The 115,343-nt window shown below is 73.1% G+C and carries 100 protein-coding genes (1 of these 100 running past the window's edge); 49 read left to right on the top strand and 51 right to left on the bottom strand.

All coding sequences use genetic code 11. The features are described from left to right. From AB0I21_RS16290 to AB0I21_RS16280, 3 genes are all read left to right on the top strand, one after another. A protein-coding gene (locus AB0I21_RS16290; RefSeq protein ID WP_360561819.1) for a hypothetical protein crosses the window boundary here: on the top strand, positions 1-158 show its final stretch. The gene continues 694 nt to the left of window position 1, outside the view; 158 of the gene's 852 nt are visible here — the last part of the coding sequence; its start codon lies beyond the left edge, outside the window; its stop codon occupies positions 156-158. A gap of 75 nt (positions 159-233) precedes the next feature. Next, positions 234-1,019 (top strand): hypothetical protein, encoded by a 786-nt coding sequence (locus tag AB0I21_RS16285; RefSeq protein ID WP_360561817.1) that lies wholly within the window; start codon positions 234-236, stop codon positions 1,017-1,019. Positions 1,020-1,032: 13 nt separating this feature from the next. Then, positions 1,033-1,413, top strand: a complete 381-nt coding sequence (locus tag AB0I21_RS16280) for a hypothetical protein (protein ID WP_360561815.1) — start codon at positions 1,033-1,035, stop codon at positions 1,411-1,413. Positions 1,414-1,437: 24 nt separating this feature from the next. Here AB0I21_RS16280 and AB0I21_RS16275 read toward each other — a convergent pair whose 3' ends face one another. Beyond that, on the bottom strand, positions 1,438-2,184 hold the full coding sequence (locus tag AB0I21_RS16275) for a copper resistance protein CopC (protein ID WP_360561813.1): 747 nt from the start codon (positions 2,182-2,184) through the stop codon (positions 1,438-1,440). An 87-nt stretch (positions 2,185-2,271) separates the two neighbouring features. On the opposite strand from AB0I21_RS16275, the gene AB0I21_RS16270 reads away from it, so the two are divergent. Then, complete coding sequence (locus tag AB0I21_RS16270; protein WP_360561811.1) at positions 2,272-2,721, top strand: hypothetical protein; 450 nt, start codon at positions 2,272-2,274, stop codon at positions 2,719-2,721. Continuing rightward, positions 2,718-3,965: a hypothetical protein gene (locus AB0I21_RS16265; protein ID WP_360561809.1), complete on the top strand. Its 1,248-nt coding sequence runs from the start codon at positions 2,718-2,720 to the stop codon at positions 3,963-3,965. The genes AB0I21_RS16270 and AB0I21_RS16265 overlap by 4 nt, the downstream gene beginning before the upstream one ends. 263 nt (positions 3,966-4,228) lie before the next feature. On the opposite strand, the gene AB0I21_RS16260 is transcribed toward AB0I21_RS16265, so the two are convergent. Further along, a complete protein-coding gene (locus tag AB0I21_RS16260) occupies positions 4,229-5,467 on the bottom strand; it encodes an MFS transporter (protein ID WP_360561807.1) in 1,239 nt (412 codons plus the stop codon). 88 nt (positions 5,468-5,555) lie between these two features. On the opposite strand from AB0I21_RS16260, the gene AB0I21_RS16255 reads away from it, so the two are divergent. Further along, positions 5,556-6,341: a hypothetical protein gene (locus tag AB0I21_RS16255; protein ID WP_360561805.1), complete on the top strand. Its 786-nt coding sequence runs from the start codon at positions 5,556-5,558 to the stop codon at positions 6,339-6,341. Between the two features lie 100 nt (positions 6,342-6,441). Here the strand turns inward: AB0I21_RS16255 and AB0I21_RS16250 are convergent, their stop codons facing one another. Further along, positions 6,442-6,855: a hypothetical protein gene (locus AB0I21_RS16250; RefSeq protein WP_360561803.1), complete on the bottom strand. Its 414-nt coding sequence runs from the start codon at positions 6,853-6,855 to the stop codon at positions 6,442-6,444. Between the two features lie 252 nt (positions 6,856-7,107). Here AB0I21_RS16250 and AB0I21_RS16245 point away from each other — a divergent pair, with 252 nt between their 5' ends. Beyond that, entirely contained in the window at positions 7,108-7,848 is a 741-nt protein-coding gene (locus AB0I21_RS16245; RefSeq protein ID WP_360561801.1) for a glyoxalase, read from the top strand. Positions 7,849-7,908: 60 nt separating this feature from the next. On the opposite strand, the gene AB0I21_RS16240 is transcribed toward AB0I21_RS16245, so the two are convergent. After that, positions 7,909-9,456, bottom strand: coding sequence for an MDR family MFS transporter (locus tag AB0I21_RS16240; RefSeq protein ID WP_360561800.1), 1,548 nt, complete (start codon positions 9,454-9,456; stop codon positions 7,909-7,911). Between the two features lie 14 nt (positions 9,457-9,470). Then, complete coding sequence (locus AB0I21_RS16235) at positions 9,471-9,890, bottom strand: MarR family winged helix-turn-helix transcriptional regulator (protein WP_360561799.1); 420 nt, start codon at positions 9,888-9,890, stop codon at positions 9,471-9,473. Between the two features lie 93 nt (positions 9,891-9,983). Between AB0I21_RS16235 and AB0I21_RS16230 the strand changes: the two genes are divergently transcribed. Next, positions 9,984-10,565 (top strand): TetR family transcriptional regulator, encoded by a 582-nt coding sequence (locus tag AB0I21_RS16230; protein WP_360561797.1) that lies wholly within the window; start codon positions 9,984-9,986, stop codon positions 10,563-10,565. A gap of 73 nt (positions 10,566-10,638) precedes the next feature. Here the strand turns inward: AB0I21_RS16230 and AB0I21_RS16225 are convergent, their stop codons facing one another. Next, positions 10,639-11,274, bottom strand: coding sequence for a hypothetical protein (locus AB0I21_RS16225; protein WP_360561795.1), 636 nt, complete (start codon positions 11,272-11,274; stop codon positions 10,639-10,641). Between the two features lie 176 nt (positions 11,275-11,450). Between AB0I21_RS16225 and AB0I21_RS16220 the strand changes: the two genes are divergently transcribed. Both AB0I21_RS16220 and AB0I21_RS16215 read left to right on the top strand, forming a co-directional pair. Beyond that, a complete protein-coding gene (locus AB0I21_RS16220; protein WP_360561793.1) occupies positions 11,451-13,508 on the top strand; it encodes a sensor histidine kinase in 2,058 nt (685 codons plus the stop codon). After that, positions 13,498-14,154, top strand: a complete 657-nt coding sequence (locus AB0I21_RS16215) for a response regulator transcription factor (protein WP_344502519.1) — start codon at positions 13,498-13,500, stop codon at positions 14,152-14,154. The genes AB0I21_RS16220 and AB0I21_RS16215 overlap by 11 nt, the downstream gene beginning before the upstream one ends. Positions 14,155-14,712: 558 nt before the next feature. Here AB0I21_RS16215 and AB0I21_RS16210 read toward each other — a convergent pair. The 3 genes from AB0I21_RS16210 to AB0I21_RS16200 form a co-directional block, all read right to left on the bottom strand. Further along, on the bottom strand, positions 14,713-15,309 hold the full coding sequence (locus tag AB0I21_RS16210; RefSeq protein WP_360561791.1) for an ATP-dependent Clp protease proteolytic subunit: 597 nt from the start codon (positions 15,307-15,309) through the stop codon (positions 14,713-14,715). A 97-nt stretch (positions 15,310-15,406) separates the two neighbouring features. After that, positions 15,407-16,114 (bottom strand): hypothetical protein, encoded by a 708-nt coding sequence (locus tag AB0I21_RS16205; RefSeq protein WP_360561789.1) that lies wholly within the window; start codon positions 16,112-16,114, stop codon positions 15,407-15,409. Positions 16,115-16,193: 79 nt separating this feature from the next. Continuing rightward, complete coding sequence (locus tag AB0I21_RS16200) at positions 16,194-17,033, bottom strand: tetratricopeptide repeat protein (protein ID WP_360561787.1); 840 nt, start codon at positions 17,031-17,033, stop codon at positions 16,194-16,196. 137 nt (positions 17,034-17,170) lie between these two features. On the opposite strand from AB0I21_RS16200, the gene AB0I21_RS16195 reads away from it, so the two are divergent. After that, on the top strand, positions 17,171-17,671 hold the full coding sequence (locus tag AB0I21_RS16195; RefSeq protein WP_360561786.1) for a chemotaxis protein CheX: 501 nt from the start codon (positions 17,171-17,173) through the stop codon (positions 17,669-17,671). Positions 17,672-17,680: 9 nt separating this feature from the next. Here the strand turns inward: AB0I21_RS16195 and AB0I21_RS16190 are convergent, their stop codons facing one another. Then, positions 17,681-20,233 (bottom strand): EAL domain-containing protein, encoded by a 2,553-nt coding sequence (locus AB0I21_RS16190; protein WP_360561785.1) that lies wholly within the window; start codon positions 20,231-20,233, stop codon positions 17,681-17,683. A 279-nt stretch (positions 20,234-20,512) separates the two neighbouring features. On the opposite strand from AB0I21_RS16190, the gene AB0I21_RS16185 reads away from it, so the two are divergent. The 7 genes from AB0I21_RS16185 to meaB all read left to right on the top strand — a co-directional run bounded on the left by AB0I21_RS16185 (position 20,513) and on the right by meaB (position 28,702). Then, complete coding sequence (locus AB0I21_RS16185) at positions 20,513-20,860, top strand: MmcQ/YjbR family DNA-binding protein (protein ID WP_360561783.1); 348 nt, start codon at positions 20,513-20,515, stop codon at positions 20,858-20,860. After that, entirely contained in the window at positions 20,857-21,831 is a 975-nt protein-coding gene (locus tag AB0I21_RS16180; RefSeq protein ID WP_360561781.1) for a DUF1152 domain-containing protein, read from the top strand. Before AB0I21_RS16185 ends, AB0I21_RS16180 begins: the two co-directional genes overlap by 4 nt. Positions 21,832-21,886: 55 nt before the next feature. Then, positions 21,887-22,231 carry a hypothetical protein gene (locus tag AB0I21_RS16175; RefSeq protein WP_360561780.1) on the top strand — a complete coding sequence of 115 codons (345 nt, stop codon included), beginning with the start codon at positions 21,887-21,889 and terminating at the stop codon, positions 22,229-22,231. Positions 22,232-22,369: 138 nt separating this feature from the next. Continuing rightward, positions 22,370-23,656 (top strand): ArsB/NhaD family transporter, encoded by a 1,287-nt coding sequence (locus tag AB0I21_RS16170; RefSeq protein WP_354893363.1) that lies wholly within the window; start codon positions 22,370-22,372, stop codon positions 23,654-23,656. A gap of 206 nt (positions 23,657-23,862) precedes the next feature. Further along, a complete protein-coding gene (locus AB0I21_RS16165) occupies positions 23,863-25,614 on the top strand; it encodes a methylmalonyl-CoA mutase subunit beta (RefSeq protein WP_360561779.1) in 1,752 nt (583 codons plus the stop codon). Beyond that, positions 25,611-27,731 (top strand): methylmalonyl-CoA mutase, encoded by a 2,121-nt coding sequence (gene scpA, locus AB0I21_RS16160; RefSeq protein WP_360561777.1) that lies wholly within the window; start codon positions 25,611-25,613, stop codon positions 27,729-27,731. Before AB0I21_RS16165 ends, scpA begins: the two co-directional genes overlap by 4 nt. After that, a complete protein-coding gene (meaB, locus tag AB0I21_RS16155) occupies positions 27,728-28,702 on the top strand; it encodes a methylmalonyl Co-A mutase-associated GTPase MeaB (protein ID WP_360561775.1) in 975 nt (324 codons plus the stop codon). Before scpA ends, meaB begins: the two co-directional genes overlap by 4 nt. Before the next feature lie 56 nt (positions 28,703-28,758). On the opposite strand, the gene AB0I21_RS16150 is transcribed toward meaB, so the two are convergent. After that, positions 28,759-29,487: a hypothetical protein gene (locus tag AB0I21_RS16150; protein WP_360561773.1), complete on the bottom strand. Its 729-nt coding sequence runs from the start codon at positions 29,485-29,487 to the stop codon at positions 28,759-28,761. A gap of 154 nt (positions 29,488-29,641) precedes the next feature. Next, positions 29,642-29,860, bottom strand: coding sequence for a ferredoxin (locus AB0I21_RS16145; RefSeq protein WP_360561771.1), 219 nt, complete (start codon positions 29,858-29,860; stop codon positions 29,642-29,644). Positions 29,861-30,017: 157 nt separating this feature from the next. Here AB0I21_RS16145 and AB0I21_RS16140 point away from each other — a divergent pair, with 157 nt between their 5' ends. Beyond that, a complete protein-coding gene (locus AB0I21_RS16140) occupies positions 30,018-31,409 on the top strand; it encodes a condensation domain-containing protein (protein WP_360561770.1) in 1,392 nt (463 codons plus the stop codon). A 162-nt stretch (positions 31,410-31,571) separates the two neighbouring features. Here AB0I21_RS16140 and AB0I21_RS16135 read toward each other — a convergent pair whose 3' ends face one another. Next, the gene (locus AB0I21_RS16135; RefSeq protein ID WP_360561768.1) at positions 31,572-31,979 is read right to left on the bottom strand and encodes an HPF/RaiA family ribosome-associated protein; all 408 of its coding nucleotides are present in this window, start codon (positions 31,977-31,979) and stop codon (positions 31,572-31,574) included. Positions 31,980-32,142: 163 nt separating this feature from the next. On the opposite strand from AB0I21_RS16135, the gene AB0I21_RS16130 reads away from it, so the two are divergent. Further along, complete coding sequence (locus AB0I21_RS16130; RefSeq protein ID WP_360561766.1) at positions 32,143-33,159, top strand: hypothetical protein; 1,017 nt, start codon at positions 32,143-32,145, stop codon at positions 33,157-33,159. Here AB0I21_RS16130 and AB0I21_RS16125 read toward each other — a convergent pair. Next, complete coding sequence (locus tag AB0I21_RS16125) at positions 33,148-34,026, bottom strand: LysR family transcriptional regulator (RefSeq protein WP_360561765.1); 879 nt, start codon at positions 34,024-34,026, stop codon at positions 33,148-33,150. The two genes, AB0I21_RS16130 and AB0I21_RS16125, sit on opposite strands and share 12 nt — an antisense overlap. A gap of 73 nt (positions 34,027-34,099) precedes the next feature. On the opposite strand from AB0I21_RS16125, the gene AB0I21_RS16120 reads away from it, so the two are divergent. Both AB0I21_RS16120 and AB0I21_RS16115 read left to right on the top strand, forming a co-directional pair. Continuing rightward, complete coding sequence (locus AB0I21_RS16120; RefSeq protein WP_360561763.1) at positions 34,100-34,771, top strand: cyclase family protein; 672 nt, start codon at positions 34,100-34,102, stop codon at positions 34,769-34,771. Then, positions 34,768-35,034 carry a hypothetical protein gene (locus AB0I21_RS16115; RefSeq protein WP_344502540.1) on the top strand — a complete coding sequence of 89 codons (267 nt, stop codon included), beginning with the start codon at positions 34,768-34,770 and terminating at the stop codon, positions 35,032-35,034. The genes AB0I21_RS16120 and AB0I21_RS16115 overlap by 4 nt, the downstream gene beginning before the upstream one ends. Here the strand turns inward: AB0I21_RS16115 and AB0I21_RS16110 are convergent. From AB0I21_RS16110 to AB0I21_RS16075, 8 genes are all read right to left on the bottom strand, one after another. Continuing rightward, positions 35,003-36,349: a hypothetical protein gene (locus AB0I21_RS16110; RefSeq protein WP_360561761.1), complete on the bottom strand. Its 1,347-nt coding sequence runs from the start codon at positions 36,347-36,349 to the stop codon at positions 35,003-35,005. The genes AB0I21_RS16115 and AB0I21_RS16110 overlap by 32 nt on opposite strands. Positions 36,350-36,372: 23 nt before the next feature. After that, positions 36,373-39,906 carry a DNA polymerase III subunit alpha gene (gene dnaE / locus AB0I21_RS16105; protein WP_360561759.1) on the bottom strand — a complete coding sequence of 1,178 codons (3,534 nt, stop codon included), beginning with the start codon at positions 39,904-39,906 and terminating at the stop codon, positions 36,373-36,375. A 163-nt stretch (positions 39,907-40,069) separates the two neighbouring features. Then, positions 40,070-42,100: a hypothetical protein gene (locus AB0I21_RS16100; RefSeq protein WP_360561757.1), complete on the bottom strand. Its 2,031-nt coding sequence runs from the start codon at positions 42,098-42,100 to the stop codon at positions 40,070-40,072. Then, entirely contained in the window at positions 42,097-43,218 is a 1,122-nt protein-coding gene (locus AB0I21_RS16095; protein WP_360561862.1) for a VWA domain-containing protein, read from the bottom strand. The genes AB0I21_RS16100 and AB0I21_RS16095 overlap by 4 nt, the downstream gene beginning before the upstream one ends. Positions 43,219-43,625: 407 nt before the next feature. Beyond that, positions 43,626-46,364, bottom strand: a complete 2,739-nt coding sequence (locus tag AB0I21_RS16090) for a DUF5682 family protein (protein ID WP_360561756.1) — start codon at positions 46,362-46,364, stop codon at positions 43,626-43,628. Positions 46,365-46,369: 5 nt separating this feature from the next. Then, complete coding sequence (locus AB0I21_RS16085) at positions 46,370-47,482, bottom strand: AAA family ATPase (RefSeq protein WP_360561754.1); 1,113 nt, start codon at positions 47,480-47,482, stop codon at positions 46,370-46,372. Continuing rightward, a complete protein-coding gene (locus AB0I21_RS16080; RefSeq protein ID WP_360561752.1) occupies positions 47,479-47,754 on the bottom strand; it encodes a hypothetical protein in 276 nt (91 codons plus the stop codon). Before AB0I21_RS16080 ends, AB0I21_RS16085 begins: the two co-directional genes overlap by 4 nt. Further along, positions 47,751-51,674 carry a DUF4132 domain-containing protein gene (locus AB0I21_RS16075; protein WP_360561751.1) on the bottom strand — a complete coding sequence of 1,308 codons (3,924 nt, stop codon included), beginning with the start codon at positions 51,672-51,674 and terminating at the stop codon, positions 47,751-47,753. Before AB0I21_RS16075 ends, AB0I21_RS16080 begins: the two co-directional genes overlap by 4 nt. Before the next feature lie 171 nt (positions 51,675-51,845). Here AB0I21_RS16075 and AB0I21_RS16070 point away from each other — a divergent pair, with 171 nt between their 5' ends. Then, entirely contained in the window at positions 51,846-52,211 is a 366-nt protein-coding gene (locus tag AB0I21_RS16070; RefSeq protein WP_344502548.1) for an MmcQ/YjbR family DNA-binding protein, read from the top strand. Between the two features lie 39 nt (positions 52,212-52,250). Here AB0I21_RS16070 and AB0I21_RS16065 read toward each other — a convergent pair whose 3' ends face one another. Beyond that, entirely contained in the window at positions 52,251-52,373 is a 123-nt protein-coding gene (locus AB0I21_RS16065) for a hypothetical protein (RefSeq protein ID WP_354893316.1), read from the bottom strand. 826 nt (positions 52,374-53,199) lie between these two features. Here AB0I21_RS16065 and AB0I21_RS16060 point away from each other — a divergent pair. From AB0I21_RS16060 to AB0I21_RS16035, 6 genes are all read left to right on the top strand, one after another. Next, positions 53,200-55,134, top strand: coding sequence for a BTAD domain-containing putative transcriptional regulator (locus tag AB0I21_RS16060; RefSeq protein ID WP_360561748.1), 1,935 nt, complete (start codon positions 53,200-53,202; stop codon positions 55,132-55,134). Between the two features lie 140 nt (positions 55,135-55,274). Beyond that, positions 55,275-56,024, top strand: coding sequence for an NUDIX domain-containing protein (locus AB0I21_RS16055; protein WP_360561861.1), 750 nt, complete (start codon positions 55,275-55,277; stop codon positions 56,022-56,024). Next, positions 56,021-56,968 carry a serine/threonine protein kinase gene (locus tag AB0I21_RS16050; protein ID WP_360561746.1) on the top strand — a complete coding sequence of 316 codons (948 nt, stop codon included), beginning with the start codon at positions 56,021-56,023 and terminating at the stop codon, positions 56,966-56,968. Before AB0I21_RS16055 ends, AB0I21_RS16050 begins: the two co-directional genes overlap by 4 nt. 13 nt (positions 56,969-56,981) lie before the next feature. Beyond that, the gene (locus AB0I21_RS16045; protein WP_360561744.1) at positions 56,982-57,944 is read left to right on the top strand and encodes a hypothetical protein; all 963 of its coding nucleotides are present in this window, start codon (positions 56,982-56,984) and stop codon (positions 57,942-57,944) included. 3 nt (positions 57,945-57,947) lie between these two features. Next, the gene (locus tag AB0I21_RS16040; protein WP_360561742.1) at positions 57,948-59,165 is read left to right on the top strand and encodes an adenylosuccinate synthetase; all 1,218 of its coding nucleotides are present in this window, start codon (positions 57,948-57,950) and stop codon (positions 59,163-59,165) included. Positions 59,166-59,248: 83 nt separating this feature from the next. Continuing rightward, positions 59,249-59,647: a hypothetical protein gene (locus AB0I21_RS16035; protein ID WP_360561740.1), complete on the top strand. Its 399-nt coding sequence runs from the start codon at positions 59,249-59,251 to the stop codon at positions 59,645-59,647. Here AB0I21_RS16035 and AB0I21_RS16030 read toward each other — a convergent pair. Continuing rightward, a complete protein-coding gene (locus AB0I21_RS16030) occupies positions 59,616-60,389 on the bottom strand; it encodes a hypothetical protein (RefSeq protein ID WP_360561738.1) in 774 nt (257 codons plus the stop codon). The two genes, AB0I21_RS16035 and AB0I21_RS16030, sit on opposite strands and share 32 nt — an antisense overlap. A gap of 446 nt (positions 60,390-60,835) precedes the next feature. Further along, complete coding sequence (locus AB0I21_RS16025) at positions 60,836-62,605, bottom strand: DEAD/DEAH box helicase (RefSeq protein ID WP_360561736.1); 1,770 nt, start codon at positions 62,603-62,605, stop codon at positions 60,836-60,838. Positions 62,606-62,724: 119 nt separating this feature from the next. Here AB0I21_RS16025 and AB0I21_RS16020 point away from each other — a divergent pair, with 119 nt between their 5' ends. Next, positions 62,725-63,135 (top strand): hypothetical protein, encoded by a 411-nt coding sequence (locus tag AB0I21_RS16020; RefSeq protein WP_360561734.1) that lies wholly within the window; start codon positions 62,725-62,727, stop codon positions 63,133-63,135. Here the strand turns inward: AB0I21_RS16020 and AB0I21_RS16015 are convergent. From AB0I21_RS16015 to AB0I21_RS16005, 3 genes are read right to left on the bottom strand one after another with little or no spacing between them, the layout of a single operon-like run. Beyond that, positions 63,122-63,661, bottom strand: a complete 540-nt coding sequence (locus tag AB0I21_RS16015; protein ID WP_354893294.1) for an RNA 2'-phosphotransferase — start codon at positions 63,659-63,661, stop codon at positions 63,122-63,124. The genes AB0I21_RS16020 and AB0I21_RS16015 overlap by 14 nt on opposite strands. Next, positions 63,630-65,036: a bifunctional 3-(3-hydroxy-phenyl)propionate/3-hydroxycinnamic acid hydroxylase gene (locus AB0I21_RS16010; protein WP_360561732.1), complete on the bottom strand. Its 1,407-nt coding sequence runs from the start codon at positions 65,034-65,036 to the stop codon at positions 63,630-63,632. Before AB0I21_RS16010 ends, AB0I21_RS16015 begins: the two co-directional genes overlap by 32 nt. A gap of 14 nt (positions 65,037-65,050) precedes the next feature. After that, entirely contained in the window at positions 65,051-66,451 is a 1,401-nt protein-coding gene (locus AB0I21_RS16005) for a cellulase family glycosylhydrolase (protein WP_360561730.1), read from the bottom strand. Positions 66,452-66,582: 131 nt separating this feature from the next. On the opposite strand from AB0I21_RS16005, the gene AB0I21_RS16000 reads away from it, so the two are divergent. Next, on the top strand, positions 66,583-67,077 hold the full coding sequence (locus AB0I21_RS16000; protein ID WP_344502562.1) for a DUF892 family protein: 495 nt from the start codon (positions 66,583-66,585) through the stop codon (positions 67,075-67,077). A gap of 56 nt (positions 67,078-67,133) precedes the next feature. Here AB0I21_RS16000 and AB0I21_RS15995 read toward each other — a convergent pair whose 3' ends face one another. Both AB0I21_RS15995 and AB0I21_RS15990 read right to left on the bottom strand, forming a co-directional pair. Then, positions 67,134-67,892, bottom strand: a complete 759-nt coding sequence (locus AB0I21_RS15995) for a serine protease (protein ID WP_360561729.1) — start codon at positions 67,890-67,892, stop codon at positions 67,134-67,136. Positions 67,893-67,950: 58 nt separating this feature from the next. After that, complete coding sequence (locus AB0I21_RS15990) at positions 67,951-68,724, bottom strand: putative protein N(5)-glutamine methyltransferase (protein ID WP_360561727.1); 774 nt, start codon at positions 68,722-68,724, stop codon at positions 67,951-67,953. Positions 68,725-68,817: 93 nt separating this feature from the next. Here AB0I21_RS15990 and AB0I21_RS15985 point away from each other — a divergent pair, with 93 nt between their 5' ends. The 5 genes from AB0I21_RS15985 (at position 68,818) to AB0I21_RS15965 (ending at position 73,608) form a co-directional block, all read left to right on the top strand. Continuing rightward, positions 68,818-69,786, top strand: a complete 969-nt coding sequence (locus tag AB0I21_RS15985) for a zinc-binding dehydrogenase (protein WP_360561726.1) — start codon at positions 68,818-68,820, stop codon at positions 69,784-69,786. Further along, complete coding sequence (locus AB0I21_RS15980; RefSeq protein WP_360561724.1) at positions 69,786-70,295, top strand: hypothetical protein; 510 nt, start codon at positions 69,786-69,788, stop codon at positions 70,293-70,295. The genes AB0I21_RS15985 and AB0I21_RS15980 overlap by 1 nt, the downstream gene beginning before the upstream one ends. Next, complete coding sequence (locus AB0I21_RS15975; protein ID WP_360561723.1) at positions 70,292-71,494, top strand: hypothetical protein; 1,203 nt, start codon at positions 70,292-70,294, stop codon at positions 71,492-71,494. Before AB0I21_RS15980 ends, AB0I21_RS15975 begins: the two co-directional genes overlap by 4 nt. Next, the gene (locus AB0I21_RS15970; protein ID WP_360561721.1) at positions 71,478-72,251 is read left to right on the top strand and encodes an alpha-ketoglutarate-dependent dioxygenase AlkB; all 774 of its coding nucleotides are present in this window, start codon (positions 71,478-71,480) and stop codon (positions 72,249-72,251) included. The genes AB0I21_RS15975 and AB0I21_RS15970 overlap by 17 nt, the downstream gene beginning before the upstream one ends. 1,204 nt (positions 72,252-73,455) lie before the next feature. Then, on the top strand, positions 73,456-73,608 hold the full coding sequence (locus AB0I21_RS15965) for a hypothetical protein (RefSeq protein WP_360561719.1): 153 nt from the start codon (positions 73,456-73,458) through the stop codon (positions 73,606-73,608). A 1,786-nt stretch (positions 73,609-75,394) separates the two neighbouring features. Here AB0I21_RS15965 and AB0I21_RS15960 read toward each other — a convergent pair. Next, entirely contained in the window at positions 75,395-76,741 is a 1,347-nt protein-coding gene (locus AB0I21_RS15960; protein WP_344502572.1) for an aspartate aminotransferase family protein, read from the bottom strand. A 79-nt stretch (positions 76,742-76,820) separates the two neighbouring features. Between AB0I21_RS15960 and AB0I21_RS15955 the strand changes: the two genes are divergently transcribed. Next, positions 76,821-77,438, top strand: a complete 618-nt coding sequence (locus AB0I21_RS15955) for a pyridoxamine 5'-phosphate oxidase family protein (protein WP_360561716.1) — start codon at positions 76,821-76,823, stop codon at positions 77,436-77,438. A gap of 132 nt (positions 77,439-77,570) precedes the next feature. Further along, entirely contained in the window at positions 77,571-77,966 is a 396-nt protein-coding gene (locus AB0I21_RS15950) for a hypothetical protein (protein WP_360561714.1), read from the top strand. A gap of 28 nt (positions 77,967-77,994) precedes the next feature. Here AB0I21_RS15950 and AB0I21_RS15945 read toward each other — a convergent pair whose 3' ends face one another. After that, positions 77,995-79,848 carry a M48 family metallopeptidase gene (locus AB0I21_RS15945; protein WP_360561712.1) on the bottom strand — a complete coding sequence of 618 codons (1,854 nt, stop codon included), beginning with the start codon at positions 79,846-79,848 and terminating at the stop codon, positions 77,995-77,997. A gap of 2 nt (positions 79,849-79,850) precedes the next feature. Further along, positions 79,851-80,822, bottom strand: coding sequence for a DUF4034 domain-containing protein (locus AB0I21_RS15940; RefSeq protein WP_360561711.1), 972 nt, complete (start codon positions 80,820-80,822; stop codon positions 79,851-79,853). 130 nt (positions 80,823-80,952) lie between these two features. Between AB0I21_RS15940 and AB0I21_RS15935 the strand changes: the two genes are divergently transcribed. The 3 genes from AB0I21_RS15935 (at position 80,953) to AB0I21_RS15925 (ending at position 84,006) form a co-directional block, all read left to right on the top strand. After that, positions 80,953-82,251 (top strand): sensor domain-containing protein, encoded by a 1,299-nt coding sequence (locus AB0I21_RS15935; RefSeq protein WP_360561709.1) that lies wholly within the window; start codon positions 80,953-80,955, stop codon positions 82,249-82,251. Then, positions 82,203-82,838 (top strand): response regulator transcription factor, encoded by a 636-nt coding sequence (locus AB0I21_RS15930; protein ID WP_360561707.1) that lies wholly within the window; start codon positions 82,203-82,205, stop codon positions 82,836-82,838. Before AB0I21_RS15935 ends, AB0I21_RS15930 begins: the two co-directional genes overlap by 49 nt. A 238-nt stretch (positions 82,839-83,076) precedes the next feature. After that, positions 83,077-84,006 (top strand): PfkB family carbohydrate kinase, encoded by a 930-nt coding sequence (locus AB0I21_RS15925; RefSeq protein WP_360561705.1) that lies wholly within the window; start codon positions 83,077-83,079, stop codon positions 84,004-84,006. Positions 84,007-84,629: 623 nt separating this feature from the next. On the opposite strand, the gene AB0I21_RS15920 is transcribed toward AB0I21_RS15925, so the two are convergent. The 8 genes from AB0I21_RS15920 to AB0I21_RS15885 are packed head-to-tail and all read right to left on the bottom strand — an operon-like array spanning position 84,630 to position 92,952. After that, a complete protein-coding gene (locus AB0I21_RS15920; RefSeq protein WP_360561704.1) occupies positions 84,630-85,763 on the bottom strand; it encodes an ABC transporter substrate-binding protein in 1,134 nt (377 codons plus the stop codon). 21 nt (positions 85,764-85,784) lie between these two features. Beyond that, entirely contained in the window at positions 85,785-86,543 is a 759-nt protein-coding gene (locus AB0I21_RS15915) for an ABC transporter permease (protein ID WP_344502582.1), read from the bottom strand. Further along, positions 86,540-87,298 (bottom strand): ABC transporter ATP-binding protein, encoded by a 759-nt coding sequence (locus AB0I21_RS15910; RefSeq protein ID WP_344502583.1) that lies wholly within the window; start codon positions 87,296-87,298, stop codon positions 86,540-86,542. Before AB0I21_RS15910 ends, AB0I21_RS15915 begins: the two co-directional genes overlap by 4 nt. Continuing rightward, a complete protein-coding gene (locus AB0I21_RS15905; RefSeq protein WP_360561701.1) occupies positions 87,295-88,203 on the bottom strand; it encodes an ABC transporter permease subunit in 909 nt (302 codons plus the stop codon). The genes AB0I21_RS15910 and AB0I21_RS15905 overlap by 4 nt, the downstream gene beginning before the upstream one ends. Next, on the bottom strand, positions 88,200-89,207 hold the full coding sequence (locus tag AB0I21_RS15900) for a TIGR03842 family LLM class F420-dependent oxidoreductase (protein ID WP_360561700.1): 1,008 nt from the start codon (positions 89,205-89,207) through the stop codon (positions 88,200-88,202). Before AB0I21_RS15900 ends, AB0I21_RS15905 begins: the two co-directional genes overlap by 4 nt. 3 nt (positions 89,208-89,210) lie before the next feature. Further along, complete coding sequence (locus AB0I21_RS15895) at positions 89,211-90,695, bottom strand: CoA-acylating methylmalonate-semialdehyde dehydrogenase (protein ID WP_360561698.1); 1,485 nt, start codon at positions 90,693-90,695, stop codon at positions 89,211-89,213. Between the two features lie 17 nt (positions 90,696-90,712). After that, entirely contained in the window at positions 90,713-92,116 is a 1,404-nt protein-coding gene (gene hydA, locus AB0I21_RS15890; RefSeq protein WP_360561697.1) for a dihydropyrimidinase, read from the bottom strand. Next, positions 92,113-92,952 carry a nitrilase-related carbon-nitrogen hydrolase gene (locus tag AB0I21_RS15885; protein ID WP_360561695.1) on the bottom strand — a complete coding sequence of 280 codons (840 nt, stop codon included), beginning with the start codon at positions 92,950-92,952 and terminating at the stop codon, positions 92,113-92,115. Before AB0I21_RS15885 ends, hydA begins: the two co-directional genes overlap by 4 nt. A 144-nt stretch (positions 92,953-93,096) precedes the next feature. Here AB0I21_RS15885 and AB0I21_RS15880 point away from each other — a divergent pair, with 144 nt between their 5' ends. After that, entirely contained in the window at positions 93,097-94,488 is a 1,392-nt protein-coding gene (locus AB0I21_RS15880; RefSeq protein WP_360561693.1) for an aminotransferase class I/II-fold pyridoxal phosphate-dependent enzyme, read from the top strand. Positions 94,489-95,782: 1,294 nt separating this feature from the next. Here the strand turns inward: AB0I21_RS15880 and AB0I21_RS15875 are convergent. Then, the gene (locus tag AB0I21_RS15875) at positions 95,783-96,889 is read right to left on the bottom strand and encodes an acetate kinase (protein ID WP_360561692.1); all 1,107 of its coding nucleotides are present in this window, start codon (positions 96,887-96,889) and stop codon (positions 95,783-95,785) included. Between the two features lie 18 nt (positions 96,890-96,907). On the opposite strand from AB0I21_RS15875, the gene pta reads away from it, so the two are divergent. Beyond that, a complete protein-coding gene (gene pta, locus AB0I21_RS15870) occupies positions 96,908-98,980 on the top strand; it encodes a phosphate acetyltransferase (protein ID WP_360561690.1) in 2,073 nt (690 codons plus the stop codon). After that, entirely contained in the window at positions 98,977-99,327 is a 351-nt protein-coding gene (locus tag AB0I21_RS15865) for a VOC family protein (RefSeq protein ID WP_360561688.1), read from the top strand. The genes pta and AB0I21_RS15865 overlap by 4 nt, the downstream gene beginning before the upstream one ends. Before the next feature lie 2,160 nt (positions 99,328-101,487). On the opposite strand, the gene AB0I21_RS15860 is transcribed toward AB0I21_RS15865, so the two are convergent. The 6 genes from AB0I21_RS15860 to AB0I21_RS15835 form a co-directional block, all read right to left on the bottom strand. Beyond that, positions 101,488-102,216: a M23 family metallopeptidase gene (locus AB0I21_RS15860; protein WP_360561686.1), complete on the bottom strand. Its 729-nt coding sequence runs from the start codon at positions 102,214-102,216 to the stop codon at positions 101,488-101,490. A gap of 68 nt (positions 102,217-102,284) precedes the next feature. Then, complete coding sequence (locus AB0I21_RS15855; protein ID WP_344502596.1) at positions 102,285-102,530, bottom strand: hypothetical protein; 246 nt, start codon at positions 102,528-102,530, stop codon at positions 102,285-102,287. Between the two features lie 84 nt (positions 102,531-102,614). After that, the gene (locus AB0I21_RS15850) at positions 102,615-102,758 is read right to left on the bottom strand and encodes a hypothetical protein (RefSeq protein WP_344502597.1); all 144 of its coding nucleotides are present in this window, start codon (positions 102,756-102,758) and stop codon (positions 102,615-102,617) included. A gap of 71 nt (positions 102,759-102,829) precedes the next feature. Further along, positions 102,830-103,438 carry a DUF305 domain-containing protein gene (locus AB0I21_RS15845; protein WP_344502598.1) on the bottom strand — a complete coding sequence of 203 codons (609 nt, stop codon included), beginning with the start codon at positions 103,436-103,438 and terminating at the stop codon, positions 102,830-102,832. 5 nt (positions 103,439-103,443) lie between these two features. Beyond that, on the bottom strand, positions 103,444-104,238 hold the full coding sequence (locus AB0I21_RS15840) for a lytic polysaccharide monooxygenase (RefSeq protein WP_360561684.1): 795 nt from the start codon (positions 104,236-104,238) through the stop codon (positions 103,444-103,446). Between the two features lie 87 nt (positions 104,239-104,325). Continuing rightward, positions 104,326-105,600 (bottom strand): NAD(P)/FAD-dependent oxidoreductase, encoded by a 1,275-nt coding sequence (locus tag AB0I21_RS15835; RefSeq protein WP_360561682.1) that lies wholly within the window; start codon positions 105,598-105,600, stop codon positions 104,326-104,328. A gap of 76 nt (positions 105,601-105,676) precedes the next feature. Here AB0I21_RS15835 and AB0I21_RS15830 point away from each other — a divergent pair, with 76 nt between their 5' ends. Both AB0I21_RS15830 and AB0I21_RS15825 read left to right on the top strand, forming a co-directional pair. After that, positions 105,677-106,870 carry an MFS transporter gene (locus AB0I21_RS15830; protein WP_360561681.1) on the top strand — a complete coding sequence of 398 codons (1,194 nt, stop codon included), beginning with the start codon at positions 105,677-105,679 and terminating at the stop codon, positions 106,868-106,870. A 165-nt stretch (positions 106,871-107,035) separates the two neighbouring features. Continuing rightward, positions 107,036-108,604: an SDR family NAD(P)-dependent oxidoreductase gene (locus AB0I21_RS15825; RefSeq protein WP_360561679.1), complete on the top strand. Its 1,569-nt coding sequence runs from the start codon at positions 107,036-107,038 to the stop codon at positions 108,602-108,604. Between the two features lie 39 nt (positions 108,605-108,643). Here the strand turns inward: AB0I21_RS15825 and AB0I21_RS15820 are convergent, their stop codons facing one another. Beyond that, positions 108,644-109,345: an FHA domain-containing protein gene (locus AB0I21_RS15820; RefSeq protein ID WP_360561678.1), complete on the bottom strand. Its 702-nt coding sequence runs from the start codon at positions 109,343-109,345 to the stop codon at positions 108,644-108,646. Positions 109,346-109,412: 67 nt separating this feature from the next. Beyond that, the gene (locus AB0I21_RS15815) at positions 109,413-110,201 is read right to left on the bottom strand and encodes a sporulation protein (RefSeq protein WP_360561676.1); all 789 of its coding nucleotides are present in this window, start codon (positions 110,199-110,201) and stop codon (positions 109,413-109,415) included. A 37-nt stretch (positions 110,202-110,238) separates the two neighbouring features. On the opposite strand from AB0I21_RS15815, the gene AB0I21_RS15810 reads away from it, so the two are divergent. Beyond that, positions 110,239-110,634, top strand: a complete 396-nt coding sequence (locus AB0I21_RS15810) for a MerR family transcriptional regulator (protein WP_344502605.1) — start codon at positions 110,239-110,241, stop codon at positions 110,632-110,634. A gap of 6 nt (positions 110,635-110,640) precedes the next feature. On the opposite strand, the gene AB0I21_RS15805 is transcribed toward AB0I21_RS15810, so the two are convergent. Then, a complete protein-coding gene (locus AB0I21_RS15805) occupies positions 110,641-111,285 on the bottom strand; it encodes an NAD(P)H-dependent oxidoreductase (RefSeq protein WP_354893203.1) in 645 nt (214 codons plus the stop codon). 96 nt (positions 111,286-111,381) lie between these two features. Between AB0I21_RS15805 and AB0I21_RS15800 the strand changes: the two genes are divergently transcribed. Together AB0I21_RS15800 and AB0I21_RS15795 are read left to right on the top strand one after the other, a co-directional pair. Continuing rightward, positions 111,382-112,023 carry a MarR family winged helix-turn-helix transcriptional regulator gene (locus tag AB0I21_RS15800; RefSeq protein ID WP_360561674.1) on the top strand — a complete coding sequence of 214 codons (642 nt, stop codon included), beginning with the start codon at positions 111,382-111,384 and terminating at the stop codon, positions 112,021-112,023. Positions 112,024-112,115: 92 nt separating this feature from the next. Further along, on the top strand, positions 112,116-113,651 hold the full coding sequence (locus AB0I21_RS15795) for a protein kinase (protein ID WP_360561672.1): 1,536 nt from the start codon (positions 112,116-112,118) through the stop codon (positions 113,649-113,651). Positions 113,652-115,343: the final 1,692 nt, after the last annotated feature.

Genomic DNA, 115,343 nt, shown 5'->3' with positions numbered 1-115,343 from the left:
AGGCGCTCGGTGACTGCGCGTACTGCACGTTCCACGGCGGCACGGACAGCGCCATGCGGGCCACGCTCAGCGACGTCGACCGGGCCGCGCAGCGCTACGCCGCGTTCGAGGGAATCGCGGTGCACCAGTACGACACCTGGATAGCGCTCACGGGCTAGCTCAACCGGCCGCCGGCCCGGCCGATCTGGAACTCGTCATCAGGCAGCCGTCATCAACAGAGAAGGACCTCTCCGATGCGCCGATCAGCCTCGATCGCCCTCGCCTGCGCCGCGGGCGCGGCCGCCATCGTCCCCGCCGCGGCGCCGGCCAGCGCCGCGACCCCGGACCTGGGCCTGGTGGTGCCGCTGCTCGCGCCGATGCTGCCGGGGCAGTCGGGCTGGGTGGGCACCCTGTGGGGTGCGGCCGGCGACGTCTGCGACGTGCGGGTCACCGCCTCCGGGGCAGGCCTCACCATCACCTACCCGTCGAACACGCAGAGCTACTCGTCGCTGTCGAAGGGTGACTCGCTCGCCGCCGGGCGCGTGGACTACATCGCGTTCAACATCAGCGTCGCCACGAACAAGCTCGTGTCGCTGAACCCGGTGACGCTGAACTACTCGTACACCGAGAAGGCCGACGGCGCGACCACCTGCACCGGCACGAAGCGCACCGGCTCGCAGGTCGCGACCCTGCCGGTCGTGTCGGTCACCGGGGACGCCGTCACCCAGAAGACCTCGACGGTGACGGTGCCGAAGAAGACCCCGGTCTGGTCGCAGCTGGTGTTCCAGGCGCGCAAGGGCGGCGTCGACGACCTGCGGATCACCGTCTCCGGCGGCCCGACCGGCCTGGTCGTCAGCTACCCGCAGGAGCGCGCGTACACCCAGCCCAACCAGGCCGCGGCGCTGGCCGTCGGCACCGACGACTTCGCCGCCGTGAAGTTCGACGCCACGAACGTGGCGGTGGGCACCTACAAGCTGACGGTCAAGCAGACGTACGCCGGCATCACCGACACCAACGACCTCACGCTGGTCGTCGTCTAAGGAGGACGCTGACATGATCCGCTCGCGTGTGCTGCTCACCATCGCCGCCCTCGCGGTCACCGCCGGCCTGGCGGGCTGCGGTGACGAGGGCTCGAAGACCCCGGCGAAGATCTCCGCACCGTCGGCGGCCGGACCGTCCGCCAGTGCGTCGTTGACACCCGAACGGATGGAGACGATCTTCCTGGACACGACGGCGGCGCACCTGTGCTCGGTCCAGTCGCGGGTCTACACCGACCCGGCGGCGATGGCCGACGCGTACGCCAGCAAACCCCTGTACACGGGGCTGGCCGACGCACAGGTCGAGCAGTATCAGCAACGGGTCATCGCCGACCCGGCCTTCGCCGAGCGGCTCACCGCGCAGATCCAGGCGACCTGCGGCACCACCACCGGCTGACCGGTGCCGTCGCGGCCGTCCTCCTCAGCGGAGGGCGGCCTTGCGGCGTTTCTTCTCCGGCTGCACCGGCGCGCGCCGGGCCGCGAGCCCGATCATGAGGCCGACACCCACGATGAGCAGCGCCGGGATCAGCCAGTCGGTGAGCACGAACGGCGTCTTCACCGGCGCCGGCGCCGACACCGGCGGCTGCGCCTGCTGCGGGCCCTGGGTCGGCCCGGCCGTCGCCGGTGGGGCGCCCTCCTTGTTGAGCGCGCGGGTCAGCGCCTCGGACGGGCCGGCGGTCGGCGCGGTCCAGCCCGCCGGCGCCGGCGTCACCGGGCCGCTGTAGGTGAACCGCAGCTGCCCCTTCACGGCCTCCCCGTCGGAGGCGACCGTCTGGTAGGCGGCCGTGTACAGGCCCTGCTCAGGCCAGTGCGACACCGGGACGAGCGCCGGGAAGCCGGTGTTGTACGACCTGGGCTCGAACTTCCCGTCGACCATGAAGTACTCCTGGACGGGCTTGTCGAGGCGCTTCGGCTCCCCGGTCCGCCAGCCGCCCTCGACCCGCAGCCCGGACGGCGCGGTGACCGTGAACCAGGCGAACGAGGCGGGCTGCTCGGTGAAGTACAGCGCCACCTCGGCGCGCGGCTTGTCGACGGTGCTGTCCTGCACCGGGTCGGACATGGCCAGCTGGCCGTGGGCTGAGGCAGGATGTGCGGGCAGCACGACGCCGAGCACGGCGACGAGCGCCAGCACCGCGATCTTCGACGCACCGACACGGACCGATCGCATCGGCACATGATGCCGGGTTCCCCCATGAGCGACAAGACGCTAAATTCACAGCCCTGACAAACCCCCCGTCACCTCGGGAGCCTTTTCGTGCCTGCAGCTCGTGCCACCGTCCTCGCCGCCGCGCTCGTCCTGGCCCTCACGGGGTGCTCCGCCGACCCTGCAACACCTGCGCCGGCGCCGTCCACCACGACCGCGACGGCCGCCGCCGCCGGTGCCGACGCGCCGTCACCGACCGCGGGAACCTCCTCGGCGCCGCCGTCGCCGGCCGCGACCTTCGACAAGGAGATCGTCGTCACCGTCGCGAAGAAGAAGGTGACGCCGCCGACCGGCCGGGTCGAGGTCGCCAAGGGCAACCTGGTGCGGATCACCGTCACCTCCGACATCGCCGACGAGCTGCACGTCCACGGCTATGACAAGAGCCTGGCGCTGCCGGCCGGGGCGCCCGCGTCGCTCGAGCTGCGGGTCGACCGGACCGGGTTGTTCGAGGTGGAGACGCACGCGTCGCACCTGGTGCTCTTCCAGCTCGTGGTCCGGTGAACACGGACCTCGCGCCGGCCCTGGCCCACGGTGTCGGCGGCCGCCAGGACCTGCCGCTCACGCTGGGCCAGCTGCTCGTCGGCGCCGCCGCCGCGCTGATCGTGTCGTTCGTGGTGCTCGGCGTCGCGTGGCGCGCCCCGCGGCTCGACCCCGCCGCCGGCCGCCCCGTGCGGACCGTCCCGGTGCCCGCCGTCATCCCCCGGCTCGTGGGCATCCTGCTGCTGGCCGTCCTGGCGTGGACGTTCACGCTGCCCGACACGGCCGACAACCCGGCGGCCGGCATCGTGTACGTGCTGTTCTGGGTCGGGCTGGTGCCGCTGTCGCTCCTGCTCGGCCCCGTCTGGCGGGCCCTGAACCCGCTGCGCACGCTGTCGCTGGGCTTCAGGCCCCGCCGCCCGCTGCCCGAGGGCGTCGGCTACTGGCCCGCGGCCGCGGGGCTCTTCGCGTTCGCGTGGCTGGAGCTCGTCGCCCCCGACCGGGCGACCCTGCCCGTCATCGGCACCTGGCTGGCCGTGTACGCCGTGGCCATGCTCGCCGGCGCCTTCGTCTACGGCCCCGACTGGCACACCCGCGGCGACGCGTTCGAGGTGCTCAGCGACCTCGCCGGCCGGCTCGCCGTCATCGGCCGCCGCCCCGACGGCACGCTCGCCTGGCGCAACCCCCTCGACGGCATCGCCGGCCTGCGCCCCGCGCCCGGGCTCGTCGCCGTCGCCGTCGTGCTGCTCGGCGCCACCTTCTACGACGCGATGTCCGGCGCGCTCTTCTGGCTGCGGTTCACCCAGGAGAACGGGCTGCCCGCCCCCGTCACCGGCACCCTCGGCCTGCTGGCGGTCATCGGTGCGGTGGCGCTCGCGTACACCGTGGCGACCCGCACCTCGGGCCGGCGCGGCCACACGTCGGCGGAGCGCATGCCGGGCGAGCTGGCCCACTCGATCGTGCCGATCGTCGTCGGCTACGTCGTGGCGCACTACTACTCGCTGTTCGTCCTGGAGGGCCAGCGCACCGTCGCGCTCCTGTTCGACCGGCCGGACTTCGACCCGTGGACCGGCGTGATCACCCCGACGGGCGTCGCCAACGTCCAGATCACCGCGATCATCCTCGGCCACCTCGTCGGCACCGTCCTCGCCCACGACCGGGCCCTGAAGGTCTTCCCCCGCGCCCAGGCCATGACCGGCCAGGTGCCGCTGCTGGGGTTGATGGTCGCCTACACCGTCGCGGGCCTGCTGCTGCTCTTCACCGGCTGAACCCCGCGCCGGAATGCTTGGTAGAGCGGCGCGAGGGAGGAGCGCCGCTCTACCGGTCCAGCGATATATGTGTATCGAAGGGGGGCCTTCGAGCTAGTCCGTGCGAGGGTCCCGGGGGGGGGTGGGACCCTTTCGGTTGCCGCTGAGAAGAGCATGCAGGTCGCCACTTGGCGCGGACTTGGCGAACACTTGCGCTGACCTGTCACCCACCCGACACCGTTGCCCGGTATCACCCACCTTGATCCGCCCCTCCGCGGAGGTGTTCAGGCGGGCGCCTGCTCGCCGGCGGGCTCCTTGGCGCCGGCGGTGGGCTCGCCGGGGTCGGTGGGCTCGGTGGCGCCGGTGGTGACGAGGAGGAGGGCCGCGGCGGCGGCCATCGTGGTCAGGCCGGCGGTGATGAGGGCGCCGCCGCCGCCGAGCCAGGCGACCAGCGGGGCCGCGGCCGCGGTGCCGCCGCCGATCGCGGTCTGATTGACGGCGCTGACGGTGGCGAAGAGGCGGCCGTGGCGTTCGGGCGGGGTGCGGGCGGTGATCAGGGCGTTCTGGGCGACGTTGAGGATGCCGTTGCCGGCGCCGCCGAGGGCCGCGGCGGCGTAGGCGAGCAGCAGGCCGGGGGCGAGGCCGATGCCCGCGATGCCGGCGCCCATGGCGAGGCACGCGACGGCGACGGCGACCCGGTGGCTGAGGTGCAGCAGGGGCAGCAGCTGCGAGCCCACGAGGACGCCGGCGCCCCAGACGGTGAGGTAGAGGCCGTACTGCGCGGAGGAGGCGCCGAGCTGGTCGACGAACCGGAACGGCGCCGCGACGTTGTCGACGATGGCGGCGCCGACGCTGATCGCGACGCCGAGGACCGCGACGGTCAGGACCCGGTCGGCGAGCAGCAGCCGCAGCCCGCCGGACCGGTCGTCGGCCGCGGCCGAGGGGTCGGGGCGGCGGCGGACGGTGAGCAGCGCGCACGCGCCGGCGAGCAGCGCGAACGTGGCCGCGTCGGCGAGCACCGCGGCCCGCACGCCGAGCCAGCCGGTGAACAGCCCGCCGGCGGCGGGGCCGAAGATCCAGCCGAGGCCGAAGCCCAGCGACAGCCGGGCGTAGCCGCGCTCCCGGCCGCTGGGCCCGGTGATGGCCGGCACCAGCGAGCTCGTCGCCGGCCGGACGAACGCCGCCAGCGCCGCGAGCGCCGCGAACAGCAGCACCGTCGGCAGCGGGCCGTCCAGCAGCGCGAGCGGCACCGCGACCAGCGCCTGGCCGAGCAGCGCGACGATCAGCACGCCACGCGTCTCGAGCCGGTCGACGACGCGGCCCACCACCGGGGCCAGCACCACGACCGGCACCAGCTCCGCGGCGAGGAGCGCGGCGACCCACCCGCTGCCGTGCGGCTGGAGCCGCAGCAGCAGCGCGATGAACGCGGCGGCGTCGCCGGCGACCGACACGGCGAGCCCGGCCGTGAGGATCCCGAGGTCCGCACGCCCGCGCCCCGCATCGACGGTCCTCATGGTCGCCATGTCCGCCACCGTACCGCCGCCGCATCCGGCGGGAGGGCCCCTGATCCCGTATCCTTCGCGGGTTCAAGGGTGGTGACGGGGGGTCGCTGTGGTGTTACCGGAGTCCGGGCACGGCTGGCACCTGCCCGACGGGCCGCCGCCGGGCGACCCGGACGAGCGGGGCACGCCGGCCGGCGAGTTCCCGACGCCGCCGGTGTACGGGCCACCGCCGCAGCCGGCACCCGCGCCGCCCTTCGCCCAGGGGGCCCGGCGGCCCGCCGTCGTCGCCCTCGTCCTCGCCGGCGTGGTCAGCCTGGTCGCGTGCGTCTGTGTGTCCGCCTACCTGAACGACAGGCCGGAGCTGCCCCGGTCCACCGCGCCCACCTATTCCCGGCCCGCCGCGCCGGCCGCCCCGTCCCTGTCGTCGCGGCCGCCCAGCGGCGCTCCGGCGGGTCCGCCGCGGGTGTGGGCGCTCAAGGCACCGGCGAAGGCGGGCACGATGCGGCGGTCGGACGATCCCCCGCCGGTCCCGGATCCGTACTCGGCGACCTACGAGGATCCGCTCGACCCTCAGTACATGGTGATGCTGACGGGGCAGGTCGGCGCGCGCTTCACGCAGGACGGCCCGCAGGCGGCGGTCGACGCGTGGCTCGCCGCGCAGGACCCGGCCCGCGCGCAGACCACGCTGTGGGCCGAGGAGATGGTGCGGCGCGGCCCGCTCGCGATCGGCGGCGTCGCGCTGTGCCGGGACTCCGTCGGGCTCCCCGCGCCCGAGGCCTGGTGCGCGTGGGCGTCCGACGGCGTGGTGGTCGAGTTCGTGTTCGTGCGGGTGCCGGCGCCGGTGGCGTGGGACCGGATGGCGGAGATGCTGCCGGTCATCGCCACGTACTCCTGACGCCCGGTCCTGCCCTGCGGGCTCCCGGAACCGCGGAACGCCGGCCGGCCCGAAGGCCGACCGGCGTTCCTAGCGCAGTCGAGACGCACCCGGCGGGTGGTCAGGCGCTGCTGTCGGAGATCTCGTAGTTCGGGCCGTCCATGACGTTGCCGAGGAAGCTCTCGAAGCGCTCCGTGAGCGACATGACGTGCGAGTCGTCCGAAGCCTCGGCGCCCTCGATCTCGGCCGCACCGAACCCGGCGGAGCCCTCCTGGCCGTACGCGGCGAAGGTGTGCTCCTGCTCGATCTCGGTGTGCTCGTACCGCGTGTACTCGGTCACCTCGTAGTGGTTGCCCGCGGCGTCCGTGTACTCGATGTGCTTGACGTTCTCGTACTCGGTGTGCTCGATGCTCTGGTGGTCGGTCTCGAGGATGCCGTACTGCGAGTTGTAGTCCTGCTCGCCGACACTCGCCTCGTGCGCCTCCGCGAGGCCGCTGTGGCCTTCGCTGGTCTCGATCTCGCCGTACTCGCTCATGGGGGTGGTCCTCTCGGATGCGTCATCTCGGTGTTGCGCTGTTGGACCTAACGGTACGGGCGTCCGCCAGACCCAAAATCCCGGAAACGTGCCACCCGCACATCCCCGGATCGGCCCGTTCTTCAGCTGACGTCGCGTGGAGGTGGGAGCCGCCGGCTCCATGGCATCAACCTACCGGTGTCACTTTCTTGCATTTCACCAATTGTTTCTTGCAGGTGCGAGTCCGTCCGGGTTCTGGCACACTGCCGCACCATGCTGGAGGAACTGGTGCAACCGAACGAGACCACCGTGCCGCTGCTGCCGTGCGTGGCCCCCGAGGAGACCGTGGCGTTCTGGCGATCGCTGGGGTTCGCGGTGACGTACGAGCAGCGCCGGCCCTACCTGTACCTGGCCTTCCAGTGGCGCGGGGTCGGGCTGCACTACAAGCAGCCGCCGGGCGGCATCGACGCGGCACGGGAGGACATCGGCGGCTGCCTGGTGATGGTCGACCTGGTCGCGCCGTACCACGCGGCGTTCACCGAGGCGATGCGGCGCTCGTACGGCAAGATCCTCGCGAAGGGTCTGCCCCGGATCACCCGCTTCCGGCCCGGCGCGTCGCGCTTCACGGTCGTGGACCCGTCCGGCAACTCGATCGTCTTCATCCAGCGCGACGAGCCCGCCGAGGTGGAGTACGGCGGCGCCAAGCACCTGCAGGGCCTGGCCAAGGTCCTCGACAACGCCCGCATCCTGCGCGAGTTCAAGCACGACGACCTGGCCGCGTTCCGCGCCCTGAACTCCGGCCTCCGCCGCCACGCCGACGGCGCCACCGCCCTCGAACGCGCGGTCGCCCTGGCCTCGCTCATCGAGCTGGCGACGGCCCTCGACGACCCCGGCCGCGTCCCGGAGTGGGGCGCCCAGCTGCGGAGCCTCCCGCTCACCGCCGAGGAACGCGCCACGGTGCGGGCCGCCGTCGCCGACCCCGCCGTGCTCGAACCCTGGCTGCCCGCGGACTGACGCGCGAAGCGCGGACAACCCGGTGGATCCGTCGATCCACCGGGTTGTCGAGCGGACGGGTCAGTGCGTCGGGGCGGTCACCTTCTCCGAAGGCGACGTCGCGGGGGCGGGAGTGTCCAGGTCCAGGGTGGTGCGCAGCGCGGTCGGGCGCATCAGGGCCGCGGCGGCCACGCCGACGAGCGCGATGCCGGCCGAGATGAGGAAGATGTGGCCGGTCGCGTCGCCGTAAGCGGCCCGGACGATGTGCTGCAGGGCGGGCGGGAGGGCGCCGAGGTTGAGGTTGCTGGCGCCGCCGCCGGAGCCGGCGGGGACACCCGCCGCGGCCAGGGAGTGCGTGATGTTGTCGGTGACGCGGCGGGCGAGGACGGCGCCGAGGACGGAGACGCCGATGGTGCCGCCGAGCGAGCGAAAGAAGGCGATCGTCGAGCTCGCCGCGCCGATGTCCTTCAGGGGCACGGTGTTCTGCACGGCGAGGACGAGGTTCTGCATGGAGGAGCCGACGCCGACGCCGACCAGCAGCATGGCCGCGCCGACGAAGACGAGCGACGTCTCGTGGTCGATGGTGGCCAGGGCGGCGAACCCGAGCACGAGGATGACGGTGCCGGCCACGATGTACGGCTTGATGTTGCCCGAGCGGGTGATCAGCCGGCCGACGATGATCGAGGCGCCCAGGACGCCGGCCATCATCGGGATGGTGAGCAGGCCGGCCTCGGTCGGGGTGTAGCCGCGGCCGATCTGGAAGTACTGGCCGAGGAAGACGGCGCCGCCGAACATGGCCATGCCGACGGCGAGGCTCGCGACGATCGACAGGGCGGTGGTGCGCTGCCGGACGATCTGCAGCGGCACGACCGGCTCGGCCGCGCGGGCCTCCACCAGTACCGCGGCGGCGAGAAGGACGAGTCCGGCGCCGACCATCGCGAAGGTCTGCCACGACAGCCACGCGAACGAGCCGTCGACGAACGAGACCCAGATGAGCAGGACGCTGACGCCCGCGGCGATGAGCGAGGCGCCCAGGTAGTCGATCTTGACGGGGCGCTTGACCGTGACCAGGTGCAGGGTCTTCTGCAGCACGAACAGCGCGATCACGGCGATCGGCACGCCGACGAAGAAGCACCAGCGCCAGCCGAGCCACGACGTGTCCACGATGACGCCGCCGAGCAGCGGGCCGCCGACGGTCGCGACGGCCATCACGCCGCCGAGGTAGCCGTTGTACCGTCCGCGCTCCCGCGGCGGGATCATCGCCGCGATGACGACCTGGACGAGCGCCTGCAGGCCGCCCACGCCGATGCCCTGGAAGGCGCGCGCGGCGATCAGCTCACCGGCGTTCTGCGACAGGCCGGACAGGATCGAGCCCACGACGAAGATGACGATGGAGATCTGGACGAGCAGCTTCTTGCTGTACAGGTCGGACAGCTTGCCCCAGATGGGGGTGGAGGCGGTCGCGGTGAGCAGGGTGGCGGTGACGACCCACGTGTACTGGCCCTGGGTGCCGTTGAGCGCCCCGATGATCTTCGGCAGGGCGGTGGAGACGATGGTGGAGCTCACCAGCGCCACGAACAGCACGAGCAGCAGCCCGCTCAACGCTTCGAGAATCTGCCGATGTGACATCGGCTTGGCGTGACTCATCGTGTTGCCTCCAGGTGCAGGTCGTTCGCGAAGCGGCGCAGGTAGCCGCTGAAGTGCTCGAGGTCTTCTGGGCTCCAGTCGCGCAGTGCGCCGGCGAGCAGGTCGTCGTACCAGGCGACCGCGTCGGCGAGGGTCTGCCGGCCGGCGGGCGTGAGCTCGAGGAGGGTGGCCCGCCCGTCGTGCGGGTCGGGGACGCGCCGGACCAGGCCGGCCTGCGAGACGGCGCTGACCGCCCGGCTGGTCGTCGACTGGTCGAGGGCGCACCGCGCGGCGACCTCCTTCAGGTGCCGGCCGCCGTCCGAGCGGTCGATCGCCTGCAGCAGCCCGACCGTGCCCGACGGCAGGACCGGATGCCGGCGGCGGTGCTTGAGCACGCGAAGGACCTTCATCAGCTCGTACAGATCGTCGCGCAGCATGGACACCTCCCCAATTACTTGCCTTCTACAAGCATCAGAAAAAATTGCCCAGTGCGCAAGTTTTCTCAGTGAGAAGTGGGTAACATTCGGAACGTGAGCACCGGGCTGCGGGAACGCAAGAAAACCGCCACCCGGCAGGCCCTGCACGAGGCCGCCGTCCGGCTGGCGATCGAGCACGGCCTCGACCGGGTCACCGTCGAGGCGATCGCCGACGCGGCCGACGTGTCCAGGCGGACGTTCTCCAACTACTTCGCCAGCAAGGAGGAGGCGTTCCTCTACGGCGACCAAGCCCGCATGTGCCTGCTCATCGACGCGGTGCGGGCCCGGCCCGCCGGCGAGGCGCCGTGGCAGGTGCTGACGGCCGCGGCGGTGGAGGTGTTCCAGGTGCTCGGCGCCCGCGACCCGCGATGGATCGCGCAGGTGCGGCTCGTGCGGCGGCACCCGGCGCTCGCGGCGCAGCAGGTCACCACGTACACGTCGATGGAGGACGGCCTCACCGCGGAGCTGGTGGCGCGCGGGGTCGGGACACCGATCCGGGCCCGGTTGATGGCGGCGGCGTTCATGGCGTCGGTGCGGGTCGCGGTCCAGGCATACCCGGACCGCACCGAGGGCGCCGCGCTGATCGACGTCATGCGAGAAGCCCTCGCCGTGACGGGCGAGGGCTTCCGCGGGTAGGGGGAATCGGGGTCAGCGGCTCCGGCGCGGCTTTGAGGTCGGCAGCGCCCGGTGCGGCGGCCGGGTGGCGGGGTCAGCGGGCGCCGGTCAGCTGCGGGCGCAGCATCAGCAGGACACCGAGCGTCATGTAGCCGATGAGCAGGTGGCCGCCGCCGACGTAGTCCGCGAGCGGCGAGCCGAAGATGGCGAAGACCGGGACGGTGACGACGGCCCAGCTCTCCGCGACCACCGGCCAGATCCGCACGACGCCCTTCCACCGGCCGGTGATCGCCAGTTTCACGCCGATGACGGCCATGCCGAGCATCGACAGCGGCCAGAAGATGTCCATCGGGACGAGGAACGCCGAGTCACGCAGCGCGGGGATCGCGTGCAGGAAGCTCCACAGCGTGGCGATCGCCAGCAGCACGTGCTCGACCACGAGCATGCCGCGGGCCACCTTCGTGAGGCCCGTCGCGCGGGTCCGGACCTGGACGGCGAGCAGCGCGAACAGCCCCAGCTGGAACAGCCCGCCGGTGGTGTCGGTGACGGTCAGGCCGAGGGAGTCGGTCGGGTTGTTGCCGACGGTGAACATGCTGGCCGCCCACGCCGCCGTGCCGGCGGTCAGGGCCAGGCCCAGCTTGCGGACGCCACCGGCGGTGATGGCGGCGGGGGGCTGCTGGCCGGTGGGGACGTCGGTGCGGGCGGGGACGGGCTCGGTGCGGATCGTCATGGCAGGTTCCTTTATGTGAGGCGGCGGGGCTCGCCGGGTATGCCGAGAATCCTGCGTCCCACCGCGACCCGGGCGGCAGGGCCGCGCGCCCCCGATGGCGTCCCTTCCCGTGTCCCGGCCCGGACGGGACTGCGGTCCCCGGGACCGCGGGACTGCCGGGCTGACACGATGGCCGCATGCGCACGCGGCTCCCCACCATCGCCGGCGGGCTCTTCGTCCTGCTGGCGCTCGCCTCGACGGTCATCTCGATCGTCCTGGAGGCCGCGATCGGCGCCGAGCGCCGCGCCACCGACGGCATCGAGGCGGGCTGGATCTCCGGTCTCGCCGGACTGGCCCTCGCCGTGCCGGGCGCGCTGCTGGCCCGCAAGGTCCCGCGCAACGCGGTCGCCTGGATCCTGTGCGTCACCGGCCTGCACTGGTCCAGCGACGGCACGTTCGCGTCGTGGGTCGCGTACGCCACCGCCCACGACCCCTGGCTGCCCGGCGTCACCATCTCCTGGTGGCTCTACCAGCGGCTCGGCGCGGCGCTGCTGTTCTCGCTGCCGCTGCTGCTGATCTTCTACCCGGACGGCCGGCCGCCGGAGGGGCGCTGGCGCTGGGCCTCGTTCGTCAGCCTCGGGTTCACCGCGGTCCTGCCGGTCACGCTGCTGTTCGTCCCGACCCGCATCGCCGAGGCGCAGGGCGGCGGCGGCGACCCCTCCTCGGACCTGAAGCTCTCGATCGACCTGCTCACGCTCCCGCTGCCCGACAGCGTCTGGGTCGTCCTGCTCCGCCTCGGCTATGCGGCGCTGCCGTTGAGCCTGCTGGTGCCCTTCGCGGTGGTGTTCCGCCGGTACCGGCAGGCGAAGGGCCTCGCCAAGACCCGCATGCGCTGGCTGGTCTGGGCCGGCGTCGTCGACGTGCTGGTCATGCTCTCCGCGCTGCTGCTGCCCCAGTCGGCGCTGTCGCTCGGCCTGTTCGTGGCGATCATCGTCACCGGCGGCGCGATCACGGTCGGCATCCTGCGCCCGCGTCTCGTGGACATCGACCGGCTCCTCGGCGGCACCGTGCTCTACGGCGCCCTTGCCACGCTCGTCGTCGCCGTCGACGCGATCCTGCTCGCCGCGGCGACGACCCTCCTCGGCGAGCAGGGTGCGGCCCTCGCCGGCCTGCTCGTCGTGATGCTCGTGTACGGCCCGCTGCGCCACCGCCTCTGGCAGCTGGTCCAGCGCGTGGTGCTCGGGCGGCGGCACGACCCGTACCGTGTCGTCTCCGGCCTCGCCGAGCAGCTCGAACGCACCGACAGCCCCGAGGACCAGCTGCTCGCCGTCGCGCGCAGCGTCGCCGAGGCGTTCAACGCCCCCTACGTCGCCGTCGAGGTCCACCGCGGCGGCGACTCGACCCTGCTCGCCGAGCACGGGCAGCCGGTCCCGGACTGTTCGACGCTGCCCATCACGTACCGTGGCGAAACCGTCGGCAGACTGATCCTGCCCGCCGGCGGACCCCGCACCGACCTCTCCCCGCGCGACGAGCGGCTCCTCGCCGACGTGGTCCGGCAGGCGGCGGCCGCGGCGCGCTCCAGTCACCTCGCCGCCGAGCTGCAGCTGAGCCGGGAACGCCTGGTCGGGGCCCGCGAAGAGGAGCGCCGCCGGGTGCGCCGCGACCTGCACGACGGGCTCGGCCCGGCGCTCGGCGGGGTGGCGCTGCGCATCGACACCGCCCGCAACCTGCTCAAGTCCTCACCGGCCAGGGCCGACGACATCCTGCGGCAGGCCCGGGAGGACGTGTCGACCGCGCTCGCCGACGTACGACGCCTCGTGCACGACCTGCGCCCACCGGCCCTCGACGACGTGGGCCTGATCGGCGCCGTCGACCAGGTCGCCGACCGCCTCCGCACGCCCGCCCTCGCGATCCGCGTCGCGGGCGCCCTGCCCTCGGGGCTGCCCGCGGCGGTGGAGGTGGCCGCCTACCGGATCGCCTCGGAGGCCTTGACGAACGTGTCGAAGCACGCGCGGGCGTCGTCGGTGTCCGCTGATTTTTCCGTTGCTTCGGACACGTTGGTGGTGACGGTGACCGACGACGGCGCCGGGATCGCCGCCGGCACGCCGTCCGGGGTCGGGCTCATCTCGCTGCGGGAACGCGCCTCGGAGCTCGGCGGCAACTGCGAGATCGAGTGCCCGCCGGACGGCGGCACGACCGTGCGCGCCACACTGCCCCTAGGATCTTCACGTCAGGAGGTGGCCGATGGCCGATGAACCGGTCCGGGTCCTGGTCGCCGACGACCACCCGATCTTCCGCGACGGCCTCGCCGTCCTCCTCGGCTCCGTCGACGGCATCGACGTCGTCGGCACCGCCGCCACCGGCGCGGAGGCCGTCGCCCTCGCCGTCGACCTGCTCCCCGACGTGGTCGTCATGGACGTACAGATGCCCGACCTGAACGGCATCGAGGCCACCCGCCGCCTCTCCGCCGAGGCCCCGTCCGTCGGCGTCGTCGTGCTCACCATGTCCGAGGACGACGGCACGGTCTTCAGCGCCGTCCGGGCCGGCGCCCGCGGGTACCTCGTGAAGGGCGCCGAGCAGGAGGAGATCGTCCGCGCCATCAACACGGTCGCCTCCGGCGGCGCGGTCTTCGGCGCCACCCTCGCCCGCCGCATCGCCGAGTTCTTCGCCGCCGGCCCCCCGACCGCGACGACGGCCTTCCCCGAGCTCACCGCCCGCGAGCGCGAGATCCTCGAACTCCTCGCCGCGGGCCGCTCCAACGCCCAGATCGCCCAGACCCTCTACCTGTCCCAGAAGACGGTCCGCAACAACGTCTCCAACGTCTTCGCCAAACTCCAGGTCGCCGACCGCTCCGAGGCCATCGTCCGCGCCCGCGAGGCCGGCCTCGGCCGCCCCCAGTAGCCGCACTCCCCCCCGCGCGAATGCCGCAAAGCCGGGCATTGACCAACGCCTGTCGCGGGCACCGCGGGACCAGCCACGCGCGCTTCGCACGCGGACCAGCCACGCGGCCCCTGTGACACGGGACCAGTCACACGGGACCTGCCGCTCGGGATCAGCCACCCACGGCTTGCGACGCGGGACTGCCGCTCGGGACCTGCTAGACGGGCAGCACGCAACCATCGACCGAGCGAACGCCCGTTCCAGCGACGGCCCAGTCCCCGCACCCGAAACCCCAGCCCGCGGCTCAGCGCAGCGAGGAGCACTCCGTTACACACACAGACGTTGATCAATGCCATCAGCGGGATCGACGTTGCGCAATCCACCTACATTTCGATCTCTGAAACCGGGGTGGATCGCACAACATCGATGAGCCATAAGCCGCAAAGTTGGGCATTGACCAACGTCTGTCGCAGGAGCAGCTACGCGGGAGCAGCGGCGGAAGAGGCCGGGACTGGCGTCACCCGAGAGTGCTTCGCGACGGGGTGGCTGAGGTGAAAATGCGCTGGCGGGGTGGGTGGGTCAGCGGGAGGTGATGGAGGAGATCAGGCCGTACTCGACGGCGTCCTCGGCGGACAGGACGCGGCCGGTGGACAGGTCGTCCTCGATGCGGGAGCGGGGCTGGCCGGTCGCGGCGGCGATGCGCAGGACCAGGTCCTCCAGGTCGCGCAGGTAGCGGCCGGCCTCGGCGACGACCTGGTCGGCGGTGCCGCCCGGGCTGGTCACCTTCGGCTCCGACAGGCGGAACCTGGCGTGCGCGAACGCCGTGCGGGTCGCCGCGGCGCAGAACACCCCGAGGGCGGCGCCGCCGACCTGGCCGACGGCGGTCGCGTGGACCGGGGCGTGCACGGCGTCGAGCGCGTCGACGAGTGTGAACACCGCCGCCAGCTGCCCCTCCTCCGCCGACAGGTGCAGCGTGATCGGATCGGCGCCGATCGCGTCGAGTGCGAGGAGCGTCGCCGCCGCCCTGCCCGCCATCTCGGGCTCGATCACCCCGCGCAGAAACACCATGCGCCGACCGAACAGCTGCTCGTCGAGCCACGGCGCGTGCTGCGTCTGCGGCGGCTGCGGGTCTTCGTCGGGCCGCCACTCGGGCCGGAACCGCAAACTGTGCTCCATACGCCGACCCTAGGCGACCTCGCCCCCACCCGCCGCACCCCGTGTCCCCATTCCGCTGCGGGCGGAAGCCGGGCGTCGATCCAGGCCCCGCTCGCCGTCAGCCGGCGGCCTGCGCCGCCGACCAGCCCAGGCAGACCGCGAGATCCCCGCCGTGGGTGGGGAACGGGTGCCGGCCCGCGGCGGCGAGCTCGTGGCCCAGGCGGAGGCGGTCGCCCCAGGTGGGGTTTCTCCGTAGACGGCGCTCCAGATACGGCTCGACGAGGTCGGGCCGGTCGCGGGCGGCCAGCCACTCGACCAGCGACGACGGCGAGTTGGTGCGGTCGCCGGGCACCGTGACCACGGCCCGGTCCGGGTCGCCCGCCTCGTCGAACCACGGCAGCACCGCGTCGCGCACCACGGCCGCGAAGGTGGCGAGTGCCGCGGGGCGGCGGGCGGGGTCGGTCAGGTCGATCTCGCCGTCGAGGAAGTCGCCGTACACGTAGCCGTTGGCGCGACCGGCCGCGTACCCGAGCGGGTGACCGATCGCCCAGCTGCCCTGGTCCGGGAGCAGGCAGCGGCCGGGGTTGGCCCGCCGCCAGGTGGTCACGGCCGCGTCGTGCAGGATCAGGACCGTCTGCACGGTGATGGTGCCGGCCGCGCGGTTCATCGACGACGGCTGGAAGGAGACCTCGTGCGTGACGCTTCCGACGGTACGGGTGAGGTTGCGCCGGCGGGCCGACCAGACGAAACCGGTGCCGGCCAGCAGGTCACCCAGATGGTGGCCCGCCGCGGCGACGACGTCCGCCGGCCGCCGCGCCGAACCCAAAGCCGCAACCGAAGCCGCAACCGAAGCCGAAGCCGCAACCGAAGCCGAGGTCGGAGCCGGGCGCGCAGGGTCGGTCATGTCACGAGTGGGGGCGGTCGAGGCCGAGGTGGTCGAGCCAGTCGTCCACGGGGTGGCCGAGGTCCTCGGCGGTGTCGAACCAGCGGGCGGCGGTGGCGGCGTCCTCGGGGACGCCCTCGCCGGTGAGGTGCATGTAGCCGAGCATGGCGGCGGCGCGGGGGTTGCCGGCGTCGGCGGCGCGGCGGTAGTAGGCGGCGGCGAGGGTCAGGTCGGCGGGGAAGCCGTCACCGGTGGCGTGGGCGGCGCCGAGGTTGTACAGCGCCCGTGGCTGGCCGAGGTCGGCGGCGCGCAGCAGCCAGCGGCGGCCGAGGTCCTCGTCGCGGGGGACGCCTTCGCCGGTCGCGTGCAGCACGTACAGCTCGAAGGCGGCGTCGGCGTCGCCCTGCGCGGCGGCCCACTCGTGGTGCGGCACGGCGGCGGCCGGGTCACCGAGCCACTGCTCCAGCAGGCCCAGCCGGTAGCGCGCGGCGGGGTCGGTGGCGGCGTGCGGGCGCAGGTGCTCGCGGGCCGCCCGCTGCGCGTCGGCCGGGCCGTCGGCGCACGCACGGGCGAAGAGCAGCGCCCCGTCGCGGTCGCCGAGCGCGGCGGCCTCGCCGTAGCACTGGCGGGCCTGGTCCAGCGTGGTCCCGCCGGAGGGGAAGGCGGGGGCGAGCACGGCACCGCTCACGCCGAGGTAGCAGTGGCCGAGCTCGGTCCAGGCGCGGGCGCTGCCCGACCGGCCGGCGGCGCTGAGCCCCGCGACGACCTCCTCGGCCGCCGTGAGCGGCAGGATGCCGATCATCATGTCGCCGCGGTTGATACGCCCCGCGAGGTCGATGCAGCGTGACTCGTCGAACTCCACCCGCGCAACCTAGCAGCCGCCGGCCCGCGACCGTCCGCGATCGTTTCAGAGTGATTTTCCCGTTTCCTCGGGGCTGCTACTTCCGGCTGTCACCATGCGGGTGACGGGTACAGCTTCCGATGACCTCTGGAGTGCGCATGGTGGACGCCTCGCTCAACGAGTCCGGCCTCGCCGACAAGGATCTCGTCGAGATCGTCAACGAGGTCTGGGACGCGTACCTGCAGCAGCCGGACGCCCAGGCGACCGATCACGAGCCGGTGCTGGACATGCGTCCGATCACCGCCGCCGTCTCGATCACCGGTGCCTGGGAGGGTCACGTGCGGGTGCTCGTACCGGCGGCGGCGGCGAACGACATCACCGGCCTGATGCTCGCCATGGAGCCCGACGAGGTCACGGACCAGGACGTCACCGACGCGATGGGTGAGCTGATCAACGTGGTCGGCGGCAACCTGAAGAACCGCGGCGCGCAGCCGGCGAAGCTGGGGCTGCCCGTCGTCGCGACCGGCAAGATGCTGTTCCCGTCGACCCGCGAGACGCATCGGCTCGCCGTCGGCTGGCAGGGCAAGCCGGACGAGCCGATCACGTTCAGCGTGCTGCACGTGCACCGGGACCGGCCGGTCACCAGCCGCATGGCGTGACCGTGGTGGTCACCAGGTTCGCTGCCGCACCAGCGCGGCCTCGATGCGTTCCGCCGGTGCCGGCGTGCCGTAGTAGTGGCCCTGGCCGTAGCGGCAGCCCGCGGTCCGCACGACCTGCAGGTGCCGCTCCGCCTCCAGACCGTGGGCGACGACCGTCACGTTGAGCCGCTGGGCGAGGTTCACGACGACGTCGATGATCGGCGCCGCGGCCCCGCCGCCGGCCGGCTGCGCCGCGAAGAGGGCGCCGTCGACCTTCAGCACGTCCGTCGGCAGCCGCCGCAGGTGCGCCAGTGACGTGGCGCCCGTGCCGAAGCCGTCCAGCGCGGTCCGCACCCCGATGGCCCGCACCGTGGCCAGGGGCTCGACGGCCCGGTCGAGGTCCACCCCGAGCTCCCGCTCCGACAGCTCCACGACCAGGTCCGGCGGGTCGATCTGGTGGCTGTCGAGGGCGAGGCTGAGCCGGCCGGCGAACCCTTCGGCGACGAGGTCGTCGATCGCCACGTTGACCGACATCCACAGCTGGTACCCCTCGTGCTGCCACGACGACAGCTGCCGGCACGCCTGGTTGAGCACCCAGTCGTGGATCTCGCCGGTGATCCCGAGCTCCCGCGCCACCTCCAGGGTCTCCCGCGGCGGGACCGTGCCGAGGGTGGGGTGCCGCCAGCGCAGCAGCGCCTCCACGCCGATCGGGTGCCCTTCGACGAGGTCGTAGACCGGGTGGTACGCCAGGTCGAGCTCGCCGCGCTCCGCCGCCTGCGGCAGGTGCTGCTCGAGCGTGGCCCGCCGCACGAAGGCGTCCTCGACGGCGGCGTCGTGCCACTCGACCTTGCCGCGCCCGCCGCGTTTCGCCCGGCGCAGCGCCAGCCCGGCCCGGCGCAGCGACTCCTCGGCGCCGCCGCCGGCCGGGGCGAGCCCGATCCCGGCGGACAGCTGCAGGTCGGCGCCGGGCAGCGGATACGGCTCGCCGAGGTCGCCGAGCAGCCGCGTCGCGAGCGTGAACGCGTGGACCTTGTCGGCGCCGGTGTACACCGCGAACTCGTCGCCGTTGAGCCGCGCCGCGACGTCGCCCTTGCCGATCGCGGCGCGGATGCGGGCGGCGGCCTCGACCAGCATCGCGTCGCCGACGTCAGAGCCGTGCAGGTCGTTGACGCCCGCGAAGCCGTCCAGGCCGATCATCATCAGGTGGCCGGTCTTGTCCTCGAGGTGGGCCAGCAGCGTCTCGCGGTTGGCCAGGCCGGTCAGCGGGTCGGTCCGCTGCGTGCGCCGCAGGCTGCGCTCCAGGTCCTGTTCGGCGGTGACGTCCCGCAGGTGCACGACGACGCCGTCGACCTCGGGGTTGCCGCGTTCGTCGGTGACGCCGACCTCGACCGGCCGCCACGCCCCGAACCCGTCCTGGATCCTGGCCCGCACCGGCTGCGGCGACGTCCGGTCCAGGGCCAGTTCGTCGGCGTCGCCGGGGTGCACCAGCTGCAGGAACGGCCGGCCGACCACGTCCTGGTCCGACAGCCCGAACCGGCGCGCCGCGGCCGCCGACTGCCACCGCACCGACAGGTCCCGGTCCAGCACCACGATGACGTCGGAGGATCCGGCGACCAGCGTGCGGAAGGTCGCCTCCTGCGCGTCGAGCTGGCCGCTGTACCGTCGCAGCGCGACCGCCTCGAGCAGCTCGCGTACCACGACGGCCAGCACGGCGAGCGTGCCGATGACCATCGCGGGCGTGCCGAGCTGCCCGCGGCTGACGAGCGCGTACAGCACCGCGGCGGCGCCGGCGAGGACGGGCGCGACGAGCAGCGGGTCGCCGATCAGCGTGCCGTCGGTGGCGGGCCGGCCGGGCCGGCGGTCGGCGTACACCGACCGGCACGCCCCGGCCCAGACCAGCACCGACCCGAGGACGAGCAGGCCGCCCGCGACGAGCAGCCAGGTGCCGCCGCCGGCGGGCCGCAGCGGCAGCACCGCCAGGCCGAGGACCAGGAGCGCGACGCCCCCGGCGGCGGTGACGGCGGCCCAGCGCGGGAACGGCGCCCGGACGCCGCTGACGACCGCGACCGTGATGCCGACGATCGCGAGCAGGCAGGTGGTGAAGACGGTGGGGCTGGGGTCGCCGTGCTGTTCGAGCACGAGGACGAGCAGGGTCAGGAACTTCCACAGTGCGACGCAGATCCCGTCGAGCGCCCGCCGGAACGCGCCGGGCGTGTCGACGGTGACCCCGGGCAGCTTCAGCAGGCCGGCCACGAGCGCCGCCCCGGCGACCGGCGCGACGTACCCGGCGACGGGCGCGGCCACGGCGGAGACCCCGGCGCCGAAGACTCCCAGAGCGAGCGCCACGAGACCGAACACGGTGCCGCGCGGCAGCGCCTTCGGCGCGGCGCCGACGGCCTCGTCCGCGTGCGAGTGCTGCCGGCCGGCGCCGATCGCGAGGCGCAGCAGCCAGGCGGCGTGCAGCGTCACCGCGGCCGCGGCGGCGACGAGGACGGCGACCTCGGCCGGCAGCCCGAGCGGCGGCCCGCCGACGAGGACGGCCGCCGCGACGGTCAACGTGAGCGGTGCCGAGGCCATGAGCATCCGGCCTCGTGATCTGTGCGCGCCACCGATACCCGGTTTCATCGCGTCGGTCCGTTCGCTCGCTCGGCAGGGGGTCCTAGCTGCCCCCAGCAACGACGGGCGCCGCCCGGGGTGACGTCAAGGTCACCCGATCGGACGAAACTCCGCCCGTTTTGCGGGGCTTTGATGGCATACGCCTCGGGGGTGATGTGAGCGGCGCGCCAGGACGGGTAACAGGGCGGGTTTGCCCGCCGCTCGCAGGGGCCCTGCGGGGCGGGTCCGGCATGCCAGGATGAGCCGATGGGGAGCGTCGACGAGATACGCGCGGTGGCGCTGAGCCTGCCGCGGACGACGGAGCACCTGATCCGCGACCGGGTCAAGTTCCGGGTGGGCAGCATCGTCTACCTGGCGCTGTCGCAGGACGAGACGACGCTGGGGTTCGCGTTCCCGAAGGAGGAGCGCGACGCCCTCGTGGCGACCGACCCCGGCCGGTTCTTCCTGCCACCGCTGTCGGACCTGCGGTTCAACTGGGTCTGCGGCCACCTCGCCGAGCTCGGCGGCGAGGAGCTGCGCGACCTGATCGTCGACGCGTGGCGGATGGTGGTCCCGAAGCGCGTCTACGCCGCCTGGCACCAGAGCCTGTCGTGAGCGCACCAGAGCCGGTCATGAACCTGGCCGTGCCGCCGTTGTTCGCGGCGCTCGCCGGGGCGCGCAGCGTCCTGGTCGCCGGGGCGGGCGGCGGCTTCGACGTGTACGCCGGGCTGCCCCTCGCCCTCGCGCTGCGCGCGCAGGGCAAGGTCGTGCACCTGGCGAACCTGTCGTTCGCGGCCCTGGAGGTGCTCGACCTCGACGTGTGGCTCGCGCCCGGCGTCGCGCTGGTGACGGCGCGGACGGAAGGGCTCGAGGACTACTTCCCGGAGCGGGCGCTCGCGCGGTGGCTGCGGGGGCAGCGGGAGCCGGACCTCGTGTACGCGTTCCCGCGCACCGGGGTGCGACCGCTGCGGGAGGCCTACGCGACGCTCGCCGACCAGCTCGGCCTCGACGCGGTCGTGCTCGTCGACGGCGGCACCGACATCCTCATGCGCGGCGACGAGGCCGGGCTCGGCACCCCGGCGGAGGACATGACGAGCCTCGCCGCGGTCGCGGGCCTCGACGTGCCGGTGAGGCTGGTGACGTGCGTGGGGTTCGGGATCGACGCGTACCACGGCGTCCGGCACACCCAGGTGCTGGAGAACATCGCCGCGCTCGACCGTGACGGCGCCTACCTCGGCGCGCTGTCGATCCCGTCGGCGAGCCGGGAGGCGGTCCTCTACCGGGACGCCGTCGCGCACGCGCAGGCCGCGACGCCGCTGCGGCCGAGCATCGTCAACGGGCAGATCGCGGCGGCGAGCCGGGGCGAGTCCGGCGACGTGCGGTTCACCAGCCGCACGGGCGGCAGCACCCTGTTCGTGAACCCGCTGATGACCATCTACTTCAGCTTCACCGTCGACGGCCTGGCGAGCCGGGTGCTGTACCTGGACACGCTCGAGGACACGGTCGGCATGGAGCAGGTGGTGGCCCGCATCGGGCGGTTCCGCGCCGGCATCACGCCGCGGCCGGCGCGACCCTTTCCACACTGACGGGTGCCGGACAGCTGGTAGCCTTGCGGATTCGTCGAGCGGGTGGGGGTGAGGCGTGAGGACCGCACTGCGCACGACCGCGGTCAGCCTCGCGCTGAGCATCTGCGCCATGCTGCTCGGCCTGACCCAGGCCCACCACACGCTGCCCGGCGACACGTTCCAGGTCGCGCGGACGGCGAGCGTCGCGTCGGCGGCACCGGGCGCGGAGGCGCCCCAGGGGCGCAAGCTCCCCCGCACCGGCGACGCCGGCACCGACGGGGCGCACTGGCTCGTGGTGCTGCCCGCCACCGTCGACGTCACACCGCCGGCGGCCCGCTGGTCCGCGGCGGCCGGCCCGACCCACGTCCACAGTGGACGATGCGGGGCCACCCCGGGCTGCCGGGGCCCGCCCACTTCCTGAGGTTCGACGTCTTCCACAGCCGTGACCCCGCCGGGGTCGACGGTTTCGTCGCGTTGTCCTTCTGGAGGTTTCCGTCATGTACCGCATACCGCAACGCCCGCGTCAGCTCGTCACGCCGCACGGCCCGCCGGGCCGCCGGTGAGCGCCATCGCCGCGATCGTCATCTTCACGGTCGCGTTCGCCCTCATCGCCACCGAAAAGGTCCACCGGGTCGCCGTCGCCCTGTTCGCCGCCGGCATGATGGCCCTGCTGGGCCTGGTGCCCGGCAAGGACGTGTTCTTCTCCGAGCACGCCGGCATCGACTGGAACGTCATCTTCCTGCTGCTCGGCATGATGATCATCGTCGGGGTCATCAAGCAGACCGGCGTCTTCGAGTTCCTCGCCATCTGGGCGGCGAAGCGCTCCGGCGGCCGGCCGTACAAACTCCTCGTGATGCTCATGGTCATCACCGCGGTCGCGTCGCCGTTCCTCGACAACGTCACCACGATCATGCTGGTCGCGCCGGTGACCGTGCTGGTGTGCCGCAAGCTGGGCATCCCGGCCGCGCCGTACCTGATCGCGGAGGCCCTCGCCTCCAACATCGGCGGCGCCGCCACCCTCATCGGCGACCCGCCGAACATCATCATCGGCAGCCGCGCCGGCCTGACGTTCAACGACTTCGTCGTGCACATGGCACCGATCGTCGTCGTCCTGTTCGTGCTGTTCGTGCTGCTGGCGTGGGTCATGTTCCGCAAGCGCTTCGAATACCACCCGGAGCGGGTCGCCGAGGTCATGGCCATGGACGAGCGCGCGTCGATCACCGACCGGCGGCTGCTGATCCGGTGCCTGGCGGTCCTCGGGCTGGTCGTCACCGGCTTCGCGCTGCACGCCGTCATCCACGTCGAGCCGGCCATCATCGCGCTGCTCGGCGCCGGGTTGATGGTGCTCGTGTCCCAGGTCCCCACCGCCGCCTACCTGGAGGAGGTGGAGTGGTCGACGCTGGTGTTCTTCATGGGCCTGTTCGTGATGGTCGGCGGCCTCGTCGAGACCGGCGTCATCCACCGCATCGGCACCTGGGCGACCGGCCAGGTCGGCGACGACTGGTTCCTCGCCGCGACCGGGCTGCTGTTCGGATCCGCCGTGCTCGGCGCGTTCTTCGACAACATCCCGTACGTGGCGACGATGGCCCCGATCGTGGAGGACATCGTGGCGACCACCCCCGACCCGGCCACCGGCCAGTCGCTGTGGTGGGCGTTCGCCCTCGGCGCCGACTTCGGTGGCAACGGCACCGCCGTCGCCGCCAGCGCCAACGTCGTCGTGCTGGGCATCGCCGCCCGCTCCGGCGAGCCGATCAGCTTCTGGCAGTTCACCCGCTACGGCATCGTCACCACCGTGATGACCACCGTCATCGCCTGGGGTTACGTCTGGTTGCGCTACTTCTCCTGACCCACGCCCCACCGGGCCACACAGGGTGACCGCCCCAGCCACCGGGGCGGTCACCCGCGGCGCGACCAGGCGTGGTCCGGTCCACCGCGCTTCACATTTCTGGGGTTTGTCGGAGCGGCGAAGGGGACGAAACGATGAGATATTCGACGGGTGGACCATTTCACAACGGCTGCGGGGTCGCCGTCGCGGGCCCTTAACATCCGGTCATGAGTGAGGCTGTGCGCCTCGGCGCCGACTTCGCCGACGGTGACCTGGAGCAGTGGCAGCGGCTGGCCCTGGCGGTGCTGCGCAAGACCGGAGCCGCCGACGACGGCACGCCGCCGGAGGCGGTCGCGGAGCTGCTGGGCAGCGCCACCTATGACGGGATCGCGGTGGCGCCGCTGTACACCGCCGCCGACGCGGCCGGGTTGCCGGCGGCCGGGTGGCCGGGTCAGGCGCCGTTCATCCGCGGCGGCAGCGCGCAGCCGCGGCCGTGGGACGTGCGGCAACGGCACACGGACCCCGACGCGAAGGCGACCCGCGAGGCGATCCTCGCCGACCTGGAGAACGGGGCGACCTCGATCTGGCTCGACGGGATCGCGCCCGGCAGCATCCCCGACGTCCTCGACGGCGTGTACCTCGACCTCGCCCCCGTCGTGCTCGACTGCGGCGCCGCGACGGAGGACGCCGCGCGCGTGTTTCTCGGGCTGCCGGGTGACGACAAGCGCGGCAACCTCGGCGCCGACCCGCTCGGGTGGCAGGCGAAGACCGGGGAGCCCGCCGACCTCGGCATGCTGGGCCGGCTCGCGAAGCAGGCCCCACGGCACGTGCCGGTGGCGACGGTCGACGCGACCCCCTACCACGAGGCCGGCGGCAGCGACGCCGAGGAGCTCGGCTTCGCCGCCGCGACCGGGGTCGCGTACCTGCGGGCGTTCGTCGAGGCGGGGATGAGCGCCGGCATGGCGCTGCGCCAGCTGGAGTTCCGCTACGCGGCCGGCCAGGACCAGTTCGCGACGATCGCGAAGCTGCGGGCGGCGCGGCGGATCTGGTCGAGGATCGCGACCGTCTGCGACGTGCCGCACCTCGGCGCGCAGGTGCAGCACGCGGTGACGAGCGCGGCGATGATGACGGCCCGCGACCCGTGGGTGAACCTGCTGCGCACCACCGTCGCCTGCTTCGCCGCCGGGGTCGGCGGCGCCGACGCGGTGACGGTGCTGCCGTTCGACGCGCGGCTCGGGCTGCCCGACGGCTTCGCCCGGCGGATCGCGCGCAACACCTCGACGCTGCTGGTCGAGGAGGCGCACGTGGCGCGGGTCCTCGACCCGGCCGGCGGCTCGTGGTTCGTGGAGTCGCTGACCGACGCGCTCGCGCACGCCGCCTGGGACGTGTTCGTCGAGGTGGAGCGGGCCGGCGGGATGGGCGCCGCGCTCGGCGGCGGGCTCGTCGCCGACCGGGTCGCCGCGACCTGGCAGCGCCGCGCCGACCGGATCGCGCACCGCCTCGACCCGATCACCGGCGTCAGCGAGTTCGCGTCCCTGGAGGAGCGGCGGCCGGTCCGCTCCCCCGCGCCGCAGGCGCCCTCGGGTGGGCTGCCACGGCACCGGTACGCCGAGGCGTTCGAGTCCCTGCGCGACGCCGCCGACGGCTCGGACCAGGTCGTCAGCCTGGTCACGCTCGGCCCGGTCGCGGCGCACACCGCGCGGGCGTCGTTCGCGGCCAACCTGTTCGCCGCCGGCGGCATCCGGACAGTCCACAATGGACCGTCTCCGGCCGTGGCGTGCATCTGCGGCTCCGACCGTTCCTACGCCGAGGAGGCCGAGGACACCGCCCGCCGGTTGAAGGCCGAGGGCGTCAAGACCGTCTGGCTGGCGGGGAGACCTGCCGGCTACGAGCACGTCGACGACTACCTGTACACCGGCTGCGACGCACTCGCCGTGCTCCGCCGCACACATCTGGACCTGGGACTGGTGGCGCCGTGATCCCCGACTTCACCGAGGTCGCCCTCGGCACCCCCCGCGTCGACGCCACCCCGCCGGAGCCCGCCGAGGCGTGGCCGACCCCGGAGGGCATCGACGTCGCCGGCGTGCACGGCGCACCCGACCTCGACGGACTCGACTTCCTCGACACGTACCCGGGGATCGCCCCGTTCCTGCGCGGGCCCTACCCGACGATGTACACCACGCAGCCGTGGACGGTCCGCCAGTACGCCGGGTTCTCCACCGCCGAGGAGTCCAACGCCTTCTACCGGCGCAACCTCGCCGGCGGGCAGAAGGGCCTGTCCGTCGCCTTCGACCTCGCCACCCACCGCGGCTACGACTCCGACCACCCGCGGGTCGCCGGCGACGTCGGCATGGCCGGCGTCGCGATCGACTCCATCCTCGACATGCGGCAGCTCTTCGACGGCATCCCGCTGGACAAGATGAGCGTGTCGATGACGATGAACGGGGCGGTGCTCCCCGTGCTCGCCCTCTACATCGTCGCCGCCGAGGAGCAGGGCGTCGCGCCGGAGCAGCTGTCCGGCACGATCCAGAACGACATCCTCAAAGAGTTCATGGTCCGCAACACCTACATCTACCCGCCCGCGCCGTCGATGCGGATCATCAGCGACATCTTCCGGTACACCTCGGAGAAGATGCCGAAGTTCAACTCGATCTCCATCTCCGGCTACCACATCCAGGAGGCCGGGGCGACCGCCGACCTGGAGCTCGCCTACACCCTGGCCGACGGCGTCGAATACCTGCGCGCAGGCCGCGACGCCGGCCTCGACGTCGACGTGTTCGCGCCGCGGCTGTCGTTTTTCTGGGCCATCGGCATGAACTTCTTCATGGAGGTCGCGAAGCTGCGCGCCGGCCGGCTGCTGTGGGCGAAGCTGGTGCGCGAGTTCGGCGCGAAGAACCCCAAGTCGCTGAGCCTGCGCACGCACTGCCAGACGTCCGGCTGGTCGCTGACCGCGCAGGACGTGTTCAACAACGTGGTCCGCACCTGCGTCGAGGCGATGGCCGCCACCCAGGGCCACACCCAGTCGCTGCACACCAACGCCCTCGACGAGGCCCTGGCGCTGCCGACCGACTTCTCCGCCCGCATCGCCCGCAACACGCAGCTGCTGCTGCAGCAGGAGTCCGGCACGACCAGGGTCATCGACCCGTGGGGCGGCAGCGCATACGTGGAGCGCCTCACCCACGACCTCGCGGCCCGCGCCTGGCAGCACATCCAGGAGGTCGAGGCGGCCGGCGGCATGGCCCGCGCCATCGACGAGGGCATCCCGAAGCTGCGCATCGAGGAGGCGGCGGCCCGCACCCAGGCCCGCATCGACTCCGGCCGGCAGCCGGTGATCGGGGTCAACAAGTACCGGCCCGACGCCGACGAGCCGATCGAGGTCCTGAAGGTCGACAACTCCTCCGTCCGCGCCCAGCAGCTGGCGAAGCTCGCGCGGCTGCGCGCTTCCCGCGACTCCGCCGCGACGCAGGCCGCCCTGGACGCGTTGTCGGCCGGCGCCGCGTCGGACGGCAACCTGCTGGAGCTGTCGGTCGCGGCGGCCCGCGCGCACGCCACCGTCGGGGAGATCTCCGACGCCCTGGAGAAGGTGTTCGGGCGGCACACGGCGCAGATCCGTACCATCTCCGGGGTGTACCGCGACGAAGCCGGCAACGACGAGCTCATCGACCGGGTCCGCGCCGCCACCGCCGAGTTCGCCGAGGAGGAGGGGCGCCGCCCCCGCATCCTCGTCGCGAAGATGGGCCAGGACGGCCACGACCGCGGCCAGAAGGTCGTCGCGACCGCGTTCGCCGACCTCGGCTTCGACGTCGACGTCGGCCCGCTCTTCCAGACGCCGGACGAGGTGGCCCGCCAGGCGGTCGAGGCCGACGTGCACATCGTCGGCGTCAACTCCCTCGCCGCCGGGCACCTCACCCTCGTCCCCGCGCTGCGCGACGCCCTCGCCGCCCTCGGCCGCGACGACATCCTCGTCATCGTCGGCGGCGTCATCCCCCAGCAGGACTTCGACGAGCTGCGCGCCGCCGGCGCCGCCGCGATCTTCCCGCCGGGCACGGTGATCGCCTCCGCGGCCCTGGACCTGCTCGCGCAACTGCGCCGGTGACCGCGCTCCTGGAGGGGGTGCTCGCCGGGCACCGCGCGTCGATCGGGCGGGCGATCACCCTCGTGGAGTCGACCCGCCGCGACCACCGCGCCCAGGCGCAGGAGCTGCTCGTCGCGCTGACCCCGCACGCGGGCCGGGCCCGCCGCGTCGGCGTCACGGGCGTCCCCGGCGTCGGCAAGTCCACGTTCATCGACGCGCTCGGCACGTTCCTCACCGGTGCCGGGCACCGGGTCGCGGTCCTCGCCGTCGACCCGTCCTCGACCCGCACCGGCGGCAGCATCCTCGGCGACAAGACCCGGATGGCCCGCCTCGCCGTCGACGACGCCGCCTTCGTACGGCCGTCGCCCACGTCGGGCACCCTCGGCGGCGTGGCCCGCGCGACCCGCGAGGCGATGACCGTCGTCGAGGCGGCGGGCTACGACGTCGTCCTCGTCGAGACCGTCGGCGTCGGCCAGTCCGAGACCGCCGTGGCAGGGATGGTCGACACGTTCCTGTTGCTGGCGCTCGCCCGTACCGGCGACCAGCTGCAAGGCATCAAGAAGGGCGTCCTGGAGCTCGCCGACGTCATCGCCGTCAACAAGGCCGACGGCCCGCACGAGCCCGACGCCCGCAAGGCCGCCCGCGAGCTCGCCGGCGCGCTGCGCCTGCTGCACACGTCCGGCGCCCGCGACTGGCAGGTGCCGGTCGTCACCTGCAGCGGCCTCACCGGCGCCGGCCTGCCCGACCTCTGGTCCCGCCTCGAGGCCCACCACGACCACCTGTCGTCCTCAGGCGCCCTCGACCGCCACCGCGAGGCCCAGCGGGTCGCGTGGATCTGGGAGACCGCCCGCGCGACCCTCCTGGACCGGCTGCGCGCCGACACCGACGTGCGGGCCCTCGCCCCCGACCTGGAGGCCCAGGTCCGCGCCGGCACGATGACCCCCGGCCAGGCCGCCGACGCCATCCTCGCCGCCTTCCACCGCTCGGCGTAGCGAACCTCAGACGGCCCTTCCGGTCGCGACGGCTCGCCGGCCGGTGCGGCCGAGGTTCACAGGGACTGCTGCTTCAGCCAGGTCAGGCAGGTGTCCGCCACCTCGCGCCAGCCGGAGTCGATGGTCAGCGAGTGCGCCCGGTCCGGGAACGTGACGAGGTCGGTGACGGCCTCGGAGTGGCGGTACTGCCTGAGGGTCGCCCGGGTCACCGACTCGGGGACGGTGTGGTCCTTGCCGCTGGCGATCAGCAGCAGCGGGCCGCGGGTCTGGTTGTCGGTGGCGACCTTCGCCGGGGAGTGCGGGTCGAAGTTCGCGGTGGCCGCCTCGAACAGCGGCCTGCCCGGCGCGGGGATCGTCCACACCTGCTGCACCCGCTGGAAGGCCTGATCCGCGGGCTGGAACACGCGCAGCAGCTCGCGGTACGCCGGCTCGGGCCGGTTCGCGCCCAGCTCGGCGATTCCGCGGGCCAGCTGCACGCCGGCGAGCAGCGACGACGCCGCGTTCGGGGTCCGCAGCGCCGTGTGCTCGGCCTCCGCGAGCAGGACGTGGTGCGTGTCCCAGCCGCGGCCCACGCCGTCGATCAGGGCCACGGCGATGCGGGCGGTCGCGGCCCACAGCGACTGGCCCGTCTCGTCCGCGAGCCGCATCGCCTCGACCGCCGAGCTCGCCGCGTCGAACGTGCCCAGGCAGATCTCGGCCCACGCCCGGATCGCGAGCGCCTCCGCGAGCAGGCTCATGCGGCCCTGCGCGCGCAGCTCGTGCACGGGGGTGGACAGGAACGTCACGGCCCCGGGGGAAGTCACCGGTGCGGAACGCCGCGATGCCCAGCAGGCCCGCCAGATCGGGCCCGAGAAGACGCTGACCGGTCGACCTGCTCACACCGACGAGCATTCAACCTCCGCCGCCCCCGTGTCCAACCGGGCCGGCCCTCACCGACCGCTAGATCTCGACGGGTCTGCCGGTGGTGAGGTCGACGACGCTGATCGCCTCCATGGGGCAGGAGGCCATCGCGTCGAGGACGGCCTCGTCGTCGGGGGCCACGTCCTGGTCGACCGGGTGGGCCCGGCCCTCGACGTCGTCCAGCTCGAAGCGGTCCGGGGCGATGCCCTGACAGCTGCCCGAGCCGATGCACGTGTGGTCCACGGTGATCCGCCACATACACACCAACCTATCGAACTGCGCCATTGTTTGCCGACCCGAGCCAGGTTGGCAAGATTCGTACGGACGATTGAAAAAGTTCAACACCGGTCGTAGCTTTTAGGCGCTCACCCACGCTCACCCCCTGACCCGGTCCGGCCTCGGCGGAAGGTGACCCATGCCCGCGTACCCCACCAGCGTGCACTTCAACACCGGCCGCGCCGCTGAGGGCCCGCTCATCTGGGCCCAGGTCGCGATCTGGGACGTGCTGCGCTGGCTGCCACCGCGCGACTCGACCCTCAACCTGCTCACCCGGTGCCCCGTCCCGCCGCACAACGACCTCGGCAGCGTGCTCGCGGCCCTCCGGCGGCTCGTCGAGCGGCACGACTCGCTGCACACCCTGTACGCCGACACCCCCGAAGGCCCCCGGCAGCGGGTCGTCGGCGAGGGCGACATCCCGCTGCGGGTCCACGACATCGGCGACCGCGGCACCGACGAGGCTGCCGCGGAGCTCGGGGAGGCGCTGCGCGCCCCGTGGTTCGACATCGGCGCCGACCTGCCGCTCCGGGTCGCGATCCTGGTCCGCGACGACGCCCCGGTCACCGTCCTGCTCGCCGCCAGCCACATGGCCGTCGACGGCGGGAGCTTCGCGATCGTCCGCGGCGACCTGCTCAACCTGCTGCAGGACCCACCGGTCGCGGCCGAGCCGGGCCAGCAGCCGTTGCAGCGCGTCGGGTACGAGACGTCCGCCGTCGGCCTGCGCAGAGAGGCGAAGGCGCTCGACTACTGGGCGAAACACCTCACCGGCGTCCCCACCCGCATGATCGAGAGCGTCCGCGACGGCCGGCCGCCCAACCTCGACTGGGGGCTGATCCAGTCCCCAGCCCTGGCGCTCGCCGCGAACGGGCTCGCCGCCCGGGCCGGCGTCCCACCGGCGACGGTGCTGCTGGCCGGGACGGCGCTGCAGCTCGCGGCGTACACCGGCGAGACCGAGGCCCTGCTCCGCATGATCGTGGCGACCCGCTTCCGGCCGGCGAGCCGCGCGCTGGTCGGCGCCTTCAACCAGAACGCGCTCTTCCGGCTCGACTTCACCGGCCGCCCTACCGAGACCGTCGGCGACCTGCTGCACCGCGCCTCGGACGCCGCGCTCCTGGCCTACGCCCACTGCGAGTACGACCCACGCCGGCTCGAGTCGCTGTTCGCCGAGATCGCCGCCCGCAGCGGGATCACACCCGACGGCTACTGCTTCTTCAACGACACCCGCTTCGTCGCGCAGGACCAGCCGCCGCCCGCGCCGCCGGCCGACCTCGCCGACGCGATCCACGCGGCGCTGCCGGCGACGAAGCTGCGCGCCCCCGTCATCGACCGCCTGCCCAAGGGCGCCAACTTCTTCATGTTCCTCACCGACCTGAGCGACACCGCGGAGCTGATGCTGTGCGCCGAGCACGGGTTCCTCGGCGAGCGCGGACCCCTCGGCTTCCTGGACGGCCTGGAGCGCCTCGTCGTGAAGGCCGCGCTCGACGAGCACGTCACGACCGGCACGCTGTACCGCGACGCCGCCTGCCCGTGACGGCCCCGCACCACCCGCGCTGTAAGCCCGTGACGGCTCCGCACCACCCGCGTCGTAAGCCCGTGACGGCTCCGCACCACCGTGCTGAAAGCCCGTGACGCCGATGACGGCGGCGGCCCGGTCACCGGAAAGCCGGTGGCCGGGCCGCGAGACACCGCGCGCTCAGGTGCTGGGGCGCGGGATCAGCTCGGGGGAGATGACGTCAGCGATCGTGCTCTCGCGGAGGTGACGGTTGTGGCGCGGCACCTGCCGGGTCTTGGCGTCTGCCAGGCGCCGGCGCAGGTCGTCGCGGACCTCCAGGATGGCGGCGTGCAGGTCCTCCTCCGTCGATGTGGCCACCGCCTTCGGGTGGCCGGGGGTCCAGCACTCGAGGGTGACCTTCTGGCCCCGGGCGTTGCGGTCCTTCACCGACACCTCGATCTCCGTCGCGTCGACCGGGAACGCGGCCAGTTGGGTGTCGAGCGTGGCGAACTGCTCGGCGATCCAGACCCTGTCGCCCTGGGAGAAGCCGGCGCCGACGCGCAGGCAGTCCTCGACGGTGGCCGGTGTGCTCGTAGCACTTCTCGACATGTCCGAGACCCCTTCCGTTGCTTGCCTTGACTTTGACCGGTTACCCCTCAATGACCCGGTTCATGTCCCCCAATCCTTCCTAGGAGGCTAGTCCACCACCCTGGACGATGATTCCGGCCCGAATCCGTCAGCTCACCCGCTCGGCGGCCGATGGAGGGACAGTATGTCCAGACCTCCGTGGATCGTCGCCGTCGTGACAGCGCTCGCGATCCTGCTCACCCCGACCGTGGTGCTCGGCACGGCCTCGCCCGCGAACGCCGGCGAGGGGGGCGACCCTGCCCTGATGCGGAAGCTCGACGAGGCGAACCACGCCTACATCGACGCGCAGAACGCCCTGACGGCGTCCCTGCAACGGCAGCAGGCCCTCGAGGAGCAGCAGCAGAAGCTGGAGCCGGAGTACGCGAAGCTGCGCGACGAGACCCAGACGATGACGGTCGCCGCCTACCAGAACGGCGGCGGGCTGCGCAGCGCGGCGACGCTGCTGGACAGCCGGACGCCGGGGGTCTTCGCCGACCGGGTGAGCACCCTGGAGGTCATCGCCCGGCGCAACGCCGCCCGGCTCACCCGGCTGACGGCGATGCGGACCGAGCTGATCAGGACGAAGGCGACGATCGACGCCGAGGTCGGCACGCAGCGGGCGAGCATGGCGGTGATGGCGAAGCAGAAGGCCGACCTGGAGGAGGCGCTCGCCCAGTCGATGGCCGCCGTCGACGTGTCCACCACGTGGAGCGGCAAGACCACGACCAAGGTGGCCGGGCCCGCGCCGCGCCTGGCCGACGGCTCCTGGGCGGCGGAGTCGTGCGGCACCGACGACCCGACGACCGGCGGCTGCCTCACCCCGCGGACCCTGCACGCGCTGCAGGAGGTGCGCAGGGCCGGGTTCCTGCGCTTCGTGTCGTGCTGGCGGGCACCGGGCGAGCCCTACGAGCACCCGAAGGGCCGGGCCTGCGACTTCGCCGCCGACGTGAAGGGCTTCGGCGGGGTGGCGGCGGGCGCGTCGAAGGAGTACGGCACCCAGCTCGCCGCGTGGCTGATCAAGAACGCGCAGGCGCTGGGCGTGATGTACGTGATCTGGTTCAAGCAGATCTGGACGCCGGCGGGCGGCTGGCACGCCTACAACAGCGGCCAGGGCGACCCGAGCAGCGACCACACCAACCACGTGCACATGTCAATCTACTAGCACCGACAGCAGCGCCGTCACCGCCGGCAGGGCCGCCCTGCCCGCCGTGACCAGCGCGTCCAGCCGCCGGGCGCCCGCGACGGGCAGGTCGGTCACCCGTACACCCGCCGCCAACGCGTCACGGAGCGCCAGGTCCGGCACGATGGTGGCGCCGTGCCCCGCGGCGACGAGCGCGAGCACGACCGGGTAGTCGACGCACGCGTGCACCCGCCGCGGGGTGAAGCCGCGCTCGCGGCCGAGCCGGTCCAGGACCTGCCCGGTCGTCGACGTCGGCGGCCCGGCGATCCACGGGCGGTCGGCGAGGTCGCCGTAGGAGAGCACGGGCGGCCAGTCCGCGGGCACCACGACCCGGTACGGGTCCTCGCCGAGCGGCACCACGCTCACCTGCCGCCGCGACTCCAGGCCCAGCGAGGCGTCGCGCTCGGTGATGGTCACGTCGAGGCCGCCGAGGCGCAGCTCGCGCAGCGCGGGCGGGCCGTCGAGCTCGGTGATCGAGCAGGTCACGTCGGGGTGGTCGCGGGCGAGGCGGGCCATCGCGGGGATCAGCAGGTGCCGGATCACGGTCGCGAACGCGCCGACACGCACGAACCCGGCGGCGCGGCCCGACATGGCGACCAGCTCCCGCTCCGCCTCGGCCAGCTCCCGCTCGATCGCCTCGGCGCGGACGGCGAGGACCCGGCCGGCGGCGGTGAGCACGGCGCGCCGCCCGGACCGGTCCACCAGCGGCCGGCCGACGGTGTGCTCCAGCTGCGCGAGCTGCTGCGACACCGCCGACGGGGTGACGTGCAGCGCCGCGGCGGCGCCGGCGAGGGTGCCGCGGCGGGCGATCGCGGCGAGCACCGCGAGGCGGCGCGGGTCCAGGTTCATGCAGTCCTGCTTCAGTGCAACTGTAGGAATTCTCGCTCACACGTTAGCTGCGCTGTCTGCCACGATCGCAGGTGTGCGACGCTTCATCGAACTGAGCCACCCCGTCCACGCCGGCCTGGTCACCTATCCGGGCATGCCCGGGCCCGTGATCAGCGACTACCTGTCCCGCGAGGACGCCCGCGGCAGGTATGCGCCCGGGACCGACTTCCAGATCGGCCGCATCGACCTGATCGCCAACACCGGCACCTACCTGGACACGCCCGCGCACCGCTTCGAGGGCCGCGGCGACCTCACCGACGTCCCCCTCGAACGGGTCGCGGACCTGCCCGGCGTCCTCGTCGACGCGACCGGTGTCCGCGCGGTCGACGCGGCGCTGCTGGAGCGGCAGGCCGGCGCGTACGGCGACGTCACGGACTGCGCCGTCCTCGTGTGCACCGGCTGGTCGAAGCACTTCGGGAAGCCCGCATACGGCGACCCGGACGCGCCGTTCCTGACCCGCGACGCCGTCGAATGGCTGGTACAAAGGGGCCCGGCGCTCGTCGGCATCGACTCGGTCAACATCGACGACGTCGCCGACCTGACCCGCCCCGCGCACACCGGCCTGCTCGACGCCGGCATCTACGTCGTGGAGCACCTCAACGACCTGGACCGGCTGCCGGTCGACGGGTTCCGGTTCACGGCGGTGCCGCCGCGGATCGCCGGCATGGGCACGTTCACCGTCCGCGCCTACGCGGTGCTGTCGTGATCGCCCTGATCGGCTGGGCGGGCGCGGCCGGGCTGCTCGCCGCGTACGCCCTCGTCTCCACGAAACGGATCACCGGCGACGGTGCCGTGTTCCAGGGCCTCAACATCACCGGCGGCGCGGCCCTGGCGCTCAACTCGGCCGTCAACGGCGCGTGGCCGTCCGCGGTGCTCAACGTCGTGTGGGTGGCGATCGGCGCGGTCGCGATCTTCCGGCTGGCGCGGCGCCGGGCCGTCAGAGCCGCCCCGAGTACCAGGGCGTCCTGACCCGGTAGAAGACGAACCGTCCGGGCGCCGCCGCGCAGGCCAGGTACGTGTGGCTCCAGGTGCACGTGTCGACCGGCACGTCCAGGGCGCCGAGGTCGCGGGTCGCGCCGTTGTCGGCCTGCACGCCGAGCCAGGTGTACGGCCCGGCCGGCACGTCGACCGGCAGCAGCAGGTAGCTGCCGTCGTCGAGGCGGGCGGCGCGCCGGCCGGGCCAGCGCCGCACGACCTGCCCCGCGTCGTCGAGCAGCACCGCGCCGTCGGCGTCGCGGAGCATCAGCCGCTCGCCGACGGGCAGCAGGGTGCGGGGCGCGTCGACGTCGACGCGGAACGCGACCTCGCCGGTGCGGATGTCCAGCGCGGTCACCCGGTGCTCCTCGACCGCGCAGACCCGCCGCTCCCCGCACGCGGCGAGCGACCGCACCCGCACCTGCGGGTCCGGTGACGTCCACGTCCACTGCACCTTGTCGAGCCTCAACCGGTCGCGGGCCTGGATCCGGTACCCGGGGCCGGATCCGGCGACGAAGACCTGCTCCTCGTACGGGTACACGAGGTCCTCGGGCGCGGCGACGGCCGGCGCGGCGTCGTCCGGCTTGCCGCTGGACAGGCTGATCACCTCGATGCCGCCGCCGGCGACGGCGCGGACCAGGTGCGGGTCGACGGTCAGCGGCTCGTCGAGGGCGGCGCCGTCCGGCGACGTCGGGACCTGCTGGTGGCTCCAGTTGTCGGTCAGCCAGAAGCTGCCGGCGCCACCCGGCTGGTCGAGGGTCGCGATCTCCTTCTGCGTGCCGACGTCGGTGACGACGAGCTTGTGGTCGGCGCCGCGGTACCGCACGAAGTACTTGCCGACGAGCTCCCAGCGGTCCCCGGCGACGACGTCGAACCTGATGAACGGCACCCCGTTGTTCGCGTTGAGCAGGGTGATCGTGCGGTGTCCGGCGGTGTCCGGGGCGCCGGTGACGATCACCGAGCCGCGGGCGAAGCCGAACGACTCGACGGCGGTGAGGGCCGAGTTGATCCAGATCGGGGGCTCGCCGGGCTTGTCGACGTCGACCGCGCGCAGGTGGAAGCGCCCATCACCGGCCTGGTAGCCGACGAACGCCCGGCCGCTGTCCAGGAACGCGCGCAGGCCGGGCCCCTCGACGGCGCCGGGGAACGCGGCCTCGCCGGTGCGGGTCAGCCGGTCGAACGCATACGGCCGCTGGTTGAGCCGGTAGACGAACGCGCCGGCGAGCACGGCGGCGACGAGGACCGCGACGACCGCGGCGGACCAGCGGGCGCGCCGCGAGAGCCACAGCGACCGACGCGACGTCTGCACCCGCCGACCCTATCGCGACCGTTCTACGAGAAGCTGTTGGGGCCGAGCAGCGCTTTCAGGTCGCCCTTCAGGGCGGTGGTCGGCTCGACCCGGTACGGGCCGAGGCGCAGCAGGGTGATCCGCGAGCCGTGGCTGAGCTTCACGTGCACCTCGGCCTTGCCGGGGTGGTTGAGCAGGATCTCCTTGAGCCGGTCGACCAGCGGCGGCGTGCACCGGTTCGCCGGCAGCGACAGCACCACCGGCCGGTTCTCGTCCGCGGTGGTGACGTCGGGCATCGACAGGTCCATCGCCATGAGCCGCGGCGTCTCGTCCCGCCGGTCGACGCGGCCCTTGACCACGACGATCGCGTCCTCGGCGATGTACTGGCCGACGAGCTCGTACGTGTTGGGGAAGAACAGCGCCTCGACGGCACCGCCGAGGTCCTCCAGGCTCGCCGACGCCCACGGCTTGCCCTGCTTGGTGATGCGCCGCTGCACGCCGGTCAGCATCCCGGCGAGGGTGATGACGGCGCCGTCCGGCACCGAGCCCTCCTCCGACAGGCTGCTGATCGCCGTGTCCGCGGCCTTGGCGAGTACCGACTCGAGGCCGAACAGGGGGTGGTCGGACACGTACAGGCCGAGCATCTCCCGCTCGAACGTGAGCAGCTCCCGCTTGTCCCACTCGATCTGCGGGATCGCGGCGGTCATGGCGGGGGCGCCGCCGCCGGTGTCGTCGCCGCCGAACGCGTCGCCGAAGAGGTCGAACTGGCCGATCGCCTCGTTCTTCTTGATGTCCGCGTACGCGTCGATCGCGTCGGCGTGGATCGCCAGGAGCCCGCGGCGCGGGTGGCCCATCGAGTCGAACGCGCCGGCCTTGATCAGCGACTCGATCGTCTTCTTGTTGCAGGCGACGGCGTCGACCTTCGACAGGAAGTCGTGGAAGTCCTTGTACGGCGCGGCCTGCCGGCACCGCACGATCGCGTCGACGACGTTGTGGCCGACGTTGCGCACGGCGGCGAGGCCGAAGCGGATGTCCTTGCCGACCGGCGTGAACGGGCCCGCGGACGTGTTGACGTCCGGCGGCAGCACGTCGATGCCCATCCGCCGGCACTCCGACAGGTACAGGGCCATCTTGTCCTTGTCGTCGCCGACGCTGGTCAGCAGCCCGGCCATGTACTCCGCCGGGTAGTTCGCCTTGAGGTACGCCGTCCAGTACGAGACGAGCCCGTAGCCGGCCGTGTGCGCCTTGTTGAACGCGTAGTCGGCGAACGGGACGAGCACATCCCACAGCTTCTTGATCGCGTCGGCGCTGTAGCCGTTGGCCTTCATGCCGTCGCTGAACGGCACGAACTCCTTCTCCAGGACCTCTTTCTTCTTCTTGCCCATGGCCCGGCGCAGCAGGTCGGCCTGGCCGAGGGTGTAGCCGGCGAGCTTCTGCGCGGCGCGCTGCACCTGCTCCTGGTAGACGATCAGCCCGTACGTGGGGCCCAGGATCTCCTGGAGCGGCTCCTCCAGCTCCGGGTGGATCGGCGTCATCTCCTGCTGCCCGTTCTTGCGCAGCGCGTAGTTGGTGTGCGAGTTCGCACCCATCGGGCCCGGGCGGTACAGCGCCAGGACCGCGGAGATGTCCTCGAAGTTGTCGGGCTTCATCAGCCGCAGCAGCGAGCGCATCGGCCCGCCGTCGAGCTGGAACACGCCGAGGGTGTCGCCGCGGGCGAGCAGCTCGTAGGCGGCCTTGTCGTCCAGCGAAAGGCTGAGCAGGTCGAGCTTGATGCCGTGGTTGCGCTCGATGTTCTTGACCGCGTCGTCGATGATCGTCAGGTTGCGCAGGCCGAGGAAGTCCATCTTCAGCAGCCCGAGCGTCTCGCACGTCGGGTAGTCGAACTGCGTGATGATCGCGCCGTCGGCGTCGCGGCGCATCAGCGGCACGTGCTCGATCAGCGGCTCGGCGGACATGATGACGCCGGCGGCGTGGACACCCGTCTGGCGGATCAGCCCCTCGATGCCCTTCGCCGTGTCGACGACCTTCTTGACGTCGGGGTCGCTCTCGTACAGCGCGCGGAACTCGACCGCCTCGGAGTAGCGCGGGTGGTTCGGGTCGAAGATGCCGGTGAGCGGGATGTCCTTGCCCATCACCGCGGGCGGCATCGCCTTGGTGATCCGGTCGCCGACCGCGAACGGGTAGCCCAGGACCCGCGCCGAGTCCTTGATGGCGGCCTTGGCCTTGATCGTGCCGAAGGTGGCGATCTGCGCGACCCGGTCCTCGCCCCACTTGTCCGTCACGTACCGGATGACGTCGCCGCGCCGGCGCTCGTCGAAGTCGATGTCGATGTCGGGCATCGAGATACGGTCGGGGTTCAGGAACCGTTCGAAGATCAGGCCGTGCGGCAGCGGGTCGAGGTCGGTGATGCCCATCGCGTACGCCACCAGGCTGCCGGCGGCCGAGCCACGCCCCGGGCCGACGGCGATGCCCTGGTTCTTCGCCCACAGGATGAAGTCGGACACGACGAGGAAGTAGGCCGGGAAGCCCATCTTCACGATCATGTCGGTCTCGTAGTCGGCCTGCCGCTGGTGCTCCTCGTCGATGCCGTCGGGGAACCGGCGCGCCATCCCGCGGGCGACCTCGGCCCGGAAGAACGACTCCTCGGTCTCCCCCTCCGGCACCGGGAAGCGCGGCATCAGGTTGCGCTCCTTGAACATGCCGTCGGTGTCGACCTTCTCGGCGACCAGCAGCGTGTTGCGGCAGCCCTGCTGCCACAGGTCGGAGCCGTCGACGGCGCGCATCTCGTCGGCGGACTTCAGGTAGTAGCCCGACCCGCCGAACCGGAACCGGTTCGGGTCGTTGATGTTGGCCGCCGTCTGCACGCACAGCAGCACGTCGTGCGCCTCGGCCTGGGCCTGGTGCGTGTAGTGCGAGTCGTTGGTGACGACCGGCGGGATGTTGAGCCGCTTGCTGATCTCGGTCAGGCCCTCGCGGACGCGCCGCTCGATGTCGAGGCCGTGGTCCATGACCTCGAGGAAGTAGTTGTCCTTGCCGAAGATCTCCTGGTACTTCGCGGCGGCCTTCAGCGCCTCGTCGAACTGGTCGAGCCGCAGCCGCGTCTGGACCTCGCCGGACGGGCAGCCGGTCGTGGCCATCAGGCCCTCGGCGTGCTCGGCGATGATCTCCATGTCCATCCGGGGCCACTTCACGAAGTGCCCCTCGATCGACGCCCGCGAGTTGAGCCGGAACAGGTTGTGCAGGCCGGTCCTGTTCTTCGCCCAGATGGTCTTGTGCGTGTACCCGCCGGAGCCGGACACGTCGTCGTCCTTCTGGTCGGGACGGCCCCACTTGACGCGCTGCTTGTGCAGCCGCGACTCGGGCGCGACGTAGGCCTCGACGCCGAGGATCGGGGTGACGCCGGCGGCGGTCGCCTGCTTGTAGAAGTCGTACGCGCCGTGCATGTTGCCGTGGTCGGTGATCGCGACGGCGGGCATGCCGAGACGGTTCGCCTCCTTGAACATGTCCTTCAGTCGCGCCGCTCCGTCGAGCATGGAGTACTCGGTGTGCACATGGAGATGCACGAACGAGTCGGCCATGCTGCGCCCCCCTGTTCAGCTGTCCTTCACTTCCGGCGCGTCAGCCTAGCCACGGTTCATGATCGACACGCCGTCGGGCGGATGTGATCCCTCTTGCGGCCCAGAATCGGCACACGCAGACCGGACAAAACCGCCGCCGCCTCGACGGTCCGTCACGGCCGGGTCACTGCAGCTCGGCGGTGACCAGCAGCCGCACGTACGCGTCGACCCAGAGACGCACGGTCGCGTCGTCCGGGTCGGGTCCCAGCCCTTCCCGCAGGGCGCCGACCGAGGCGGCCGCGCGGCGCAGCCCGACCCGCAGCAACGTCTGCTCCGCGTCGCGCAGCCGGCCCGCGAACGTCGGCGGCAGCATCCGCAGGCCCCGGTGGGGCACCTCGGCGAGCAGCGCCGAGGCCGCGCCGACCGCGTGCCGGAGCGGGTCCTCGTCGAGCACCGGCCCGCCGTCGACCCGGAACCCGCCCGCCGGCGCCAGGTCGGGGACCACGACGGCGTCGTCACCGACCGCGAACCCGAGCGGCTCGACGGTGATCACGCCGCGGGTCCTGCCGACGATGCCGGCGACGGCCCGGACCGGACCCCGCAGCGCCGCGGCGATCGCGTCGAGGGCGCCGGGCGCGGCCGCGGTGTGGGTCGCGGTGATCGTCGCCACCCCGCCGGCCGGGGCCGCGACGACGGCGTCGAGCCGCTGGGCGCCCGGGGAGTAGTGCACGGACCGGACCTCCGCGACCTCCACGACGCGCACCAGCTCCGCCTCGACCCTGGGCCGCACGACCCGCGGCGGGAGCCCGTCGAGGTGCGCGGCGAGCTCCCGCAGGTCCCGCACGACGAGCGCGTCCGGCAGGGCCGTCCACATGCCCTGCGACGGGGTGACGGTGGTCTTCGCGACGCGGCTGGTGGCGAGGCGCACGGTGCGGCTGGCGCTGCGGACCGCCGACTCGGTCACGACGGTGCCGCCGGCGAGCTGGGCGGCGGTGGCTCCGGCGACCCGGCCGCCTTCCCGGTGCGGCCGGCGCAGCACCAGCACGGTGGCGCTGTCCGCGTGGGCGAAGTAGATCTCGACCTGCGTCTCGTCGCCGACGGTCCTGAGCCGGCAGCCGAGCCCGTCGAGCCGGGCGCGGCGCATCGGGGTCTCCGCGGCCTCCCGCGTGCCGAGGATCCTGGCCCGCAGGCCGGCGCCGGGACCTGCCGGAAGGGCGTGACGCCGGCTGGTGACCGCGCGGTGCCTGGCGTGCAGCTCGGCGACCAGCCCGGCGAGCCGTTCGTGGCTGTAGGAGGTGGCGCGCTGCCCGTACGCCGCGAGCTGCTCCTCGAGGTCGCCGACGGCGAGCAGCGGCCAGCGCAGCCCGGCCCGGTCCAGGCGCTGCCGCACCTCGGCGACCGTGGCCGCCAGCCCGGGGCCGACGTGGGTCGCGCCGGTGAGCAGGATCTCGCCGGCGAGGTGTACCGCGGCGTCGAGGGACGCGTCGGTCCCGGTGTCGGCGGTGGCCGGCCCTCCGACGTCGACCTGCACGTCCTGCCCGTCGGCGTTTGCACCTGTCGCGGCTTCTGTGTCGGCCGCTTCCGCGGCGGCTTTCGCACCCTTTGTATCGGCGGCCTTCGGGTCTTTCGCGTCGGCGGCTTTCGCGTCGGCGGCTTTCGCGTCGGCGGCTTGGAACGCCCACACGGCGAGCGCGATGACGTCGTCGCGGACCCCGGCGACCGCGTCCGTGTGCACGAACCCGAGATCTCCGGGAACCAGGAACCGGACCGTCGCAGAGCCGAGCTCCACCCGCGGCGCCGGGTCCGCCGCGGAGGGCCGGTGGACGCGGGCGACGTACCCGGCCCGGTGCGCCCGCCGCGCCGCGTTGAGCTGCCGCGCCCCGATCCGCGCCTCGAGCTGCTCGTCGGTGAACACCCCCGGCGACCATCGCGTGACGTCTTCCGTTGGCTCGTTGCCGCTCTGGTACGCGATGACGAGGCCCACGATGTGCCGGCAGATCCCGGTCGCGCCGCAGGTGCAGCTGCCCTTCTCGAGGCCGCCCTGTGGGAGCGCGGTCTCGGGGCCGTCCGGGTAGGTGCCGCGGACCGTGCCGTCGGGATCCTCGCCGATGACCGGCGGGGCCTGCTCGACCTCCCTCGTCGCGCGCTTGACCAGGCCCCGGTTGGTGAGCGCGGCGAGCGACTCCTGGGTCAGCGCGAGAAGGTCCGCTCTCATCGGGCCACCTGCTCCGCGACGTACGCCGCCAGCTCGCCCGGGGTCATGGCACCGACGGAGGCGCCGGCGTCGGCGAGGCGGGCGCCCATGTCCCGGTCGAACGCCGGGTCGGCGTCCTCGTCCAGCGCCGCCAGGCACAGCACCTTCGTCCCCTGGGCCGTGACGTCCCTGACGAGACGGACGAGCCGCTCGCCGCCGGTGGGCCCCTCGTACAGGTCGCTGATCACGACCAGGATCGCGCGGCGCGGCTGCTCGATCAGCCCGGCGCCGTAGTCGACCGCCCGCGCGATGTCGGTGCCGCCGCCGAGCTGGACCTTCATCAGCAGCTCCACCGGGTCGTCGACGTCCGCGGTCAGGTCCACCACCGCCGTGTCGAACGCGACGAGGTGCGTCTTCACGCCCGGCAGCCCCCACAGGCACGCCGCGGTGACGGCCGAGTGGATGACGCTGCCCGTCATCGACCCCGACTGGTCGACGAGCAGGATCACCTGCCACCGGTCCAGGTGCCGGCGCGTCCGCGCGATGAAGTACGCGGACTCGACGTACACCTTCCGCTCCTGCGGCCGGTACCGCCCGAGGTTCGCCCTCAGGGTGCGCTTCACGTCGAAGTTCCTGGCGACCTTGAACCGGCTCGCGCTGCGGGACCGTGCCCCGGAGAACGCGTGCCGTACCTGCGTCGCGAGCTTCTCCACCAGCTGCCGCACGACCTTGTCGACGATCCTGCGCGCCAGCACCAGCACGTCGGGGTTCATCAGGTGCTTGGTGCGCAGGACGGCTCGCAGCAGCGTCGGGTTGGGCTCGACCCGGGCGAGGACCGCGGGGTCGGTGACGACGTCGTGGATCTCGTACCGCTCCACGGCGTCGCGCTGCAGCCGCTCGATCGTCTCCTTCGGGAACAGCGTCGTGATGTCGTCGAGCCAGTCGACCGTGGTGACCACCGACTCGCCGTCGCCGCCGTGCCGCGTCTGCGGGCGCCGGATGCCTCGCCGTTCGAGGTCGTCGTCGCGCCCGTACAGCCAGTCGAGCGCCGCGTCGCGCCCCAGCCCGTCTTCGCTGAGCTGCCCGCCGTTCAGCACCGACTGGCCGGCCTCGCCGAGCACCAGCCGCCACCGCTCCAGCTCCGTCGCGGCACGCTCCTGGTCGACGCGGTCCCGCTCCGCGCTGACCTGAGCGGCGCCGTCCTGCACCACGCTGTCCGGCACGGCACGCTCCTGGTCGGCGCGGTCCTGCGCAGCGCTGTCCGGGCCGGGGCTGTCCGGGCCGGAGCCGTCCAGGCCGGAGCCGTCCAGGCCCGAGCCGTCCAGGCCCGAGCCGTCCAGGCCGGAGCCGTCCAGGCCGGAGCCGTCCAGGCCCGAGCCGTCCAGGCCCGAGCCGTCCAGGCCCGAGCCGTCCAGGCCCGAGCCGTCCAGGCCCGAGCCGTCCAGGCCCGAGCCGTCCAGGCCCGAGCTGTCCAGGCCCGAGCCGTCCAGGCCCGAGCCGTCCAGCCCAGGGCTGTCGTGGTCGGGGCTGTCGTGGTCGGGCGGGCTCATGTCAGGAGTCCTTCGCGGGTGAGTGCCGCGTCGACCCGGGCCTCGAGCTCCAGGGCGGCGGCGACGAACGCCGGGTCGGTGCTCCGCCTGCGCAGCAGCGACCGGGGGCTCCCGCCGAGCCCGCGCCGCGCGAGCAGGTGCCCGGCGACGGTCTCCCGTTCCCGGGGCGGGAAGTACGTGAACGCCTGCCGCAACGCCGGCAACGCGATCAGGAACTCCGCCTCGCCCATCCCGCTGATCAGGTCGTCGAGCACGTCGAGCACCCGCGGCGCGTGCAGCACCTCTTCGCGCGCCACCGCGAACAGCCCCGCCAGCCAGTCGCCGGCCGTGCCCGGGGCCGCCGCGCCGCGCACCGCCCGCACCGGGTCCTCCCAGCCACTGCCCTTCTCCTCCGGGTCGGTGGTGTCCACGGACCAGCAGAAGCCGAACGCGGCGCCGCGAAGGTCGGGCGGGGACTCCCGGTCCTCGGCGACCCGGCGCATCACGGCGAGTGCGGCGTCGCGGTCGAGGTCGAGGCGCGGCCCGGCGTGCACCGTGGTGTCCCGGACCGCGACGACCGCCGCGATGCGGGCGGGGTCGGCCGGGGAGGCGCTGCCCCGTACACCTTCCGCGAGCCACAACGCCCGCTGGTGGGCGGCGGCGATCACCGTGCCGAGGGGGACGCTGCCGGCGGTGCCGAGGAGCCGGTCGTGCCGCCACAGGGTCAGCACGACCGCGAGCATCCGGCCGAGGTCGCCGAGGTCCCCGGCGGTGCCGACGGCCGCGCCCAGGTCGTGCAGCACCTGGTCCGACAGGCGGACCGTGCCGCACAGCGCCGCGTCGAACAACGCGTCGGCGAGACCGGCGACGTCCGCCCCGCGGATCCGTTCGGCGAGGACGGCCGCGGCGGCTTCGTCGAGGGTCGCCCCGTACGCCCCGGCCTCGATCAACGCGACCAGCCGATGCTCATGGACGGTGACGTCCCACTGCTCCTCCAGCACCGGATCGACCCCGGTCCGCGGCCCCCGCCGCCGCTCGAACCCCGGGATCCGCAGCACCCGCAGCCGGTGCAGCAGCCGGCTGCGCCGCAGGCCGTCGTCCTCGGTGAGCGCGACGGTGACCGTACCGTCGACGCCGAACCCTTCCCGTTCGAGCTCGACATCCGCGTGGTGCACGAGCGGGGGCAGCGGCGTCGAGGGGTGCAGCCGGCCGACGCGGGTGCCGCTGAGCGCCGCGACCATCTCGACGACGACCGGGTGGGTGCCGGCCCGCAGCCGCCCACGGGTCGCCCACGGCAGCGGCTCGTCGAGCGCGTCGTGCACGAGCGCCCCGGCGAGCCCGTCGAGGATGTCGGTCCTGCCCGGGTGCTGATGTCCCCGCACGAGCGCCAGTCCCGCTGCGGACGCCCGCGCCGCGATCAGGTCCGCCGTCGACGCCCGCTGCTTGCGCTCCCGCAGCCGCCCGACGACGGCCCCGGCCAGGTGGTCGGCGGCGTGCCGCGGCCCCCCGTCCCACACCTGCTGGTAGTACTCCGGCGACGGCATCCCCGACTGGTACCCGTCGAACGCGTCCAACCGCCGGAACGAGTACGGCACCAGAAAACTGCCCCCGACCGCCCCCTCAGGCAACACCGGCACCTCAGGCCACCCCGTGTCTCCGCCCACGCCCCCCACCGACGCGCCATCCCCGTCGCCACCCCCGTCGCCACCTTCACGCGGCACTGGCACGCCGAACCGCGCGGCGCCCCCGTCCACATCCGCGCCCTCGGCACCCACCGGCTCCTCAGGCGACGCCCCACTCTCGTCCGCACCTGCTCGCGGCGCCGGCATATCGGACCGCCCAGCGCCCCCATCACCCACCGACACCTCGGGAGACGCGCCATCCCCACCCACACCTGCTCGCGGCGCCGGCACGTCGAACCGCGCGGCATCCCCGTCCGCATCCGCGCCCTCAGCACCCACCGACTTCCCAGCCGACGCGCCACCCGCGTCCACACCATCACGCGGCGCCGACACATCGGACCGCCCAGCGCCCCCATCACCCACCGACACCTCGGGAGACGCGCCACTCCCACCCACACCTGCTCGCGGCGCCGGCACGTCGGACCGCGCGGCGGCCCCGCCCGTCAGGCGGATCAACGCAGGCCGATGGAACCCGCCGGTGACCACGACGACGGGACGGTCCCCCGCGTCGGCGGCGGCCGCACGGATCCAGCGGGCCATGTACGCCTCCCGCCTCATGTCGCCCTCGCTCGCCGGGGTCTCCCCGCGCAGCAGGTCGAAGTACGCGGCGAGCCGCTCGGCGATCCCGTCGTCGGGCGGGATCTCGAACAGGTGGTCCCACAACGCGTCCACGTTGTCGACGGCGAACTCCGTGCACAGCCGGTCGACGACCTCGGCGTAGCGCTGCTCGGCGTCGGCGTACCGGTTCTCCCGCTGCCCGAGGGCCGGGTCCCACGCCGGCAGGTCGATGAAGCGCACGGTCGCGCCGGCCCGGTGGCCTTCCTGCAGTGCGACCCACTCCGGCGAGTACGCGCAGAACGGCGCCCACGACGCGCAGTGCCGCTCGTCGTCGCGGTAGCTGCTGAACACCGCGACCGGCAGCTCGTGCCCGAGGAGCAGCTCGCCGATGCGGTCGTTCATGTCGGCGGGCCCCTCGACGAGCACGTACGCGGGCCGCAGCGCCGCGATCGTGCCGGCGACGAGCCTGGCGCAGGCCGGGCTGTGGTGCCGCACGCCGATGAACGTGGTGGCCATCGCCGCTACCCCGGCAGCTGGTGCCGGGCCGCGTGCAGCGCCTTCCACTGCGCGCCGGTCCGCCAGGTCAGCTGCTGCTCCAGGTACCGCCGTAGCTTGGCCAGATCCTCGGTGTTGTCCTTCGCCGCGGTACCGGCGAGGCACGACACCAGGTCCTCGGCGGTGCCGGCCTCCCGGCGCAGGAACCAGCCGCGCAACCCGACGGCGTGCGCGACGGAGACGGCCTCCGCGGTGCTCATGACCGCTGACAGCCGCTCCATCGTGTCGCCGCGCGCCGACTGTCCCGTCCGCAGCTCCCGGAACGTCGTCACAAGCACCTCGAGCACGTCCCGGCGCGGCGCGGCGGTGACCCCGGACCGGCGCAGCAGCGCACCCGCCTCCGCCTCGACGAGCGCGAGCTCCGTGTCGAAGTCGGCGATCGGGAACACGGTCTCGAAGTTGAACCGCCGCTTCAGCGCCGCGCTCATCTCGTTGACGCCCCGGTCACGGGTGTTGGCGGTCGCGATCACGTTGAACCCGTCGCGCGCGAACACCATCGCCTCCGGCCCGGTCAGCTCGGGAATCGCGAGCACCCGGTCCGACAGCGGCGACAGCAGGCAGTCCTGGACCTCGAGCGGGCAACGGGTGATCTCCTCGAACCGCACGACCTTGCCCTCGGCCATCCCCCGCAGCAGCGGCGCCCGCACGAGCGACCGCTGGTTGGGCCCTTCCGCCACCAGGAGGGCGTAGTTCCACGAGTACTTGATCTGGTCCTCGGTCGTCGCCGCCCCGCCCTGTACGGTCAGCGTCGACTCCCCGCTCACCGCCGCCGCCAGCAGCTCCGACAGCAGCGACTTGGCGGTGCCGGGCTCACCGACCAGCATCAGCCCCCGGCTGGTGGCGAGCGACACGAGGGCCCGGTCGATCAGCGACGGGTCACCGACGAACTTACGGCTGATCCCCGCCGACGGGTCCCCCACGATGAACCGCCGCGCGGCCGTCAGACTCAACGCCCACCCCGGCGGCCGCTCCCCGCTGTCGGTGTCGCGGAGCTTCGCCAGCTCGTCGGCGTACCGGACCTCGGCCGGCGGCCGCTGCACGGCGGTGCCCTCCTCCAGCAACTCGTGCGCAGCGCTCACAGCCTGACCTCCCGCAGGTCTCTGATGATCTCGGGCACGGTAACGGGGCCGAGCCCGCCGGCCATGCCCGGCCCGTCCCTCTCCCACCTGACCACGCCGGCCCCAGCGACCCAGACCTCCAGGAACACCGGCCCCGCGAACCCCGTCACGCCGCGCCCACCCGCTCCCACGACCCCGCCCGGACCCGCGACGCCACCTTGCACCTGCTCCCCTACGCGGGCCGGGCGCAGTTCGTCGGGCGAGCCCATTCCTCTGGCGGTGTCCCCGGTCATGCGGTCGCTGCTTCCAGGTCACGGATCAGCTCGTACGCCCCGATCGGGTCGAGGTCGGCGAGCCGCAGCCGCTCCGTCCCCAGGTGGCCGGCATGCCGCCGCACGAGGCAGACGTCAGCGATCGCCTGGACCGGGTCGACGGTCGGGTCGGCGTGGTGCAACCCGGGGTCCAGCTCGACGACGGCGACCCGATCGCCGGGGAGGTCCCGCTCGATCGACCCCCACCCGTCCCGCAGCCCGCTGCCGGTCCGCCGCCACGCGCCGCGGAGCAACGCGGCGAACCTCCCGCTCGGCGCCTTCACACCGACGAACCTGACCAGTGCGTCACGGTCCACCTCCTCGGCGGTGAGCGCATGGGAGCCTCGCCCGAGCTGCGGAAACGGCTGCAGGATCGCATAGTCGGCGAACACCTCGGCCCACGCGGCCACCCCGTCACCGAGGTGCAGCGGGTGCGCGACCCCGACCACCGCGTCGTCGGCCAGCGTCACCGGCTCGTCACCGACCCCGGCGAACGTCCGATCCTCCGCCACCCGCACCCCCACGACACCCCGCGCCGGCCCGCCACCCCCACCCGGACCAGCAGCCGCAACCTCAACCCCACCGCTCAGCACAGTGACGCCCCGCCCCAGCCCGCCACGTCCATCCGGACCAGCGGCCGCAACCCCACCGCCCAGCGCGATGACGCCCCGCGCCGGCCCACCGCCCCCACCCGAACCAGCAGCCGCGACCTCAATCCCAACGCTCAGCACAGTGACACCCTGCACCGGGCCGCCACCCCCACCCGAACCAGCGGCCGCGACCTCAACCCCACCGCTCAGCACAGTGACGTCCCGCCCCAGCCCGCCACGTCCATCCGGACCAGCGGCCGCAACCCCACCGCTCAGCGCGATGACGCCCCGCGCCGGCCCGACACCCCCACCCGAACCAGCGGCCACGACCTCAACCCCACCGCCTAGCACGATGACACCCTGCACCGGCCCCCCACCCGAACCAGCGGCCGCGACCCCGATCCCGGCGCTCAGCACAGTGCGGGACGGCGCGGTGTCGTCGGAAGCGGCGGCCGGCATGGTGCGGGACGGCGCGGCGACACCTGCCGGGACGGCATGGCCACCCACCACGAGAGCGCGGTCGCGTCCCGGGACGAAGCTGCCGGGTGGACCGGCGAGCTCGGCCTGCCCGGCGGACGGTTCGGCGGGGAAGACGGCCCAGACGAGGCGGCGGGCCACGTGGAAGACCAGCGGATGGTCGACGATCAGGCGGCGGAACTCGGCGGCGGACCACCGGCGGCCCAACACCATGGCGTGCTCGAAGCGCGTGACCTGGTCGGCGGCGACGGCCCGAGCGTCCTTCTTCAGCAGCGTGAAGCGCTGCGCGGCGGCGCGGGCGAGGGCTGGGTCGTCGCGGGTGCCGGGCTTCGGCAGGTCCTTGCGGCGGGCGCCGGTCCCGTCGATGACGAACGGCCTGAGCTGCTCGTCGAGGCCGACCGTGAACCGGCGTGGGCCGTAGTCGAGCGTGAGGGTGCCGGCGGCGTCGAGGCCGAGGTCGGGGACGAGCCGGTCGGCGAGCTGGTCCGGGGACAGGTCGAGGGACGCGGCGACCTCCGCCAGCCGCTCCTCGGCGCGGACGCGGATCGGCTTGGCGCGGACGGTGGTGGTGAGGCGGTGCAGGTGGGTGAGGGCGCCCTCGGTGCCGATCCTGGCGATGACGTCGACGGCCGAGGCGGCTCTGGCCATGGCGCCCTCGCCGGGCCAGGCGCGGACGTGCGCGGCGAGGTGGCGGGCCGTCTCGTCGTCGCCGAGCAGGGCCTGGGCCTCGAGGACCCAGACGGCGCGCGGCGGGGTGCCGGCCTCGACCCAGCGCTCCAGCAGCGACACCGCGAACGCGGCGAGCGACGCCGGGGTGCACGCCTCGGCGACGACGGCCAGGCCGGCATACGGCTCGCCCTGTTTCGACATGGCGAGCATCGTCAGCACGTGCCGCGCGGAGTCGGGCGGGACCGTGCCGGCGCCGCCGCGCAGCTCGATCGGGGTGAGGGCGGCCGGGTCGGCCCAGTCGGGCAGCGCCGGCACGCGCGCCGGCAGCACCAGCAGGGGGTCGGTGTCGAGGAGGTCGGTGACCGCGGCTGAGGCGACGGCACCGTAGGACCGGGCGGCGGCCTCGACCGTGTCGCGGTGGCCCAGGTCGGCGAGGACGCGCAGCGCCTGGCCGGCGAGGCGGCGCGCGGACCCGGCCGGGCCGACCGCGGCGGGGACGAACGCCCGGGCGGCGGCCGCGGGGTGCCGGCCCAGCCAGTCGGTGGCCCGCTGCCGTGCGGCGCGCCCGCCGTCGAGCCCGCGGGCGACGGCGGCGGCGACCTCAGGCCCGGTGAACGGCATCAGCAGCGGGCTCGCGCCCGACCGGTCGACCTCGAGGACGAGCGGCAGCACGAGCACGCCGAACCTCGCGACGAGCGCGGGCGCCCAGCGCGCATGGTCCCAGCGCCGGGTGGGCCGCCAGCGGGCGGCGACCGGCGCGGCGATCTCCATGGGCGCGCGGAGGAAGAACCCGAACTTGTCGAACCAGGCGCACCGCCCCGCTTCGATGTCGCGGGCGAGCGCGGTCCAGTCGGACCGCAGCGGCCCCCACTGGCCGGCGGTGCCGGCCCGGTCGAGCCATTCGGCCTGCTCCCCCGGCTCCCAGCCGATCGCCGGCTCGTCGGTGCAGCGCAGCCCGGGGACGACGAGGGGTTTGCGGCCAGTCCGCCGAGCCGAGACCCATGGTGGTGTGACGAGCAGCGGCGGCAGCGCCTTGGGCGGCGCGACGACGCGGCGGTCGAGCGCGGCGAGCTCGGCGGCGACCCTGGTGGCGGTGGCACCGGCGAGCGCCGGCAGGACCTCTTCCGCGGCGGCACGGTGCCGGGCGACGTGGGTGCGCAGCCGCTGGGCGATCCGCGGGCGGGACGCCCCCTCGGCGAGCAGCCGCACCGCCCGCTGCGGGAACCGGTCGCACGCCTCGGTCAGCGCGGCCGGGACGTCGCGCTTGTCGGCCCGGTCGACGAGGGCCTGGAGCGCCTCGTCGGTCGGCATCACGGCGAGGGTCGACAGCATGCCCCGCCGGGCGTCCGCGGACGACGACCCGAACCGGTCCAGCCACACCACGAGCGGCGGCACGACGGCGACGCCGAGCCCGTCGGCGATCGTGTGCAGCAGCGCGGTGTCGGCGAACAGCCCCCACTGTGGATAGGACCCGACGAGGGTCTCGGCCTGCTCTGCCGTCATCACCGACGCGAGGGTCAGCCGGGTGCGCCAGTCGTCGCCGACGACGTGACCGCGCACCTCCTCCTCGACCCACGACGCCTCGGTCGGCGCGAGGAACGCCGTCACCACCCGGTGCGTCGCCGACCGCTCCCGCCAGGCGGCGAGCCGCCGCACGAGCGACCGGTACTCGTCCTCGGGCGCCGCGGCGAGGGCCGCCCGCACCCGTGCCAGGACGGGGAACGCACCCTCGGAGCCCCGCAGGTAACGGACCACGGGCTGCCCGACCAGGGTCGTGCCGGCGCCGAAGCTGCCATAGCCGAGGCCCTGCAGCTCCATGGCGGCCGCGACGGCGAACGGCAGCCCGCGGCCGGCGACCCACCCGTCGGCGAACACCGCCGCGGCGGCCCGGCAGCGCTCGTCGGGCGGCCCGACATACGCGGCGACGACCGCGGCCGCGCCGAGCGGGGTGCTGGCGGCGTCGCCGTCGAGGTGCGCGAGTCCCTCGGCGCTCACGTCGGCGGGGGTGTCGGCGTTGGTGAGCGCGGCGCGCAGGCTGGGGCGCTTGTCGAGCAGCGCGGCGATGTCGGCGGCCCAGGTCGCGCTCGGGCTGAACCCTGCGGGTGCCCCGCCGCGCCGCGGCAGGATGTCGCGCAGCCAGGAGGCCGGAACCCCGAACGTGCCCATGTGCCGCCTCCCCGTGGTCCGTTTCGGATGGCGGTCACCATAGCGACGCCCACCGACAATTTCGGGTGAGGCGGCCGCACGCTGCGGGAACGCCGTTGATCACGAAATTGAGCAAATGGGGAAAATCGGATCCTCGGAAAAGTGTCAGACCCTCCTGTTACACCTACAGACATGGGAATCCGAACCAGCCGCGGGGTGAGCGTCGACGAGGCGCTCCGGATGGTCCTGACGCTGCCCGAGGTGGAGCAGCGCCAGCACGGCAACCATCTCGGCTTCCGGGTGCGCGACCGGGGGTTCGCCTACCTGTGCGAGGACGACTGGACCATGCTGGTCAAGACGTCCCGTGAGGAGCAGGCGGCGCTCGTCGAGGACGACCCGCGGGCCTACAAGAAGTCACACGTGTCCGGCCGGTTCGGCTGGGTGCAGGTGCGTTTACGCAAGGCGCACGAGGACGAGCTCGCCGATCTGATCACGGAGGCGTGGAGGATGACCGCACCGCGGCCGATCGTGGCACGTCTGGATCTCGCGTTGAGTTAGCGGGTGGTGTACAGAGTGAGCCCCCGCCACCCGGTCCGGCTATCGCAGCGCCGACACGACCATCATGACGAGCCCGGCGCTCAGCACGGCGAGGAAGGCGACCGCGAGGACGATGCGCGACGACAGACGAGCGACCGGGGCGACGTTGGCCATGATCTTCATGCACGGGAGGAAACCATGACGGCCTGAAGCCGGCCTGTGGCTCGGCTGAAGGCGAACGCCCACCGCGCCCCAAACACACCAGGCGCCAGAGGGACCATGCCGGCGCAGGGGCCTGCCTGCAGAGGACCAGCGCGCTCGGCGGAGCGGGACCGGCCCGGAGGGAGCGGCGCCGGCGGAGGAACGAAGCAATCGAAGAAGGCGCGCACGCCTGGGGAATCACCCGAGCCGGAGCAACCCGTCCGGGCGAGGAGAGCGGCCAGCCAAGGGGACAACGCTGGCCGAAGGTGACCGCTTGCCCCGGAGCCGTTCCAGCTGCGGCGGCCCGCCGGTCGAGAGGGACCGGTCAGCCGAGGAGAACGGTCGGCGAGGGCAACAGCCGGCCGAGGAATGGCCGATCGGCGAGGGCAACAGCCGGCCGAGGAACGACCGGTCGACTGGAACGGACAGCCGAGGGGGCCCGTCGGCAAGGGGTCCAGGCCGGGTGGAGGGGCAGCAGGGCGGAGGGCAGCCGGGCGGAGCGGCGACCGGGGCGGAAGGCAACCCGGGGCGAATGGGCAACCGGACACAGCGAGGCCGGGGCGAAGAGGCAACCGGACACAGCGGCGGCCCGAGTGGAGGGGCTGCCGGGCACAGAGGCAGCCGGGCACAGAAGCGGCCGGGTGGAGGGGCTGCCGGGCGGAGAGGCGGCCGGGCGGAGAGGCGGCCGGGCACAGAGGCGGACGGGTAGAGGGAACCGCTCAAGGTGTGGCGGGGGCTGCCGATTGCGGCGGCTGTGGACGTGCGGGTGCTGGGGCAGATCGAGATCATTGACGGTGACGGCCGGCGGATGACCGGGGATGACCTGCCGCGGCGGGCTCGGCAGGTGCTGGGGGTGCTCGCGGCGCGGCATGACCGGGTGCAGTCCAAGGATGCGCTCGCGGACGCGGTCTGGGGGGTGGACCTGCCCGGGAACGCTACGGCGGCGCTGGAGCACTACGTGTCGGTGCTGCGGCGGGCGTTGCAGCCGGGGGTGCCGACGGCGAGGTCGTTCATCGTGACGCGGGCCGGTGGGTACGTGTTCGCCACCGACCGGGCCCGGCTCGACCTCGCTGAGCTGCGGGCGGCCGCGAAGGTCGCGGAGCGGCGGCCGGGGCAGCTGGACGTGCGGGAGCGGATCGTCGAGCTGGCGCCGGAGCTGCCGTTCGTGGAGGACGAGTACGCCGACTGGGCCGCGCCCGCGCGGGCCGAGGTCAAGGCGGTGCTCGTCGCGGCGCTGCTCGACCTGGCCGAGCCGGCGGCGGCCGTGGACCCGGCCAGGGCGCTGCGGCTGGCGCGGGAGGCGACGGAGCTGGAGCCGTTCACCGAGCGGGGGTACCGGCTGGCGATGGTCGCCGGTGCGGCGCTGGGCCGGGCCGACGAGGTCGTCCGGTGGTTCGACCTGTGCCGGCGGGCGCTCGCCGACGACCTCGGGATCGCACCGTCCGCCGACACGACGTCGCTGCGGGACCGCCTCCTGGCGGAGCTCAACACCGCCGCCGCCCGACCGGTGGAGAGCGCGCCGAACGGGGACCGCCGCCGGGGCGGGGACCGGCGCAAGGCGGACCGGCGTGCCGCGGCGGCCACGTCCGATGCCGGGGAGAGCAGCACCGCGGAACCGGTCGAGCGGCGGCTCGCCGTCGTCAGAGAGGCGGGCAGGGAACCAGGCACGGAAGCGGGCAGGGAGCACAGCAGAGAAGCCGGCGGGGAGATCAGCAGGCAGGCGGCGGGCGGGGCGGAGGACGCCGCGGGGTTCGTGGGCCGGCGGGGTGAGCTGGCCGCGCTGCGTGACGGGCCTGGGGTCGTGCACGTCGTCGGGCCCGCCGGGGCGGGAAAGTCCGCACTGCTGGGGCGGCTGCGGGACGAGGCGCCGGAGCGGGTCGGGCTGGGGCGGGGCCCCGGGCCCGGCGGGGCGCTGCGGCTCGGCTGGTTGCGCACGGCGTTGCACCAGTTGGGGCGGCCCGCGGACCGTACCCTCGACGCGGCGATGCACGAGCGGCGCACGCTGCACCCCGCCGAGCTGGACGCGATCGCCGCGGAGCTGGGTGGGTGTGTCGTCGCGGTCGACGACGCGGAGCATCTCGACGCGGACTCGGTCAGCGAGCTGCGGTGGCTGCGGGAGCGCGGAGTGCGGGTCGTGGTGTCGTACCGCTACCCGTCGGCGATCGCGGACCGTCCCCTGCACGCGCTGGACGCGGACCTGGTGCTGCGGCTCGACCCGCTCGGCGAGCGCGACCTGCCGGTCGAGGTCCTGCAGGCCAGCGGCGGCATCCCCGCGCTCGTCGCGGCCGCAGGAGGGGCTGCGGGAGGGGCTGCGGGAGGGGCTGCGGGAGGAGCCACGGCAGGAGCTGCGGGAGGAGCTACGGGAGCGGCCGCGGGAGGGGGCACGGGAGGGGGCACGGGACGGGCCACGGGAGAGGCCGCAGGCTGGGACCCGGCGATCGCGGAGGCGGTCGCGATGCACCTCGCCAGGCAGCGGACCAGGTGGATGCCGCCGGCGGCGTGGGAGATCCTGCGGCTGACCGCGGCGCTCGGCACGTTGCGGGTGGAGCAGCTGGCCGCGGCCGGTGGGCTGGACCTCGACGAGGTCCTGGCCGCGGTCGACCGGCTCGTCCACGCGCACCTGCTGGTGGAAGGGCCCGGCGGCAGCGTCCGGCACCGCAGCGACCTGATCCGGTCCGCCGTGGCCGCCCAGATCTCCGCCGCCCACGGCCACCACCTCCGGGACCGCCTCGCCACCGCGTAGCGCCGGCCGGACGAGGCACGACGGCCCGACGAGCAGCGCCGTACATCAGCCGCAAACGCGACAGGAAACCTCGTTGCGCCGGGGAGCGGCGCGTCGTATGTTGTTCTCAGATCGAGAAATACTCTATCTGAGAAGGACTCATCGTGAACGACGCCGACTTCCTCGCCAGCTACGACCCGCGCGCCTACCCGCCGGTGGCGGTGACCGTGGACATCGTGGCGTTCACGATCCGCAACGGCGTGCTCAACGTGCTGCTCGTGCGGCGCGCCTGCCCGCCCAGCGAGGGCATGTGGGCGCTGCCGGGCGGGTTCGTCGGGCAGTGGGAGGACCTGCCGACCGCCGCCGCGCGGGAGCTGGCCGAGGAGACCGGCGTCGCCACCGCGCACCGACGGCTGCACCTGGAGCAGCTCGGCACGTACGGCGCACCGGACCGCGACCCGCGCATGCGGGTGTTCTCGGTGGCGTACGTCGCGTTCGCGCCGGACCTGCCCGATCCCGTGTCCGGCTCCGACGCCCGCGAGGCGGCCTGGGTGCCGATGGACGAGCGGCCTGCGGAGCTCGCGTTCGACCACGGCACGATCGTCGCCGACGGCCTGGAGCGCGCCAGGTCGAAGCTGGAGTACACGCCCCTGGCGACGAAGTTCGTCGGCGAGGAGTTCACGATCGCCGAGCTGCGCGCGGTGTACGAGACGGTCTGGGGCGAGCCGCTGCACGCCGGCAACTTCCACCGCAAGGTGCTGTCGGTCCCCGGGTTCGTCGAGAGCACCAACACGACCACGGAGCGCGGCGGCGCCCGCGGCGGGCCGCGGGCCAAGCTCTACCGCGCCGGCGACGCCCGCCTCCTGCACCCCGCGCTGCTGATGCCCAGCCGAGAGGAGACGGTGCGATGACCACCACCGCCGAGGCGATCGCACTGATCGAGTCCGCCGGCGGCAGCCTGTTCGACAGCGACGACCCGGCCGGCACCTACCGGCGGCTCGCCCGCCTCACCCACCCCGACGTGGCCGGTCCGCAGGGCGCCGCCGCGTTCGCCCGGCTCACCGAGCTGTGGCGCAACCACGGCACGATCCGCAGCGCCAAGGGCGCCTACTCGACCGCGACGCTCGCCTTCGAGGGCGACCTGGCCAACCTGTACGCCGTGCCGGAGGGCCATCTGAAGCTCGTCCGCGACCCGGCGTGCAACGACCTCATGGCACGGGAGGCGACCGCGCTGCAACGGATCGCCGACCGGGGCGACCCGCGCTACCTGCCCTACGTGCCACGGCTCGTGGACACGTTCCGCCACAAGGAGGACGCCACGACCAGGCGCGGCAACGTCGTTGCGACCTCCGCAACGGGGTTGCACAGCCTCGCCGAGGTGGCGCTGCGCCGCCCGAACGGGCTCGATCCGCGCGACGCGGCGTGGATGTGGCGGCGGCTGCTCGTGGCGCTCGGCCTCGCGCACCGCGCCGGCGTCGTGCACGGCGCGATCGTGCCCGAGCACGTCCTCATCCAGCCGGAGGACCACGGGGTCGTGCTCGTCGACTGGTGCTACAGCGTCACCGAGCCCGGCGACCGGATCCCGGCGATCGTGCCGCACCGGCGCGACCACTACCCGGCCGAGGTGCTCGCCCGCGAGACCCCCGGCCCGTACACCGACCTGGCCATGGCCGCCCGGCTGATGGCCGACCTCATGGGCGACCGAGCCCCGCAGGCGCTGCGGCGCTTCGCCGACGGCTGCCGGCTCGCGTCACCGAGGCAGCGCCCCGACGACGCGTGGAAGCTGCTCGGCGAGCTCGACGACCTGCTGCACCGCCTGTACGGCCCCCGCAAGTTCCGACCGTTCACGCTCTGAGAAGGAGACCCTCATGGGAAGTGGGATCTGGTCGACCGACGTCTACGACGCCGCCGACCGCTACCGTCGCGCCACCGGCGCCAGCGCGTTCGCGTACAGCGACTCCGGCGCCCGCACCGTCCACAGTGCACTCGACCCGAAGGGCGTCGGCAAGCGCGAGAGCCGGGACTCCGACGAGCACCCCGACTCGGTCGCCATCGCCGTCATGTTCGACGTGACCGGCTCGATGGGCTCCGTGCCCCGGGTGCTGCAGCAGAAGCTGCCGCAGCTGCTCGGCCTGCTGCTGCGCAAGGGATACGTGAAGGACCCGCAGATCCTGTTCGGCGCGATCGGCGACGCCACCTGCGACCGGGTGCCGCTGCAGGTCGGGCAGTTCGAGTCGGACAACCGGCTCGACGAGGACCTCGGCCGCTTCGTGCTCGAAGGTGGCGGCGGCGGGCAGATGACCGAGTCCTATGAGCTCGCGATGTACTTCATGGCCCGGCACACCAGCATCGACTGCTACGAGAAGCGCGGCAAGCGCGGGTACCTCTTCATCATCGGCGACGAGCAGGCCTACTCGCGGGTGAAGCCCGGCGAGGTCCGCGACGTCATCGGCGACAAGCTCGGCGAGGCGATCGGCTTGCGGGCGATGGTCGACGAGGTCCGCCGCATGTACGACACGTACTACATCCTGCCCGCCGGCTCGTCGTACGCCGGCAACACCACCATCCTCGACTTCTGGAAGGACCTCCTCGGCCAGAACGTCATCGCCTTGGACGACCTGGACGCGGTGTGCGAGACCATCGCCCTCACGGTCGGCCTCGGGGAGGACTCCATCGACCTGGACGAGGGCCTCGAGGACCTGCGCGAGGTCGGCTCGGCGGCGACCGCGACCGTCGGCAAGGCCCTCGCCCGCATCGGCGGCGGCCGCGCGCCCGTCGCGACCGGCTCGGCGCCCACCATGTCCGGCACCACCAGCGTGGAACGGTTGTAAGCCATGCGGCACGTCATCGTGGTGGACCTCGGATACGGGGACTGCGGCAAGGGGACCGTCGTCGACCACCTCTGCGCCACCCGTGACGTGCACACCGTGGTGCGCTTCAACGGCGGCGCCCAGGCCGCGCACACCGTCGTGCTCGGCGACGGCCGCAAGCACACGTTCGCACAGTTCGGGTCGGGCACGTTCCGGCCCGGCGTGCGGACCCACCTGTCGCGGTTCATGGTCGTCGACCCCCTCGCCCTGGCCGCCGAGGCCGACCACCTGGTGGGACTCGGCGTCCACGACGTGTGGTCCCGGCTCACCGTCGACCGGGCGGCGCTGCTGTCCACGCCGTATCACCGCGAGGCGAACCGGGCGAAGGAGCTCGCCCGGGGCGCCGACCGGCACGGTTCGTGCGGGATGGGCGTCGGGGAGTCCATGGCGTACGCGCTGCGCCACCCCGACGACGCGCCGCGGGCCGGCGACTGCACGGATCCGCCGCTGCTGCGGGCGAAGCTCCGCCGGCTCCGCTCCAGTCTGGGTGTGGACGGCCCGCCGGTCGACGCCTGTGTCGAGGCGTACACGGCGTTCGCCGCCACCGTGTCCATTGTGGACGGACTGCGGATCGAGGGGCCGTGCGTGTTCGAGGGCGCGCAGGGTGTACTGCTGGACGAGTGGCACGGGTTCCACCCGTACACCACCTGGAGCACGACGACGTTCGCCAACGCCGAGACGCTCCTGGCCGGCGAGCCCGCCTACCGGCTCGGGGTCCTGCGGACGTTCACGACCCGCCACGGCGCGGGCCCGCTCGTCACCGAGGACCCGTCGCTGCCCGTCACCGACCCCAACAACCCCGCGAACCCGTGGCAGGGCGCGTTCCGCGTCGGCCACTTCGACGCGGTCGCGCACCGGTACGCCCTGGACGTCTGCGGCGGCGTCGACGGGCTCGCCCTCACCCACCTCGACACCGCTTCGGCGCATCCGGAACTGCGGATGTGCGTCGACTACGACGGCGTCAAGCCCACCCGCGGCCCGACCGGCGACCTGGACCGGCAGGAGCGCCTCACCCGCGCGATGGCGTCCAGCCGGCCGCGTCTCGTCCCCGTGGACGACTGGACCGCCGCGGTCGGGGAGCAGCTTGCCGCGCCCGTGGTACTGGAGTCGCACGGCCCCCGCTCGGAGGACAAGACGTCCACCGATACGGCAGCGCTGCCCGCCGCTCAGCTGACATGCTGAGGCCGGCACCTCAGTCGCACCACAGTTGAACCTCAGCCGGCCGTGTGACGCTGCATCCCACACGGTTCAAGGGGGTCAGACGAATGGGAATCGGTCGGGGCACGCTCAACGCGGTCCTCCTCGCCACCGCGACGGGCCTCGCGATCGGCGGCGTCGCCGGCGTCGTGTCCCCCTCCTTCGCCGAGGCCGGACCCTCCGCGCCGCACCGGGCCGCCCCCGCGACGGTGGTCACGGACGTCGACGTGCTCACCGGCGACCACATGAGCATCACGGTCCGCTTCAGCAACCCGGGCCGCGCGCCGCGCCACGTCGCCGCCACGGACATCAGCGTGTCCGCCGGTGCCGTCGTCCTTCGCTCCCGTACGACCAGCGCCTTCGACGTCCGGCCGGGCGCCACGACCACCTCGACGTTCGACTTCGACACCCCGCCGACCGGCGCGTCCCTCACCCTCAACCTGCCGGGTGAGGCGCTCCCCCTCTGAGACCCGTCGCCGCCCGGCGCGCGAGCAGCACCAGCGCGACCGCACCGGCGGCGAGCACCACGCTCGCGGTGTAGGCGAACGGGTCGAGCACGAACAGGTCGCCGCCCGCCGGGCCGGTCCACCCCGTCAGCGCGCCGAGCAGCGTCCACAGCAGCGCCGCCACCCCGTCGCCGACCATGACGACGAACGGCCCGGCCAGCACGGTCAGCACCAGCGTCCGCGGCACCCGGCGTTCACCGAGGCCGACCACCCCGGCGAACGCGGCGATCACGAGGGTCTGCGTCACCATGTACGCGGCGTTGTTAAGATGCAGCAGCTGGAGCAGCTCATACGTGTCGTCGGCCAGCGCGGTGTACCGGGTCGCGACCGAGCGGTGCGCCACCGCGACCGCGCCGCAGCAGATCAGGCCGGCGCCGAGCACCCAGCCGGACCTGACGAGGACCCAGCGCCCGCGCTCCGCCGGCGGGTCGCCCCCGGGCCCGCGGGCGAGCAGCGCCGCGCCGAGGATCAGCCCGAGCAGCGCCGGCACGAACGCCGCGACGACCTCCATCCCCAGCACCGCGTCCAGCGCCGCCCCGTGCGGGTAGCAGTCGTTCGGGTCGCCGCACCCCGGCACCCCGGCCCGGTCGAGCTGCCGCTGCACGGTGCCGGCCGCGGACCAGACGTACCCGGTGGCGACGGCGCTCACCACGGCGGCGGCGACCAGGTACGGACGGAGCAGCCGCAGCGCAAGCCACGTCATCCCGGCGGTCACCTCCGTGATCGGCAGCGGCACCGATCCCACGGGGAGCCCGGCATCGGCGCCTCCAGCGTAGGCCGCCGGGCGCACCACAGCAGGGCACGCGTCTCAATCGAGGCCGACGCGTGCACCGCCGATTGACACCGCGACTCGGCCGGGGCCGACGCGTGCACTTCGGCTCGGGCAGGATCCCTCCAACGCCGGCGGGTGCACTTCGGCTCGGGCATGGTCATCCAAGGTCCGCGGCCCGGACCCGCCCCCAACGCCGCAGCTCAAACGCCGCCCACCCAGCCACACCAACACCACGGCTCAGACGCGGCCCGTCCAAGGCCCGTGGCTCGGACGCCGACGGTCCGGGACGGGGTGACGGTTCGGGAACTGGGACGGCGGCGAGGGTTCACAGGCCGCCGCCGGATGGTTCGACGGCGGCTCACATGGGGCGCGCGGGGTCACTGGCTGAAGCGCTCGCGGCGGACGACGGGGCGGCGGCCCTTCAGGGTGGTGCGGCGCAGCGTGTCGATGACCTCTTCGACGGCGCCCTCGGGGACCTCGACCAGGGAGAAGCGGTCGGTGATCTCGATGGCGCCGATGTCGCGGCCGCTCAGGCTCGACTCGCCGGTGATGGCGCCGACGAGGTCCTGGGGGCGGATGCCGGCCGCGCGGCCCGCGCCGACGAAGAGCCTGGTCATGCCGCCGGCCGGCACGCGGCGGCCGCCCGCGTCGCGGCCCCGGCCGCGGCCGTCGGCGTCGCGGACCGCGACCCGGCGGCCGGGACCCGGCCGGTCCCCCGAGCCCGCACCGGACCGCCCACCGCCGACGCCGGAGCCCGGGCCGGAACCGAACCGGTCGGAGGGCTCGCGGGGCGCGCGGAGGGTGATGTCGGGGATCTCCTCCTGGTCGCCCTCGCCGATGCCGGTGGAGTCGTGGGCGATCTTGACCGCGGCCATCGCGATCTCCATCAGGTCGAACTCGTCGCTGAGGGTCTCCACGACGACGCGGAACTGGGTGAGGGCCTCACCGTCGGCGGCGAGCAGCTCGTGGAGGGCGGCGCGGGTGAGCTCGAGGCGGCGGGCGCGCAGGTCGGCGACGGTCGGGACCTTCTCGATGAGGATGCGCTGCTTGGTGATCCGCTCGATGGTCTTCAGCATGCGGTGCTCGCGGGGCTCGGCGAGGGTGATCGCGATGCCCTCGCGGCCGGCGCGGCCCACGCGGCCGATGCGGTGGACGTAGGACTCGGGGGCCGAGGGCACGTCGTAGTTGACGACGTGGGTGAGGTGCTCGACGTCCAGGCCGCGGGCGGCGACGTCGGTGGCGACGAGCAGGTCGGCGGTGCCGTTGCGCAGGCGCGCCATGACCCGGTCGCGCTGCTCCTGGCCCATGCCGCCGTGGAGGGCCTCGGCGCGGTACCCGCGGCCGTTGAGCGTCTCGGTGAGCTGGTCGACCTCGTCGCGGGTGCGGCAGAAGACCAGCGCGGCGCCCGGGGCCTCGACGTCGAGGATGCGGCCGAGGGCGGCGGGCTTGTGGGCGCGGCTGACGACGTACGCCACCTGCCGCACCAACGGGGCCTCGCCGGCGGGGGTCGGCGCGCGGCCGATCTGGATCCGGACGGGGTCGTTGAGGTGGCTGCGGGCGAGGCCGTCGATGCGCGGCGGCATCGTGGCGGAGAAGAGCACCGTCTGCCGGTCCTCGGGGGTCTCCTGCAGGATCGCCTCGATGTCCTCGGCGAAGCCCATGTCGAGCATCTCGTCGGCCTCGTCGAGCACGACGACGCGCAGGTCGTGCAGGTGCAGCGTGCCGCGGCTGATGTGGTCGAGGGCCCGGCCGGGGGTGGCGACGACGACGTCGACGCCGTGCTCCAGGGCGCGCAGCTGGCGGCCGATCGGCTGGCCGCCGTAGATCGGCACGACGCGGGTGCCGAGGTCCTTGCCGTAGCGGTGGATCGCCTCGGACACCTGGACGGCCAGCTCGCGGGTGGGCACGAGGATGAGCGCGGAGGGGTTGTCGCCGCCGGGCGAGGGGATCGTCTGCAGCAGCGGCAGCGAGAAGGCGGCGGTCTTGCCGGTGCCGGTGGCCGCCTGGCCGAGCAGGTCACGGCCCTCCAGCATCGGCGGGATCGCCTCGCGCTGGATCGGGGTGGGCTCCTCGTATCCGAGGTTGGTCAGCGCCTTGAGCAGCTCGTCCCGCAAGCCCAGTTCGGCGAAGCCGGTGTCTTCGGTCACGGTGGGGCTCCTCAATCGCGAAATTCGTGGCTTCTACCAGCATCCCAGGCCCGGCGTCCCGCCGCCTGAGCGGTCCGCCTGGATGTGACCTGCGACCAGCCGACTGGTACAACGAGCGAGTGGCCGATGACGACTGGCAGGCGCAGCGGGCCCGTGCGGTGGCGCACCACGGGGCCGAGCTCGACCGGCGCCGCGCCGCGGAAGCCGAGCAGGCGACGGCGCTGATCGAGCGGTTCGTGGCTGACGCGCTCGCGGCGGGCCTGCCGACCGAGTCGCTGCGGGCCCGCTCGTATGGCGGTCGCTCCTACCGTACGCCTTTGCGCGGCTGGTACCTCAACAGTGAGCACACCATTGCGGTGGGTGACGACGGCCGGTACTACTCGCTGCTGGTGCCGTCGAGCGCGACGGCCTGGCTGACCGGGGTGACGCCGCAGCCGCACGCGCCCCGGCTCATCGTCGGCGAGGGCGGCCGCGACGGCGAGTCGATCCCCCTGCAGAAGCTCCTGGACAGCAAGCTCACAGCCGGATGAACGCGGGCGGCACCTCGTCGGTGAGCCACACGCCGTTGCCGGAGACGTAGAACACGTGGCCGGCGCGGGCCATCTCCCCGGCGAGGACGGTGAGGACGGCGACGGCGCCGCCGCGGCGGGTGCCGACCCGGCGGGCGGTCGCGGTGTCGGGTGACAGGTGCACGTGGTGGCGGCCGCCGCGGTTGAGGCCGGTCGCCTGGATCGACGGCAGGGCGGCGGCGCCGGTGCCGTGGAAGAGCACCTCCGGCGGCTCCTGCGGGGTGAGCCCCAGGTCGACCGGCACGGAGTGCCCCTGGTTGGCGCGGATCCGCTCGACGCCGCCGGGTCCCGTCTCGACCGCGTAGCGCTGCTTGTCGTTGCCGGCGACGACCTCGTCCAGGTCGGCCCGGGTGATGCCCATGGCGTCCAGGAACGTCCCGACGGGCACCCAGCCGCCCGGGTCGAGGGTCAGGCCGACCCGCGCGGGGTCGTGGCGCAGCGCCTTCGACATCCGCTTACTGAGCTTGACCAGCTGCTGGTGATCCATGGCCGTTCCATTGTCGGCCCCGCCGCAACCGGATAACGACGCGGTCCGGCCGGATCAGCACCGCGCGGCGCCGGCCCATCCAGCGCCGCAGCGCGCCGGACGGGTCGAACTCGGGCGTCACCGCGATCACCGTGGCGCCGCCGTGCTTCATGACGACGCCGGGCCGGGTGAGGACCGCCCAGCCGTCGCCGAGCGCCTCGTCGAGCCGGACCGTCCGGCCGGAGCGCACCACGAACGGCTGCGGGGCGAGGGGGCCGACCCCGCGCAGCGGCGGGCTGGTGGAGCGCAGCGCGAGGCCCTTCAGGCCGGGCAGCCGCCACACCGCGCCGAGCACGACCCGCCGCACCGCCGCCGCGCGGTCCTGGCCCCCGGTCATCGCCCACCCCGCCACGATCGCGAGCCGGATCTGCGCCTTCGCGTGGGGTTTGCGTTCGCGCTGGAACGAGTCGAGCGCCGACGGGTCGCCGGAGGCGCGCCAGGCCGCCAGCTTCCACGCGAGGTTGTACGCGTCGCGCAGGCCGGCGCCGAGTCCCTGGCCGATGAACGGCGGCGTCTGGTGGGCCGCGTCGCCGAGCAGGAACACCGTGCCGCGCCGCCACGTGTCGGCGATCCTCGCCCGGAACGTGTACTGCGCCGCCCGGACCACCGTCACCGCCGCACCGGCCCGCCAGGGCGCGAGCAGCTCGTCCACGTCGAGCGCCGGCTCGCCGTCGTGCATCCGGAACTCCCACCTGTACCGGCGAGACCCCAGCTGCATGAAGGTGGCGGCGCGACGCGGGTCGCAGATCTGGTGGACGCCGCCCCACGCGTCGAGGTCCCGGTCGGTGACGCCGTCGACCACCAGCCACCGCTCCTCGAACCCGAGGTCCTCCAGCTCGGCGCCGATGGCCGCCCGGACGGTGCTGTTGGCGCCGTCGCAGCCGAGCACCGCCGACGCCCGCAGCGACGACCCGTCGGCGAGGGTCACCGAGGTGGACGTGACCCCGGTGACGGTGACCCCGCCGCGGAACTCGATCAGCGGCAGCTCGGCGACCCGCGCGCGCAGCAGCCGCTCCAGGTCGGGCTGGTCGAACATGTTGGCCTGCGGCCAGCCGTGCGGGCCGGGCCCCGGGTCGCGGCGGAACTCGGCCATCACCCGGTGCCTGCCGTCGAGCAGCCGCAGCCCCAGCCCCGGCCGGCTGACCGCGGCGAACGCGTCGGCGACGCCGAGCGCCTGCAGGATGCGCATGACCTCGTCGTCGACGTGGACGGCCCGGGGCAGCGGATACGGCTCGGGGTAGCGGTCCAGCAGCAGGCACGGCACGCCGCGCTGGGCGAGCAGGATCGCGGAGGCGGCACCGACCGGTCCCGCCCCCACGATCACCACTGGGTCCACGCGGCGAGGGTACGTTATGCGCAGCGCGTCCCGTTGAGCGTGAACGCGGTCGGCGCGGTGTTCGTGCCGTTCCAGTTGGACAGGAACCCGAACGTCACGGTGCCGCCGGCGGGGATGCTCGCCGTGTAGCTCACGCTGGTCCAGGTGACGGCGGCGCCGGACTGGGCGTAGGTGGCGCCCCACGACTGGGTGACGACCTGGCCGTTCGCGTAGCTCCAGGTCAGTGTCCAGCCGTTGATCGCGCCGGCACCGGTGTTCGTCACCTTCACGTCGCCCTGGAACCCGCCCTGCCACTGGTTGGTGACGCTGTACGCGACCTTGCACGCGCCGGACGGCGGCAGGGACGACGACCGCGACGGCGACGGCGACACCGAGCGCGACGGCGACGGGGAGACCGACCGCGACGGCGAGTTGGTGACCACTCCGCCGTAGACGGTGGCCTCCTTGGCGGTGGCCTTGATGCCGTTGGCGCCGTTGAAGATGCGCTCGCCCCAGCTGGTGAGCTGCGCGGGGTTGAAGCCGGTCACCATGTCGAGGTACTCGACGCCGCCGCCGTTGCCGCTCCACGACCAGCCGAGGTAGCCGATCCGCAGCGACTGGGTGGTCGCCATGATGGTGTCCTCGTCGGGGTTGCCGTCGGAGTGGTTGAACCCGAACTCCCCGACGACGATCGGCAGCTTCGCGGTGACGAACCGGTTGAGGTAGTCGTTGATCTCCGCGGCGGTGTCGAACACGCCGTACATGTGGATCGAGAACACCGTGTTCTTCAGCGGGTCGGCGGCGAAGACGGTCGCCGCGTTGTCGCGCATCGTGAAGGACCAGTCCTGGCCCCAGTTGGGCGCGTCGACCATGATGGTGTGCTCGAACCCGTTGCTGCGCAGGCGCTTGACCGCGTTGGCGGTGTCGGTGGCCCAGTTGGCGACGGTGGCGGCGTTGTTGCCGTAGGGCTCGTTGCCGATGTTCACGATGACGTACTTCTCCTGGCCGGCGAGGGCGCTCTTGACGCTCAGCCAGTAGTCGACCGCCCGGTCGAGGGTGATCGCGCCGCTCTGCTCGCCGTAGCCGGTGGTGTCGTGCGCCTCCAGGACGCAGATGAGCCGGTTGGCCTTGCACAGCGACACGACGTTGGCGACGTCGGCGGTGTCGTTCTTCGTCCAGCGGTCGCCGGTGGCGAGCACGACCCGGACGCTGTTCGCGCCGAGCGCCTTGATGTTGGCGAACGAACTGGTCTGCGTCGGGTACCAGGTGTGCGCGTGGCTGACGCCGCGCATGACGAACTCGGCGCCGTTGGCGTCGTAGAGCCGGCCGTTGCTGACGGTGAAGCCGGTCGCCGCCGATGCCGGCTGCACGGCGACGAGCAGCGACACCACGACCGCCAGCGCCGCGGCCGCCGCGAGGGTGATCCGCGTTCTCATGTTGGTCCTCCTAGGGGGTGTTGGACGCAACATATGAAGCGCTTCAGTTCACGGTCAACGATGTCAGCGCCGTGCCGCAGGTCGGCCGCGCGAGCGGTGTGAAACTTGCAGCGCCGGGTAGCTGGGGCCGCATGACCATCGACAATCCGTCCGACCTGTTCCTCTACGAGCTGTCCGGCATGTACGACGCCGAGCGCAAGAGCAACCATCTCGTCGGCGAGATGCTCGGCCAGGCCGAACAAAGCCCGCTCGCCCAGATCCTGCGCGCCCAGCAGCAGCAGGGGCAGCAGAAGATCCAGAACATCGAGACGTGCTTCGCGATGATGGAGATGGAGCCGGTCGAGGTGCCGTGCTCGACGCTCGACGGGATGCGGGCGGAGTTCCAGGCGTTCGCCGGCCAGCGGCCTTCCACCGAGGCGATGGAGATCTACGCCGTGGACGCGGAGACGAAGCTGGCGCACTTCGGCATCGCCGGCTACCGCGGGCTGATCGACAAGGCGCTGCTCATGGGCGAGACGCAGTGCGCGCAGATCCTGCAGACCAACCTGGTGCAGAAGCAGGAGAACGCGGGGACGTTCGAGCGGATCAGCCACGAGCTCGGCCAGCGGGTGGCCATGCAGATCTGAGGCAGATCCGAGGCCGGAGGGGGCCCCGACATCGGGCCCCCTCCGGTCCTCCGGGGTCAGCCCCCGAGACTCGCCGCAGCGGAGGCGATCGCCGAGGCGAACGTGCTCACCTGCGTGTAGACGCCCGGGTAGTTCGGGCGGGCGCAGCCGTTGCCCCAGCTGACGATGCCGACCTGGATCCAGGCGTTGGCGGCGTCGCGGCGGAACATCGGGCCGCCCGAGTCGCCCTGGCAGGTGTCGGTGCCGCCGGCGGCGTACCCGGCGCAGATCTCGTCGTTCGGGATCAGGTCCGGGTAGGAGTTGTCACAGGTCGAGTCCGCCACGTACGGCACGGTCGCCTTGAGCAGGTAGCGCTGCTGCGCGCCGCCCTCGCGCGCCGCACCCCATCCCGCGACGGTGAAGGTGCCGGTGTTGTACGTGGTGTTCGTCGCGATCGGCAGCGTGGCCAGGCCGCTGACGGGCGACGCGAGCCGGATCAGCGCCCAGTCCTTGCCGTTGCCGTTGTACCCGGGTGCCCGGTACACGTAGTTGGACTTGATCTGGATACGGCTGGCCGACTGCAGGTCGACCACGCCCAGCGTCGCGGTGATGCTGGTGTTGGTGCCGGTGCCGCCCACACAGTGCGCGGCGGTGAGCACCAGCCGCGGGCTGTACAGCGCGCCGCCGCAGCCCATCGAGAGCCGCACCATGAACGGGAACTCGCCCTGCGCCGCTCGGGTGCCGCCGACGACGTCCTGCTGGGCGTGCGCGACGCCCGGCAGCACGCCGACGGTGGCGATGACGGCGGTCAGGACCGCCAGGAACCTTCGAACCATCCGTGAGCCTCCCCAACGAGTTGGATGATGGGGAGGATGGTATCCATCGATTCGATACTTATGGATATATCGTCCGGCTCATACTGCCGACCACGACGCTGGTCTCGGTCTCCGGGTCGGTGACGGTCGCCGGCGTCAGGCCGCTCCCGGCGAGGACCGCGTGGACCGCGTCCAGCTGGGCGTCGCCGGCCTCGGTCAGCAGGCGCCCGTCGCGGGCCAGCCAGCGCGGCGCCTCGGCCGCGACCCGGCGCAGCACGCGCAGGCCGTCGTCGCCGCCGTCGAGCGCGGCCCGCCGCTCGTGCACCCGGAACTCCTCGGGCAGGAACGCGATCTGCGCCGTCGGCACGTAGGGCACGTTCGCGAGGAGCACGTCGACCCGCCCGCGCAGGTCCTCCGGGAGCGGGTCGAAGAGGTCACCCTCGTACACCTCGGCGTGCGGGAGGTTCCGCCGGGCGCAGGCCACCGCGGCCGGGTCGACGTCGGCCGCCACCAGCCTCGTCCCCTCCCTGCCGCGGGTCGCGACCGCACCGAGCGCCCCCGTGCCGCAGCACAGGTCCAGCACCGTGTGTCCACTGTGGATGAACGTGCGCGCGGTGACGGCCAGGAGCTCGGTGCGGTGGCGCGGGATGAACACGCCGTCCTCGATGGCGAACCGTTCGCCCGCGAACGACGCCCACCCGACGAGGTACTCGATGGGGTGTCCCTGCACGCGCCGCTCGACGAGCGTCGCCAGCCGTTGTTCGTCGCCGGCGGCCGCCTCGGTGAGCAGCGCGGCCTCGTCCTCGGCGAACACGCATCCGGCGGCGCGCAGCCGGTCAATAACCGTGGGCACGCCGCACTCTACTTTGCGGCTGCTCCATGAAGGATGCCGGGCCGCGGCAAGCCTTGCCTCGGCCCCTTCATGAAGCAGGCGCTACGCTGACGTGTGCGCGCGGTTATGCTGTCCGGCCCCGGTCCCGTGTCGAACCTGAGCGTCGTCGAGGTGCCGACACCATCGCCGCCGCCGGGCTGGGTCAGGATCCGCGTGCGGGCGTTCGGGCTCAACCGCTCCGAGCTGCACACCCGCCTCGGCCTCGCGGAGGGCGTGGTCTTCCCCCGCGTCCCGGGCATCGAGGCGACGGGCGTGGTGGACGACCCGGGTGATTCCTCGTTCACCGTCGGCCAGCAGGTCGCCACGATGATGGGCGGGATGGGCCGCACCTTCGACGGCGGCTACGCCGAGTACACGGTCGTGCCCGCCGCGCAGGTCATCCCGTTCGTGTCCGAACTGCCGTGGCCCGCGATCGGCGCCGTCCCGGAGACGCTGCAGACGGCGTACGGCTCCCTCGTCACCGCCCTGGACCTGCGGCCCGGCCAGACGCTGCTGATCCGCGGCGGCACGTCGTCGGTCGGCCTGGCCGCCGCCGCGCTCGCCCACGACCTCGGCGCGACCGTGCTGTCCACGACCCGCTCCCCCGGCCGCCTCGCGGCCCTGACCGGCGTCGGCGTCACCCACCCGCTCGTCGACGACGGCGCGGTCGCCGCTCAGGTCAGGACGCTGTTCCCGGACGGTGTCGACGCGGCCCTGGAGCTCGTCGGCACCCCCACCCTGCCCGACACGCTGGCCGCGACCCGCGTCCGGGGCACGGTCTGCTTCACCGGCATGCTGTCCAACGAGTGGCTGGTCCGCGACTTCTACCCCATCGGCTACCTGCCGACCGGTGTCCGCCTGACCGCCTACGGCGGCGAGGCGAGCGACCTGCCACCCGCGGTCCTGCAGCGGTTCCTCGACCGGATCGCCGCCGGCGAGCTGACGCTCGGCCCGGTCCACACGTACGCGATGGACGACATCCGCACCGCCCACACCGACCTGGAGCGGGGCACCCACGTCGGCAAGCTGGTCGGGCTCGCCTGATGCCCTCGTGCCAGCAGCTCGTCGAGGAGGCCCTGGCCGCCCCGGTCGCCGGCTGGGACTTCACCTGGCTGCGGGGCCGTTCGCACGGCGGCGACCCGTCCTGGTCGTACCAGGCCCTCGCCCGCCCGCCGATCGCCGGCGCGTCGTCGCTGCTGGACGTCGACACCGGCGGCGAGCTCCTGGCCTCCCTCGCGCCGCTCCCCCCGCGCACCGTCGCGACGGAGTCCTGGGCACCGAACGTCCCGGTCGCCGCCGCCACCCTCCTGTTCGACCCGTCCGAGGAGGTGCCGCTGCGCGCCGCCGGCATCGTCGACCTCGCGTCCTGGAAGCACCCCCGTACCCTCGACGTCATCCTGCGGGCGGCCCACGACCCATCGCTCGTCGACGCCGGCGGCGATGTCAGTCGCGTCCTCGCGCTGCTGCCCTACGACGTCCCCGCCGACGATCTGCCCGAGCTCGTCCGCTGGGGCTTCGACCTGCAACGCACCACCGACGGTGCCAACCCGTGACGTCGCACTCGAACGGCAGGTACAGCGCCATGCCCACCGCAGAGGCCCGCATCGATGACACGGGCAACATCCTGGTCGCGCCGGCGGCCGTGCACGACGATCCGCTGGTCAGGGACTTCTTCGGGGCCGTGAGCACGCCGGAGGAGCTGCCCGCCGTGCATCGCAGGACCGTCTACCTGTGCGGCGACGTGTCCGGCATCCGCGTGCCCGCGCTCGACGGGGCCGCGCGGGTGTTCGTCGTCGGCGGGCTGTCGCACGGCTCCGCGCCGTGGCCGGTCGCCGACCCCGGGCAGGTGCCCGTCCGTGTCCATGGCGCCGGCGTGTACTACCGGCGCTTCTTCGACCCCGACGCCGGCCACTTCGGCCGGATCACCTCGGAGCACGCGTTCCAGTCCCTCACGGAGTCCACCAAGCCCGGCACCGCCCACCGCACCGGGATCTACCTGACCCCCGTCACGCGCGACGGCGACGACCTGCACTTCCGCCTGCTCCGGTGCTCCACGAACCTCTCAGGCCCGACCGAGAACTTCGCCACGACCGACACACGCATCGTCGAGGCCCTGAACCGGGAGGCCGCCCACGTGTTCCAGGGCCACGCCCCGCTGAACCACGTCCTCGCGCAGATCTACCACAACACCCCGGGCACAGACGAGCGCAAGCAGTCCAAGGCCAAGATCTCGGCGCACGCCGACAAGACCAAGGACATGCCCGGCAACGGCGTCATGGCCTTCTGCACCTTCTACGATGGGCTCGACAAGCTGCGCCCCCTGGGCCCCTTCGACCACGGCCTGAACGGTGTCAGCGGGCTCACCAGGCTGCACTTCCGGCTCAAGGCGCCGGCCGACCTTCCGGAGCAGTTCACCCTGACCCTCTATCCCGGCTCCGTGTTCTTCATGCCGCTGTCCACGAACCGGCTGTACACGCACGAGGTCCGGCCTCCAACGCTGGACGCCGGGCTGCTGCCGACCCGCCTCGGTTATGTGGTGCGCTGTTCGAGCGCCGAGGCCGTGCACAGGGACGGGCAGACGTTCCTCAAGACGGACGCCGGTCCGGTCGAGCTCGGACCGCCCACGCCGGAGGGCATGGCCGAGCTGCGCAGGTTGTACGCCGAGGAGAACCGGACCCAGTCGTTCGTCCACTACGGCGACGAGCTGCGCTTCAGCATGAACTCGGGGGACTACCGTGCACCCCGGGTCTGAGTTCCGCTCGTACACCCTGACCGCCGGCGGGAACCCGTTCGAGGAGCTGTTCGCGTCGGCGCGGTTCGAGCCGGTGGGCAAGGGCCGGCTGGGCGCCGTCCTGGTCGGGACCGGCGAGACGGGTGACGTGCCGATCGTGCGCACCACCACCCGCTACAGCCTGCCCGCGCAGCGTTTTCCGCCGGTGTACGAGCGGCTGGCGCGACAGGTCCAGGCATGCGCGGCGCTCCCTGCCGGCTTCAACAACGCGCTCGTCGAGAGCTACACGAACGCGTACACCACCATGGGCGGCCACAGCGACCAGGCCCTCGACCTGGCGGACGGGTCGTCCATCGCGGTCTTCTCCTGCTACGAACGGCCCGAGGTGCACCCACCGCGGAAGCTGATCGTCGAGCCGAAGGAGCCCGGCGGCGCCACCTTCGAGATCCCGATGCCCCACAACAGCGTCATCGTGTTCTCCCTCGACACCAACCGCCGCCACCGCCACCGGATCGTGCTGGACAGACCCGCCCAGATGCCCGAGAACCGCTGGCTGGGCGTGACCTTCCGGACCTCGAAGACCTTCGTCCGACACCACGACGGCCAGGCGACCCTGCCCAACGGCACGCACCTGACCTCAGCCGACGACGCCCAGCAACACGAGTTCTTCCTGCTGCGGCGCCGCGAGAACACCGAAACGGACTTCACCTACCCTCCGCTGACGTACACCCTCAGCGCCAGCGACCTGCTGCCACCCCTCACCACCCCCACCGACTGACCCACCGCGAGCAGGACCGACGCCAGTCGCTCGACAAGCTCCTTCTCGCGCGCCAGCAGGTGCACGGCATGAGGATCGCGGCGAGCCCGGCAAGCTTGGAAGCGCTCCGCTCTGCGTTCGTAGCGGCGGCCAAGGCGACGGTTGCCGGCAAACCACGACAGGCACGCCTCGACGATCCACCGATGCCGGCCAAGTCACTACGAGGACTCAACGCCCTTTGCGAGCGACGCGGACCGTGATCCCTCTGCGGCGGACCCCGGCCCGGACGGCCTTGTGGTCGTAGGCCGCGTGCGGCTTCCCGGGCCGGCGGCGGGGCCAGCCGCGACGACCCCGCACCGGCGTGAGGAAGTCCAGCAGCGGGAACAGCAACTGCGCGGCAGAAGGGTTCGCGGCGGATTTCAGCACCCCGCAACAGCACACCCCGCCGGCCGCACAGGACGCGGACCTTCGAACCCGGTCCGCCGCGGCCGACCAAGTTTGGCCCGGTCAGATCCCCTGTCAACGCCCGGACACTGATCGAGTCGATGACCACCCGCGACCAGTCGATCCCACCGGCCCCGTGCAGCCGGTGCAGCAGCTCGTGGTGGAGGTGTTCCCACAGCCCGTGCCTGGCCCACCCGGCGAACCGGCGGTGCACCGTCGGCCGGGACCCTCCGAAGAACGCCGCGGGCAGCATCCGCCACGAACAGAAGATCATGCCCGAGGCCACAACCTCACCGACTGAGACACCCCCTGAGATTCGGTGCGGATCCAGGGCGGCTCGGTGCTCCACCGGCAAGCGACGCGACACCGAACATCGACGCGACACCGGACATTGGCGTGGCACTGGCGACCGGAGCGGCACCGGACATCGGCGTGGCACCGGCGACCGGCGCGGCACCACGAGTGTGGACCTCCGTCGCTGGTCGCCAGACGTGGGAGTGTCGGCGGGGCTCGGGACGCCGGCGGAACCGTGGAACTCAACGCCGGTGGAGTCGACGACGGCGTTGCCGCCGACAAGCACGACGCGGCTCGGGTGCGCCGCTCGATGGACCGAGATGGGAACCGTTGTCGCCGGTGGACCTGGACCGGCGGGCGGCGCCGAGGGTGCGGGCGGCGCGGCGGGTGCCGTCGGGGGCCGAGGTCGGCGGTCGCAGGCGGGGCCGATACCGGTGCGCAGGGCCGCACGCTCGCCTGCGGATCCGTCGAACGCCTGACCGACGGGGTGCCTGCAGACGTCACCGCCGGGGTGCCCGCAGACGAGGTCAGGTCCGCTGCCGACGTCGCAGACAAGGGCGCCGCCGCTGGGGTGCCCGCCGACGCCACCAAGACAATCAAGTCCACTGCCGCCGTCGCGGACAAGGGTGGCACCAGCTGAGCGACCACCGGCGTTGCCGAGGCGGTCAAGTCCACTGCTGCCGTGGCAGACAAGAGCGTCGCCGCTGGGGTGCCCGCCGATGCTGCCGAGACGGTCGAGTGTGCTGCCGCCGGCGCGACCGAGGACGTCGCCAGCTGGACCGTCGCGAGCGTCGGTGGCGAAGCGGTTGAAGGTGGCGGTGCAGCTGGATGCGTTGCCCGCTGGGTGGTTGACGGCGCTGGCCCGACCGCCACGGACGTTGCCGGCGAGGTGGTCGAGTGCGCGGCCGAGGGCAGCACGGGCCGAACGGCGCACGCGGTGCCGGTGAGGCGGTCGGAGGCGGCGGTCGTGGTGGCGCGGCCGGGAGACGTCGGCGATGGCACGGCAGGAGAGGGCGGGGGTGGCACGGTCGGAGAGGGCGGGGGTGGCGCGGCCGGACGTGTTGCCGGTGGGGGTGCGGTGGTGAGGGTGCGGGCGTTGCGGAGGCGGGTCAGCTTGGTGGCGTGGCGGGCGGCGAGGCCGTGCGTGCGGGCCTCGGCGAACTCCGCCTTGGCACGCGTCCTGGCCTCGCGCCGGCGGCTGTGCTCATCAGCGGCGGCGACGCGCCGGGCGGCGCCGACCGCGGCCCAGTCGACCTCCGAAACCCGCGGCGCCGGGCCGGAAAGCGGTGCGGACAAAGAAAAGTATGGCCGTGGCATGAGCGACCTCCCCTCAACCGCTCACCACCCATCCTCCCCCAACCACACCCCCCGCACACCGGCCGAAAGAAGGGGAACCAGGGCGTAGGTCGTCGCGTGCACGGGTGTGACGATTCGCAGACGAACCATCCTCGTGGCCGGGGCGACCGCCGCCGGCACCGCGCGCGCCCGGGGTCGCCGAGGCGGCCGAGGTCAGGTACAGGATGCCGGTCACCGGGGGTGAGACGTGGGAGAACGGCTTCGCGGTGCGCGGTGACCTGCGTGGCGTGCACTTCGGGGCGCTGGGCGGGGAGCGGCCGGTCGACGGGTTCCGGGTCATGGTCGCGGTCACCATGACCGCCGCCGGGGCCGCCTGTTTCCTGGCCTGGATGGTGTACGGGCGGCTGCCCGCCGGACTCGCCCGCACCGTGACCCCGGGACAGCTGAGCCCGGCCAGGAGCCGGTTCGGGGCGAGGGTCGGCGGCGCGGGCGTCACGTACAGGAGCTGCCTGAGCAGTGGGTGTCGCGCAACGGTGACACGCTCGTCGTCGCGGCCCGGCTGCACGGGGACGGCGCCGGGCATCCGGGGAGCGCGGAGTACGCGAGGGCGCGGACGGCCGTGTACCGCGACGGCGTGCTCGTCGCCGAGGCCGACACCGCGGAAGGGGTGTCCAGGTGCCGCCGGAGCCCGGCCTGTTCCGGTTGGAGATGCGGGCGGAGCCGGCGGCGTTCGGGACCGTCGTCGACCTCGCCTGGACGTTCCGGTCCGGGCATGTGCCCGGCGGGGACTGGCGGCGGATGCCGCTGCGTGCGGTGTCCTTCGCGCCTGTACTGCGGGCCGACGGCACCGCCGCCGCCGGCCGGGCGTTTCGCTTCCCGTACCGGATGACGACGCAGGCGACGACGGCGGTGCGGCCGGGGGTGGAGGTGTCCTACGACGACGGGCGCTCATGGTTCCCCGCGCTGGTGACCGCCACGCACGTCGCGGTCGCGCACCCGGGCGGCAAGGGGTGGGTGTCGTTGCGGGCCACGGCCGAGGGGCTGGAGCAGACGACGCTGCGGGCGTATCCGTTCGGGCCTTGTCCGGGACGGTGGCGCTGCCGAGAAGATCCCGGCAGCGCCGGGCCCGGTCACGCCACGTGCGCGTCGGCCGCGTCGAGGGCGTCGTCGATCGCGTCGATGCCCTGCAGCAGCTCCTCCTCGGTGACGACCAGCGGCGGCACCACGTGCAGCCGGTTGAAGTGCGTGAACGGCCACACGCCGCGGGCCTTGCAGGCGGCGACGACGTCGGCCATCGGCTTGGCCGCGGCGCCGGACGCGTTGTAGGGCACCAGCATCTCGCGGGTATCGCGGTCGCGGACCAGCTCGATCGCCCAGAACAGGCCGAGGCCGCGCACCTCCCCGACCGACGGGTGCCGGTCGCGCAGCTTCTCCAGCCGCGGCGCGACGACCCGCTCGCCGAGGTCCTTGACCCGCTCGGGGATCCGCTCGTCGCGCATCACCTCGATGGTCGCGACGGCCGCCGCGCAGGCCAGGGGGTGGCCCGAGTACGTGAGGCCGCCGGGGAACGGGCGCTCCGCGAACGTGTCGTACACCTTGTCGCCGAGCACGACCCCGCCCAGCGGGACGTAACCGGAGTTGACGCCCTTCGCGAACGTGATCAGGTCCGGCACCACACCCCACCGGTCGACGGCGAACCACTCACCGCACCGACCGAACCCGCTCATCACCTCGTCGCAGATCAGCAGCGCGCCGTGCCGGTCGCACAGCTCGCGGACTCCGGCGAGGTACCCGGGCGGCGGCACGAGGATCCCGTTAGTCCCGACGACCGTCTCCAGCACGACGGCGGCGATCGTGCCCGGCCCCTCGAACATGAACACCTCCTCGAGGTGCTGCAGGGCGCGCTGGGTCTCCTGCTCCGGGCTGTCCGCGTGGAAGGAGGAGCGGTAGGGGTACGGGCCGAAGAAACGCACGACGCCCGGCATCGCGGGCTCGTTGGCCCAGCGGCGCGGATCGCCGGTGAGCGTGATCGATCCGGTGGTCGCGCCGTGGTACGACCGGTACGCGGCCAGGATCTTGTGCCGGCCGGTCGTCAGCCGCGCCATCTTGACGGCGTGCTCGTTGGCCTCGGTGCCGCCGTTGGTGAAGAACACGTGCGACAGGTCCCCGGGCGCCACCTCCGCGATGAGCCGCGCGGCCTCGCTGCGCGCCGGGTTGGCGAAGCTCGGCGCGACCGTGCACAGCAGCGCCGCCTGCTCCTGGATCGCGGCGACGACCCGCGGGTGCTGATGCCCGAGGTTCAGGTTCACCAGCTGTGAGGAGAAGTCGAGGTACCTGGTGCCGGCGGCGTCCCAGAACGTGCTGCCGAGGCCGCCGGTGACGACGACCGGGTCCAGCGCCCGCTGCGCCGACCAGGAGTGGAAGACGTGCGCGCGGTCGTCACGGTAGGCGTCCGCGTCGGAGATGTGTCCGGTCATGAGCCGACGCTAATCGCACACGTCCGGCCGTACAATAGCTTCATCGTTACAGGTTGTTACGGGTCCTATGCTGAGAACCATGCAGATCACCTCGACCGCTGAACTGGAGGACCTGCTCGGGTCGCCGATGCCCCGGGCCGCGAGCAAGGAACGCAGCACCCTGGCACAGACCGACCGGGACTGGCTGGCGCTGTCGCCGTTCGTCCTCGTCGGCACCTCCGACGCCGACGGCAACTGCGACGTCTCCCCGAAGGGCGACCCGCCCGGCTTCACCCACGTCATCGACGAGCGGACCATCGCCCTGCCGGAGCGCCCCGGCAACCGGCGCGCCGACAGCTTCCACAACATCCTCGCCAACCCTCACGTCGGCCTGATCTTCCTGATCCCGGGCCGCCGCGAGACGCTGCGCATCAACGGCCGCGCCCGCCTGCTCACCGACGCCCCGTGGTTCTCCTCGATGGTCGTCGAGGGCCACCGGCCGATCCTCGCCCTCGTCGTCGACATCGACACCATCTTCTTCCACTGCCAGAAGGCCTTCATGCGCGCCAACCTGTGGAAGCCCGAGACCTGGACCCCCGAGGACCTGCCGTCCCACGCGAAGCTCATCAAGAGCGTCCTGAACACCAACGAGTCGCTCGAGCAGCTCGAGGAGTACTACGCCGAGGACCGCTACAGCCGCGGCCTCTACACCTCCTGACCCTTCCCCACCCCTGCGAACAGTCGGTGAGGTCCGGGTACAGCTTCTCCAGCCGCCCGGCCTCACCGAACCCCGCAGCCCTGGACCACAAACCTGCTGGCGTCGGTCGATCATGGTCGCGATACTGCGCGGATGAGCAGATTTACCGAGGTCATCGTGCTGGCGAAGGAAGCGGAGCAGGTGATGGAGCCGCTCACGCTGCCCGACCCGCAGCGGGGCTGGCACCAGTGCTTCGGTCGCGTCGACGAGAACCAGTTCTACGGCACGAACTTCGGCTCGTCCGAGTGCTACGCCTGGGTCATCCAGTTCCAGCGCCAGACCTGGGCGGGGTTGCTGCCGCTCCTCGAGTCGCTGCCCTGGCCGCGGCCGGAGTCGGTGCAGGTGCTCGTCCGCGACGAGGAGGACGACTGTTTCGGCCTGTGGATGCTGTACGACGGCAAGCTGGCCGAGGTGCCGCTGCCTCGCACGGACCGCTACAACAACGGCCGCACCATCACGGGCGTCCTGTCCCGCACCGACCGGGTATGACCCCCTGCGGACTCGTATGCGGCCGCGGTCAGGTGGTGGCGTCGTGCATGGCCTTGGTGAAGACGGACTCGGCGTCGGCGTGTTCTTCGCTCTGGGGGCCGTTGCGCACCTCGACGAGGGTGCCGTCGTGGAGGGTGAGCTGCCAGCGGAAGCGGACCTTCGTGGTGCGGACGGCGGCGGTGATCTCCTCGTACGGGATGAAGCGCGCGCCGGGAGTGGTGGCGAGTTCCCGGGGGTCGCCGTCGGCGAGCCAGCGGCGCATCCGGTAGCGGGCCATGCCCGTCTTGTACCGCGGCATCCCCGGCATCAGGAGCAGCCCGTGGCTGAGGATGAGCAGATCCGCGCGGGAGCCGTCGACGATGGCGGTGGTGATGCCGGCGAGGATGCCGGCGTGCTCGGTGCCGACGCGCTGGCGGACGTGGCGGGCCGTGGTGACGTCGACGCCGCGGGCGTGCAGCTGCTGGCGGGCGAGGGCCACGGTCGCCGGGTCGCAGGCGAGGCCGGCGGGCTGGGAGAGGTCGAGGCGGGCGCCGGAGAGGTCGACCAGGAAGGCGGACGCGGTCCAGGACACCTGCCAGCGGGCCACGCCGGAGCGGACGGCGGCGAGGCGGAGCAGGGTCTCCAGCGGCGCGGCGAAGCGGGTGCGGGCCTCGCGGCGGGTCGCGTCGGGGAAGAGCGGGCCGGCGAGGTCGTCGAGGCGGCCGGCGGCGACGAGGTCCAGGACGGCGCCGACGTCGGGGACGGGCCGGCCGACGGCGCGGCTGAACGCGCGGAGCATCGTGTCGGACTGCTCCTGCAGGTCGGAGGTCTGCACGGCGGCGCGGAACTCGTCCCAGGGCAGGACCATGGCGGCCGGCAGCGCCACGGCCTGCAGGGCGCGGCCGGCGGCGGCCAGGTCCGCGACGAGGACGGCGGCGGGTCCGTCGGCGGCGGCGAAGGAGGACTCCGGCGCGGCCATGACGGCCTCGACGCGGGCGGGCAGCGGCGGGTGGGTGTCCCAGCGGTCGGGCGGGCGCGCCGACGTGACGAGCCGGGCGCGCAGCGCCGAGACCTCCTCCGCGCGGGAGCGCAGCAGCGGCGGGAAGCCGCCGAACACGTCGTCGGGCAGGTAGCCGGCGTCCAGGCCGGGGCGCACGACGGTGCCGAGGTAGAAGCCGAACACCTGGTCCAGGACCTCGACCTCGCGCAGGGCGTTCGCCGCCGGCAGCCGGCCCGCCACCCGTACCGCGGCGAGATCCGCCTCGAGCTCCTGGCGGCGGCTGACGGCGTTGTGCACGAGCAGGAACAGCGCGGCGTAGGCGCGGAAGATCCAGCCGGCGACGTTGGACGTGCCGAGGTGGCCGATGGTGCGGGCGAGGGCGACGCGGCCGCGGTACGAGATGCCGGCGAACCTCGTGTGGCTGCCGGAGTAGTGGCCGAGCTCGTGCGCGAGGACGAACCGCAGCTGCGCGACGGTCAGCGTCTGCAGCAGCGGCATCCCCACGTACAGGTGGCGGCGCCCGCCGATCAGGCCCATCAGGTGGGCCCGTTCGGTGACGGCGGCGTTGACCTCCGGCACCAGGTGGATCTCGTCCGGGGCGCGGGTGCCGACCGCCGCGGCCAGCTCGCGCACCGTCTGCCACAGCAGGGGCGCGTTGTGCGGGGTGAGCGGGATGCCCTGCGGGCCCGCGCCGTCGGCGCGCAGCGCCTTCCACGTGCCGTAGCCGACGGCCCACACGGTCGCGACGAACACCGCCACGCCGAGCTTCACGCCGATGGAGCCGGTGGTGACGCTCGCCACCCAGATCGCGAGGGCGAGCCCGGCCGCGAGCTGCACGAGGGCGAGGACGTAGAAGCCGGCCAGCATGATCAGCGACAGGAAGGCGCGGACGGCGACGGTCATCGTCAGGCCGTTCGGTCTCTGGCGCGCGCCGTCGACCGGGCCCTGGTGAACGCGACGTCGGGGGCCGCGAGGTACGACCAGGGCCACCGCGTCACCCGGTCGCCGAGCACGTCGAAGCGCTCGGCGGCGGCGGGCCGGTCGCCGTTGAGCGTGAACGCCATCGCGAACGCGTTGTCGCCGGCGGCCCAGCCGGGGCGCCGCTCGTAACGGTTGTGCCGCACGGAGCGGTCCGCGGCGAGGCGCAGCCGCTCGCCGACCTCGGGGCTGTGCATGTACTCGCCGTCCTCGCCCTCGGGCAGGTCCAGCCAGTGCTCGATGTGCGCGTCGGCGACCAGGACGCCGAGCGGCGAGCCGGGCGGTGCGGCGGCGGCCGCGGACTCGGCGAAGTCGTGCATCAGCTCGTGCGATCCGCTCCACTTGCGGCACAGCTGCTGCAGCATGTGCGAATGGGCGTCGCGGTGCCACGGGTGCCGGCGGACCGCCTCGTCGAACCGGCGGCGGGTCTCGTCGAGGCCGAGCTGCCTGGCCCGGCCGAGTGTGACGAGCCCCACCCAGGGCGTCGGGTCGTCGGCGTCGAGCTCGGTCGCGTCGTCGAGGCAGTCCTCGGCGAGCTTCAGCCGGCGGAAGAACACCTTGAACGCGTCCTCGCTGACCGTCGAGGCCCTGCCGTTGCCGCGGGCCTGCCACGCCCAGTCGATCGCGTGCAGCCCCTTGACGGTGAGCGGGGTCGCCTTGCCGGGCGCCGCGGCGATCCACTCGTCGATCCACGCGCCGTCGCCGGCGTGCTCGCCGAGGACGCGGCAGTAGAAGTACCGGTCGTCGGGGTGTTCGACATCACGCAGCGTCTCCGCCGCCGCCTGCCAGTCGCCGCGCTTCGCGGCCGCGATGAGCCGGGTCGCCTCAGGGTCGCCCTGTGCCGGGTCGATGTCCAGGTGTTCGATCCTGTCTGCGGCTCTTCGCCGGAATGGCCACATCGAACCTGTTCCTCCCCGTGACGGTCAACGGCCCAGAACTATAGGGTCCGCCGTCCACGGCTGCTATCGGCCCCGCGACGGTAGGGCTAGGCCCACTGCTTCCGGGCCGGGGCGCCGCGAGAATGGCGACATGAGGGTGAAGGCGTTCGTGCGGGCCGGGGCCGTCGCGATCGGGCGGGTCGCGCTGCTCGGGCTGCTGTCGCCGCCGGTGAAGCTGGTGCTGCTCATCCTGTCCGTGGTGTCGCTGGCGCTCAGCGTGATCGGGCTGGGGCTCGTGCTGGCCCCGCTGGTGGCGATGCTCGTGCGGGCGTACGCCGACCTGCACCGGCGGGCGGCACGCGACTGGTCGTGGGTCGACATCCCCCGGCCGTACCGGCCGCTGCCCGCGGGCGCGTTCGTCGGGACCCCGCGCCGGTGGTGGTGGCTGGTCCGCGACCCGGCGACGTGGCGGGACCTGCTGTGGCTCCTGGCCGGCGCCCCCGTCGGGCTGCTGCTGGGTCTCGCCGGTCCGGTGCTGCTGGTGTACGGCCTGGAGGGGCTCCTCGGGGTGGCGATCATCATCGACGCCGCGACCGGCCGGTACGGCTACGGCGTCACCTGGCCGATCTCCGACCCCCTCGACGTCGTCAGCGTCCCGCCGCAGGGTGCGCTCGTCACCGCCGGCGCCCTGTACGCGGGACCGTGGCTGCTGTGGACGCTGGCGCACTTCGACCGGCTCCTGCTCGCCCCGACCCGCGGCGCCGCGCTCGCCGCGCTCGCCCAGCGGGTCGACCGGCTCACCGAGACCCGCACCCACGTCGTCGACGCGCAGGCCGCGGAGCTGCGCCGGATCGAGCGGGACCTGCACGACGGCGCGCAGGCGCGGATCGTGTCGCTGTCGATGAGCCTCGGGATGGCCGAGGACCTCGTCGCCCGCGACCCGGCCGCCGCGCAGGCGCTCATCGCCGAGGCGCGGGAGGCGAGCGGGCTGGCGCTCGCGGAGCTGCGGCACCTGGTGCGCGGCATCCACCCGCCGGTCCTCGCCGAACGCGGCCTCGACGGCGGCGTGCGGGCCCTCGCGCTGACGCTGCCCCTGCCGGTGACCGTCACCGTCGACCTGGACGGCCGCCCCGACGCGCCGGTGGAGTCCGCGGCGTATTTCGCGGTCGCCGAGGCGCTCGCCAACGTCGTCAAGCACGCGCACGCGTCGGCGGCCTGGGTATCGTTGACCCACCTCGGTGGCGCGCTGCACATCACCGTCGGCGACGACGGTGTCGGCGGCGCCGAGGAGCGAAGCGGCTCCGGGTTGACCGGGGTCGCGCGCCGGCTGGGCGCGTTCGACGGCGTCCTGCGCGTCGACAGCCCGCCCGGTGGTCCGACCGTGCTGACCATGGAGCTGCCGTGCGCGTTGTCATCGCCGAGGACCTCGCCCTCCTCCGCGACGGGCTGATCCGGCTGCTCAGCTCGTACGGCTTCACGGTCGCCGCGGCCGTCGACACCGGCGAGGCGCTGCACGCGGCGCTGCTGGAGCACCGGCCCGACGTGGCCGTCGTCGACGTGCGGCTGCCACCGACCTTCACCGACGAGGGCCTGCGCGCGGCGATCGCCGCCCGGGCCGCGGTGCCGGGCCTGCCGGTGCTGGTGCTGTCGCAGCACGTGGAGCAGCTGTACGCGCGGGAGCTGCTCTCCGACCGCCGCGGCGGCGTCGGCTACCTGCTGAAGGACCGGGTCGCGACCGTCGGCGAGTTCGTCGACGCGGTCCGCCGGGTCGCCGGCGGCGGCACCGCCATGGACCCGGAGGTTGTGTCCCAGCTGCTGGCCCGCAGCACCCCGACCGCGGCCCTCACCCCGCGCGAGCGCGAGGTGCTCGGCCTGATGGCGGAGGGCCGCTCCAACGCCGCGATCGCGTCCCGGCTCTTCGTCACCGACAAGGCCGTCGGCAAGCACATCAACAACATCTTCGCCAAGCTCGGCCTGCCCCAGTCGGAGGACGACAACCGCCGCGTCCTCGCGGTCCTCGCCTACCTCAACGCGTAGCGCGGTCGATTGCTCGACAACGGGTGACGGGCCACGCGGCCTGCTCCGATTCGGCGTACATTCACGCTGAGCTACGGGAGGTGACGCGATCGGAGATCGATTAGGAACGGTCCTGTACCGTGCCAAGAAGACGGCCGCGGCGGCACCGCCCCGGCCCGTGCCCGGTCCGTGACGGTCCACTGGCGACGCGTCAACGGGTGACGCGTCAACCGGCGACGGCCGGGGTAACGGACGCGACATGGGTGCGGTGGTGGTCGGGCAGCTGGCCCGCGATCTCGTGATGGTCATGGAACGCCTGCCGGACGTGCACGCGTCGGGTGCGGTCCGGCAGCGGCTCGAACAGCTCGGCGGGAAGGGCGCCAACCAGGCCGTCGGCCTGTCGCAGCTCGGCGTCGCGACGGCGCTCGTCGCGGTGGCCGGCGACGACCCGGTCGGCGACGCGCTGCTGGCCAGGGCCGCGCTCGACGGCATCGACGTGACGCACGTGGTGCGGCGGCCGGGCACGGCGACCGGGCTGATCGTCGAGGTCCTGGAGGACGGCGGCCGGTGGCGCTACCTGGAGCACCTGCCGCAGGGTGTCCTGCTGACCGAGGCGGACGTCCGGGCCGCCGGCGACGTGCTGCGCGCCGCCGGCGCGGTGCTCGTGCAGCTGCAGCAGCCCCTCGACGCGGTCCGTGCCGCCGTGGAACTTTCAGGCGGGCTGACCGTCCTCGACGGTGCCGTCACCGACCGGTCGCTCCTGCACGGCGCCGATGTCCTGCGTGCCGACGCGCGGGAGGCGGCGGTGCTGCTCGGCGGGCCGGCCGACGAGCGGGAGGTCCTGGCGGCGGCGCCGGCGCTGCTGGACGCCGGGCCGCGCCTGCTCGCGTTCGCGCTGGCGGACGGCGGTGACCTGTTCGTGTGGCGCGACGGCCACGAGCTGGCACCCTGGCGCGACAGCCACGAGCTGGCACCCTGGCGCGACGGGCACGAGCTGGTCCCCCACGCGGCCGGCGACGCCGTCGACACGACCGGCGGCGGTGACGCGCTCACGGCCGCCCTGACCGCCGCGCTGCTGGACGGAGCGACGCCCCGGGAGGCGGCGCGGGAGGCGGTGGCCGCCGCCGGGCGCGTCGTCACGCACGCCGGCGGCCGCCCGGAACTCGCGCCCCGCCGCCGGTCAGCATGACCGTCTGCGGGGTGGATGACCGTCTGCGGGGCGCGGCGTCACGCACGCCCGCGGCCGCCCGGAACTCGCGCCCCGCCGTCGATCAGCGTGACCGTCTGCGAGGTGGGGGTGGCGGCCGCCGGGCGCGGCGTCACGCACGCCCGCAGCGACGAGCTGGTCCCCCATGCCGCCGGCGGCCACGAACTGGTCCCCACGCCGCCGGCGAGGCCGTCGACACGACCGGCGGCGGCGACGCGCTCACAGCCGCCCTGACCGCCGCGCTGCTGGACGGGGCGACACCCCGGGAGGCGGCGGCGGCCGCCGGGCGCGTCGTCGCGCACGCCAGCGGCCGCCCGGAACTCGCGCCCCGCCGGCGGTCAGCATGACCGTCTGCGGGGTGGGTGACCGTCTGCGGGGCGCGTCGTCACGCACGCCCGCGGCCACCAACTGGTCCCCACGCTGCTGGCGGCCACGAACTGGTCCCCACGCGGCCGGCGAGGCCGTCGACACGACCGGCAATCGTGACGCGCTCACGGCCGCCCTGACCACCGCGCTACTGGACGGGGCGACGCCCCGGAAGGCGGCGCGGGAGGCGGTGGCGGCCGCCGGGCGCGTCGTCACGCACGCCGGCGGCCGCCCGGGGCTCACGCCCCGCCGGCGGTCAGCGTGACCGTCTGCGGGGTGAACGAGGTGCCGAGGACGTCGACGCCGGCGGCCTTGGCCGCGTCGATCGCCTTCTGCATGTAGTCGTTGGTGTAGGCCAGGCCTTCGGGCTTCTTCTTCAGGACGGTGTCGCCGACCTGGTTCTTCGTCGTCATCGAGATGTCGACGGTCTGGTTCCAGGCGGCCTCGTCGACGAGCCCGACGCCCTTCGCGGCGGGCCAGACGAGCTTGTTGACCTCGTTCATCTGCCACAGCTGGTGGCTCTTGCCGAGCTTGGAGCCCTTCGCGACGACCATGTCGCGGCACTCCTCCGGCTTGTCGCGGCAGTACGCCCAGCCCTTGATGGTCGCGGTGAGGAACTTGACCGTCTGGTCCTGGTACGCCTTGTCCTTGAGCTTGTCGGTGTTGGCCCAGACGGCGTCCTGCAGCATCGAGGTGCCGACGGTCTTCCAGTCGATGATGGAGAAGTCCGAAGCCTGGTACAGCGCGCCGGTCGCCGGGTTGGTGGCCTCGAGCAGCTGCGCGTACTCGTTGTAGGACATGGCCTGTGCGACGTCGATCTCCTTCTTCAGCAGCGCCTGCATGTCGAACTGCTGCTGCACGAGGGTGACGTCCTTGCCGGGGTCGAGGCCGGCCTTCGTCATGCCGGCGAAGAGCTCGAACTCGTTGCCGAAGCCCCAGTTGCCGACCTTCTTGCCCTTGAAGTCGGCCGGGGACTTGATGCCGCTGCTGGCGAACGCGACCTGGTAGGTGCCGGAGCGGGCGAAGATCTGCCCGACGTCGGTGATGCCGGCGCCCTGCTCGCGCGAGGCGAGGGCCTTCGGCACCCAGGCGACGGCGTAGTCGGCCTTGCCGGTCGCGAGGACGGTCTGCGGCACGATGTCGACGCCGCCCTCGATGAGCTGCACGTCGAGGCCCTGCTCCTTGTAGAAGCCCTTGTCGGCGGCGGCGATGTAGCCGGCGAACTGGGCCTGGAAGAACCACTGCAGCTGCAGCTTCACGGTGGTGACGCCGCCGCTGCCGGTGGTGGTCGTCGTCGGTGTGTCGGCGGTGCCGCAGCCGGCGAGCGCGAGGCTCGCGACGGCGGCGCCGGTGATGAGGGACCTGATCCGCATGGGCGCTCCTCAAAAGAAAAACTACGAACGGGCCTTCCAGGGCATTGCGAGACGCTCCAGGAGGAGCGTGGTCAGGTAGAAGACGAGGCCGAGGGCGCAGGCGCCGACCACGAACGCCCACGCTCGGGGATACGCGGTGAACGCGGCGGCGGAGGTGATCCGCGCCCCCAGCCCGTCCTGCAGGCCGCCGAAGTACTCGGCGACGACCGCGGCGATGACGGCGAGGGAGGACGCCTGCCGCAGTCCGGTGAACACGTAGGGCAGCGCGCCGGGCAGGCGCACGAGCCGGGCGAACGTCCAGCCGCCCGCCGCGTAGCTGGCCATCAGCTCGCGGTGGGTGGGGTCGACCTCCCGCAGCCCGCGCAGCGTGTTGATGAAGACCGGGAAGAACACGATGATCCCGGCGACGACCCGCCGCGGCAGGCTGCTGGTGGAGTCGAACATGTTGTTGAGGATCGGGGCGAGGGCGATGATCGGCAGCGCGTTGACGACCGCCGCGTACGGCACGGCGACGTCGCTGAGCAGCTTCGACCGGCTGGTGGCGAGGGCGGCGAGGATCGCGACGGCGGTGCCGCCGACGAGCCCGACGAGGGCGTTGGCGCCGCTGGCGAGCGCGGCGTCGAGCACGTTGCCGCGCTGCTCCACCAGTTGCGCCCAGATCGCCGACGGCGCCGGCAGGATGAACGGCGCGATCCGCCCGGCCGTGACGACGACCTCCCAGAGCACGATCGCGACGACGCCGACCAGCACCGGGGGCAGGACCGATCGGAGGTATCTCATGCCCGCAGCGCCTTCCGGACCGCGGTGACGTGCTCGAAGTAGGCCGGGGACTGCCGGGCCGCCTCGTCGCGGGCCGGCAGGTCGATGTCGACGGTCGCGGTGATCCGGCCGGGCCGGGCGGACATGACGACGACCTTGCCGGACAGGAACACCGCCTCGGAGATCGAGTGCGTGACGAAGACCGTGCTGGTGCCGGTCTTGGCGCAGATCTGCAGCAGCTCGCCCTGCAGCCGCTCCCTCGTCATCTCGTCGAGGGCGCCGAAGGGCTCGTCCATGAGCAGCAGCGGCGGGTGTACCGCCAGCGCCCGCGCGATCGCGACCCGCTGCTGCATGCCGCCGGACAGTTGGGCCGGGTAGTGCCCGGCGAAGTCGGCGAGCCCGACGAGGGCGAGCATCTCCTCGGCCCGCTGCCGGCGTTCCGCCTTGGGCACCTTGCGCAGTTCGAGGGGGAGCTCGACGTTGCGCCGCACGGTGCGCCACTCGAAGAGGCCGGCCTGCTGGAAGGCGATGCCGTACTCCTGGTCGCGGCGGGCCTGCGCGGCCGGTTTCCCTGCGACGGTGACGGTGCCCGCGGTAGGCTCGATGAGGTCGGCGATGAGCCGCAGGAGGGTGCTCTTGCCGCACCCGGACGGCCCGATCAGCGACACGAACTGTCCACTGTCGACGGTCAGGTCCACGTCGGACAGCGCGGTCACCTCGTCGGGGCGGCCCGCGTTGAACACCTTGCTGACACCGGCGATCGAGACGGCGCTCATACGACGTTCACCTCGACCCTCCTTCGCCCAGTCTGGCCCGAGGGCTTCGCCGGGTCGGCCCAGACCAGGCGCCTATGGCGCATGAGCGGGAGCTCGAGCAGGCTGACGACGCCGGCGACGACGAGGCCGAGGACGGCGGCGCCGAGCATGGCGGTGTAGACCTTCGCGGGGTCAGAGGTGGCCTCCCTGGAGTACTCGATGACGAGCCGGCCGATCCCGCCGCGGGTGCCGGTGGAGATCTCGCCGACGACCGCGCCGACGACCGCGGCCGCGCCGGCGAGGCGCAGCGCGGGGAACAGGAACGGCAGCGCCGCGGGCAGCCGCAGCTTCAGGTACGTGCGCCACCAGCCGGCGGCGTAGGAACGCATCAGCTCCACGCCCGACGCCGACGGGGACTGCAGGCCGCGCAGCAGTCCGACGGCGACGGGGAAGAACGCGAGGTAGGAGGCGATGACGGCGACCGTCATCCAGTCCTGCCACGGGTAGGGGCCGAAGGACAGGGCGCCGCTCCAGCCCGCGACGAGCGGCGCGAGCGCCACCAGGGGCACGGTCTGTGACAGCACCACGTAGGGCAGCAGGCCCCGCTCCACGACCCGGAAGCGTTGCATCAGCGTGGCGAGGACGAAGCCGATCGCCGTACCGGCGAGAAAACCGACGGCGGTGACACCCAGCGTGAACAGGCAGGCGTCGGCGACGACCTGCCACACGGGACGGCCGCCGGTCAGCTCCGGCCGCCCCAGCCGCTGCGCGACCGTCCACAGGTGCGGCATCGACAGGTCGTCGGCGCGGGGCAGCACCTTCACGCCGAGGACCGCGGTGCCCTCGGGGTCGCCGACCGCCTTGTACCCCTCCCACAACAGGGCGAAGACGACCAGCCCCCCGAGAGCACCGAGGACCTTCTTCATGACAGCGCCGGGATGATCTGCTCGCCGTAGGCGCGCAGCGTCGATTCCTTCGCGTCGTGCTGCAGGTACACGGCGAACTGGTCGACGCCGAGTTCCTTCAGCTCGTTGAGCCGTTGCAGGTGTTGCTCGACCGGGCCGAGAACGCAGAACCGGTCGATGATCTCGTCGGGCACGAAGTCGGTGTGCGGGTTGCCGGCCCGCCCGTGCTCGGCGTAGTCGTAGCCCTTGCGGCCCTTGATGTAGTCGGTGAGGGCCGTCGGGACCGCGCCGTCGCTGCCGTACCGCTCGACGATGTCGGCGATGTGGTTGCCGACCATCCCGCCGAACCACCGGGTCTGGTCCCGCTGGTGTGCCATGGATTCGTCTGAGTCGTCGCCCACGTACGCGGGCGCGGCGACGCAGAACTTGATCGCCGCCGGGTCGCGGCCGGCCTTCTCCGCCGCGTCCCGCACCGCCTTGATCATCCAGGCGGCGATGTCGGGGTCGGCGAGCTGCAGGATGTACCCGTCGCCGACCTCGCCGGTGAGCGCGAGGGCCTTCGGCCCGTACGCGGCGACCCACACCTCGAGGCGGCTGTCGGGCGCCCACGCGAACCGCAGGTCCCGGTCGCGCAGGTGCACCTCCCGGCCGTTGCCGAGCTCGCGGATGACCTGCACGCACTCGCGCAGCTCGGCGAGGGTCGTCGGCCGGCTGCCGAGGACCCGCACCGCGGAGTCGCCGCGGCCGATGCCGCAGACGGTGCGGTTGCCGTACATCTCGTTGAGGGTGGCGAACAGCGACGCCGTCACGGTCCAGTCGCGGGTGCCGGGGTTGGTGACCATCGGCCCCACGATCACCCGCTCGGTGTCGGCGAGGATCTTGCTGTAGATGACGAACGGCTCCTGCCACAGCACGTGCGAGTCGAACGTCCACACGTGGCTGAACCCGGCCGCCTCCGCCTGTTTCGCGAGCTCGACCGTTTGCGTCGCAGGCGGGTCACACTGGAGCACCACCCCTACGTCCATCCGTCACCTCACCTTGGGGAAGCCCAGGTCGACCTCTGACGTGGCCGGGTCCGGCCAGCGGGAGGTGACGACCTTGCTGCGCGTGTAGAACTGGATTCCTTCGGGGCCGTACATGTGCAGGTCGCCGAAGAGCGAGGACTTCCAGCCGCCGAAGCTGTAGTAGGCGACGGGGACCGGGACCGGGACGTTGACGCCGACCATGCCGCAGACGACGTCGTACTGGAACTGCCGGGCGGCGCCGCCGTCGCGGGTGAAGATGGCGGTGCCGTTGCCGTACTCGTTGTCGTTGACGAGTTTCAGGGCCTCGTCGTAGCTGTCCACGCGGACCACGGACAGGACCGGGCCGAAGATCTCGTCGGTGTACAGCGGGGAGTCGGTGCTGACCTTGTCCACCAGTGACGCGCCGAGGAAGAACCCGGGGCCGCTGCTGACCGGGGCGTCGCGGCCGTCGACGACGACCTCGGCCGTCCCGGGCTCGCTCAGGTAGCCGGCGACCTTGTCGCGGTGTTCGCGGGTGATGAGCGGGCCCATCTCCGCGGACGGGTCGCTGGCCGGGCCGACCGCGATGCGGCCGATCCGTTCGCTGATCGCGTGCACCAGCGGGTCGGCGACGGCACCGACGGCGACGACGACGGAGATCGCCATGCAGCGCTCCCCCGCCGAGCCGTACCCGGCGGACACCGCGGCGTCGGCGGCGGAGTTCACATCCGCGTCGGGCAGGACGACCATGTGGTTCTTCGCGCCGCCGAGCGCCTGGACCCGCTTGCCGGCCCTGGTGCCGGCCTCGTAGACGGCCTTGGCGATCGGGGTGGAGCCGACGAAGCTCAGCGCCTGCACGTCGGGGTGGGCCAGCAGTGTCTCGACGGCTTCCCGGTCGCCCTGCACGACGTTGAACACGCCGTCGGGCAGCCCGGCCTGGCGGAGCAGGTCGGCGAGGAGCAGCGAGACGGACGGGTCCTTCTCGCTCGGCTTGAGCACGAACGTGTTGCCGCAGACGAGCGCGTTGGCGAACATCCACATCGGGACCATCGCCGGGAAGTTGAACGGGGTGATGCCGGCGACCACCCCGAGGGGCTGGCGGATCGAGTACACGTCGACGCCGTTGGACGCCTGCTCGCTGTAGCCGCCCTTGAGCAGGTGCGGGGCGCCGGTGGCGAACTCGACGTTCTCCAGGCCGCGGGCCACCTCGCCGGCGGCGTCGGCGACGGTCTTGCCGTGTTCGGCGCTGACGAGCGCCGCGATCTCCTTGCGGTTGGCGTCCACCAGCTCACGGAAGCGGAACATGACCTCGGCGCGCCGGGACAGCGACGCCGCCCGCCACGCCGGGAACGCCTTCAGGGCGCTGGCGACCGCCCTGTCGGTCTCCGCTTTCGTGGCGGCGACGACGTACGCCTGCTGCTCGCCGGTCGCCGGGTCCCAGACCGGCAGCCGGCGGCCGCTGGTGCCGTCCACGGCGGCACCGTCGAGCCAATGCTTGATCTCACGCATGTCTTGTTGCCTCGGTTTCAGATCAGGTAGTCGGAGAGTCCGCGGCGGACGAACTGCCCGTGGCCCTTGCCGCCGTGATACGCGCCGCCGGCGACGATCACGCGGCCGCGGGACATGACGGTGTCGACCTTCCCGGCGATCTCGTAGCCTTCCCAGGCGGAGTGGTCCATGTTCATGTGGTGCGTCTCGACGCCGATGCGGGTGCGGGCCGCCGGGTCGTACAGGACGATGTCGGCGTCGGATCCGGGCGCGATGATGCCCTTGCGGGGGAACAGGCCGAACATGCGCGCGGGGGTGGTCGCGATCGTCTCGACCCAGCGGGCGAGGCTGAGCTTGCCGTCGACGACGCCTTGGTACAGCAGGTCGACGCGGTGCTCGACGCTGCCGATGCCGTTGGGGATCTTCGAGAAGTCGCCGATGCCGAGCTCCTTCTGGTCCTTGAAGCAGAAGGGGCAGTGGTCGGTGGACACGACGGACAGGTCGTTGGTGCGCAGCCCCTGCCACAGGTCGGCGCGGTGCGTCTCGTGCTTGCTGCGCAGCGGCGTCGAGCAGACCCACTTGGCGCCCTCGAAGCCGGGCGCGCCGAGCTGGTCCTCCAGCGTCAGGTACAGATACTGCGGGCACGTCTCGGCGAAGACGTTGCGGCCGAGGTCGCGGGCGGCGGCGACCTGTTCGAGGGCCTTGCTGGCGGACAGGTGCACGATGTAGAGCGGGCAGTCGGCGGCGACCCCGGCGAGCCAGATCGCGCGGCTGGTCGCCTCCGCCTCCAGGGCCTCGGGGCGGGTGAGGCCGTGGTGGATCGGGTCGGTCTCGCCGCGTTCGAGGGCCTGCTTGACCAGGACGTCGATCGCGGGCCCGTTCTCCGCGTGCATCATGATCATGGCGCCGTTGTCGCGGGCCTTCTGCATGGCGCGCAGGATCTGGCCGTCGTCGCTGTAGAAGACGCCGGGGTACGCCATGAACAGCTTGAAACTGGTGATCCCTTCGTCGGTGACGAGGGTGTCCATGGCCTTGAGCGACTCGTCGTCGACGCCGCCGAGGATCATGTGGAACGCGTAGTCGATGTGGCAGTTGCCGTCGGCCTTGCCGTGCCAGGCGGCGAGCCCGTCCTGCACCACCTCGCCGGTGCGCTGCACCGCGAAGTCGATGATGGTGGTCGTGCCGCCCCAGGCGGCGGCGCGGGTGCCGGTGTCGAACGTATCGCTGGCGAACGTGCCGCCGAACGGCAGCTCCATGTGGGTGTGCGCGTCGACGGCGCCGGGGATGACGTACTTGCCGGTCGCGTCGATCGTCTCGAAGTCGCCCTCGGTCGGCCCCTGCCCGGGAGCGAAGATCGCCGACACCTGCTCGCCGACGACGAGCACGTCGGCGGGGGTCGCACCCGTCGGACCGATCACGGTCCCGCCCTTGATCAGGATCACGGTTTCACCAGGTCCTCGTACGCGTCGGGGCGCCGGTCCCGGTAGAACTGCCATCGGTCCCTGACCTCGGCGAGCAGGCCCATGTCGAGGTCGCGGACGATCAGCTCCGGGTTGTGCGCGTCGCCGACCTCGCCGACGAACTTGCCCTCGGGGTCGACGAAGTAGGACGTGCCGTAGAAGTCGTTGTCGCCGAGGTCCTCGACGCCGGTGCGGTTGATCGCGCCGATGAAGTACTCGTTGGCGACGGCGCTCGCCGGCTGCTCCAGCTGCCACAGGTAGGCGGACAGGCCGCGGCTGGTCGCGGACGGGTTGAAGACGATCTGCGCGCCGTTGAGACCGAGCGCCCGCCAGCCCTCCGGGAAGTGCCGGTCGTAGCAGATGTAGACGCCGACCTTGCCGACCGCGGTGTCGAAGACGGGGTAGCCGAGGTTGCCCGGACGGAAGTAGAACTTCTCCCAGAAGCCCTTCACCTGCGGGATGTGGTTCTTGCGGTACTTGCCGAGATACTTCCCGTCCGCGTCCACCACGGCCGCGGTGTTGTACAGGACGCCGGGCTGCTCCTGCTCGTACATCGGCAGCACCATCACCATGCCCAGCTCCGCGGCGAGCGCCTGGAACCGTTCGGTGGTGGGGCCGGGGATGGACTCGGCGTACTCGTAGTAGGCCTTGTCCTGCACCTGGCAGAAGTAGGGACCGTAGAACAGCTCCTGGAAGCAGATGACCTTGGCGCCCTGCGCCGCGGCCTGCCTCGCGTACTCCTCGTGGGCCTTGATCATCGACTCTTTGTCGCCCGTCCAGCTCGTCTGGACGATGGCGGCCCGGATCACGTCTGCCATGGCTGCCCCTCTCTGGGCTTCTGCGGCTTCAACAGTGCTGGGCTTTACGTTGACCTTGTCTCGGGTCGGATGCCGTAGGACACTAACGACACAAATCTAGGCGGACAATGGTCCAAGCGTTACAGAATGTTTCGGAGATGTAATTTGCTCGCGCTCATCGCCGGGGCGGTCGACGACCGCAGCGCCCGGGGAATCGCCGCCGCCGTCAGCCGCCTGGTGACCGCCGGGACGCTGCCCGCGGGCTCCCGCCTGCCGACCGTGCGGGACGTCGCGCGCGAGCTCGGCATCAGCCCCACCACCGTGTCCGAGGCGTGGCGCAGCCTTGCCCGGGCCGGCGCGATCCAAACCCGGGGCCGCTCCGGCACGTTCGTGGCCACGCCCTCGTTGCCGCGCCAGCGTCTGCGGTACGCGCAGCTCGGCGGCCGCATCGGCGAGCTCGGCCCCTCGGAGCTGCTCCGCGACTTCTCGACCGGCGTGCCCGACTACGACCTGCTGCCGTCGCTCACCGAAGCCCTGCGCCGCATCGGCGACGCCCGCCTGACCACCAGCTACCTCGACGGCGCGGTCCTGCCCTCGCTGGAGGACGTCCTGCGGGCCCGCTGGCCGTTCCCCCCTGACCAGCTCACCGTCGTCGACGGGGCGATGGACGCCCTCGACAGGATCACCGGCACCGTGGTCCGCTTCGGCGACCACGTCCTGGTGGAGAACCCCGCGTTCCCGCCGATGCTGGACCTCCTCGAAGCCGTCGGCGCCACGGTCGTCGGCGTCGCCATCGACGAGCACGGCATGCGCCCCGACGCCCTCGCTCTGGCCTTGACGCAGTGCGAGCCCGTCGCGGTGTACCTGCAGCCGCGCGCCCACAACCCGACCGGCGCGAGCATGACCCAGGCCCGCGCCGACAAGCTCGCCCGCGTCCTGGCCCGCCACCCGGGCGTCACCGTCATCGAGGACGACCACGCCGGCGACATCGCGACCGCTCCCCCGGTCAGCCTCGGCCGCCGCCTGCCCGACCGGACCGTCCACGTGCTCAGCTTCTCCAAGAGCCACGGCCCCGACCTGCGCCTCGCCGCGATCGGCGGCCCCGCCTCGGTGGTCACCGCCGTCGCCGACCGCCGCCTGCTCGGCCCCGGCTGGTCCAGCCGCCTCCTGCAGGCCGTCCTCGTCGAACTGCTGACCGACCCGTCCACAGTGGACGCCGTGGTCCACGCCCGCGACGAGTACGCCCGCCGCCGCACCGCCCTGCTCGACGCCCTCGACACCCGCGGCGTCACGGCCACCGCCGCCGACGGCATCAACCTCTGGATGGCCGTGGCGAACCAGCAGGTCGCCATGCTCACCCTGGCGGCGCACGGCATCGCGGTCGCCCCCGGCGCCCCCTTCGAGGTGAGCCACCTCGACAGCGACCACGTCCGGATCACGGCCGGCCTGGTCCGCGACGGCTTCGACGACCTTGCCGACATTCTCGCCGAAGCCGCCGGCGCCACCACCCGCGGCAGCGGCCCCCGCACCGCCAACCACCCCCGCGGCTGGCGCTGACCTGTGATGCTCCGCGCCTCCCACCCGCGGCCCCCATGCTCGCTGCGCTCGCACGGCCAGCGCTGACGCGCGCCCGCTTCGGCGCATGCGCGGCATCCGGTGGTCGCCGATCCGCATGCATCCATCCAGCGGATACCCACCGAACGCCCGGCTGGCCAGACGCTCGACGGGCACACGCCTTTCGCGGTGCCGACGACCGCCGTGCCGTGCGTGCCTGCCACCTCCTTCCACAGGCCCCCGCCAGCCGCAGTCTGCCTGATCTTCCGGGGCGTCGCCTGGGCCACCACGCCGCCGCCGACCTGCGAGCTCCGGGTCACGGGCTTCGAACCAGGCTCCGGCCACGGGCTCCGGGGCTGCAGATCCATGCGGCATCGACATCCGGACCGCCGATCCGCAGGTCGGCGCCTGATCATGCAAGGCAGACCGGGTCAGGACGCGCGCGGCAGTCGCAGCGCGCCGCGGGACCAGGATCGAGCGCCGTGCCGCGAGTAGCGCGGTCGTGGGCGGTAGTGCACAGGACGTCGGCGCGGTGATCGAAGGAGGAAACGGCCATCCTGACGACCTGGTTCGTCCTTCGATCACCGCGGACCCGCCGCGGCAGCGGTGGGGCGGAGGCACAGTGCCGGCCTACTTGCCGTCCTCGAGGTCGCCTTCGGTTTCGAGGTACACCTGGCGCAAGGCGTCCAGGGTGGACTGCTCCGGGTGTGCCCAGAGGTTGCGGTCGGCGGCTTCCAGGAGGCGTTCGGTGATGCCGCCAGCCGGGAGACGGAGGCCAACGCGCTGGCGTCGACGCTGTGCCGGCCCCAGGAGATCAGGTCGCTCGCGCGGCGCTCGCCGGACGCCCGCCCCGGGGTCTCGTTCACGGCGCTCGGCAGCCGCGCGCCCGGGGTCTCATTCGCGCGGCGATCGTCTGCCGCCCGCCCCGGGGTCGCTGGACGTCCGTCCGGCGGGCACTCGCCATCTGCGGGGCCCGTCGCCGCTCTACGCCGCGCGGCACCACCGGCAGGCGGCGAACGCCTCTGCAGGACGCAATCCACGCCTGCCGCCAACGTGAAGCCGGCCGAGCGGGCGCTGCGCACGATCGCTGCGCACGATCGCTGCTACCGCGGGCGCGCCCGTGTGTGGCTGCGGGACTGGACCGGAACCCTGACCGGCCAGGCCAGGCCGACGTGACTGCCGTCCGCCGGAGCGTCGCATGGACCGGTCCTGCGGTGCCCGCTCCGCTTCTCAAAGCACCATAACCGACCGCACCTAATCGACCTTGGACATGTCACGCAAGCGATGCACAGCGGTTTCAGGCAGTGACGGCGTGGGTCTGTTCGGCGATGGTGAGTTCCTCGTCGGTGGGCACGACGCACACCGTCACGCGGGCGCCGTCCGGGGAGATGATCGGGGCGTGGGCGGCGTTGCGGGCCGGGTCGACCGTGATGCCCCAGGTGTCCAGGCCGTCCAGGGCGGCGGCGCGGACCGGGGCGGCGTGCTCGCCGACGCCCGCCGTGAACGTGATCGCGTCCAGGCGGCCCAGCACCGCGTGGTAGGCGCCGACGTACTTGCGGATCCGGTGGCAGTACACGTCGAAGGCCAGCGACGCGTCGGGGTCGCCTGACGCGCGCCGGGAAAGGACCGTGCGCATGTCGTTGGCGCCGGACAGGCCCTTCAGGCCGCCGTGGCGCTGGAGCTGCTCCTCGGCCTCGGCGGCGGAGAGGCCGGCGGCGCGGTGCAGGTAGCTCAGGACCGCCGGGTCGACGTCGCCGGAGCGGGTGCCCATCACGAGGCCTTCGAGCGGGGTGAGGCCCATCGACGTCTCGACGCTGCGGCCGCCGCGGATCGCCGTGGCGCTGGCGCCGTTGCCCAGGTGCAGCACGATCATGTTCAGGGCGGCGAGCGGGCGGCCGAGCAGCGACGCGGTACGCCGGGAGACGATGTCGCACGAGGTGCCGTGGAAGCCGTACCGCCGGATCCCGAACCGACGAGCGAGGTCCCGGTCCAGGGCGTAGGTGCGCGCCTGCGCGGGCAGGGAGGCGTGGAACGCCGTGTCGAACACCGCGACGTGCGGGACGCCGGGCAGCGCCGCACGGGCCGCCTCGATGCCGGCGATGCCACCCGGGTTGTGCAGCGGCGCGAGGGGCGTGAGCTCCCGCAGTACCGACAACATCGCGTCGTCGACGAGGGCCGGCGCGGTGAAGGTGGAGCCGCCGTGCACGACCCGGTGCCCGACGGCGACGATGCCGGCGGTGTCCAGGCCGCCGAGGATCTCGCCGAGCGCGGCCGCGTGGTCGGCGACCCCGCCGGGCTCGCCGATCCGCTCGACGACACCGTGGGGTCCGGCGGCCGCGGGGTCGGACAGGTCGACGACACGGAACTTCACCGACGACGAGCCGCTGTTGAGCACGAGGATCATGACAGGCAGACTAGCGGTGTGGCTCGCATCGTGTACCTGGTCGAACACGGACCTGGATCCGGCAAGTCCGCCGTGGCGCTCGGCCTCGCCGAGCTCCTGTCGCGGAAGGTGCCCAGGATCGGGGTGTTCCGCCCGTTCGTCGACGGGACGGCGAAGGACTCGACCCTGGCGCTGCTGTGCGAGCGGTACCACATCGGCGGCGACCATCAGGAGCTCTTCGGCGTCACGGCGGCCGAGGCCGCGCAGATGCTGTCCGCGGGCGACGGCGAAGGCCTCGTCGGGCGGATCGTGGAGCGGTTCCGGCCGATCGCCCGCGACCACGACGCCGTCGTCGTCATCGGCAGCGACCTCGACGACGAGCAGTCGCCGAGCCTCGCGCTCAACGCCCGCCTGGCCAACGAGTTCGGCGCGGTCGTGGTCGCCGTCGTCAACGGCGCCGGCCTGGACGCCGACACGGTCGAGTCGGTGGCGCGGCAGGCGTACCACGGGCTGGTCGAGCACGACGCCACCGTCGCCGCGGTCGTGGTGAACAAGTCGTCGGAGAAGCCGCCGGCGCTGCCGGTGCCCTGCTACACGATCCCGAACGTGGCGACGGTCGCGGCGCCGACGGTCGCGGAGGTCGCCGCGGCGCTGGGCGCGACCGTCGTCAGCGCCGGCCCCGCGTCGCTCGAGCGGGACGTGCTCGACTACGTCGTCGGCGCCGCCCAGGTGCCGGCCGTGCTCGACCACCTGACCGCCAACTGCCTGCTGATCACCCCCGGCGACCGGGCCGACCTGCTCGTCGCCGCGGCCGCCGCGCACGCGTCGGGGACGGTGCCGCTCGCCGGGATCGTGCTCACGCTCGGGATCGCGCCCGACCCGGCGGCCCTCGCCCTGTTCGAGCGGCTGAACACCGGTCTCGCCGTGTTGTCGGTGCCGGCGGCGAGCTACGACACGATCGCGGCCTCGACGCGGATGGAGCACCGGCTCGGCCCCGCCAACCCGCGGAAGGTGGCGGCGGCGCTCGGGGCGTTCGAGTCGAACGTGGACACCGCGGCCCTCGAGGCGGCCCTCGAACTGACGGCGTCGACGCGCGTGACGCCGCTGATGTTCGAGTACGACCTGATCGACCGCGCGCGGGCCGCGAAACGGCACCTGGTCCTGCCGGAGGGGACGGAGGAGCGGATCCTGCGGGCGGCGGACATCCTGCTGCGCCGCGGCGTGGCGTCGCTGACGCTGCTGGGTGACCCTTCGGTGATCGCCGGGAAGGCGCGGGACCTCGGTCTGGACATCTCGGACGCGGCCGTGATCGACCCCGCGACCTCCCCGCTCCTGGAGCGCTTTGCCCCGGTTTACGCGGATTTACGGGCACATAAGGGTGTAACGCTGGATCTGGCCCGGGACGTGGTCCGCGACGTCAGCTACTTCGGCACGATGATGGTCCACCTCGGCCTCGCCGACGGCATGGTCTCGGGCGCGACGCACACCACCGCCGCCACGATCCGGCCCGCGTTCGAGATCATCAAGACGGTGCCGGGCCTGAGCGTCGCCTCCAGCGTCTTCTTCATGCTCCTGCCGGACCGTGTGCTGGTGTACGGCGACTGCGCCGTCAACCCGGACCCCGACGCGGAGCAGCTGGCCGACATCGCCCTGTCGTCGGCGTCGACCGCCGCGCAGTTCGGCATCGACCCGCGGGTGGCGATGCTGTCGTACTCGACCGGGACGTCCGGCGCCGGCGCCGACGTGACGAAGGTGGCCTCGGCGACCTCGCTCGTCCGCTCCCGCCGCCCCGGCCTTCCGGTCGAGGGGCCCATCCAGTACGACGCCGCGATCGACCCCTCCGTCGCCGCCACCAAGCTCCCGGGCAGCGCCGTCGCCGGCCAGGCGACCGTGTTCGTGTTCCCTGACCTCAACACCGGCAACAACACCTACAAGGCCGTCCAGCGCTCCGCCGGCGCCGTCGCCGTCGGCCCCGTCATGCAGGGCCTGCGCAAACCCGTCAACGACCTGTCCCGCGGCGCCACGGTCAAGGACATCGTCAACACCGTCGCCATCACGGCGATCCAGGCCCAGGGTTTTTTGTCATACCCGTCGGGCACGATGGAGGCATGACGGCGAAACTTACCTCGGTGGTGCTCGACTCCCCTGATCCGCATGCGCTCGCCCGGTTCTATTCCGAGCTGCTCGACCTGCCCATCACCCGCGTCGACAGCGACTGGGTCGACATCGGCGACGGCACGACGAAGCTCAGCTTCCAGCACGCCCCCGAGTTCCGCCCGCCGCTGTGGCCCGACCCCAACTTCCCTCAGCAGATCCACCTCGACATCCAGGTCGATGACATCGACGCCGCGGAGTCCAAGGTCCTGCACATGGGCGCCACTCTGCTCTCGACGAAGGAGGCCGGCTTCCGCGTGTACAGCGACCCGTCGGGCCACCCGTTCTGCCTCTGCTACGACTGACATTCCGCCACGGCGAGGCCCATCCACCCTCTGCGGTGTCCGGAGCGGTCCACCGCGACTCCGCCCGGGGTGTGGTCCTGAGCGCGGCCTGCCCGGCCTCTGTCCAGGGCGCCGCGACGTCCACGCCTGCTCCCGGGTCGTGCCATGCCGAGGACCCACTCACGACCGCGCTGCGGCGGACTCCCGCGCTGCCCGCCCAGCTCAGTGCCGGGCCTTTCCCGCGGCCGCACGTCCACGCAGTTCCGCCTGTGCGATCTCGCCTGCGCCGCCCTGCCTGCGCCGCCCTGCCTGCGCCGCCCTGCCTGCACCGCCCTGCCTGCACCGCTCGCGCGTCGCCTCGCTTGCTTGCCCGCGCCGCCTACCGACGCTCCGCCGGCCTGGTCGGCCGGCATCCTGGATGCCACCCATGTCCACACCTGCATCCGGAAACCTCCGCCCGGCGACTCTTCCTCTGGCAGCCTCCGCGACCTGGACCCGCCCCGGTCGGGCTCATCCCGAAGACACCTGCAAGGGCTACTCCCGCGGCAGACTCATACAACGTCCCGCTCGCCTACTCCCGCAGCTGACTCTCTACAGCCGCTCGCCCATGCCGCCCGCTCGCTCGCCCATGCCGCCCGCCGGCAATCGGCCTGCGTCATCGACATCCCGGGCGCCGACCACGTCCACACCTGCCTCCGGAGACCTCCGCTCGGCAGCCTCTGCGACCTCCACCTGCCCCAGGGCGAACTCATCCCGAAGGCACCCTCAAGGTCACTCCCGCAACCGGCTCCCCGGCCGTCCACCTGCACAACCTGATCCTCACCGGGCCGGGACACGCCAGAGCACCGTCCGGGCAGATCTCACGCCGGCCACCCGCGCCGCCTGCGCACCCACGCCGTCAGCCCGCCCGCCCCGCCGCCACCTCGGGCGCGGCCGGTGTCCTGGGCGCCGCGAATGTCGACGCCTGCTTCCCGGCAAGTTCGTCCGGACCACCACCTGCCGCGACCTGAACCTGCCCCAGCGGCGACCTGCGGAAGTCGCCCCAGGGCCGCTCCCACAGCCAGGCGCCACGCCGCGTCCGCCCGCAGCCACCTGAACCTGCCCCGGCGGCGACCTGCAGAAATCGCCCCCAGGGCCGCTCCCACAGCCAGGCGCCGAGCCGCGTCCGCCCGCAGCCACCTGCCGCGACCTGGACCTGCCCCACCGGCGAACTGCAGAAATCGCCCAGGGCCGCTCCCACAGCCAGGCACCGCGCCGCGTCCGCCCGCAGCGCCGCCCGCATGTCCTGCCTGCGTGCCTACGCCACACGCCCGACCGCGCCATCTGACCCGCATCGCCCGCACTGGCTGCCCGGCCTCGTCGCCGCGCCGGCCACCCACGCAACCACTCTGCACTCGCCGGCGCCGCCTGCCCGCATCGCCTCCCGCTGCCGCCCGCCAGCGCATTCACGCCACGCGCTCGCCCACGCCAGACGAACCACACCGTCTACACCGCCCGCCAGGCACCGTCGCCGTGCCGCCCTACCACGCCGCCCGCCAGGGCACCGTCGCCGTGCCGCCCGTCCACACCGCCCGCCAGGCACCGTCGCCGTGCCGTCCGTGCGTGTCGCCTGGCCGCTCGGACCGCGCTGCACGCCCGCCCGCGCCGCCCGTGTCCGGCCCGGCGCCCGTGCCGCCCGTCCGCGTCGCACGCTCGCCCGCCCGGCCCGCCGCCGTGCCGCCTGGCCCCACGCCGCGCGCCCCCGCACCGCCTGGTCGCTCAGGCCGCGCTGCACGCCCGTACACCCACACCGAGCGTTCGACGGCGCAGCCTTGCTGGCGCAGCCTTGCTGGCGCAGCCTCCCACGCCAGCACCCACGCCGCACGCCCACCCACGCCACACGCTCGCCCGCGCCGCGCGCCCGGCCCGCCGCCGTGCCGCCCGCCCGCGCCGCACGCCCGGCCCGCCGCCGTGCCGCCCGCCCGCGCCGCACGCCCGGCCCGTCGCCGTGCCGCCCGCGCCGCACGCCCGGCCCGCCGCCGTGCCGCCTGGCTGCTCGCCGCGCGCCCCCGCATCGCGCGCCCCTGGGCTGTCTGGCCGGTCGGATGATCTCCGCCGCCCCCGCGTCTCCCACTGGGCAGTGACGCAGGCAGGCGATTGGTGCGGTCAGGGGGCGCGGGTGGGGAGGGTGGCGGGTCGGGGCTACGGGTTGACCAGGGGTTTGGTTGGGCAGCCGTGCTGTTGCTGCCACTTCTCGACGTCGGCTACCGGGGACTTCTCGGTGCCGGCTTTCCAGGCGTCGAGGTAGGACCAGGGCCAGATCGCGCCGCGGCGGGTCCACCAGTCGGTGGTCTTCTGGCAGGCCGGGGAGATGCCGAAGTGGATGTGGCAGGCGCTGGCGTCGCCGGTGCGGCCGACCTTGGCCACCGGCTGGCCGGCCTTGACCGGGGTGCCGGCCTCGATGCCCTGGTCGATCGTGGAGAAGTGGGACATGTAGTAGCGGATGCCGTCGCCGCCGAGGATGTTGACGGAGAGGCCGCCGCGGGTGGCGCCGTCGTTGACCTTCGCCTGGTAGGTGTCGGTGCGGGTGACCTCCAGGATTGTGCCGTCGACCGGGGAGACGGCGGTGAGGCCGCAGGCGGCCATGATGTCGCTGGCCGGGTAGTCGTGGTGGGTCCGCGCGTAGGAGGCCTTGCCCTGCACCGGGAACGCGTGCTTGACCGGCTGCCCGGCCGCGGCGCCCGCGGTGGAGCCGGCGCTCGGCGCTGCTGCCTGCGAGGACGACGGACCGGATCCCACCTGGCGGCCGGGTGACTCCGACGCGGCCGGGGTCGGCGGGGCGGTCGAGGAGGCGGGGTCGCCGCCGCAACCGGCGGCGCCGAGCGCCACCAGCGCGACGACACCGGCGAGCCTGGTGCGCAGCGCGAACATCGTCAGCCACCCTACGCCCCCTCGACAACCACCCGCGTCACGCCGCCCGGCCGTGGCGCTTCGAGCGTTCAGACGGGCGCGGGAAGGATGGCGAGGAGCTGGGTGGGAGGTTCCAGGGCGTCGACGAGGGTGTCGCCCTCGAGCCAGAGGCCGCCGGCGCGGCAGACGAGCGCCGCGGCGGCCTCGACGGGACAGGGCAGGAGGGCGCCGCAGGCGCCGCAGCGGGCCGGGTCGTCCGGGTCGCGTTCGAGGTGGCGCGTCTGGAGTTCCGCGGCGGTGGTGACAAGGACGCTGTCAGGGTCGAGGTGCAACATGTCGATGATCGTGCCGCCGGTACCGACGACGACAGCGCCACAAAACGGGTGAAAAGCCTGCGGAGGGCGGGTCACCCGGGCAGATCAACGGGAGGGCTGGCCGGTCCCGTCGCACTGGCTCGCGGCGCCGGTGACGCCGTCGGGCTGGTGGGCCGGGGTCGGGGAGCCGGCGTTGACGTGGACGCGCGCGCCGCAGACGGGGCAGCGGCTCATGGCCTCGGAAGACATCTCGCTCACCTCACGCAGACAGGAAGGCCGGACGAGGAAGTGATTCCCCCCGTCCGGCCTCTTGGAACATGTCAGCCGCTGACGAGCGCCAGCATCTGGCTGATCTGCTGCGTGCGGGACAGCTCGATGCGCTCCGCGAACTGCTTGACGGTGCTGTTCTGGCCGTTCGCCTTCAGCTGCTGCGCCATCTCGACCGCGTTGTGCTGGTGGGCGATCAGCAGGTTGAGGAACTTGGTCTCGAAGTCGGCGCCGGACGCGTCCCGCAGGGCCTTGATCTCCGCCTCGCCGGTGGCGGGCTGGCCGCCGTGCGCGGCGTGGCTGCTGTGGTCGTCACTGCCGGTGGCCTGCTCGTTCCAGCCGGTGAGCCAGCCCTTCATGCGGTCGACCTCCTCGGCCTCGACGACGTCGATGGCGCCGGCGAGGTTGACGACGTCCTCGCGGACGCCCTTGGCCTTGCCGAGCTTCAGCATCTCCAGGCCCTGCCGCTGGTGGCCGATCATCATCTGCAGGAACAGCACGTCGTAGGCGTTGTGCGGGCCTTCGGCGACGGCGGCGACGCCCTGCGGCGCGGCCGCGGCACCCCGCTGCGGACCGCCCGCGGGCTGGTCGACGTCCTTGCAGCCGGTGAGCAGGAGCGCGGCGCCGACCAGCAGCGCGACGGCGGTGCGGAAACGCGTCACGGCGGTCACACCGGCAGCCAGAGCGCGAGCGTGTAGATCGGCTCCCAGCTGTAGATCGCGGTGTGGGCCTGGCGACACTGGTACTTGCGGCCGTCGTACGTGACGACGTCACCGACGTGGTAGGTGACGCCGGCGGCCCAGGCGGCCCCGCCGGGGGCGGGCGTGGTGGTGGGCGGCTTCGAAGCGGTCGGCTTCGGCGAAGCGGTAGTGGTACCAGTGGCCGTGGGCTTGGGCGAAGCGGTGGAAGTGGGCTTGGGACTCGCCGTGGGGGTGGAACCGCCGCCGGAGCCGATCTGCAGGTCGACGCAGTTGTAGAACGCGTTCACCGTGTCGGCGATGTTCCACACCGCCAGGACCGTCTGCCGGCCCGAATACCCCGCGAGGCTCACCTGGTGCGACACGGTCGCGTTCGGCTGCTTGCCGCCGTCGTTGAACTGCGCGATGCGGGTGTTGCCGATGAAGTAGTCCCACGTGCTGGTGGAGTGCCGGGCGGTCAGGACCCAGTTGAAGGTGACCGAGGTGCCGACCTGCGTGGCGGGCCAGTTGCGGCTGTTGTCGTTGAGCACCGCGAACTCGGGCTTGCCGGCGTTGCAGTTCTTCTGCCCCTTCGGGCCTTCGACGCTCTGCGGCTCGTACTGGATGGGACCGCAGTCGGCGACCTTCTTCTGCGCGCACAGCGCCTGCCGGCTCGGCGGTGAGGATACGTATCCGTGCGCCGAAGCGGGCGAGCCGAACCACAGAGTGCCGGCCGTCGCACCCAGTGCGACCAGCGGATACAGCACGGATCTACGCATCGCCAATTTTCCTTCCACACCTTTGTCGAGCAGGTGCGGAAAAACGTATCGGAGGTGCGCTTAACGAGCCCTTCTGCGATTTGCAAATCCCGCCTAACGCGTATTTATGGCGTCGTTAAGCGAGACGGGGGAGGCGAGGCCGAGGCCGACGGCGGGCGGGTGCGAGGCGACGAGCCAGTCGGCGGCGACCCGCGCGCGGTTCGCCGGCAGCGACAGCAGATGGTAGGCGCGGGTGACGGCTTTGGCGGGCAGGCCGGACAGCGGGACCCGCAGCGGGTTCGCCGCGGCGTCCGGGCCGCCGAGGTCGACCAGGAAGCCGAGGTCGTGGTGCTTGTACCGGCGCCGCTTCCCGATCCCGAAGGACGCGACCACGTTGCGCGCGGCGAGCGCGCCCTGGCGGACGGCGTGCTGCGCGGTCATCGGGGTCAGCCGTCCGGGGCGGGTCAGGTCGGGCACGGCGGCGGCGTCCCCGCAGGCGAACACGTCCGGGAACCCGGGCACCGTCAGGTACTCGTCGACGACGAGCCGCCCCTGCTCGGTGCGCAGCCCGAGGTCCTCGACGAGCGGGTCGGGCCGCACCCCCACGCACCAGATGAGGGTGCGGGTCGGCACGACCCGCCCGTCGGTGAGCCGGACCCGGTCCGACTCGGCGGCGGCGACGGACGCGCCGGTCAGCACCTCGACGCCGCGGGCGCGCAGCACCCGGTCCGCGGTGCGGGAGAGGCGCGGCGACAGCTCCGGCAGCACGCGCGGCGCGGTGTCCAGCAGCAGCCAGCGCACCGGCACCCCGGCCAGGGACGGCTGATGGCTGACGATGTCGGCGACGGCGAGCCGGCAGTGCGCGGCGACCTCGGTGCCGGTGTAGCCGGCGCCGACCACGACGAACGTCAGCCTGGCCGCGCACTCCGCCGGGTCGTCGGCGGACGCGGCGAGCTCGACCTGCCGGATCAGGTGGTCGCGCAGGTACAGCGCCTCCGGGATGCCGCGGAAGCCGTGCGCGTGCTCGGCGACACCGGGGATCGGCAGGAGCTTGTTGACGCTCCCGACCGTGATGACCAGCCGGTCGTACGTGAGCTGCCGGGTCCGCGCGGCGCCGTCCTCGAAGCGGACCGTGCGCCGGTGCGGGTCGACGTGCGTGGCGCTGCCGAGCACGAACCGCACCCCCGGCAGGGCGGCGGGCAGCGACACCGCCACCCGGCGGGGCTCCAGGACACCGGCCGCCACCTCCGGCAGCAGCGGCAGGTACAGGAAGTAGTCCGTCGGGTTGAGCAGCGTGATCCGCGCCCGCCCGCGGGTCAGCCGGGCCAGCCGCCGGGCCGCGTGGAACCCCGCGAACCCGCCGCCGACCACCACGATGTGGGGTGCCATGCAAGCCTCCGTCGTGAGCGTCACACCGCGATACCCAGCTCGACTCGGGTCACGCCGGGCGCGCATGATCGCTGGCATGCTCACTGTCGTGCTGCGGACCGCTCAGGTCGCCAGGGTCCTCGCCGCGAGCTTGCTGGGCCGGCTCCCGCTCGGTGCCGCACCCGTCGCGCTGCTGCTGTTCGCCCGCGAGACGCTGTCGATCGGCGCGGCCGGCGCGCTCGTCGGCGTCTACACGGCGGGGGTCGCGGTCGGCGGGCCGGTCCTCGCCCGCGTCGCCGACCGGTTCAGGCAGCCGCCGGTGATGCTGGCCGGCGCGGCCGTGTCGACCGCCGGGTTCGTGTTCCTCGCGTCGGGCGTGCCGCTGTGGGCGGCGCTGCTCGCGGCGCTCCTGGCGGGGCTGGGCGCGCCGCCGTTCGAGGCGGGCCTGCGGGTGCTGTGGCGGTCGCTGCTGCCGGAGGAGCAGGTGCCCACCGCGTACACCCTGGACATCGCGGTGCAGGAGCTCATCTTCATCTTCGGTCCGCTGGTCGCCGGCGCGTCCGTCGCGGCCGGCGGTCCCGTCACGGGCCTGTATGTGACCGCGGGGCTGCAGCTGGCCGGGACCGTGTGGTTCGTCACGACGCCCGTGGTGCGCGGGTGGCGCGGTGAGCACGCGGAGCGGCACTGGGCCGGGGCGCTGCGCTCGGGCCGGCTGAGGCTGCTGCTCGTCGCGGTGGTCCTCGTCGGTACGGGTGTCGGCAGCCTCCCCGTCGCGGTGATCGACTACGCGGAGTCGGTCGGCGGCCGTGGCTGGTCGAGCTGGATCCTGGCGGCGCAGGCGACGGGTGCGCTCATCGGCGGGCTCGTCAACACCCGGATGAAGGTCGACGGGCGGCGGCTGCCGCTGCTCGCCCTGTGTCTCGGCCTCGGGTACGCGCCGCTGCTGTTCGCCCCGTCCCAGCCGGTCCTGCTGCTGCTCCTCGCGGTCCTCTCGGGGCTGTTCCTGCCGCCGTTCCTGGCCGCGACGTTCGTCACCGTCGACCGGATCGCGCCGGCGGGCACGGCGGCGGAGGCGTTCGCGTGGGTGGCGACGGCGTTCTCGGTCGGCGCCGCGGCGGGCGCCGCCGTGGACGGCGCGATCCTGGACGCGACGACCGGACCGCGGATCGGGTTCCTCCTGTCGCCGCTGGTCATCGCGCTCGCCGCGCCGCTGCTGGTGCCCCTGGCCAGAAACCTCCGCGCGGGCGGCGACCCGGCACCCGCCGAACACGTTCGGGCGGAGACCCCCTGATTTGTCCGAAATAACCGGAAAATCGGGTTTATTGACTAGTGTCGAAAGCAGCGCGACGGCCACCGGTTGACATCAACGGGGGACGGGGGACGTCGCGGCAGCGGCGGGTCCGGGGCGGCAATGGCGCCACCCGGACCCGTTCGACGTTTCGCGTACAGTTCCGGGGTGACCCCGCACGACCCCACTCTCGTCTCCGCCCCTGCTCCGAGGGCCGGCCACTCCCCCGCCGACGCTCCGGAGGACGCCATGCCCCGCCGCACCGCCGACGCCCCCGTGGGCGTCCCGGTCGACAGCGAGGGCGTGCCGTTCGGGCCCGGGATCGACCCCGACCGGCTCGCGATCTGCCTCGCCGTCTTCGAGGAGCTCGACGAGCTCCCACCGGACCACCCAGACGTGGTGCGGGTGCGCAGGGCGACGTCACACCTGTACAAGAGCGTCAAACGCCAGCGGCGCAGCGACCGCCGCGCGGCCATCACCGAGAACGACCGCATCGTGACGTCCGCCACCGCGACCGGTGCGCCCGGCCGCATCGACGACGAGACGCAGGGCATCGCCCTGGTCTCACCGACCATCGGCGCGACCGCGGGCCGGCTGCTGCGGCCGAGGTCCTGCTACACCTGCAAGAACCGGTATGTCGACGTCGACGCGTTCTACCACCAGCTCTGCCCGGACTGCGCGCGCCTCAACCGGCAGCGCCGCGACGCCCGCACCGACCTCACCGGCCGGCGGGCGCTGCTGACCGGCGGCCGGGCGAAGATCGGCATGTACATCGCGCTGCGCCTGCTGCGCGACGGCGCCCACACGACGATCACGACCCGGTTCCCGAACGACGCGGTGCGCCGCTTCGCGGCGATGCCCGACAGCGCCGACTGGCTGCACCGGCTGCGGATCATCGGCATCGACCTGCGCGACCCGGCCCAGGTCGTCGCGCTCGCCGACGACGTCGCCGCGCAGGGCCCGCTGGACATCCTCATCAACAACGCCGCGCAGACCGTGAAGCGGGCGCCCGGGTCCTACTCCCATCTCGTCGCGGCGGAGTCCACGCCGGTCGAGCTGGACGGCCCGATGCCGGAGCTGCTGACGTTCCACAAGGCCGACCCGCACGCGGAGCTGACCCTGGAGGCCGGCGCGTCGCCGCTCATCCCGCCGGACGCGCTCACGGCCCTGGCCCTGACGAGCCGCAACACCACCGCGGAGAAGGTCGCCGCACTGACCGCGATCGACGCCGGCGGGCTCGTGCCGGACCTCGCCTCGATCAACAGCTGGACCCAGCGGGTGCACGAGGTCGACCCCCTCGAGCTGCTCGAGGTGCAGCTGTGCAACGTGACGGCGCCGTTCATCCTCGTCAGCCGGCTGCGCCCAATCATGGCCGCGGCGCCGGCCCGCCGCAAGTACGTGGTGAACGTGTCCGCCATGGAGGGCCAGTTCAGCCGTCGTTACAAGGGCCCCGGCCACCCGCACACCAACATGGCGAAGGCCGCGCTCAACATGCTGACCCGCACCAGCGCGGAGGAGATGCTGACCGAGGGCATCCTGATGACCGCGGTGGACACCGGCTGGATCACCGACGAGCGCCCGCACCCGACGAAGATGCGCCTGCACGAGGAGGGCTTCCACGCCCCGCTCGACCTCACCGACGGCGCCGCGCGCGTGTACGACCCGATCGTGCGCGGCGAGCAGGGCGAGGACCTCTACGGCTGCTTCCTGAAGGACTACAACCCGTCCGCCTGGTGAGGCGGGCGGGTCGCGGCGGGGTCGCGGGCCGAGTCTGGGTCAGCGCAGCTGGTAGGACAGCGTGAACTTGCCGACCTGGACCTCGTCGCCGTCCTTCAGCGTGGCGCTCTTGACGCGCTCGCCGTTGACATACGTGCCGTTGAGGCTGCCCAGGTCGAGCGTCGAATAGCCGAAGCCGCTCGGGTTGCGGTGAAACTCGACGTGCTTGCGGGAGACCGTGTTGTCGTCCAGGACGATCTGGTTGGCGGCGTCGCGGCCGCAGCGGACGATCTCGCCGTCGAGGGCGAACTCGGCGCCCGCCTCGGCGCCCTTGCGGATCAGCAGGGTCGCGCGGCCCGAGGGCAGCTTCTCCATGTGGGCGGTCAGGTCGAGCGGCTGCGTGGCGCCCTCGGGGGCGTCGACGGACGCCTGGGCGAGCAGCTCCTCGCTGGCCACGATCGGCACCCGCCAGTGGCGGGCCAGGCCGATCGCCTCCAGGGGCGCGGCCGGCACGCGGATGCCGTCGCCGAGCACCAGCTGGAACGGGCCCGTGGCCGCGACGACCTCGATCGCCCGCAGCGGGGCGCGCAACGCGGTCAGCGCCCGCTGGAACAGCTCGGCGCTGACCGGCTCGACCATGTCCCGCGGGCCGCCCTCGACCGCGAACTGCAGGTGGCGGCCGGTCTGCTCGTCCTTGAGCAGCACCATCGGACGGCTCTGCCAGGTCTGCGCCCGCACACCAACGACGACGAGCTCACGCATCCCCGGGCCTCCCGTGTCCGACGGTCAGTTTGACGTGCCGCTAACGGTACCGGTCGGTGGCTTGCTTTCAGAAATGCCAACCCCGCCGCTGCGTCGCCTGCTGGATCCAGTTGTTGACCTCGGCGGGCCAGTTGACCGCCCCGGCCTGCGCGTGCCCGACCTGGAACCGGCTGATCGAGTCGGTGCCCTCCGTGAAGATCCCGCCGCGCTTGTCGAACTCGATGATGACCTGCGTGCCGTGCGGGTCGGTCACGAACGTGACCTCGACCTCGTTGATGCGGCTCGCGTACTGCTGCGCGGCGTAGAACTCGATCTCCTGGTAGAACGGCAGCGTCTGGTGCACCCCGTGGATGTGCCCGCGCTCCAGGTCCGCGGCCTTGAACCGGAAACCGAGCTGCCCGAACGCGTCCAGGATGGCGCCCTGCACCGGCAGCGGGTGCACGTTGATCGCGTCGAGGTCACCCTTGTCGATGGCCCTGGCGACCTCGAGCTCGGTGCGCACGCCCATGGTCATGCCGTGCAGGCGCTGCCCGTACATGTGCGTGATCGGCGTCTCCCAGGGGATCGGCAGCTGGAACGGCACCGCGTGCTGCTGCCCCGGGCCGAGCCGGAACCCACCGGTGAGCTGCTGGCGCTGGAACTCGACCGTCGCGTCGTACTCGCTGTCGGCGCCCTCGACCTCGACGCGCGTCTGCAGCGCGACGACGATCCGCTCGACCTCGACCTCGTGGTCTCCACCGGCGAACCGGACCTGACCTTGCACGTACCCACCGGGCTGCACGTCCGGACTGTCCAGGACGGTGTCGACCGTCGGGCCACCGACACCGAGCGCGCGCTTCAGGCTCTTGAAGACCATTCGCGGAGACTAACACGCGACACTGTAGGGTTGGCTGATGTCCAGACTGCTGCGGATCGGGGAGCTCGCACACCAAGCCGGCGTGTCCACCCGCACGGTGGACTTCTACACCGGGCTCGGGCTGATCGCGCCGGCCGACCGGACCGCGGGCAACTTCCGGCTCTACGACCCGGACTGCGTCGACCGGATCGCCGCGATCAGGGCCCTGGAGGCCAACGGGGTCAGCCTCGCCGACATGGCGGGCGCTCTCGTGCCGGGCAAGGGCGACCTGCCCGGCCAGCTGTCGCAGCTGCAGGTCGACCTCGACACGCTCCGGGAGGCGGCCGCGCACTCCGGCCCGGCCGCCCACCAGCTGCTGCTCGCCCTCACCGCCCGGCTGCAGTCGCTGATCGCCACCGCCATCGAGGTCACGGGCAACCTGCCCCCGATGTAGCCGCCGTCAGGCTCTGATCAGCTCGGCCACCCGTACACCGTGCGCCGCCGCCTGCTCGTGCCCCTTCTTCAGCGACTCGGCGGCCAGGCCACGCAGCGGCGCCATCGCGGGGGTCACGTCGGCGAGGGTCAGCTCGGCCTCGGCGATGTGCAGGTCGAGGCCGAAGACCTCGCCGAGCAGGCGGCGCAGGTAGGGCGTGACGTGGTCCCAGCCCTCCTTGGGGGCGCCCGGCCCGTAACCGCCGCCGCGGCTCAGCGCGAGGACCGCGGGCTTGCCCAGCAGCGGCTGGTCACCGTGCACGCCGAGGCGCGGGTGCAGCACGAGCAGGTCGATCCATGCCTTGACCTGTGCCGGGAGGTTCCAGTTGTACAGCGGGACCGCGAAGACGAACGCGTCGGCGTCGAGCAGCTCCGTGGCGAGCCGGTCCACCAGGTCGCGGGCCTCGTCGGCGGGGGCCGGAGCGGACGGGTCGACGGCGGCGCGGGCCAGGGAGCTCCACGCGTCGGACGGCAGCGGGTGGGCGCCGAGGTCGCGCCGGGTCACGGTGGCGCCGGGATGCTCGGCCAGCCAGGCCCGCTCGGCGGTGTCCGCGAGGGCGCGGCTGACCGATCCGGTGGTGCGGATGCTGGCGTCGAGACGGAACAGATGCATGTTCGGGCTCCCCATCAATGCTTGCGCTTCTGTACAGATAGTCTGCACAGCAGAACATCTTCCCGCAAGAGTGAGTGAGCTGCTTATCATTGCTGCATGACGCAGGCGCCGGAGGTTCGCGACGAGCTCCAGTCGGACCTCGGCTGGGCGCTGGGCGTCATGCTGCGCGCCTACGCGAAGGGTGCCGGGCACGTGATCGCCGGCGTCCCGGGAGGCCCCCGCGGCTACCAGGTCCTCGCGGCCGCCGCCTCCGGCGCCGAGGGCACGCAGCTCGCCCTCGCCAACAAGCTCGGCATCGACCGGACCGTGATGACCTACCTGCTGGACGACTTGGAGCAGGCAGGCCTCATCGAGCGGCGGCCCGACCCCGCCGACCGGCGCGCCCGGCGGATCGTGGCCACCGACGCGGGCCGGGCCACGATGTGTGAGCTGCAGGGCAAGCTCGCGCACGTCGAGTCGCGGGTGCTCAGCGCGCTCGACGAGGCGGAGCGGGAGCTCTTCCGGGCGCTGCTGCGCAGGGCCGCGACCCGGGTGGACGAGCACGACCCGCTCGCCGACGCGTGCACGGTGGTCGACCAGTTCGCCGCGTCGCCCACCGCTTCGGCCGGCGCCTCATCCACTGCTTCCGCCGGCTCGTCTTTCACTGCTCCCGCCGGCTCGTCACCCGCTGCTTCGGTCGGCGCCTCACCCGGCGCGTCGTCCGGCGCCTCACGCCGGCGCCGGAAGGGTCAGATCTGACAACGTTCCGGTCTCATCAGGGCGTTTGACGTGGTGAGGTCGGCATAATTGGAGCTGACCATCCGGCGAGCAGTGAGGAACCCCCGGTCGCGATGATGCTGCAACGCCGGTATCGGCTCGAGCGGCTGATCGGTGCGGGCTCCACCAGCGAGGTCTGGGAGGGGCACGACGAGCTCCTGCGCCGTCAGGTCGCGGTCCGCCTGCTGCGCGCCGACCGCGCCGAGCTCGCCGCGGTGTTCCTCGCCGAGGGCCGCGCCGCCGCGCGCCTCACCCACGCCAACGTCGCCGCCGTCTACGACGTCGGGACCGTCGACCTGCCGTCGCGGGGCGACGTGCCGTATGTGGTCATGGAGTTCATCGACGGCGTCACGATCGCCGACCGGCTCCGCCAAGGCCCGCTCACCACGCTCGAGGCGGCCCAGACCGGCGCGGAGGTCGGCGCCGCCCTCGCCCACGCCCACGGCCAGTGGGTCACGCACGGAGCGCTCACCGCCGCGAAGATCGCCCTCACCGACGTCGGCGCGAAGGTCTTCGGCTTCACCGACCGCCGCGGCGACGACCCGCACGACGTGAGCATCGACGTGCACGCGCTGGGCGCCCTCCTCGCGTCCGCCCTCGACCCCACCGCGCCCGGCTCCCCGGCGTCCGGCTCCGGCTCTGACACCGCCGCGCTGGCGACGCTCATCGAGCGGTGCACGGCCCCTGACCCCGCGCTGCGCCCCAGCAGCGACGAGGCCGCGCTCGGCTTCGCCCGGATCGCCCGCACCAGGGTCGACCTGCCCGCCTGGTACACCATGTCCGCCGCCTCCACCACGTCCGCCGCCTCCACCGCCTCCACCGCCGCCGGTCCGCCGCTGTCTCCGGCCCGCCGGTCGGCTGGTCTGCCCTTCTCCGTCCTGCCGTTCTCGGTCCGGGGCCTGTCGGCGCTGCCCCGCGCGTTCCCCCCGGTCCGCCTGCGCCGCGACGCCTCCACCGTCCGGTCCGCCACGCCCCCGGCCGCGCACCGGCCCTGGGTGCGGCCCGCCACGCACCTCGGCGCCCGCTCGGCGGCGCACACCCGGATCGTGCTGTCGCGGCTGCCGTTCGGCGGGCAGTCCCGCTCCACCGCCCACCTCAACGACGTGACCCTCGTCGACCTGCGCTCGGCCCGCACCACACCGCCGCCACCCGCCACCGCGCCCGCCACCCGCGGCGGCCGGCGCTGGGCGATCCGGGCCCTCGTCGGCTCGGCGGTCGCCGCGGTCGTGTCGTTCGCCGCGGTCGCCGCCATCGGGCAGCCCCAGGCGGAGGGCACGCCTCCCTCGACCGGCCAGCTGCAGACCGCCACCGCCGGCGCGAGCCCCGTCCCCACCGCCACCACCCAGGCCCCCGCCCCACCGCCCCCGGCGACGACACCTCCGCAGACCCAGCCGACGACCCGCCCACCGACGACCCGGCCGACATCGGCCAAGCCCTCGACGTCTCCCCCGGCCAGCCCGTCCGCGTCCGCCTCCCCGTCGGCGTCGCCCTCCGCCTCCCCGTCGCCCTCGGAGTCCCCGTCGGCGTCGACCTCACCGTCGACCTCCACGTCCCCATCCCCCTCGGCATCCGACACCACCTCGCCGAGCCCTTCCCCGGCCACTCTGTAACCCGCCGCCCCCACCGGCTGCTCCGCGACCCGTCCCTGCGTGAACCGGGCGCCCGCCGCACCGTGCCCCCAACGCCCCAAACCGCCGCGCGACCCGCCACTGCGCGGACAGGCGCCTTCCACACCCCCTCACCGAACCCTTCGCCCGCCACACCGCGACCCGACACCCCCACACCGCCGCGCGACCCGCTGCTCCACGACCCACCGCCGCGCAAACAGGTGCCTCCAGACCATCTCGCCCGCCGCACCGCGACCCGGCGCCCCGCACCACGACCCGCTGCTCCACGACCCACCGCCGCGCAGACAGGTGCCTCCAGACCATCTCGCCAAGCCCTTCGCCAGCCACACCGCGACCCGACGCCCCACACCGCTGACCCGCAACCCGACTGCGTGGACCGGGCACCCTCCACACCGTGGCCCATCGCCCCGCACCGCACCACGACCCGCTGCTCCACAACCCACCGCCGCGCAAACAGGTGCCTCCACACCACCTCGCCAAGCCCTCCGCCCGCCACACCGCGACCCGCCCCACACCACTCCGCGAACCGCTGATCCACGACCCACAGCTGCGCAAACAGGTGCCTCCACACCACCTTGACCGCCGCGCCTGCGGGCCGGCTCCCACACCATTCCGCGACCGCCACCGCGCGGGCCGGACGCCCTTCACGCACCGCGCCGCGACCCACCGCCCCAAGACCAGGCGCGCCTTCCACCGCCGCCCCACGACCCGCCGCTCCGTGGACCAGGCGCCCCTCGCACACCGCTCCGCGACCCGGAGCCCCACGACCAGGCGCCTTCCACTCCGCCGCCCCACGACCCGGCACTGCGTAAATCGGGCGCCTTCCACACCACCTTGCCGAGCCCGCCGGACCCGCGGCCAGCACCTCGCGCACCGCCCCGCGACCCGCCGCCCCGTGGAGCAGGCGCACTCCACGACCGCGCCGCGACCCGCCACACCGTGACCCGACACCCCACACCGCCGCGCAACCCGCTGCTCCACGACCCACCGCCGCGCAGACAGGTGCCTCCACACCACCTCGCCAAACCCTCCGCCCACCACACCGCGACCCGACACCCCCCAGCACCGCTCCGCGAGCCGCTGCTCCACGAACCACCGTCGCGCAAACAGGTGCCTCCACACCACCTTGCCGAGCCTTCGCCCGCCGCGCCCGCGGGCTGGCTCCCACACCATTCCGCGACCGCCACCGCGCGGGCCGGACGCCCTTCACGCACCGCGCCGCGACCCGCCGCCCCAAGACCAGGCGCGCCTTCCACCGCCGCCCCACGACCCGCCGCTCCGTGGACCAGGCGCCCCTCGCACACCGCTCCGCGACCCGGAGCCCCACGACCAGGCGCCTTCCACCCGCCGCCCCACTACCCGCCACCGTGCGGACCGGGCGCCCTCCACACCACCTCGCCGAACCCGCCGCCCGCCGCGTCCGCGGCCAGTGGCTCCCGCACCGCTCCGCGACCCGCCGCCCTTGATCCGGGCGCGCCTTCCACCCCACCGCCCCACGACCCGGCACTGCGTGAATCGGGCGCCCTCCACACCACCTCACCGAGCCTTCGCCGCACCGCGACCCGGCACACACTGCTGCTGTCGCCGATTTTTGAAAATTGACCCCGTTTGGGTTCGGGAATTTTGACCCCTCCCGTGGTTGGTCAGTTGTGGTTGGTGCGGTCTTTGTTGAGG

Source organism: Dactylosporangium sp. NPDC050588, from assembly GCF_040654975.1.
GTDB classification, from domain to species: domain Bacteria; phylum Actinomycetota; class Actinomycetes; order Mycobacteriales; family Micromonosporaceae; genus Dactylosporangium; species Dactylosporangium maewongense.
This window is presented reverse-complemented; position numbering and strand designations above follow the sequence as displayed.

Coding starts and splice junctions, on each gene's coding strand:
- AB0I21_RS16285 (WP_360561817.1), top strand. CDS start 234: ATGCGCCGATCAGCCTCGATCGCCCTCGCCTGCGCCGCGGGCGCGGCC.
- AB0I21_RS16280 (WP_360561815.1), top strand. CDS start 1,033: ATGATCCGCTCGCGTGTGCTGCTCACCATCGCCGCCCTCGCGGTCACC.
- AB0I21_RS16275 (WP_360561813.1), bottom strand. CDS start 2,184: ATGCGATCGGTCCGTGTCGGTGCGTCGAAGATCGCGGTGCTGGCGCTC.
- AB0I21_RS16260 (WP_360561807.1), bottom strand. CDS start 5,467: ATGGCGACCATGAGGACCGTCGATGCGGGGCGCGGGCGTGCGGACCTC.
- AB0I21_RS16250 (WP_360561803.1), bottom strand. CDS start 6,855: ATGAGCGAGTACGGCGAGATCGAGACCAGCGAAGGCCACAGCGGCCTC.
- AB0I21_RS16245 (WP_360561801.1), top strand. CDS start 7,108: ATGCTGGAGGAACTGGTGCAACCGAACGAGACCACCGTGCCGCTGCTG.
- AB0I21_RS16240 (WP_360561800.1), bottom strand. CDS start 9,456: ATGTCACATCGGCAGATTCTCGAAGCGTTGAGCGGGCTGCTGCTCGTG.
- AB0I21_RS16235 (WP_360561799.1), bottom strand. CDS start 9,890: ATGCTGCGCGACGATCTGTACGAGCTGATGAAGGTCCTTCGCGTGCTC.
- AB0I21_RS16225 (WP_360561795.1), bottom strand. CDS start 11,274: ATGACGATCCGCACCGAGCCCGTCCCCGCCCGCACCGACGTCCCCACC.
- AB0I21_RS16220 (WP_360561793.1), top strand. CDS start 11,451: ATGCGCACGCGGCTCCCCACCATCGCCGGCGGGCTCTTCGTCCTGCTG.
- AB0I21_RS16215 (WP_344502519.1), top strand. CDS start 13,498: ATGGCCGATGAACCGGTCCGGGTCCTGGTCGCCGACGACCACCCGATC.
- AB0I21_RS16210 (WP_360561791.1), bottom strand. CDS start 15,309: ATGGAGCACAGTTTGCGGTTCCGGCCCGAGTGGCGGCCCGACGAAGAC.
- AB0I21_RS16195 (WP_360561786.1), top strand. CDS start 17,171: ATGGTGGACGCCTCGCTCAACGAGTCCGGCCTCGCCGACAAGGATCTC.
- AB0I21_RS16190 (WP_360561785.1), bottom strand. CDS start 20,233: ATGCTCATGGCCTCGGCACCGCTCACGTTGACCGTCGCGGCGGCCGTC.
- AB0I21_RS16185 (WP_360561783.1), top strand. CDS start 20,513: ATGGGGAGCGTCGACGAGATACGCGCGGTGGCGCTGAGCCTGCCGCGG.
- AB0I21_RS16165 (WP_360561779.1), top strand. CDS start 23,863: ATGAGTGAGGCTGTGCGCCTCGGCGCCGACTTCGCCGACGGTGACCTG.
- AB0I21_RS16145 (WP_360561771.1), bottom strand. CDS start 29,860: ATGTGGCGGATCACCGTGGACCACACGTGCATCGGCTCGGGCAGCTGT.
- AB0I21_RS16140 (WP_360561770.1), top strand. CDS start 30,018: ATGCCCGCGTACCCCACCAGCGTGCACTTCAACACCGGCCGCGCCGCT.
- AB0I21_RS16135 (WP_360561768.1), bottom strand. CDS start 31,979: ATGTCGAGAAGTGCTACGAGCACACCGGCCACCGTCGAGGACTGCCTG.
- AB0I21_RS16130 (WP_360561766.1), top strand. CDS start 32,143: ATGTCCAGACCTCCGTGGATCGTCGCCGTCGTGACAGCGCTCGCGATC.
- AB0I21_RS16125 (WP_360561765.1), bottom strand. CDS start 34,026: ATGAACCTGGACCCGCGCCGCCTCGCGGTGCTCGCCGCGATCGCCCGC.
- dnaE (WP_360561759.1), bottom strand. CDS start 39,906: ATGGCCGACTCGTTCGTGCATCTCCATGTGCACACCGAGTACTCCATG.
- AB0I21_RS16100 (WP_360561757.1), bottom strand. CDS start 42,100: ATGAGAGCGGACCTTCTCGCGCTGACCCAGGAGTCGCTCGCCGCGCTC.
- AB0I21_RS16090 (WP_360561756.1), bottom strand. CDS start 46,364: ATGGCCACCACGTTCATCGGCGTGCGGCACCACAGCCCGGCCTGCGCC.
- AB0I21_RS16080 (WP_360561752.1), bottom strand. CDS start 47,754: ATGACCGGGGACACCGCCAGAGGAATGGGCTCGCCCGACGAACTGCGC.
- AB0I21_RS16075 (WP_360561751.1), bottom strand. CDS start 51,674: ATGGGCACGTTCGGGGTTCCGGCCTCCTGGCTGCGCGACATCCTGCCG.
- AB0I21_RS16070 (WP_344502548.1), top strand. CDS start 51,846: ATGGGAATCCGAACCAGCCGCGGGGTGAGCGTCGACGAGGCGCTCCGG.
- AB0I21_RS16065 (WP_354893316.1), bottom strand. CDS start 52,373: ATGAAGATCATGGCCAACGTCGCCCCGGTCGCTCGTCTGTCGTCGCGC.
- AB0I21_RS16060 (WP_360561748.1), top strand. CDS start 53,200: ATGACCGGGGATGACCTGCCGCGGCGGGCTCGGCAGGTGCTGGGGGTG.
- AB0I21_RS16050 (WP_360561746.1), top strand. CDS start 56,021: ATGACCACCACCGCCGAGGCGATCGCACTGATCGAGTCCGCCGGCGGC.
- AB0I21_RS16045 (WP_360561744.1), top strand. CDS start 56,982: ATGGGAAGTGGGATCTGGTCGACCGACGTCTACGACGCCGCCGACCGC.
- AB0I21_RS16040 (WP_360561742.1), top strand. CDS start 57,948: ATGCGGCACGTCATCGTGGTGGACCTCGGATACGGGGACTGCGGCAAG.
- AB0I21_RS16035 (WP_360561740.1), top strand. CDS start 59,249: ATGGGAATCGGTCGGGGCACGCTCAACGCGGTCCTCCTCGCCACCGCG.
- AB0I21_RS16030 (WP_360561738.1), bottom strand. CDS start 60,389: ATGACGTGGCTTGCGCTGCGGCTGCTCCGTCCGTACCTGGTCGCCGCC.
- AB0I21_RS16015 (WP_354893294.1), bottom strand. CDS start 63,661: ATGGATCACCAGCAGCTGGTCAAGCTCAGTAAGCGGATGTCGAAGGCG.
- AB0I21_RS16005 (WP_360561730.1), bottom strand. CDS start 66,451: ATGAGAACGCGGATCACCCTCGCGGCGGCCGCGGCGCTGGCGGTCGTG.
- AB0I21_RS16000 (WP_344502562.1), top strand. CDS start 66,583: ATGACCATCGACAATCCGTCCGACCTGTTCCTCTACGAGCTGTCCGGC.
- AB0I21_RS15995 (WP_360561729.1), bottom strand. CDS start 67,892: ATGGTTCGAAGGTTCCTGGCGGTCCTGACCGCCGTCATCGCCACCGTC.
- AB0I21_RS15980 (WP_360561724.1), top strand. CDS start 69,786: ATGCCCTCGTGCCAGCAGCTCGTCGAGGAGGCCCTGGCCGCCCCGGTC.
- AB0I21_RS15960 (WP_344502572.1), bottom strand. CDS start 76,741: ATGACCGGACACATCTCCGACGCGGACGCCTACCGTGACGACCGCGCG.
- AB0I21_RS15955 (WP_360561716.1), top strand. CDS start 76,821: ATGCAGATCACCTCGACCGCTGAACTGGAGGACCTGCTCGGGTCGCCG.
- AB0I21_RS15950 (WP_360561714.1), top strand. CDS start 77,571: ATGAGCAGATTTACCGAGGTCATCGTGCTGGCGAAGGAAGCGGAGCAG.
- AB0I21_RS15945 (WP_360561712.1), bottom strand. CDS start 79,848: ATGACCGTCGCCGTCCGCGCCTTCCTGTCGCTGATCATGCTGGCCGGC.
- AB0I21_RS15940 (WP_360561711.1), bottom strand. CDS start 80,822: ATGTGGCCATTCCGGCGAAGAGCCGCAGACAGGATCGAACACCTGGAC.
- AB0I21_RS15935 (WP_360561709.1), top strand. CDS start 80,953: ATGAGGGTGAAGGCGTTCGTGCGGGCCGGGGCCGTCGCGATCGGGCGG.
- AB0I21_RS15925 (WP_360561705.1), top strand. CDS start 83,077: ATGGGTGCGGTGGTGGTCGGGCAGCTGGCCCGCGATCTCGTGATGGTC.
- AB0I21_RS15920 (WP_360561704.1), bottom strand. CDS start 85,763: ATGCGGATCAGGTCCCTCATCACCGGCGCCGCCGTCGCGAGCCTCGCG.
- AB0I21_RS15915 (WP_344502582.1), bottom strand. CDS start 86,543: ATGAGATACCTCCGATCGGTCCTGCCCCCGGTGCTGGTCGGCGTCGTC.
- AB0I21_RS15910 (WP_344502583.1), bottom strand. CDS start 87,298: ATGAGCGCCGTCTCGATCGCCGGTGTCAGCAAGGTGTTCAACGCGGGC.
- AB0I21_RS15905 (WP_360561701.1), bottom strand. CDS start 88,203: ATGAAGAAGGTCCTCGGTGCTCTCGGGGGGCTGGTCGTCTTCGCCCTG.
- AB0I21_RS15900 (WP_360561700.1), bottom strand. CDS start 89,207: ATGGACGTAGGGGTGGTGCTCCAGTGTGACCCGCCTGCGACGCAAACG.
- AB0I21_RS15895 (WP_360561698.1), bottom strand. CDS start 90,695: ATGCGTGAGATCAAGCATTGGCTCGACGGTGCCGCCGTGGACGGCACC.
- AB0I21_RS15885 (WP_360561695.1), bottom strand. CDS start 92,952: ATGGCAGACGTGATCCGGGCCGCCATCGTCCAGACGAGCTGGACGGGC.
- AB0I21_RS15875 (WP_360561692.1), bottom strand. CDS start 96,889: ATGATCCTCGTGCTCAACAGCGGCTCGTCGTCGGTGAAGTTCCGTGTC.
- AB0I21_RS15865 (WP_360561688.1), top strand. CDS start 98,977: ATGACGGCGAAACTTACCTCGGTGGTGCTCGACTCCCCTGATCCGCAT.
- AB0I21_RS15860 (WP_360561686.1), bottom strand. CDS start 102,216: ATGTTCGCGCTGCGCACCAGGCTCGCCGGTGTCGTCGCGCTGGTGGCG.
- AB0I21_RS15855 (WP_344502596.1), bottom strand. CDS start 102,530: ATGTTGCACCTCGACCCTGACAGCGTCCTTGTCACCACCGCCGCGGAA.
- AB0I21_RS15850 (WP_344502597.1), bottom strand. CDS start 102,758: ATGTCTTCCGAGGCCATGAGCCGCTGCCCCGTCTGCGGCGCGCGCGTC.
- AB0I21_RS15835 (WP_360561682.1), bottom strand. CDS start 105,600: ATGGCACCCCACATCGTGGTGGTCGGCGGCGGGTTCGCGGGGTTCCAC.
- AB0I21_RS15830 (WP_360561681.1), top strand. CDS start 105,677: ATGCTCACTGTCGTGCTGCGGACCGCTCAGGTCGCCAGGGTCCTCGCC.
- AB0I21_RS15820 (WP_360561678.1), bottom strand. CDS start 109,345: ATGCGTGAGCTCGTCGTCGTTGGTGTGCGGGCGCAGACCTGGCAGAGC.
- AB0I21_RS15815 (WP_360561676.1), bottom strand. CDS start 110,201: ATGGTCTTCAAGAGCCTGAAGCGCGCGCTCGGTGTCGGTGGCCCGACG.
- AB0I21_RS15810 (WP_344502605.1), top strand. CDS start 110,239: ATGTCCAGACTGCTGCGGATCGGGGAGCTCGCACACCAAGCCGGCGTG.
- AB0I21_RS15805 (WP_354893203.1), bottom strand. CDS start 111,285: ATGCATCTGTTCCGTCTCGACGCCAGCATCCGCACCACCGGATCGGTC.
- AB0I21_RS15800 (WP_360561674.1), top strand. CDS start 111,382: ATGACGCAGGCGCCGGAGGTTCGCGACGAGCTCCAGTCGGACCTCGGC.
- AB0I21_RS15795 (WP_360561672.1), top strand. CDS start 112,116: ATGATGCTGCAACGCCGGTATCGGCTCGAGCGGCTGATCGGTGCGGGC.